This window comes from Streptomyces sp. NPDC025651 (genome assembly GCF_055558735.1).
This window is the reverse complement of sequence record NZ_JBVHLZ010000019.1, coordinates 1-115343: the sequence shown is the minus strand read 5'-3', so window position 1 is coordinate 115343 and position 115343 is coordinate 1. Positions and strand designations below refer to the sequence as shown.

The following is a 115343-nucleotide window of genomic DNA, read 5'->3' as shown; positions in this document are numbered from 1 at the left end:
CACGGCGGTGCTCGACGGGGTCTCGTTCGAGACCGCGGACGGCACCACCACGGCGCTCGTCGGCACCCCCGACGGCACCCGGCTGCTCCTCGGCGACCTGCTGACCGGCGATGTCACCCCGACCTCCGGGCAGGTGCGCATCGGCGGCACGGACGTCACCACCCTCGCCCCGTCCGCGGTCGAGGGGCACATCGCCCGGGTCTCCCCGCGGGCCCCGGGCCTCACCCGCGAGGAGGCGGCCCTGGTGCTCGACTCCTTCCCCGAGGAGTCGGCGGAGCGTCCCGGCGTGCGCGAGGCGCTCGACCGGCTGCGGGCCGCGGTGGCGGAGGAAGCGGTGGCGGAGGAAGCGCCGCTGTCCGAGCGGGACCGCTGGCGGCTCGCGCTGCTGCGGGCGCTGCGGGACGACCCGTCGCTGGTGGTCGTGGACGCGACCGCGGGGACGGACCCGTTCACCGCGGACGCGCCGCTGGCCGAGCTGCTCGCGGAGCTCACGCGGGACCGCACCAGCTGGCTGATCACGGGCATCGGCGCTGAACTCCCGCCGTACGACAGCCTGGTGGAGGCCTCGGGCACCGGTGTCACCCCGCGGACGCCCGCGCAGAACTGACGGGCGTCGCGCAGACGAAGACGGTGTCGGGCCACAGCTTCGAAGCTGTGGCCCGACACCGTTCGCGCGGGGGAACAGGGGGCGTTACGCGCCGTCCGCCCACAGGCCGTGGTGCTGCCGGTACCAGTCGACCGTCGCCGCGAGCCCGTCGTCGAACGGCACCGCCGGCTTGTAGCCGAGGGCGCCGGAGATCTTGGAGATGTCCATCGCGTACCGCCGGTCGTGGCCCTTGCGGTCGGCCACCCGCTCCACCATCGACGCGTCCTTGCCGAGCAGTTCGAGCAGCCGCCCGGTCAGCGCGCGGTTGCTCAGCTCCGTGCCGCCGCCGACGTTGTAGACCTCACCGGGCTCGCCGCCCGCGGCCACCAGCGCGATGCCCTGGCAGTGGTCGTCGACGTGCAGCCAGTCCCGTACGTTCGCGCCGTCCCCGTAGAGCGGCACCTTGCGCCCTGCCAGCAGGTTGGAGACGAACAGCGGGATTATCTTCTCCGGATACTGGTACGGGCCGTAGGTGTTGGACCCGCGGGTGACACAGACCGGCAGTCCGTGCGTCCGGTGAAAGGCGAGGGCCATCAGGTCCGATGATGCCTTCGACGCCGCATAAGGGGAGTTGGGGGAGAGGGGTTCCTCTTCCGTCCAGGGCGTTCCTTCGGCGTCGAGCGAGCCGTACACCTCGTCGGTCGATACGTGGACGAATTTGCCCACGCCGGCGTCGAGTGCGGCGGTCAGGAGCGTCTGCGTCCCGAGCACATTGGTCCGCACGAACTCCTCGGCCCCGGAAATGGAGCGGTCGACGTGCGACTCGGCGGCGAAATGCACGACGAGATCGGCGTCGCGCAGTACGTCGCCCATCAGGGGGGCGTCGCAGATGTCGCCCGCCACGAAACGCAGCGAGGGGTTGTCGAGGACCGGGGCGAGGTTTTCCTTCCTGCCCGCGTAGGTGAGTTTGTCGACCACCACCACATCGGCTCCCGCGAGGGCCGGATATTCACCCTGCACCGCGTGCCGGACGAAGTTCGAGCCTATGAAGCCGGCACCACCGGTGACAACTATGCGCACTGGACGCCTTTCAGCCTTGTCGGGAAATCTCCATCAGGTATTTTCCGTAGTCGGTTTTCCCCAGTTGACTGCCGAGGTCATAACAGGCCGAGGCGTCAATGAAGCCCATACGGAAAGCAATCTCCTCCAGACACGCTATCCGTACTCCCTGACGCTGCTCCAGCGTCTGCACGAACTGCGATGCCTGGAGGAGGGAGTCATGGGTGCCGGTGTCGAGCCAGGCGTATCCGCGTCCCAGGTTGACCATCCTGGCCCTGCCCTGTTCCAGGTAGACGCGGTTCACATCGGTGATCTCCAGCTCGCCGCGGTGCGAGGGCCGGATGTTCTTGGCCACGTCCACGACGTCGTTGCCGTACACGTACAGGCCGGTGATGGCCAGGTTGGACCGGGGGGAGGCGGGCTTCTCCTCCAGGGAGACGAGCTGCCCGTCGGCGTCCACCTCGCCGATGCCGTAGCGCTCGGGATCCCCGACCGAATAGCCGAAGAGAACGCAGCCGTCGACGTTCCGCGTCTCGGCCTGGATCATTCTGCCGAGCCCGGGGCCGTGGAAGATGTTGTCGCCGAGCACGAGCGTCACGGCATCATTGTCGATGAATTCCGCGCCGATGACGAATGCCTCGGCGATTCCGTTCGGCTCCGCCTGCTCGGCGTATTCTATGTTCAGGCCGAGCTGGCTGCCGTCGCCGAGGAGGTCGCGGAAAGTGCCCAGATGCCGCGGGGATGAAATGACGAGGATGTCCTGTATGCCGCCCAGCATGAGCGCCGAGAGCGGGTAATAGATCAGGGGTTTGTTGTACACCGGGAGTATCTGCTTCGACACGGCATACGTTAACGGGTAGAGCCGGGTGCCGCTGCCCCCGGCCAGAATAATGCCCTTCATGCGACCAATATCTCCGTAAACGGCTGGGTGGACTGGACGTTTCCGAAGGGTGGCCGGGAGGTTGGGTGCGGTCACATCCACTTCGGATGCCGCTGACACGCGCTCAAAGCGGCGTTATCTTACCGTTGTTCAAGCGCGAGCGTAGGCTCGCGTGATCGTCGCTGTCAATGTGACTCCTGACTCGTCCAGTTGTAAACATGGATATCTCAACTCCGTTCTTGCTCAGGCATGTTGCCTTCGTCCTTTTCGGCCCTCGCTCCGGCCCCTGCCGCTCGCGGCCGCGGCCCTTGCCGCCCCCGCCGCGGGGGGCCCGGGAAGGGTGGGATCCCGTCCGCTCGCCGTTCCGTGCGGCCTCGGGTAGCCTTTCGACGTAAGGCAGGTCCACTGTCCTGCGCATCAGCCCCCGTAGCCTCTTTGGAGGACCACACATGGTCGGGGGCGTTTTGCTGTGCCTTTGTGGGAGTGACCTGCGCCGTTTCGCGTGAAAATGTGAGACTTATGCGTTTTCTTGAGCCCGGTACGGGTCGGCATGTATCGAGTCCTCCGGTTCCCTACGACCTGACGTACGACGACGTCTTCATGGTCCCGAGGCGCTCCGCCGTCGGCTCGCGCCAGGGCGTCGACCTCTCCTCGCCCGACGGCACCGGCACCACGATCCCGCTGGTCGTGGCCAACATGACCGCCATCGCGGGCCGCCGCATGGCCGAGACCGTGGCCCGCCGCGGCGGCATGGTCGTCATCCCGCAGGACATCCCGATCGAGGTCGTCACCGAGGTCGTCTCCTGGGTCAAGACGCGCCACCACGTCCTGGACACCCCCATCGTCCTGGCCCCGTCGCAGACCGTCGCCGACGCGCTCGCGCTGCTGCCCAAGCGCGCGCACAACGCCGGTGTCGTCGTCGACGCCGACCAGAAGCCCGTCGGTGTCGTCACGGACGCCGACCTGAGCGGCGTGGACCGCTTCACGCAGCTCTCCGAGGTCATGTCCAAGGACCTGCTCCTCCTGGACGCCGACATCGACCCGCGGGACGCCTTCAACAAGCTGGACGGCGCCAACCGCAGGTACGCCCCCGCCGTGGACAAGGACGGCCGTCTCGCGGGCATCCTCACCCGCACGGGCGCCCTGCGCGCGACCCTCTACACCCCGGCCGTCGACGCCAAGGGCGGCCTGCGCATCGCCGCGGCCGTCGGCATCAACGGCGACGTGGCGGGCAAGGCCAAGCAGCTGCTCGACGCGGGCGTCGACACGCTCGTCGTGGACACCGCGCACGGCCACCAGGAGTCGATGATCGCCGCGGTCAAGGCCGTGCGCGCGCTCGACCCGCAGGTCCCGATCGTCGCGGGCAACATCGTCGCCGCCGAGGGCGTCAAGGATCTCGTCGACGCGGGCGCCGACATCATCAAGGTCGGCGTGGGCCCCGGCGCCATGTGCACCACCCGCATGATGACCGGCGTCGGCCGGCCGCAGTTCTCCGCCGTCCTGGAGTGCGCCGCCGAGGCCAAGAAGTACGGCAAGCACGTCTGGGCCGACGGCGGTGTCCGCCACCCGCGCGACGTCGCCATGGCGCTGGCCGCCGGCGCGTCGAACGTGATGATCGGCTCCTGGTTCGCGGGCACGTACGAGTCGCCGGGCGACCTCCAGCACGACGCCCAGGGGCGCGCCTACAAGGAGTCCTTCGGCATGGCCTCGGCCCGCGCGGTGCGCAACCGCACCAGCGAGGAGTCGGCCTACGACCGCGCCCGCAAGGCGCTCTTCGAGGAGGGCATCTCGACCTCCCGCATGTTCCTCGACCCGGCCCGTCCGGGCGTCGAGGACCTGATCGACTCGATCATCGCGGGCGTCCGCTCCTCCTGCACGTACGCGGGCGCGGGCTCCCTGGAGGAGTTCTCCGAGCGGGCGACGGTCGGCATCCAGAGCGCGGCGGGTTACGCGGAGGGCAAGCCGCTGCACGCCAGCTGGAGCTAGGGGTCGCGCGGTTCCCCGCGCCCCTCAGGGGGCGCGGGTCGCCGCCACCGCTTGTTCGACGGAGTGCCGACAGCGCCCGGGGCGCCCGGGCGCGCAACGGACGAAACGGACCGCGCAACGAAGCGACGTATATGACCGAAGTGCGCAATGATCGTCCGGGGGTGCGCAAGGGTGCTGCGTTACGGTCGGGAAGCCGCTGCCTCTAGAGTCATCCGCTGAACGTGGTGTGGCGGGGACCGCCTGCTCGGTGGTTCCCGTCGTCAGTCGCGGGCACCATGGGTCCTCGCCGCCCTGACCGGCAGCGATGAAGGAGCCAGCGCGTGCTCGACCAAGGCGCACCCCCGCAGAACCGCCCAAGCCCCTCGGGCAGCCCTGGCCTCGCCGGCCGTCTCATGCGCCGCAAGCCGGTGGAACTCCTGGTCGCGGAGGGTGGCCACGGCGAGGGCGGCCAGCTCCGGCGCTCCCTCGGCATGTGGCAGCTGACCATGATCAGCATTGGTGCCACGCTCGGCACCGGCATCTTCGTCGTCCTCGGCGAGAGCGTCCCCAAGGCCGGGCCCGCCGTCACGATCTCCTTCGTGATCGCCGGACTCACGGCCCTCTTCTCGGCCCTCTCGTACGCCGAACTGGCCGGCTCCATACCGGTCGCGGGCTCCTCCTACTCGTACGCGTACGCAACGATGGGTGAACTCGTCGCCTGGGTCTGCGGCTGGTGCCTGGTCCTGGAGTACGGCGTCTCGGTCGCGGCCGTCGCCGTCGGCTGGGGCGAGTACCTGAACGAGCTCCTCGACGGCACCATCGGCGTCACCATTCCCGACGCGCTCTCCGCGGCGCCCGGCGAGGTCGACGGCGCCATCATCAACCTGCCCGGCCTGCTCGTCGTGCTGCTCGCCATGGTGTTCCTGCTCGGCGGCGCCAAGGAGTCGGCGCTCGCCAACACGATCATGGTCATCGTGAAGATCGCCGCGCTCGTGCTCTTCTGCGCCATCGGCTTCATGGGCTTCAAGTCCGGCAATTACTCCGACTTCATGCCGCTCGGCACCGCAGGCGTCAGCGCCGCCGCCGCGAGCCTCTTCTTCTCGTACATCGGATTCGACGCCGCCTCCACCGCCGGTGAGGAGGCGAAGAACCCGCAGCGCGACCTGCCCCGCGCGATCATGCTGTCGCTGGTCATCGTCACCGCCCTCTACGTCCTGGTCGCCGCCGTCGCCGTCGGCGCCTGGAACTGGAAGGACTTCGAGGGCTCCGAGGCCACGCTCGCCGCGATCATGAACGACGTCAGCGGCCAGCACATGTGGGGCACGATCCTCGCCGCGGGCGCGGTCATCTCCATCGCCTCCGTCGTCCTGACCGTCCTCTACGGCCAGACCCGCGTCCTGTTCGCCATGTCCCGCGACGGCCTGGTCCCCAAGACGTTCGGCAAGGTCAGCAAGAAGACGGGCACGCCCCGCGTGAACACCGTCATCGTCTCCCTGTTCTGCGGCGCGCTCGCCTCCGTCATCCCGCTCGGCAAGCTCGTCGACGCCACCAGCATCGGCACGCTCTTCGCCTTCGGTCTGGTCAACATCGCCGTGATCGTGCTGCGCAGGACCCGCCCGGACATGCCGCGCACCTTCCGCGTGCCGCTCGGCTGGCTCTTCCCGGTCCTCGGCTTCGGCTTCTGCGCGTACAACATGTTCAGCCTCGACTCCGTGACCTGGGTCGTGTTCGGTGTCTGGATGGCCGTCGGCCTCGTGTTCTACTTCCTGTACGGCATGCGCCGCTCCCGATTGGCCACAGCAGAGAAGTGATCCACCCCCCGTGCGACTGAACGATCTCGACGAACGCATCGTGCACGCCCTCGCCGAGGACGCCCGCCGCTCCTACGCCGACATCGGCCAGCTGGTCGGGCTCTCCGCGCCCGCCGTGAAGCGGCGCGTGGACCGGCTGCGGGCCACGGGCGCTATCACGGGCTTCACGGTGCGGGTGGACCCCGCGGCCCTCGGTTGGGAGACCGAGGGGTTCATCGAGATCTACTGTCGCCGGAACACCTCGCCGGAGGCGATCCAGCGGGGTCTCGAGCGGTATCCGGAGATCGCGTCCGCGTCCACCGTGACCGGGGACGCGGACGCGATCGTCCAGGTCTTCGCCGCCGATATGCGGCATTTCGAGCGGGTGCTTGAGCGGATCGCGGGGGAACCGTTCGTGGAGCGGACGAAGTCCGTGCTGGTGCTTTCGCCTTTGATGCGGCGGTTTTCTTCGGGGTCGCCTGCGTAGTTTTTCTGGTGCGGGTCTTCTGTGGCTGGTCGCGCAGTTCCCCGCGCCCCTGACGGGGCGCCTTCCCCGACGGGGTGCCTCCCCTTACGGCCGCTGGTCCATCGGCCGCACGTGGAACGTGCCGCTGCCCGGCCTCGTCTTCTCGAACGGGGCCGCGCTCACGCACTTGGGCATGTCGTCAGGGAGCTCGCTGGGCAGGCCCACCATCGCCCAGCTGTAGCCGAAGCCGTCCTGCTCGCCCCGGTCGTGGACGGTGAGGCCGACCCGCTTGCCCACCGTGTTCTTCAGATCGCCGTCCGCCTTGGTGACCACCGCGGAGACCGTGGCGACCTTCCCGCCGGTCAACAGGCAGTCCACCTTCGCCTCGCCGGCGCCGCCCCAGTTCAGCTCCTCCACGTAGTGGCTGAACCTGATGGTGCCGCGGGCCTTGCCCGGGTCCTTCCTGTCCGCGTAGGGCAGATGGGCGTCGAAGGTGAACGTGATCTCGTCGCCCTTCGGCCGGTCGATCATCGCGGTGCCGGTCAGCGCGGCCTCGCGGACGTGCAGGGGCGAGTCCGCGGCCGCGGTCGAGGCCGCCGCTCCGCCGGTGAGCAGGAGCAGGGCCACCGCCCCCAGGACAGCGGCACGTGTGCGGGTGATGCGGCGGCGCTCGGCGCTCATGGGAGGTCCTCCGTCTGCGGTGATGTCGCCCGGTCCCTCCGGGCGGCATCAACACTTCCGTGTGCCGGAGCCCCGCACATCGCACACGAGGCGGTGACCGCCTCCGCCGCGCGGCGGGGTGCGCCGGTCGCCGCACCCTCCCCGGGGAGGAGTCGCCCGACCCCCGTCCGGGCGACTCCCCGGTCATCAGCCGCCGGTCGGGTAGTCGAACTTCCAGGGCAGCACCTCGAAGTCGCCGGTGCCCTTCCTGACCTTCTCGTACGGGGCCGAGCTCGCGCACTTGGCCAGGGTGTCCGGCTGGCCCTTCGTGGCGCCGTACGCGGCCCAGCTGTAGCCGACCCGGTCCTGCCGGCCCTTGCCCGTGTCGTGGACGGTGAAGCCGACCCGCTTGCCCTTGACCTCGGGACTGTCCGTCTCGGTGATGATCCCGGTGGCCGTGGCCACCTTGCCGCCCGTCATCAGGCAGTCGATGCGGCCCTTCGCCCAGGCGCCCTCGCCGCCGGGCTTGTCGAGGTGCTCGAAGCGGAAGGTGCCGGTCGCCTGATTGGGGTCGTTCTTGTCCTCGGCCGCCAGATGCGCGTCGAACGTGAACGTCACATCCTCCGTGGTCTTGCGGTACATCTTCGCCGAACCGGTGAGCGCGGCTGCCTCGTGCGGCTCGGCCCGCTGGGCGGTGTGCGCCGTGCGGGGGTGCGCCGCGTCGTCGCCGGACGCGACGGCCGCACCGGCGGCCCCGGCCGTCATGAGGAGCGCCGCACCGACGGCGATGGCGTGGCGGTGCCTGAGGGTGCGGGTGGCGGTGCTGCGGTTCACGGCAAGTCCTCCGTCTGCGGGTGTTCGCCCGGCCTCTCCGGGTGAGAACACGCTCTCGCGGAAGGGGGGTACGGCACGTCGGGCCACGGGCGGCTCCCGGCCTCCGCCGCGCGGCGGACGGCGCAGGGCCCGCCCTGCGCCTCAGGGTGGACACCGGTGATACCCAGGCCGCACGGCCCGGCCGCCCGGCACCCGTTGTCCGGCCCGCACCGGGCCGCGCAACGAATCACCGCATCAGGGCCCCGGCGCGCAACGGATCAAGCATCTGCCCGCAACGCTCGCGCCTTGTCCGGGCACGGCCGCCGACCGTACCGTCATACGGACCCCACCAGACCCTTCGTACGCCTTGAGGTTCCGCCATGCCTGCGCTGCGCACCGCCCTGCTCCAGAGCTCAGGGCAGCTCGGATCCGTCGCCGAGAACCTCACGGCGCTCGACGGGGCCGCGCGGCGCGCCGCCGCCGCGGGCGCCGGGCTGCTCGTGGCCCCCGAGCTGTTCCTCACCGGGTACGCGATCGGTGACGACATCGCCCGCCTGGCCGAGCCCGCCGACGGCGCGTCCGCGAAGGCGATCGCCGAGATCGCGGCGCGCCACGGGGTCGGCGTCGTCTATGGCTACCCGGAGCGCGCGGGGGAGGCCGTCTTCAACTCCGCCCAGCTGATCGGCCCCGACGGCACCCGCCTGGCGAACTACCGCAAGACCCACCTCTTCGGCGACTTCGAGCGCGCCTCCTTCACCCCAGGTGAACAGCCGGTGGTGCAGGCCGAGTTGGGCGGCGTACGCGTCGGCATCATGATCTGCTACGACGTGGAGTTCCCGGAGAACGTCCGCGCGCACGCGCTCGCGGGCACCGACCTCCTGGTCGTCCCCACCGCGCAGATGCACCCCTTCCAGTTCGTCGCCGAGTCCGTCGTGCCGGTGCGCGCCTTCGAGAACCAGATGTACGTCGCGTACGTCAACCGGGTCGGCCAGGAAGGGGAGTTCGAGTTCGTCGGGCTCTCCACGCTCGCCGGACCCGACGGCATCGCGCGCGCCCGCGCCGGCCGCGGCGACGAGCTGGTCATCGGCGACGTCGACCCGGAGTTCCTCGCCGCGTCCCGCGAGAGCAACCCGTACCTGCGCGACCGCCGCCCCGGCCTGTACGCGTCGCTCGGCTGAGTCCCGAGCCTCCGCCCCCGCAGCCTGCTTCCCCAGTTCCCCGCAAGGAGTCCGTACCCCATGACGTCCACGGTGCCCACCGCCGTCCAGCACACCGACGCGCAGCCGCCGATCACCATGTTCGGTCCGGACTTCCCCTACGCGTACGACGACTTCCTCGCGCACCCCGCGGGCCTCGGCCAGATACCCGCGACCGAGCACGGCACCGAGGTCGCCGTCATCGGCGGCGGCCTGTCCGGCATCGTCGCCGCGTACGAACTGATGAAGATGGGCCTCAAGCCCGTCGTCTACGAGGCCGACCAGATCGGCGGCCGGCTGCGCACCGTCGGCTTCGAGGGCACCGGCACCGACGAACTGACCGCCGAGATGGGCGCGATGCGCTTCCCGCCGTCCTCGACGGCGCTGCAGCACTACATCGACCTGGTGGGCCTGAAGACCAAGGCGTTCCCCAACCCCCTCGCGGAGTCGACCCCTTCGACGGTCGTCGACCTCAAGGGCGAGTCGCACTACGCCACCACCGTCGACGACCTGCCGCAGGTCTACCGCGACGTGATGAACGCCTGGAACGCCTGTCTGGAGGAGGGCGCGGACTTCTCCGACATGAACCGCGCCCTGCGCGAGCGCGACGTCCCGAAGATCCGCGAGATCTGGTCGAGGCTCGTCGAGAAGCTCGACAACCAGACCTTCTACGGCTTCCTCTGCGACTCCGAGGCCTTCAAGTCCTTCCGGCACCGCGAGATCTTCGGCCAGGTCGGCTTCGGCACGGGCGGCTGGGACACCGACTTCCCCAACTCCATCCTGGAGATCCTGCGCGTCGTCTACACCGAGGCCGACGACCACCACCGCGGCATCGTCGGCGGCAGCCAGCAGCTGCCCCTTCGCCTGTGGGAGCGCGAGCCGCGGAAGATCGTGCACTGGGCGCTCGGCACGTCCCTGAAGTCCCTGCACGAGGACGGCGCGCCCAAGCCCGCCGTGACCCGCCTCAACCGCACCGCGGGCAACCGCATCACGGTCACCGACTCCTCGGGCGACATCCGCACCTACCAGGCGGCGATCTTCACCGCCCAGTCGTGGATGCTGCTCTCCAAGATCGACTGCGACGACTCGCTCTTCCCCATCGACCACTGGACGGCGATGGAGCGGACCCACTACATGGAGTCCTCGAAGCTCTTCGTGCCGGTGGACCGGCCGTTCTGGCTGGACAAGGACGAGGAGACCGGCCGTGACGTCATGTCGATGACGCTCACCGACCGGATGACGCGCGGTACGTACCTGCTGGACGACGGGCCGGACAAGCCCGCCGTCATCTGTCTCTCGTACACCTGGTGCGACGACAGCCTCAAGTGGTTGCCGCTGTCGGCGAACGAGCGCATGGAGGTCATGCTCAAGTCGCTCGGCGAGATCTACCCCAAGGTCGACATCAGGAAGCACATCATCGGCAACCCGGTGACGGTCTCCTGGGAGAACGAGCCCTACTTCATGGGCGCGTTCAAGGCGAACCTGCCGGGCCACTACCGCTACCAGCGGCGCCTGTTCACCCACTTCATGCAGGACCGCCTCCCCGAGGACAAGCGCGGCATCTTCCTCGCGGGCGACGACATCTCCTGGACGGCGGGCTGGGCCGAGGGCGCGATCCAGACCGCGCTGAACGCGGTGTGGGGCGTGATGCACCACTTCGGCGGCGGAACGGACGCGACGAACCCCGGTCCGGGCGATGTGTACGACGAGATCGCGCCGGTGGAGCTGCCGGAGGACTGACCGGTCGCGCCGTGGCGTTCCGGGGCGCGCGGGAGTCTGCGGGCCCGTCATGGCTGGTCGCGCAGTTCCCCGCGCCCCTTCGGGGCGCCGGATCAGTCCGGCAGCGGTGTCAGCAGGATGCGGCCCACCAGGCCCACCGCCCCGTCGAGCCGCTCCCCGAACTCCTGGGCGACGCCCGGCAGATCGCGCAGCGCCCACAGGGTCCTCGCCGCCGCCCACGCGCCGTCGCGGGCGCGCTCCAGGCTCCAGGAACCGGCCAGGTGGGTCAGGGGATCACCGATCTGGAGGAGGTCCGGTCCGGGCATCAGCTCTTCGCGGATGCGCTCCTCCAGCGACACCAGGACGTCGCCCACGCGGTCGAACTCGTCCTCCAGCTCGGCCGGTTCGCAGCCGAGCGCGCGGCAGGAGTCCACGAGGGCCAGCGCCAGGTCGTGCCCGATGTGCGCGTTGATGCCCGCGAGCGCGAACTGGAGCGGGCGTACGCCGGGATGGCGCCGGTACTGGAACAGCGGGCGCCAGCAGGCGGGCGGGCGGTGCCCCTCGGCCGCCGCGTCCACCGCCCTGAGATAGCGCTCGGCGAACCGGACGTCCAGCGTGGTCGCCGCGTGCGCGTCCGGGAACGCGCCGAGGTGGATGCGGCGCGCGACCTCCTCGGTGACCGAGAGATAGACGCGGTTGAAGACGGCGACCCCGTCGCGCGGCGGCCAGTCGTCGCCGAGCGCGCGCATCCGCGCCACCACGCCGTCGACCCCGCTCGCCGGGGTCCTGGTCTCTGCGAACCGCTCCAACTGCGCCATGGGGGCAGGGTCCCAGCCCTGGGCTTGCCGGGGCGCCAGCGCACCGGAGGCTTCCCCGAAACGAGGGAACGGCCGCCGCACCTGTCGTGCGGGGTGTCCGGGGGCTCGGGGGATCTGTGGGCATGGGGTGCCGGGCGAGTCCGACGGCTGCGAGGGCTCGCCCGGCACCTTCACCCCGGGCTACGCCTACGAGTTGGCGCGCGACGGAGCCGCGGCGGGCGCGGGGGTGCGCTGCCGCAGGCCGAGCGCGGCGCCGCCGACGACCAGGGCGAGCGCCACGAGCAGCGCGCTGACCCAGAGCGGCGAGCGGTAGCCGAGCCCCGCGGAGATCGCGAGCCCACCGGCCCACGGGCCGAGCGCACCGCCCACGTTGAACGCGGCCGTGGCGAACCCGCCCGCCAGGTTGGGCGCGTCGGTGGCCGCGTACAACACCTGGGAGATGAGCGTGGACCCGACGCCGAACGACAGCGCGCCCTGCACGAGGACCAGCACGACCGCGGCCTCCGTGTGCGCGGCCGTCACCGCGAACAGCACCCAGCCGCCGAGGAGCGCGAGCGAGCCGAACACCAGGAGCGGCAGGGGCCGTGCGTCGGCGACGCGGCCGCCCGCGCCGACGCCGACGAACGAGCCGATGCCGAACAGCGCGAGCACCACCGGCACCCAACTGGAGCCGAGGCCGGTCACGTTGGTGACCAGCGGCTCCAGATAGGTGAACGTGCAGAACGTCGCGCCGTTCACCAGCGCGCCGAGCAGCAGCGTCACCAGGAGCCGCGGGCCGCGCAGGGCACGCAGCTCACCGAGCACGCTCGGCCCGCCGGCGTCGGGAGCACCCGCGGGTACGGCCCGCGCGATGGCGAACACGGCGGGCACGGAGATCAGGGCCACGGCCCAGAACGCCGAGCGCCAGCCCCACGCCTGGCCGAGCAGCGCCCCCGCGGGCACGCCCGCGACGCAGGCGAGGGTGACGCCGCCGAGCAGCGCGGACGCGGCGCGCCCCTTCGCGTTCGGCTCGACCATGCTCGTGGCCGTCACCAGGGCGACCGCGAGGAACCCGGCGTTGGCGAGGGCGCCCACGACGCGCGTGGTGAGCAGCAGCGCGAAGCTCGTGGTGAGCGCGCCGACGACATGGACCACAAGGAAGGTGACGAGGAAGGCCAACAGGGCGCTGCGGCGCGAGAAGCGACGGCTCAGGACGGCCATCAGCGGCGCGCCGACGATCATTCCCACGGCGAACGCCGAGGTGAGGTGGCCCGCGGACGGAATGGAGACGTCCAGGTCCGCGGCGATGTCCGAGACGAGGCCGGACAGCATGAACTCGGAGGTGCCTTGCGCGAACACGGCAAGTCCGAGGAGGTAGATGGCAAAGGGCACAGCGAAACTCCGCAACCACGGTGTGGATCGAAACGATCGGGACACGGGAGCGGTGATCCGGTGGTGGGAGTGCCGGAATCGCGGACGGCTGCAAGAAGGCAGCGGAAGCGTCAGCGCGAGCGCACGAAAGGCCACCGGACGACCGGTGGCCGGAGTCTGTCGGACTCGGGAGTGGACATGGTGCGCACCTTAGGCAGCGGACGCGCACCACGTCCAGCCGATTAACGCTCCTTGCCCGGCGCGTCCTGCTCGTCGTACGTCGACGTGCCCGAATCGAGCAATGGCTCCTGGGACTTGAGGTGCGGCGGGGCGAACGCGCGCAGCACGTGGTAGCCGGTGATGACGACGATCGTGCCGAGCGCGATGCCGCTCAGCTCGAAGTTGTCGGTGAACTTCAGCGAGACGCCGCCGACGCCGATGATGATGCCCGCGGCGGCGGGGACCAGGTTCAGCGGATTGCGCAGGTCGACCTCGGCGTTGATCCAGATCTGCGCGCCGAGCAGGCCGATCATGCCGTACAGGATGACGGTGATGCCGCCGAGCACGCCGCCCGGGATCGCGGCCACGACCGCGCCGAACTTGGGGCAGAGCCCGAAGAGCAGCGCGAAGCAGGCCGCGGCCCAGTACGCGGCCGTCGAGTAGACGCGGGTGGCCGCCATCACGCCGATGTTCTCGGAGTACGTCGTGTTGGGCGGGCCGCCGACCGCGGTGGAGAGCATGGAGGCGGCGCCGTCGGCGGAGATCGCCGTGCCGAGCTTGTCGTCGAGGTTGTCGCCGGTCATCTCGCCGACGGCCTTCACGTGGCCCGCGTTCTCGGCGATCAGCGCGATGACGACGGGCAGCGCCACGAGGATCGCCGACCACTCGAAGCTCGGCGCGTGGAAGGACGGCAGACCGATCCAGTCGGCCTTGCCGACGGCGGACAGGTCCAGGCGCCAGTGGTCGACGACCTTGCCCGAGCCGTCCGCCGAGTGGATCTTGCCGAAGACCTGGTCGAAGACCCAGGAGACGGCATAGCCGAAGATCAGGCCGAGGAAGATCGCGACGCGTGACCAGAAGCCGCGCAGGCACACCACGGCCAGTCCGGTGAACAGCATCACCAGCAGGGCCGTCCACTGGTCCTGCGGCCAGTACGTCGCCGCGGTGACCGGCGCCAGATTGAAGCCGATCAGCATGACGACCGCGCCGGTCACGATCGGCGGCATCGCGGCGTGGATGATCCGCGCCCCGAACCGCTGCACCGCGAGCCCCACCAGGAACAGCGCGGCACCGACGACGAAGACAGCGCCGGTCACCGTCGCGCTGGAGCCTCCCTGCGCGCGGATGACCGCGGCGACGCCCACGAAGGAGAGCGAGCAGCCCAGGTAGCTGGGCACACGCCCGCGCGTGGCGAGCAGGAAGACGGCGGTCGCGACACCCGACATCATGATGGCCAGATTCGGGTCCAGACCCATGAGTACGGGTGCTACGAAAGATGCCCCGAACATTGCCACCACGTGCTGGGCGCCGAGCCCGAAGGTCCGCGGCCACGAGAGGCGCTCATCGGGGCGGACGACCGCGCCGGGGGCGGGGGTGCGCCCGTCGCCGTGCAGTCTCCAGCGCACGCCGAGATCCATGGTGAGTGTCGCTTTCTGTGCGCTGAGCCGGGCCGTGTCGCATGGCCCGAAATGATCGACGCCATGTTAATGCGGCGTCAGTGCGACTTCTCCCCGGTGCGGTTCACCTGTCCCGAGGTCGGGACGGTCGTCCCGGCGGGTTCGGGACCTCGGTCCGTGCGCAGGACACCGGCGAAGACCGCGAGGCCGCAGGCGAGCGCCGTCACCAGGCCGAAGGAGGTCACGAGGCTCGTCGCCTCGGCCAGCGTGCCGATCGCGGAGGGGGCGATCAGGCTGGACGTGTACGTGATGGTCGCGACGCCCGCGATGGCCTGGCTGGGGTTGGGGCCGCTGCGTCCGGCCGAGGCGAAGGCGAGCGGCACCACGACCGCGATGCCGAGCCCCATCAGCGCGAAGCCGGCCATGGCCATGACCGGGTGCGGGGCGAGGACGACGAAGAGGCCGCCGAGCGCCGCGAGCACCCCGCCGACGCGCACCGTGCGCACCGCCCCGAACCGGTTCACCACCGCGTCGCCCACGAGCCGCGCGATCGCCATGGTGAGTGTGAACCCGGTGGTGGACGCGGCGGCGACACCGGCCGACGTGTCCAGGACGTCCCGCAGATAGACCGCCGACCAGTCCAGGCTCGCGCCCTCCGCGAAGACCGCGCAGAAGCCGACCGCGCCGATCAGCAGCGCCGACCTGGGCGGCAGCGAGAACCGCGGCGGCGCCTCCTCCTCGGGCTCCGGCTGCAGGTCGAGCACGCCCTGGACGGCGACGAGGCCGATCGTGGTGAGCGCGACGGCGGCGAGCACGTGGTGCAGCCGGGCGTCCGCGCCGAGGTGGGCGGCGACCGTGCCGGCCGCGGAGCCGATCAGGGCGCCGACGCTCCACATGCCGTGCAGGCCCGACATGATCGACTTCTTCATGCGGTTCTCGGTCTCGACGCCGAGCGCGTTCATCGCCACGTCGGACATGCCCGAGGTCGCGCCGTACACGAAGAGCGCCAGACAGAGCGTGAGCAGATTGGGCGCGAGCGAGGGCAGGACCAGCGCGAGCGTCCACATCGCGAGCAGCCCGCGCAGCGCGTTGCGGGCGCCGAAGCGGTGGCTGATGCGGCTCGCGAGCGGCATCGCGAGGGAGGCGCCGATCGCGGGGAAGGCGAGGGCGAGGCCGAGCTTGCCCGCGCTGACGTCGGCGTGCTCCTGGATCCAGGGCACCCGGGTCGCGAAGGAGCCCGCGACCGCGCCGTGCACGCAGAAGACGGCCGCGACGGCGATGCGCGCCCGCTTCAACCGCTGCTTGTCGTAGACCACTTCACTCATTCCGCTCCGCCCCTCCCGAGTGCTGCCCGACACAGGGGGCAGTGCCGCCCCGCTTCGGCGACGTAAACTATCAGGAACCCTGCCTGATAAATAGAAGACCTTCTGTGGGAGGATCCGGCCATGCCTGTCTCGCCCGCCTCACCGAGTACCGCTCGGGCCATCAACGACCGGCTCGCGCTGGGCCTCCTGCAGAGCGAGGGGCCGCTGACGGCGAACCAGTTGAAGCAGCTCACCGGCCTGTCGCGGCCCTCGGTGGCCGATCTCGTCGAGCGGCTCCAGGGCTCCGGGCTGATCACGGTCGTCGGCGAGGCGGGTGCCCAGCGGCGCGGCCCGAACGCCCGGCTGTACGGGATCGTGGCCGACCGGGCCCACCTCGCCGCCCTCGACGTACGCACCGAGAGCGTCTCCGTGGTCGTGACCGATCTGCTCGGCGCGGTGCTCGCCGAGGCCTCCGCGCCCGTCGGCGGCGACACCGGCTCCGCGGTGGAGCGCGCCGTCGCGCTGGTCGAGCGCGCGGCGCGGGAAGGCGGCGTCCAGCGGCTGCACACCGTCGGCATCGGCGCCCCCGGCCTCATCGACCCCGCCACCGGCGAGCTGCACGACACGACGTCGCTGCCCGCCTGGCACCGCCGCCTCGCGGGGGTCCTCCAGGAGCGGTTCGGCGCGCGGGTCCTCGTGGAGAACGAGAGCAACCTCGCGGCCCGCGCCGAACGCCGCGACGGCGCCGCGCACGACCGCGAGACCTTCGTGCTGCTCTGGCTGGGCGAGGGCGTCGGCGCCGCGGTCGTCCTGGACGGGGTGCTGCGCCGGGGCGCTTCGGGCGGCGCGGGGGAGATCGGCTTCCTGCCGGTGCCCGGCACCGGAGCGCTGCCGTCCGCCACCGGGTGCGACGGCGGCTTCCACTCGCTGGCCTGCGCGGACGCACTCCGTGAACTGGGGGCGGAGTACGGCGTGCTGAAGCCGGACATGTCCGCGGCGGACGTCGTGCGGTACGCGGTGGAGGCCGACGAGGGCGCCTTCCTCGACGCCGTCGCCGAGCGGATCGCCGTCGGCGCGGCGGCGATGGCCGCGCTGCTCGATCCCGGGTGTGTCGTCCTCGGCGGGGAGATCGGCCGCGCGGGGGGCGCCGCGCTGGCCGATCGCGTCACGGCGCGGGTCGGTGCGATGTCCCCTTTGCGCACCGAGGTCCGTGCCAGCGCGTTGGGCGGCTCCGCGGTGCTGAGGGGGGCGTTGCTGGCCGCGCGGGACGCGGCCCAGGACGAGATCTTCGGGCCGCCGCCGGGGCACTGAGTGTTTCCGTCCGCGGGTGCGCCGTGGCTGAGCGCGCCCCCGCGCGGCGCAGCCGCACAGGTCACAGCCCCGAGCCCTGGCGGCGGCTGCCTTGGCGCCTGGCCAGATACTCCTCGAACGTGCCCTTCCCCACCGCCTGTCCGGGAGTCAGGTGGCCGCCCGCGCGGGCGGCTCGGTACGTCCTGCCCGCCAGGCGCACCGGGAGGACCGCGCGGCGCCTGCCCGTCGCCCGCAGGTAGGCGCGCGCCAGGTCGGGGAAGGTGCGGACCTCGGGTCCTCCCATGTCGGGGACCCGGCCCGCCGGTGGGGCCGTCGCCAGCTCCGTCAGGCGGTCCGCGACCTCGGCGACCTCGATCGGCTGGTCGCTGACGCCCGCGGGCAGCAGCAGGACGGGAAGCTTCGCCGCGCCCTGGAGGATCCGCAGGACCAGATCGTGGAACTGCGTGGTCCGCAGCACCGTCCAGCCGAGCCCCGACTCCTCGATCAGCCGCTCCACGGCGAGCTTCGTCCTGTAGTAGCCGAGCGGCACCCGGTCGATGCCGACGATCGAGATGTGGACCAGGTGCCCGACCCCGGCCCCGCGCGCCGCCGCGATCAGGTTCCGCGCCGCCTTCTCGTCGCCCCCGCGCGGCGAACTCGCGCAGTGCACGATCACGTCCACACCCGCCACCGCCGCGTCCAGGCCGGTGCCCTCGCGCAGATCGACGGCGTACGGCCGCGTACGACGGCTGAGCACCCGCACCTCGTGCCCCTCCGCGCGCAGCCGCTCGGTCACGAGGCGGCCGAGGGTTCCGGTGCCGCCGGTCACCAGGATCGTGGTCATCACAAGCTCCTTCGCAGTGCGGGACGCCCTGGACGCGTCCCTCACATGCTGAGAACCGGACAGCCCTCGGAAACGTGACAGCCGGGTCCGAGCGCGGGGCGGCCGGGTCGGACCGCGGCGGCCGGCTGACGCTCCACGTACGCCAGCTTGTCCGGATTGACCACGGCCCGCACCCCGGTCACCACCCCACCGCCCAGCTCGAAGGAAGCGACCCCCGTCAGCCGTCCTGCCACATGTGCGACCAGGGCGGGTGCGCCGTTGACCTCCGCGTACGAGAAGTCCATCGCGGCGCCGAGGTTCTCCAGGCCGCCCACCAGGAACCGCGTCACCTTCGCGCGCCCCAGGATCGGCCTGCGCGCGGCGGTGACCCTGCCGCCGCCGTCGCCCCACCACGTGACGTCCGCGGCCAGCATCTTCTCCAGGCCCGCCACGTCGCCCTCACGCGCCGCCGCGAGGAAGGACGCGACGAACTCCTGCCGCAGCTCGCGCCCCGGCTCGAAACGGGACCGCTCGTCGGCGACCGCGCGGGCCGCCCTGCGGTACAGCTGGCGGCAGTTGGCCTCGCTCGCCTCCAGGACCTCGGCGATCTCCCGGTGGCTGTAGGCGAAGGCCTCCCGCAGCACGTACACCGCACGCTCCGTCGGCGTGAGCCGCTCCAGGAGGACGAGCAGCGCCATCGACACCGCGTCGCGCTGCTCGGCGGACTCCAGCGGCCCGAGCGCGCCGCCGGAGGTCAGGACCGGCTCGGGCAGCCAGGTCCCCACGTACTCCTCGCGCCGCGCACGGGCCGAAGTGAGCCTGTTCAGACAGAGATTGGTGACGGTCTTCGCCAGCCAGGCGGCGGGCCGCCCGATGTCCTCGCGCCGCGCGCCGTTCCAGCGCAGATACGCGTCCTGCACGGCGTCCTCCGCCTCCTGCGCGGAGCCGAGCATCCGGTAGGCCAGGGAGAACATCCGGGGGCGGTGGGTCTCGAACTCCTCGGCCAGTGCCGTTGCGCTGCTCACGCCCACAGGGTGCCAAACCCCGTGGGCGTGAGCAGCGCAGAGGTCAGCGCCCCGCGCGCGTCAGCAGGCGCCGAGGTCCTGCCAGACGCCCCACTCGCCGCCGGCGCCGGGCTCGTCGCCCTTCGTCCACCACTTGGCCTTCCAGGTGTGGGACTTGTGGGACACGGTCGTCCCGGAGCCGTACTCGGAGGACGAACTCCACGCGGGGGCGGTGCACTTGCCCGGGGCCGGCGGGTCCGTCGGGCCCGGCGGGTCGGTCGGCCCGGTGCCCGCGCCCGGCTCGACGACCGTGGTGCCGCGCGCCAGGTCACCGGCGAGCGCGTAGTTCGTGCCGCCGATGTTCACCGTCCAGTTCCACGGGGTGGACACCGGAAGGTAGTAGTTGAAGGACAGGTCGATCGACGCGCCCGGCGCCACCGACTGCCAGGCGGGCAGCTTCAGCGAGACCCGGTGGAAGTCGCCCTTCAAGCCGCCGACGTTGCTGCCGGTGTGGTCGCTGCTGATCACCTTCGTGCCGAAGCCCGACTGGTCGGACGCGTTGCCGGGAGCCGCGGTGGAGTAGTCGAACTGGAACTCCGTGCCGCCGGGCAGCGTCGTCTTCGTGTTGTTGGTGATCTTCACCTTGGGTGTGATCGGGTAGTTGGAGTCGCCGAGCTTGAAGTCCCCGAACTCCACGCCGATGTCGACGGCCTTGGTGGGCAGCTCCTTGTTGGAGACCTTGGCGCCGTAGGGCTTCGCGGCCTTGAACTTGTCGTACATCAGCGAGGTGAGCGTGTCACCGATCTCGTACTGCCCCTTGGTGGCGTTCCACCGGTAGTCGCCGGCCATCTCCCAGACCATCGTGCCGCCGATGCCCTTGTCGACCACGTAGTCGGCCTTCTTCGCCACCGACTCCTCGTCCTCCGTGGAGAGGAAGACCTTCTTGTCCGCGTTCCACAGCCACGGCGCGACCAGCGAGGAGCTGTACTTGCGGGCGTAGGAGCCGGTCAGCTTGGTGTCGGCGGGGAAGCCGTACTTGGTGACGTAGTCGCCGACGATCCCCTTCTCCAGGTTCTTCGCGTGCCACATCGGGTTGGACCCGGCGGGCGACTCCTTGCCGTTGTCGTCCTTGTCGTGCCAGAGGTTGTCGATGCCGACCGCGCCGTCACCGCACTTGGTCAGGCCCGACCCGGCCGGACAGCTGGTGGCGGGCGCCTTGCCCCACAGCCCGTCGGTGCCGCCCTGCACGTTCTTGAAGCCCCGTGTGTAGTACGGCAGACCGATGTTGATGCGCCCCGCGGGCATCGAGCCGCGGAAGTAGTGGTACGCCCAGTCGGTGTTCAGATAGCCGATCCCGCCGTACTGCTGGCTGCCGTACACGCCCGCGGCCGCGAGCTCGGCGTCCTTGCCGTCGTCGTAGAGCGAGGCGTTGGGGCCGACGTACTCGTTCCAGGCGCCGTGCAGGTCGTACGACATGATGTTGACGTAGTCCAGGTACTTCTGGACCTGGAAGGTCTCCATGCCGCGCAGCAGATAGCCGGAGGAGGGGGCCGCGACGGTCAGCATGTAGTGCTTGCCGTCGGCCGCGCCCGCCTTGTCGAGCTTCTGGCGCAGGGTCTTCATCAGCGCCGCGTAGCCCTTGACCAGGCCACCCCGCCGGGCGTTGGAGATCGAGTAGTCGAGCGGGTTGCCCGCGTCCTTCATCGAGGTCGGGTACTCGTAGTCGATGTCGACGCCGTTGAAGCCGTACTTCTTGATGAAGGAGACGGCGGAGTCCGCGAAGGTGTCGATGCCCGCCTGGTTCACCGAGCCGTCGGCGTTGGTGGCCATCGAGTAGAAGCCGCCGGAGTTCACGCGCTTGCCGTCGTCGCCGAAGTAGCCGCCGGTCTCGGCCCAACCGCCCACCGAGATCAGCGTCTTGACGTTCGGGTGCTTCTTCTTGAACTTGTTGAGCAGGTTGAAGTGGCCCTTGTAGGGCAGCTCCGGGTCCATCTCGGCGCCCGCGACGCCCGGCCAGGTCATGCCGGTGGCGGCGTTCTTCTCTCCGTCGGAGCCGACGGAGACCTTGTTGTCCTTGTCGACGTGCGCGAAGGCGTAGTTGACGTGGGTGACCTTGTCCCAGGGGATGTCCGGGGCGAGGTAGGCGGGCTCGCCGTTCTTGCCGGTGCGCCAGCCGGTGAAGTAGCCGATGACGCGGCGCTGGTGGTCGGCGCCCATCTTCTCGCGTCCCTCACTGTCGTAGACCGAACAGTAGGGAACGTCGACACCGGGCGTCTGGTAGAGGCCGTCGGGACGGCAGGACGCGTTGTCGGCGGCCTGTGAGACACCACCGGAGAGCAGGCCGGCCAGGAGTCCGGCGACGGCGGTGCCGGCCGCGAGCAGGGTGGGTCTCGCTCGGGTGAGGGATGACGCGAGGGATGACAAGGGATCCTCCTGGGAGGTGCGGAACACGAACGGGCGGAACACAACTGGCAAAGATGTGAAGCGTTCTGGGGCCTGGTGTGCGCACACCGTCGGCTCCGGCTCCTCGGAGGTGTCGCAGAGATTAAGAGGACTAGACCATTGAGTCAATAAGTCCGGACCAATTTGGTTGAACATGATGTTGAACGGTGATGCTGTGAGCTAGGCCACAGCCCATCGCCCGTATGGCCGACGATCAGGCGTGGCACACTGGCCTCGTACCAGAAGCAGCGCACTCCGGGGTCGGTGTAATTCCGAACCGGCGGTTACAGTCCGCGACCCGGCCGCCTCCAGCGGCCGGTTGACCAGGTGAAATTCCTGGACCGACGGTGAAAGTCCGGATGGGAGGCAGTGCGCGGCGGGCGGGCATCTCTGCACGCCGTCGTTTGTGGCTCGTTCCCGGCACCGCCGGGGGCGGTTCCTGGGGCATCCCGGGAACAGGTGTCATCCGGCGTCGGCGTCGCTCCCGGTGCCGCTGCCCGTACGTTCTGTCGTCATCGACAGGCCCCGGAGTCCGTGCCCGAAGAGGCAGGAGGACCCGGTGGCCACCGCCGTAGCCGAAGCAGCCGCCATGCGGCGCGCCCTCACGCTGGCCGCGCGCGGCCTCGGCTCCACCAGCCCCAACCCCGTCGTCGGCTGCGTCATCATCGACGCCGCGGGCGAGAGCGTCGGCGAGGGCTGGCACCAGCGCGCCGGCGGCCCGCACGCCGAGGTCCACGCCCTGCGCGCGGCGGGGGAGCGGGCCCGCGGCGGCACCGCCGTCGTCACCCTCGAACCCTGCAACCACACGGGCCGCACCGGCCCCTGCGCGCAGGCCCTCATCGACGCCGGAATCGCCCGCGTCGTCTACGCCGTCGGCGACCCGGACCCCACCGCGACCGGCGGCGCGCACACTCTGCGCGCGGCCGGAATCCCGGTGGAGCAGGGCCTGTTGGAGGCCGAGGCCGCCGAGGGGAACGCCGCCTGGCTGACCTCCGTACGCCTCGGCCGCCCCCACGTCACCTGGAAGTACGCCGCCACCCTCGACGGCCGCATCGCCGCCGCCGACGGCACCAGCCGCTGGATCACCTCCGCCGAGGCCCGCGCCGACGTCCACCGGCTGCGCGCCGAGTGCGACGCCGTCGTCGTCGGCTCCGGCACGCAGCGCGCCGACGACCCGCACCTGGCCGTGCGCGGCATCGAAGGCGCGACCCAGCCGCTGCGCGTCGTCGTCGACACGCACGGCACCGCCGTCGCCCCGGGCGCCCGCGTCCTGGACGACGCGGCACCCACCCTGATCGCCGTCGCCGACGACGCCGCACCCGCGTACGCCGCCGACGTGACGGTCCGGCTCCCGCGCGCGGAGGGCGGGTTGGACATGCCGGCCCTGCTCGACGTGCTCCACGCGCGCGGGGTGCGCTCCGTCCTCCTGGAAGGCGGCCCGACGCTCGCCGGGGCCTTCGTCGCCGCCGGCGCCGTCGACCGCGTCGTCGGCTACCTCGCGCCCGTCCTGCTCGGCGCGGGCCCCGCGGTCCTGACCGGCGGCGGAATCACCACCATCACCGAAGCGTTGCGGCTCGACGTGAGCGAGACCGTGCCTCTCGGCCCCGATCTCCGCATCACCGCAACCCTCGTAGCGAAGGAGCACTGACGTGTTCACCGGAATCGTCGAAGAGCTCGGCGAGATCACCGCCGTCGACAACCTTCCCGACGCCTCCCGCTTCCGCCTGCGCGGCCCCGTCGTCACCAAGGGTGCCAAGCACGGCGACTCCATCGCCGTCAACGGCGTCTGTCTGACGGTCGTGGAGCACGAGGGCGACGAGTTCACCGCGGACGTCATGGCCGAGACCCTGAACCGCTCCAGCCTCGGCGCGCTCACCGTCGGCTCCCGCGTCAACCTGGAGCGCCCCACCTCGGTCGGCGCGCGCCTGGGCGGACACATCGTCCAGGGGCACGTCGACGGCACCGGCGAGATCGTCGAGCGCAAGCCGTCCGAGAACTGGGAGATCGTCAAGGTCTCCCTCCCCGCCGGCCTCTCCCGCTACGTCGTCGAGAAGGGCTCCATCACGGTCGACGGCGTCAGCCTCACCGTGGTCGACGCGGGAGACGACTACTTCACCGTCAGCCTCATCCCCACGACCCTCGCGCTGACCACGCTCGGCATCAAGCAGCCCGGCGACCCGGTCAACCTCGAGGTCGACATCATCGCCAAGTACGTCGAGCGCCTGCTCGGCGACCGCGCCCAGGTCCCGGATCGGGAGGCCACCCGGTGAACTGGCTCAACTCCGAAGCCTTCACGGCCTTCGACCAGCACATCATGTGGTCCGACATGATCGGCAACACCGTCGGCCTGATCGCGCTCGCGCTCGGCTGGCGGCGCTCGATATGGACCTGGCCCGCGCAGTTCCTCTCCGGCGTCATCCTCGTCGCCGCGTACGCCTCCGCGCAGCTCTCCGGCGGCGTCGGCAAGCAGCTCCTCGTCATCGGCGTGGCGCTGTGGGGCTGGCGGCAGTGGACGCGCGGCAGGCAGCAGGCGCAGGACGGCTCCATCGCCATCCGCTTCGCCACCTGGAAGGAGCGGGGCGTCCTGCTCGCGGGCACCGCGGCCGGCACCGTCGCCGTCGGCGCCCTGTTCAGCGCCGTCCCCTCGCTGTCCTGGAACCCCTGGCCGGACGCCTACATCTTCGTCGGCACGCTCGCCGCGATGGTCGCCCAGGCCCGCGGGCTCGTCGAGTTCTGGTTCGCCTGGCTGCTCGTCGACGTGGTCGGCGTGCCCCTCGCCTTCAGCAGCGGCCTCGCCTTCTCCGGCCTCGTGTACGTCGTCTACCTCGCCCTCGTCCTCTGGGGCATGCGCGACTGGTGGCTGCGCTCCCGCGCGGCGGCCTCTCAGCCCGTCATGGAAGGAGCCCCGGCATGACCGTGGCACCTGTCTGGTACACCACCGACAACGCCGAAGACCTCTCCCTCGACCCCGTCGAGCAGGCCATCCGCGACATCGCGGCGGGCCGCCCCGTGGTCGTCGTCGACGACGAGGACCGGGAGAACGAGGGCGACCTCGTCATCGCCGCGGAGAAGGCGACCCCCGAGATCGTCGCCTTCATGATGAGCGAGTGCCGCGGCCTGATCTGCGCGCCCATGGAGGCCGCGGAGCTCGACCGGCTCAGGCTGCCGCAGATGGTCGAGCACAACACCGAGTCGATGAGCACGGCCTTCACCGTCTCCGTCGACGCCTCCGCCGCGCACGGCGTGAGCACCGGCATCTCCGCCGCCGACCGCGCCACCACGCTCCAGCTCCTCGCGGGCGGCGAGGCGGGCCCCGACGACTTCGTGCGCCCCGGGCACGTCTTCCCGCTGCGCGCCAAGTCCGGCGGCGTGCTCGTGCGCGACGGCCACACCGAGGCCGCCGTCGACCTCGCCCGGCTCGCGGGCCTGCGCCCCGCAGGCGCCATCGTGGAGATCGCGGGCGAGGACGGCAGGATGCTCCGCCTGCCCGAGCTGATCCCGTTCGCCCGCAAGCACGGCCTGACGATCATCTCCATCGAGGACCTGATCGCCTACCGCCGTCTCTCGGAGCCCACCGTCCGCCGCGAGGCCGAGGTCAGCCTGCCCACCGCGTTCGGCGAGTTCACGGCGTACGGCTACCGCTCCACCGTCGACGGCGTCGAGCACGTCGCCCTCGTCCACGGCGACATCGGCGACGGCGTCGACGTCCTGGCCCGGCTGCACTCCGAGTGCCTGACCGGCGACGTCTTCCACTCGCTGCGCTGCGACTGCGGCCCCCAGTTGGAGGCGTCCATGCGGCGCATCACCGAGGAGGGGCGCGGCGTCGTGGTCTATCTGCGCGGCCACGAGGGGCGCGGCATCGGCCTGCTCTCCAAGCTGCGTGCGTACGAGCTCCAGGAGCGCGGCAGCGACACCCTCGACGCCAACCTGGAGCTCGGCCTGCCCGCCGACGCCAGGGACTACGGCGCGGGCGCCCGGATCCTGGACGACCTCGGCGTCCGCAGCGTCCGCCTGATGACCAACAACCCCGACAAGACCGACGCGGTCCTGCGGCACGGCCTGAAGGTCACCGGGCGCGAGCCCATGCCGATCAAGGCCGGCGAGCACAACCTCCGGTACCTGCGCACCAAGCGGGACCGGATGGGGCACGACCTGCCCTGGCTGGACACCACCGACGTGTCCGCCTGCGGCAATCAGTAAGCACCGACGACCCCTACGACGTACAACGGCAAGGAGAAGCGCGTGAGCGGCAAGGGTGCACCCGAACTGAGCGTCAAGAACTGCGGCGACCTGCGGGTCGCGGTGATCGCCGCGCAGTGGCACGAGAAGGTCATGGACGGCCTCGTCGACGGCGCCCTGCGGGCCCTGAACGAGCTCGGCATCAGCGAGCCGACCGTCCTTCGCGTGCCCGGCAGCTTCGAGCTGCCGGTCGTCGCGAAGGTCCTGGCCGGACGGGGCTACGACGCGATCGTCGCGCTCGGCGTCGTCATCCGCGGCGGCACCCCGCACTTCGAGTACGTGTGTCAGGGCGTCACGCAGGGCCTCACCCAGGTCTCCGTGGACACCGGGGTGCCGGTCGGCTTCGGCGTGCTGACCTGCGACACCGAGGAGCAGGCCCTGGACCGCGCGGGCATCGAGGGATCCCGCGAGGACAAGGGCCACGAGGCGGTCACCGCGGCCGTGGCCACGGCCACCACGCTGCGTACGATCTCCGAACCCTGGCGCTGAGGGGAGCCGGGCGGCCGCGTAGAGTGGCGACCATCATGTCCAAGAAGACTTTCGAGGAGCTCTTCACCGAGCTCCAGCACAAGGCCGAAAGCGGCGACCCCGCGACCTCCCGCACCGCCGAGCTGGTCGACAAGGGCGTCCATGCCATCGGCAAGAAGGTCGTCGAGGAGGCCGCCGAGGTCTGGATGGCCGCCGAGTACGAGGGCAAGGAAGCCGCCGCCGAGGAGATCTCGCAGCTCCTGTACCACGTGCAGGTGATGATGGTCGCCCGCGGCATCTCCCTCGACGACGTGTACGCCCACCTCTGAGCCGTACGTCCACAAGTCACCCCAACTCACCCATCACGCAAAGGAATCCCGCCTCATGCTGCGCATCGCCGTCCCCAACAAGGGTTCACTGTCCGGACCTGCGTCGGCGATGCTCCATGAGGCCGGATACCAGCAGCGCAAGGAGTCGAAGGAGCTCGTCCTCGTCGACCCCGACAACGAGGTCGAGTTCTTCTACCTCCGGCCCAAGGACATCGCGATCTACGTCTCGGCCGGCAAGCTCGACATCGGCATCACCGGCCAGGACCTCCTGATCGACTCGGGCGCCAACGCCGAGACGATCCTGCCCCTCGGCTTCGCCCGCTCCACCTTCCGCTTCGCCGCGAAGCCGGGCACCGCGAGCGGCATCGCCGACCTCGCGGGCAAGACGGTCGCGACCTCGTACGAGGGCATCGTCGCCAAGCACCTCGCCGAGCAGGGCGTCGACGCCTCCGTCGTCCACCTGGACGGCGCCGTGGAGACCGCCATCGAGCTGGGCGTCGCCCAGGTCATCGCGGACGTCGTGGAGACCGGCACCTCCCTGCGCAACGCGGGCCTGGAGGTCTTCGGCGAGCCGATCATGAAGTCCGAGGCGGTCGTCATCCGCCGCACCGGCGCCGACGCCGACGACCCGAAGGTGCAGCAGTTCCTGCGCCGCCTCCAGGGTGTCCTCGTCGCCAGGTCGTACGTGATGATGGACTACGACTGCCGCGCCGAACACCTGGAGCAGGCCGTGGCCCTCACCCCGGGCCTGGAGTCGCCGACGATCTCCCCGCTGCACAACGAAGGCTGGGTGGCCGTCCGCTCCATGGTCCCCGCCAAGGAGGCCCAGCGGATCATGGACGACCTGTACGCCATCGGCGCGCGGGCCATCCTGACCACGGCCATCCACGCCTGCCGCCTCTGACCGGCCCCTGATCCGGTAGGAGCACCGCCTCATGTCCGACAGCCCCGCCCTCCCCGCGCTGCCCGTCACGTTCCGGCCGACGCGGACCCGGGCCGTCCTGCTCACCGCGGGCGTGCTGATCTTCGTGACGATCAGCACCATCGCCTTTCTGCTGCCCGATCTCAGCGCGGGGGAGCGGACCAGCTTCGTCTTCACCGGCGCGCTGCTCCTCGGCGTGCTCGTGCTGCTCAGCAGGCCCAAGGTCGTCGCCGACGAGTCCGGCGTGACCGTCGTCAACATCGCGACGAGCCGCCGTCTGGCCTGGGCCGAGATCGTGCAGGTCAACCTCCGCCCCGGCGACCCCTGGGTGTTCCTCAACCTGAGCGACGGCACCAGCCTGCCCGCGCTCGGCATCCAGCCCGGCATCGGCAAGCAGCAGGCCATCGGCGACGCCCGCGCCCTGCGCGCGCTCACCGACGCCCGCACGGCCCTCGGGGACTAGACGTCCCGCGCCCGGTCTTGATTAATCTGGTGGCGGGGCGCGCATGGAGTGCCGCCCCGCCCCTGACGGGCCCGCCCGGCCCCCAGGGGCTCCTGCTACCCGAGGAGTGACTCCCTCCGGCGATGGACGGATCGTCCTGTAGTACCTGCGCCGCCCCCTCCCGACATACCGGGACCGGCACGACCGGGGAGGCGGCGGCATGACAGTCCCCCTGCTGCTTCTCGGGGCGGCATTCCTGCTGATTCTCGCCAACGGCTTCTTCGTGGCGGCCGAGTTCGGCCTCGTCACCGTCGAGCGGCCGGACGCCGAGAAGGCCGCGGCCGACGGAGACCGACGGGCCCGCACGGTCGTCGGCGCCCTCAAGGAGCTGTCCTTCCAGCTCTCCGGCACCCAGCTCGGCATCACCATCACCTCGCTCGTGGTCGGCATGCTCGCCGAACCGGCCCTCGCGCATCTGCTCGCGGGCCCGTTCACGGCGATCGGCATCCCCGAAGGCGCCGTCGGCGGCGCCTCCGTGGTGGTCGGCATGCTGCTCGCGTCCGCCGTGCAGATGGTCATCGGCGAACTGGTGCCCAAGAACTGGGCGGTGTCCAGGCCACTGCAGGTCGCGCGGTTCGTCGCGGGCCCGCAGCACGCCTTCTCGCGGCTCTTCCGCCCGGTGATCTCCCTGCTGAACGCCGTGGCCAACCGTGTCGTCCGCGCGCTCGGCGTCGAGCCCGCCGAGGAGCTGGCCTCCGCCCGCACCCCCGGTGAACTGGTCTCCCTGGCCCGGCACTCGGCGCAGGCCGGCGCCCTGGAGCAGGACACCGCCGACCTGTTCGTACGGACCCTCTCCCTCGGTGAACTGACCGCGCAGCACGTCATGACGCCGCGCGTGAAGGTCAGCGCGCTGCAGTCCTCGACGACGGCCGAGGACGTGGTCAACCTGACCCGCGCCACCGGCCTGTCCCGCTTCCCGGTCTACCGCGAGCGGATCGACGAGATCGTCGGCATGGTGCACCTCAAGGACGCCCTCGCGGTGCCCGCGCACGAGCGCCTGCGCACCCCCGTCAGCCGGATCGCGCAGTCCCCGCTGCTCGTCCCCCAGACGCTGCCCGTGCAGCCCCTCCTGGAGCGGCTGCGCAGCGAGCAGCCCATGGCCGTCGTCGTCGACGAGTACGGCGGCACGGCGGGCGTCGTCACCCTGGAGGACATCGTCGAGGAGCTCGTCGGCGAGGTCCGCGACGAGCACGACCTGCTCGACCTGCCCGACCTGTGCGTGGCGCCGGCCGAGGAGGGCAGGCCCGCCTGGGACGCGGACGGCAGCTGCCGCGTGGACACGCTCCAGCGCATAGGACTCGACGTACCCGAAGGCCCGTACGAGACCGTGGCCGGCCTCGTCGCCGACCTGCTCGGCCGCATCCCTGCCCCCGGCGACCGGGCCGAACTGCCCGGCTGGCGGCTCTCGGTGCGCCAGGTCGGGCACTACCGCGCGGAGCGGGTGCGCCTCGTGCGGATGCGTGAGGCCGACGCCGGGGACGTCGCCCGCCGCACGCCGGAAACCGCCGCGCGGGCCGGTGCGGAAGCAACTCCGGCAGCTGTTCCTGAAGGTGCTCCCGAAGTCGCGGAGGCGCTGCGATGAGCCTGCTCCAACTCCTCTTCGCCGTCCTCCTCGTGCTCGCCAACGGCTTCTTCGTGGGCGCCGAGTTCGCGCTCGTCTCCGTGCGCCGCAGCCAGATCGAGCCCCTGGACTCCAAGCGGGCCCGCCAGGTCCTGTACGGCCTGGAGCACCTGCCGCAGATGATGGCCGCCGCCCAGTTCGGCATCACCGTCTGCTCGCTGACGCTCGGCGCCGTCGCCGAGCCGACCGTCGCGCACCTCCTGGAGCCGCTCTTCGCGGCGGTCCACCTGCCCGAGGGCATGATCCACCCCCTCGGCTACGTGATCGCGCTCGCCGTCGTCGTCTTCCTGCACCTCGTCATCGGCGAGATGGTCCCGAAGAACCTCGCGATGGCCGCCCCCGAGAAGACCGCCCTCTGGTTCAGCCCGGGCCTCGTCGCCTTCGCGCGCCTGTGCCGTCCGGTGACCGTGGCGCTCGGCGCGTGTGCGCGAGTCGTCCTGAAGCTCTTCGGGGTGGAGCCCAAGGACGAGGTCGAGGCGGTGTACACCAGCGTCCAGCTGGGCCGCCTCGTCGAGGACTCGGGCCAGGCGGGGCTCCTGGACCCCGAGGAGCAGGAGCGCCTGGAGGACGCCCTCGAACTGGGCTCGCGCCCCGTCACGGACGTCCTGCTGGACGCGGCGTCCCTGGTGACGGTGGGCCCCTCGGTCACCCCGGGCCAGGTCGTCGCGCTCACCGGGCGCACCGGGTACTCCCGCTTCCCGGTCCGCGCGGAGAACGGCGCCTTCATGGGCTACCTGCACGTCAAGGACGTACTGGACCTGGAGGACACCGAGCGCGCCGTGCCGCAGCAGGTCTGGCGCCCGATGACCACGTTGCGGGCCGAACTCCCGCTGGACGACGCCCTGACCGTGATGCGCCGCGCCGCGACACATCTGGCGCAGGTCGCCGACGCCTCCGGCAGGGTGCTCGGCCTGGTCGCCCTCGAGGACGTCCTGGAGCTCCTGGTCGGCGAGGTCCGCGACCCCGCGCACCGCGTGGCGGTGCCCCGCAAGGCCCAGGAGACACCCGAAGGCGAGGCGCGCGAGGCGCGCGGTGGCGCCCTCGTGGGGTGAGCGCGCGGGGCGTGGCCCGCAAGACGCGTCTGTCCTCAGAGGCCGGACGGGTTCTGCGGCCCGCGCCCCGAGAGCACCTCTCCGTACGCCTGCATCAGGTCGGGCAGCCGCAGCGTCGACAGGTCGTCGCGCCCCGGCTCGCCCGGATAGCCGGAGAGCCGCAGATCGCGGTAGGCGCAGCTCTTCTCGTACAGGGTGCGCAGGAAGCGGCCGTTGCCGAGCTCGTCGATCCAGGCCTGGTCGACGACGTGCCCGCTGATGGAGCGCAGCTCGTCGAGCGCCTCCTCGTCCCACACGTCGCCGTTCTCGGCGGCGAGCACCTCGCCGATCGAGGTCAGTTCGAGGGGGCGGTACGAGGGGAAGTCGACGCGGGTCGTGAAGCGCGAGGACAGGCCGGGGTTGGCGGCGAGCAGCCGGTCCATGCCCTCGGGGTAGCCCGCGAGGATCACGACGAGGTGGTCGCGGTTGTCCTCGGCGCGCTTGAGGAGGACCTGCAGGGCCTCGTCGCCGTACGCGTCGCCCTTGCCGTAGCCGGAGTTGGAGAGGGAGTAGGCCTCGTCGACGAAGAGGACGCCGCCGATCGCGGAGTCGATCAGTTCGTTGGCCTTCACCGCGGTCTGGCCGAGGTACTCGCCGACCAGGTCGGCGCGTTGCGCCTCCACGAGGTGGTCGCCGCCGAGCAGCCCGAGGGCGTAGAAGACGCGGCCCAGGATGCGGGCCACGGTGGTCTTGCCGGTGCCGGAGGGGCCGGAGAAGACGAAGTGTCGTTTCGGCGGCTGGACGGGAAGGCCCTGCGCGGCGCGCAGGCGGGCCATGTTCAGCTGCGCGGAGAGCGCCTTGACCTGGCGCTTGACCGGCTCCAGGCCCACCATGCGCTCCAGTTCGGCGAGCGCGGCCTCCAGGAGCGCGGGGTCGGTGGGCCCCGGCGGCAGCTGCGGCGGGCCCGCCTTGATCGGGATGATCGCCTTCTCGCGGACGGCGTCGGCCTCGGAGGGCCCGGCCGGTCCGCCCGGCGTCCCTGAACCGGTGGGTCCCGCAGGCCCGTTGAGACCGCCGGGGCCCGGCGGGGCCCCGCCCGGCAGGAGTTCGGGCCCGGTGACCTTCACGTCACGGCCCTCGGTGCCGAACAGCACGTCGATGCCGTCGGGCCCCTCGAGGACGTCCTGGCCCGGGCCGGCCAGGCTGATCGCGGCGGCGAGGTCGGCCGCCTCGTCGTACCCGTCGCCCTCGGCGATGGCCGCGAGCCGTGCCGAGGTGTCCATGAAGGAGGCGTCGACCCGGTGCACCGCGCGGTACAGCGGCAGGGCGGCGGCCGAGCGGCCGGTCCCCTCGTGCGCGCGGGCCAGCCAGTAGCGCAGCTCCTTGCGCTGCGGCTGCTCGCTGCGGCAGCGCATCAGGGCGGCGGACAGGAGCGGCTCGGCCTGGCCGTACGTCTCCAGGCGCACCCGGGCCATGCCGCCGAAGAGCCCGGCCTCGATGCCCAGCATCGGGTCGTCGATCAGCGGGTCCGTGTGCCGCACCAGCTGCTCCCAGTCCTTGACGAGGTAGGAGCGGCAGGCGTGCAGGAAGCGCACCTGCGGGTCCGCGTCGACCGGTGGCAGCCCCGCGAGCGCCCGGTCCAGCTCCGGCACATGGCGGCCGTCCAGCCAGTGCGAGGCGTGCGCGAGCAGCAGGTCACGCGCGCTCTCCAGGACGGGCTGCACCCACCAGCCGAGCCAGTACCAGGAGTTGAGGGTGCGCGCGTGCCGTGCGCGCTGCTCCCCGAACCGGTCCCGGTGCTGGAACATCCGCAGCAGCGCCGTCGTCGTGTCGATCCGCAACGCGTGCAGCCCGAGCCAGCCGTCGGCCATCCCGGGATCCATCCGTACCGCGGTCCGGAACTCCTCCTCCGCCTGCGGATAGGCGCCCATCGTGTAGGCGTCGACGCCCCTCAGCCAGGCGAGGTCGGCCGGGGCGAGTGAGCCCACCGCGTCGAAGTCCATCAGGTCCCCCACAAACCGTGCCCCCGTTTGCGTACCGCCGGACCGGTGCCCGCCGGCCACTGCGCTGAACCACTGTGCTGCGGACGGGAGTTGACTCGGTGCGTAGAGCAGCCGTCCGAAAAGGCGCACCGAGAAGCATCGTACCTGCGGGGGAGCGGTCGGCCGTAGGGTGCCGCACCGGCGGATCGGCCGGAAAGGGGCGGAGAGGGATGGCCTCGATGGTGACCGAGGGTGAGCGAATGGCCGCTCGCAGCGGCCGGAAATCGGCCCGGAGGGCAGAACGAAGCCCCCGATCACGGGGGAACAACCGGGGGCTTCGCGTCTGCGGCGCGGCCCCGTAGGACCGCACATTCAGAACGTAAGTCCTGTAAGGCCCCTGGGTCAAGCCGAGTTGGGGCACTCGCGAAAACTCGTGGGGCCAACTGGAAGTGGTTTTCCGGAGGTTCAGCGGACCGCCGACGGTCCCTCACCCTGCGTGACGACTTGGGTCTCTTCCGGCGCCTCACCGGGCCCGCGGAGTACCTCGTATCCCTCTGGACACTGTCGTACCAAAAGCTGGGCGAAGGGCCGGGAAGGGTCATCCGTGAAGTGCCGGAGTTCCGCGGGCTCCCAGCCGTCCCAGAAGTCCCTCTGGACCGCACCGTCCCGCGCGCGCCCGCGCCGCCACGCCTCCTCGCGCGGCACGTCCATCCACAGCAGCGCGGCCAGGTGCGGCCGCAGCGCGCGGCGGCCCGCGCCGACGCCCTCGACGATCACCACGGGCGCGGGCGGCAGGGCCCGCTCGGCGGGGCCGAACCGGCGCTCGTTCCAGTCGTACGTCGCGTGGTGCGCCGTCTCGCCCCGGGAGAGCGGCGCGATGACCTGCTCCCGCAGCCGCTCGGACCAGTCGAACAGCTCGGTGTGGCTCGCGATGTCGTCGAGGCGCAGGACGGGCGCGCCGCCGAGCGCCTCGGCCAGGCGCACGGCGAAGGTCGACTTGCCCGAGCCCGCGTGTCCGTCCACGGCGATCAGCCGGACGGGGCCGCAGGACGGCGGCAGGCGGCGCAGGGTGTCCGCGAGGCGGGGGAGCGGGGTGTGCGGGTGTCCGGTCATCACCGGCAAGGGTACGGCCGCGGAAGGGGCGCGGAAGGATGTGTTCCGCGTGCCGTTGCAGGCCCACCCCTCTCCCACCACCACCCTTGTAACGAGGCTCGGCGGGCCGCTCCCCTTTTTGCATTGGTTGAGGCCAATATTGGTGCGCGCGGCAGTGTCCGAAGCGCTGGCAGAAGTCGGCCGGGACCGGCCATAGTTGGCCCACTTCCGTGCACCTGACCCGACCCTTCCGGATCTTGCCGGAAACCACGTCGACTGGGGGTCCCCTCATGGACCGAGCTGATGACATGTCCCGCAGATCCGTCCTCGCCACGGCGGCCGCGGTGGCCGCCCTCGCGGCGACGACGGCCCCGGCCCTGGCCGCGGGCGGAGCGGGAGCCGGGCGCCGCCCGCCGCGCGCGGACCGCGCGGTGGACAACCGCTTCTGGACCTCGTACGAGGACTGGCGGTCCGGCACCGCCGAGGGCACCGCGGCCGTCGCCGGAGCCCGCCCCGGGCTGCGGATCGCGAAGCCCGCGGGCCGCGCCGACTACACCGACCCGCACACCGGCGGGACCGCCACCTGGGAGTACGCCCGGTGGACCACGCCCGCGCACCGCTCCACCGTCCCCGCCACCGAGCTGATCGCGTCCTGGAACGCGCACACCCCGGCCGGGACCTGGCTCCAGGTCGAGCTGCGGGGCACGTACTCGGACGGGACGAAGACTCCCTGGTACGTGATGGGCCGCTGGACCTCCGGCGACGACGAGGAGACCGACATCCGGCGGACCTCGGTCGACGACCAGACCGACGGCAGGTCCACGGTCTGGACGGACACGGTCTCCCTGGACGACACGACCACCGGCCTGCGGGTCGCCTCGTACCGACTGCGCCTGACGCTGTACCGCAAGCCGGGCGCGACGGCGACCCCCACGGTCTGGCGGCTCGGCGCGATGGCCTCCGCGGTCCCCGACCGCTTCACGGTGCCCGCGTCGAAGCCGGGCCTCGCCAAGGAGCTGACCGTCCCGCGGTACTCGCAGGAGACGCACGTCGGGCAGTACCCCGAGTACGACAACGGCGGCGAGGCCTGGTGCAGCCCCACCTCCTCGCAGATGATCATCGAGTACTGGGGCCGCAAGCCGACCCCGGAGGACCTGGCCTGGGTCGACCCGGCCTTCGCCGACCCCCAGGTGTGCCACGCGGCCCGCTTCACGTACGACTACCAGTACGGGGGCTGCGGCAACTGGCCGTTCAACGCCGCGTACGCCGCGACGTACAAGGACCTCCAGGGCGTCGTGACCCGCCTGGCCTCGCTCACGGAACTGGAGTCGCTGATCGCCGCGGGCATCCCGGCCATAACGTCCCAGTCGTTCCTCAAGGAGGAGCTGACGGGCGCGGGCTACGGCACGGCGGGCCACCTGATGACGGTGATCGGCTTCACGGACACGGGCGACGTGATCGCCAACGACCCGGCGTCCCCGAGCAACCCGGCGGTCCGCCGCGTCTACAAGCGCCGTGAGTGGGAGAACATCTGGCTCCGGACGAAGAGGTACAACTCCTCCGGCAAGGTCGTCTCGGGCACGGGCGGAGTCTGTTACCTCTACTTCCCCACGAAGCTCTCCACGGCCCAGCGCAAGGCGCTGGCGGCGGTGGGCATCCACTGACGACGCCTGCTCGGCGGCTGAGCCCCTTCGGTATCGACGCCCAGCCGCCGAGTGGAGCAAGGCGTGCCCCTTCGAATGGCGGCGCGCTCACCCCTCACGGAATCTGACCAGCAGACAGGCAACCGCTGAGAGAGACGAGTTGGGTGTGCGCGAGAGACTTCTGGGATGTGCCGCGGCGCTGGTGTGCGCAGTCACGGTCCTCGGTCCGCTGCCGGCGGCCGCGGCGGAACCGCCACCGACACCGGACGCCATGACCGAACGCGAGCTGAAGAACCAGGCCAGGACCTTCCACAGCTTCGGCAGGACGGGCCACGCCAACGCCACCGTCTCCACGTTCGCGGGTGACGTCCTCCAAGGAGAGATGAAGCCGGACGAGGTCCGCGAGAGCCTCGCGAAGGTGGACGCCTCCCTGGACAACCTGCTGGCCATCATCCCGGGCGGCCCGCCGAGCCCACGCGTGGCGAACCCGATCCTGAAGGCCACCGTGGAGGCGATCAAGAAGGAGACCCGCGCGATGGCCGAGGCCCGAGCCAGGACGGACTACCCGGCCCTCCTGGCCTCCGGCACGGCCCTGACCACGCAACTCTCCCTCCTGACGGCCCAGAGCTTCGCAGGCTTCGGCATCGACCTGGCCCAGCAGATCGTCGGCACGGTCCTCCAGCCCGTGACCCCGACGCCCCAGTCGCCGAAGCGAGGTCCGTCCCAGGGCGTGTCCGATGGATCACATGACCGTCCCGCTGTCTGAACTCTTCAGTCTGCTGCCGTCGGGGAGATCCAGGTGGTCAGGGCGGTACTGAGGAAGCGGTCTGGCTGCGGGGCGGGGGTGGTGGATATCCAGGCGGTGTAGCCGTCGGGGCGGATCAACAGACCTTCGATGTCCGGGCGTTGGGGGCACCGGGCACGGCGAGCCTCCAATCGGCCGTCCGCTGCCCTGGGCAGCGCGCGGTCGCCGAGTTCGAGGAGCAGGGGGCGGGCGGTGTGCAGCAGCTCGACGGTAGTGGTGGTCCTGTCGCCGGTGACCAGCGTCAGGTTCGGGGTGAGTCGGCCCAGCCAGGGATGGTCTCCGGGGATCCGCGGGTCGTGCCGGGTGGCGATCCCGGTGGTGAGTTCGGCGAGGTAGGTGTTGACCGGTGCGAGCGCGGCGAGATCGGTGAGCAGGTCCCGCACCGGTTTGAGGTGCGGATCGCGGCGGCCGAGCAGTGCCTGCGCGCGGGTGGTTCGCAGCACTTGCGCCCCGACCGGGTGCCGCTCGCTGTGGTAGGTCTCCAGCAAGCCGTCGGGGGCGTGCCCGAGTGCGGTCGCGGCGAGCTTCCAGCCGAGGTTGACCGCGTCGGCCAGCGCCACGTTCACGCCCACCGCGCCGGCCGGGGGGTGGATGTGCGCGGCGTCCCCGGCCAGCATCACACGGCCCTCGACGTAGCGTTCGGCCTGCCGCGCCGCGTCGGAGAACCGGGTGAGCCAGCGGGGGGCGCGCAGCGCCACCCGGCGGCCGTGCACCCGCGCCAGCACGTCCTGGAAGTAGTCCAGCGACACCGGCTGGTCGCGAACGGCGGGCGGGTCCGGTTCGTCGAGGACGATGCGCACATAGCCGGGCCGGGGGATGACGAACACCTGACCGCGCTCTGTCTCGGTCACACCGAACGGCAAGGGGTCGGGATCGGTGAGCTCCACGTCGGCGAGCAGACCGAAGGTGGTGGCCGACGTTCCGGGGAAGCCGATGCCGGCAAGGCCGCGGACGGTGCTGCGGCTGCCGTCGCAGCCGACGAGATAGCCGACCCGGCGCCGCTGCTGGACACCGCCGCCCCGCACAGTCACCTCGACCCCTTCGGCATCCTGGCGAAGCCCGGTGACCTCATGGTCCCAGCAGACGGACACTCCCAGTTCGGCGAGCCACTGCTCCAGCAGCTCCTCGACGCGGGTCTGCGCGATACCGAGCGTGTAGGGGTGATCGGTGTCCATCGCGGTCAGATCCAGCGGCCGGCTGGGATCAGCGAACATGGCGTAGGGCACGGTCGTGCCCTCGGCCAGGAAACGGTCGGCGATGCCCCGCCGATCCAGCAGCTCCAGGCTGCGGGCCTGGAGGGTAAAGCCCCGGCAGTGCGGCGAGCGCCGCGGCAGCCGGTCCACCACGGTCACCTCGACCCCGGCCAGCGCGAGCTCCGCGGCCACCATGAGCCCGGCCGGCCCTGCCCCGGCCACCAACACCGTCATCTGCCCTCCTCCTCGCGCCCCGGGCACGGCCGGTTCCGTCGCGATGGGCGCCGCCCCCGTCAAGCCGGGCGGACGACGTCAATGATCTGCTCGCTCCGGCCCAGCCCGGTCTCCGGCATCTGCATCGCCTACTGCGCCCCGACCACGAACAGCCGCGGCACCTCGCCGACTCCGGCATCCGGCCGTGCCCCTCGCGGCTCTCCTCCAGCTCAGTGCGCTCGTCCCATGCGGGAGGGTCGATCGGTGCGTTGCGCCATCGCGGGAAGCTTCCCGCGGCCCGAAGGGAGTGTCGAGTACCCAACAGGGAGCGCCGTCAGCTGTCGCGGGATCCGTCTCGTGCAAGGACGGCCAGGCTAGGCCGACCGGCAGGCGCCCCGCCAGGCCCGCGGGTCGTTGTCCGGCGCTTGTTGTGTCCGGCGCTTGTCGTCCGGCGCCGCGTCACCGGCGCCGGACGTTCACGCGCCGGTAGAAGCGAGTGGTCGGCCACTCGGCGGCCGAGTTCGGGAACCGCGTCCGCTGGACCGTGTTCCGAGAACCGCGTCCGGGACCAAGGAGCCTGCTGCGACCATGATGTTTCTGACCGGCACGTCCAGTACGCCCCGAGCGTCCAGTACGTCGAGCGCGGCCGCGCCCTCGGAGTCCCCACCACCTTGGTCACGCGGGAGGTTCTGGCGTTCCCCGCCCGATCAGCCGCGCTGGGCGAGGCCCTCGCTCCTGGGGATCGCGGGCCTCGCCTCCCTGCTCTACGCCTGGAACATCACCAGCAGCGGGTTCGCCCCGTACTACTCGGTGGCCGTCCGCAGCATGTCGGAGAGCTGGAAGGCGTTCCTGTTCACCACCGTCGACCCTTCGGCCAGCCTCACCCTGGACAAGATCGGCGGCTTTCTGTGGCCGCAGGCCCTCTCGGCGCGGGTCTTCGGTTTCCACGACTGGGCCCTGACCCTGCCGCAGTGCGTCATGGGCGTGATCTCCGTCCTGGTGACGTACCGGCTGGTGCGCCGCTGGCAGGGACCGGCCGCCGGGCTGCTCGCCGCGTGGCGGCTCCGGTCCGGCTGCGGCGGCGCCTCGGCCAGCTCGCGGTGGCGGGCGTGGTGCTCTTCACGGTGTCGCTGTCGTGGGTGGCCCTGGTGACCTTCACTCCGCAGGACGACCGTCCCTACGTGGATGCCTCGACCAACAACAGCGCTGTCGCCATGGCCTTCGGCTACAACGGCTTTGACCGCCTGCTTCCCGGACTGATCGACGGCGGGGGGTTCGCTCGCCGCGACGGAGGCGGGACGGAGGCGGCTCACCGGAACACAGGCCAACCGTCCGGCACGTCTCCCGGCCGAGACGACAGCACGGCCTCCGCAGGCCAGGGCAAGGGAGAGGCCGAGGAGCCGGGCTGGTACGGGCCGGACGGTGGTCAGCGGCCGTCAGGGAAGCCCGGCTCCTCGGACTGGTTCAAGCTCCTCCTCGACTCCAGGTTCACCCCGCAGATCGGCTGGCTGTACCCCCTCGCACTGTCCGCCTTGGTCTTCGGGCCACGGCGGCCGGGCTGCTCGCCGGGTGCCTCGCGATGTTCGCCGCACCCACGGCGTGGTCTGTGTCCGTGCCGGACGAACGGCACGGGGGGTCGGCGCTCGACGCGTCCGCGGGCCCTGCTCCCGCGGGGGTACGGGCCGCTTCGCCGGGAGCGCCGAGACGTCGATGACCGCCGACCAGAGAAAGCTCCTCGCCTACGTCCACAAGCACGACGGTTCCGCCGAGTACGCGATGTCCGCCGAGATGTGGATGGACCTGGCCCCGTACATCTACGCCGAGGCGCTGCCCGTCCTTCCGCTCACCGGAAGGAGTCTCGCCGAGCACCGGGAACTCGTCGCCACCGGGGACGTCGGCTTCGCGCTGGTCACCCAGACCGAATTCAGCGACTCGCAGATCAGTGCCTGGGTGAAGTCGGCCTGCGACAAGGTCGATCCCCGGGCCTACGGTGTCGACGGTGACGGCCGCGGGGAGAGCGGCGAGGGCAGCGGCAGGGAGAGCGGTCAGGACAGCGGTCGCCGTGGCCGTAGCTTGCCGATGCTCTACCACTGCACTCCGGCCGACGCCGCCGAGTCCTGACCTTCGCGCGACGCCGCACGGCACGACCACCGCCCGGGGCAAGGGGCGCCGCGGGGCCGAAGGGGATCGTCCGGTTCGGCCCCGCGGCAAGCCCGGGGAGCGCCTCAGCTCGCCGGGTCCACCACCCAGTCCGGGTGGCCGGGCATCGGCGGTGTCTTCGGGCCGTACAGCCAGGGGCGCAGGAAGTCGGAGAGGTCCTCGCCCGCCACCTTCGAGGCCAGGTCGATGAACTGCTGCGTGCTCGCCGTCCTGTCCTTGAAGCCGCTCACCCAGGCGCGCTCGATCTTCTGGAACGTCGCGTCGCCCACCTGCTCGCGCAGCGCGTACAGGACCAGGGCCGAGCCGTCGTACCGCATGCGCTTGAACAGGTTCGGCTCGGTCGGCTCGGCGGGGGCGCCGAAGTCGCGGCGCCAGATGTCGTGGTTCCGGTACGCGGTCTTCATGGCGGCCTCGAAGCTGTCCCCGCCGTGCTGCTCGGAGTACTCCCTCTCGTAGAAGCGGGCGTGCCCCTCGCTCAGCCACAGGTCGGACCAGCTCTTGAGGGCCACGCTGTCGCCGAACCACTGGTGGGTGAGCTCGTGCACCATGTTCCGCTCGGCGTCGACCTTCGTGCCGAGCAGGTCGGCCTTCGGGACGAGCGACAGCGTCTGCGTCTCCAGGGCCACGCCGAGGTCCGTGTCGCCGACGAGCAGTCCGTAGCGGTTGAAGGGGTAGGGGCCGAGCTTCTCCTCCAGCCACTTCAGGTGGTCCGGCGTGAGCCCCCGGTACGCGGCCGTCGCCTCGACCAGCGCGTCCGGGACGACGTCACGCAGCGGCAGACCGCCCGGCCCCTCGCTGTCGACCAGCTGGAACTTGCCGACCGCCAGCTGCACCAGCTGGGTGGACAGGGGCTGCTCGGAGTCGTACGTCCACTGCACGCGCCCGTCGGGCCGCGCGACGCGCGAGACCAGCTTGCCGTTGGCCACGGCCGTGCGGTCGCCCGGCGTGTTGATCCGGAAGGTGATCGGCGCGCGCTGGCTCGGATGGTCGTTGGCCGGGAAGATCAGCCGGGCGCCGTTCGGCTGGGGATAGACCACGGTGCCGTCGGGCGTGGGTATCCAGCCGTAGTCCTCGATGGCGTCGTCACGGTGCCTTGTCTGGGTCGGGTCCGCGGTGTACGCCACCTTGACCGTGAAGGAACTGCCCTTGGGTATCGGGGACTTGGGCGTGACCGTCAGCTCGTCGCCCGCGCGCGACGTGTCGGCCGCCGCGCCGTTCACGGTGACGTCGTGCAGGGTGTTGCCGCCGAAGTCCAGGTTGAAGCGGGACAGCGCCTGTGTGGACCGTGCCCTGATCGTCGTCGTGGCCTCGAAGGGGGTCTTCGGCGCCTGCCAGTCGAAGTCCAGGTAATACCGGTCCACCCGGTACCCGCCGTTTCCGTCCAGCGGGAACATCGGGTCGCCGAGGCCGGGAGCGCCCGGCGACGGCTTCTCGACGGCCGCCGGCGCGGCCTGGGAGACCGGTGCGGTGAGGGCGGCCGCCGCGGTGATCGCGGCCGCGAGGGCGAGCCGCGCTCTGCGGCGGGGCGTCCGGTCGGTGCTCATCGGGAACCTTTCGGTCGGATGCTGCGCGGACGTGTGTCCGCCCCGGTCGTCGCCCGGGGCGAAGTCTTAGACGCACAGCATTCCGTCCGAGTTGTGGGTGACCAAGGTCTCTCCCACAAGTACGTCTCCGGCTGGCAAGGTGGAGTGGTCCCAGTGGGGGGAAGCCACTGCCAGACGAACGTCAGCGAGAAGACATGACCGCGACCTCTGCCACCGCCGTCCGTACCCAGGCCCGCACCGGCGGCCCCAAGGAAGACGGACCCAAGCTCCTGGAGCACCTCGCGGGCTGGACCCTCGTCGTCGTCCTCGCGATGCTCGTCACGCAGGCCGGCCTGTTGTGACGCCGCTCCCGTCGTCGAGCTCCGCCCGCCAGTGCCGGTGCGGGACGCCCACCAGGCCGTAGAGCCACCGCACCGGCGAGCGCCCGTGCAGCAGCACGACCCCCGCCACCACCGCGAAGAGCGGCAGGCCGAGCCACCCGCCGACCAGCCGCACCAGCACGCTCGCGAAGAGCGCGCCCACCAACGGCAGGCCGTAGACACCGGCCGCCGCGATGGCGATGCCGAGGATCCGCGGCACCTTGCGGTCCTCGTCGGCACCCGGCAGCGACCAGCCCTCCATGAGCCAGCCGATCTCGGTCACCAGCATGGTGCCGATCACCGCCGCCCCGAAGAGCAGCAGCGCCAGGAACGTCCCCGAGGTCACGAAGTCCAGTACGTGATTGACGACGCTGTCCCGCGACCAGCCGGCGAAGTCCTTCGCCCCCGGTGACAGGAACCGCTCGTACCCGCTGCCGTCCCACCCGTGGATCAGCGTCCCGAACAGCAGGAAGTACCCGCCCACGCACTGGAGGTACGCCCAGTAGCCGGCCCCCACGAGCACCAGCGCCTGTGCCGCCAGGAACCCGAGGATCGCGGCCACCGGGAGCCCGCCCGCGTAGCACAGCACGAACCCCGCCCACACCCCCTCGTGCCCCTCGGCCACGTGCATGGTCGACCAGGCGGGGTTCTGCCACAGCAGGAAGAGCCCGGTCGGCACCATCAGGACGGCGGCGAAGAGCGCCGTGAGCGCGAGGTAGGGATTGGCGGCGCGGCTGCGCGTGCGCGGGCCCTCGCCCGCGTTGATCCGCTCCCACACCTGCAGCTGCCGTCCCGCCGACACGGCGAACGTCGCGCCGATCGCGTACGCCCAGAAGAGGGCGGCCTGGATCTGGATCATGCGCCCGCCCCCGCCGTCGGGAAGCACCTCAGGAAGTACGTCAGGAGGCACATCAGGAAGCCTTCAGGGTCAGCCCGCCCGCCACGATCAAGTCCGAGGTGACCAGGGCCTGTTCGGCGCTCACGTCCGTCATGAAGACGAACGGCGGCACGACGGGCGGCACCGGCAGCTTGTCGGGCGTGAAGGTCAGGCAGAGGATGCCCTCCAGGCACCCCTTGAACTTGGTCAGATACAGGGTGACTTCACCGCTCAGGTCCAACGTGTCGGCGCCCAGCGCGAGTTCGGGCCCGTTGCCGTCGCGCGTCGTCAGCCGGTAGTCCGTGAGCGAGGCGGCCTTCATCCGCAGGACCATGACCTTCAGCGGCCCGTCCACGGTCGGGACCTCGGTCACGCCCGCGAGCGTGAAGCCCTGCGGCGCGAAGAGCGTGGTGGTCACGGTCGGCGGCACCCGCGGAGCCACGATCGCCTCGGCGGGCGCGGCCCTCGCGGGCCCGCCGTTCAGCACGATCGCGGCGACGATCACCACGGGCAGCAGCACGGCGAGCGTCCGCGTGCCCTGCCCGTCACGCACCTTCGGCCGCGCCGGATCCTCCTCGGCGTCCTGAGGCACCGGAGTCCAGCCGAACCCCATGGCGCTGCCCGCGATCCCGAGGAGCATGCCCACCAGGAACCCGCCGAGGTTCGTCGCCGCGAACGAAAGCACCGACAAGATAAGGGCGTTGACGCTCACGTAGTGGTGCGTGTGCGGCAGCAGCCACAGGAAGAGCCCCGCCACGACCAGCGCGATCCCGATGCCGAGCGCGGCGATCCCGCCGAGCCCCAGGCTGACGAGCACGGTCAGCGGCGAGAGCGGCACCAGGAGCAGCTCCGCGCCGCCGAGGATCAGCAGGAGCCCGCCCCAGAACGGCCGGGTGCGCCGCCATCTGCGTACCACCCGGCGCTGCTCGGGCCAGGGCAGGCGCCGGTCGAGCCAGCCGCCGCCGTCCGTGCGGAAGGGTCTGACACCGCCTCTGCCGCCGCCGGTCAGAAGCACTTCTTGCCGCCGACGCTGACATCGACCCTCATGCCCTTGAGCCGGAAGTTGCCGCCGGTCGCCGACCAGGCGTGCGACTTCACCCCGGAGACCGTGATGTCCCCGGCCTGCAGACCGAACTTGCCCTTCTCGCCCTGGACTCCGGGCACCTCGTCGAGCGTCGAGGCGTCCCGGCCGATCTGCGCGGTGCCGAAGCGGGCGTCCCCGACGAGGTCCTCGCCGTCGATGATGAGGTTGCTCGCGGTGACGTTGCCCGCGTCGCCGCCCGCGGTCAGCTTGAACACGACGTTGCCCACCGGGGTCTTGACCTCGGCGGCCTGGCAGATGTCGGAGAGGGTCGCGTCACCGATCCCGAGGAGCGCCACGGGGTGCCCCTTGCCGTCGATGTCCCGGTCCGTCTGGACGTAACTGGACAGGCCCTGACTGGTCAGTTTCCCGGACGCCACCTGGAAGCTGGTGCCCGAGACCGCGAAGGACGCGGCGAGCGCGCCCTCGGCCATCACGGAGGCCATCACACCGACGGCCAGGACGGCCGGCATCGCCACCACGGCCGTCTTCTTCCAGGAGGTTCTGCCCTCGCGTAACGCGCTGCGTGCTGCGCTCACTGTCTTCCTCCCGTACGTCGTTCCGCGTCCTTGAGCGTGCGTAAGGGGAGTGCGTGAAGCGCCGTCGGGAGGCGAACCGGCAGGTGGCACCGTTCTGCCATACTGCGGACAATCCCGAGGCAGTTGGAGACTAGGGCCGAAATTGAATAATAGTCAACAGCGCGGCACCGACCGTTCCGCGGCGCGCCGCGCCGAACTCATCGCCATCGGCCGGAAGTTGTTCGCCGACACGTCCTACGACGCCCTGTCGATGGACGACATCGCCAAGCAGGCGGGCGTCGCCAAAGGGCTGATTTACTACTACTTCAAGTCCAAGCGCGGCTACTACCTCGCGATCATCGAGGACTCCGTCGCCGAGCTCGTCGCGCGCGCCGGACGCCACGACGACCTCCCTCCCGTGGAGCGGGTGCAGCGCACCATCGACGGCTATCTGCGCTACGCCGAGCACCACCAGGCCGCCTACCGCACGATCATCAGCGGCGGCGTCGGCTTCGACACCGAGGTGCACGCCATACGCGACGGCGTGCGCGAGGCGATGATCGGGGCGATCGCCGAAGGGGCCTACGGCCGCGGGGACATCCCGCTGCTCGCGCGCACCGCGCTGCTCGGCTGGCTGTGCAGCGTCGAGGGGATCGCGCTCGACTGGATCGGCCACAAGGGCCTGGCGCGCGACAGGGTCTGCGCCCTCCTCGTGCGCACCCTCGGGGACACGCTGCGCGCCATCGAGGACTTCGAGCCGTCGTATCCCGCGCCCGCGCGCCCGTGACGCAGGGGCGGGGAGTGCGAGTGCCGGTCATGACGCGGGGCGGGGGCCGCCGACCGGCCCCCGCCCCACGTCCCGCGCGTCACAAGGTCAGTTGATGGCCTTGATCAGCTCGCCATTGGACGTGTCCCCGCTGAGCTCCCAGAAGAACGTGCCGCCGAGGCCCTGCTGGTTCTTGTAGTCCATCTTCCCCGCGATGGTCGCCGGGGTGTCATAGCTCCACCAGTTGTTCCCGCAGTGCGCGTACGCGGTCCCGCCGACCGTGCCGTTGGCCGGGCACTTGGTCTTCAGTTCCTTGTAGTCGTCGATGCCCTGCTCGTACTTGCCCGCGGCGGGCCCGGTCGCGGTGCCGCCGGGCTCCTTCTGTGTGACGCCCGTCCAGCCGCGGCCGTAGAAGCCGATGCCGAGGAGCAGCTTCTCGGACGGGACGCCGAGCCCCTTCAGCTTCTTGATGGTGGCGTCGGAGTGGTACGCCTCCTTGGGGATGCCGGTGTACGAGGTCAGCGGCGAGTGCGGAGCCGTCGGACCCTTGGCGTCCCAGGCGCCGAAGAAGTCGTACGTCATCGGGTTGTACCAGTCGACGTACTGGGCGGCGCCCGCGTAGTCGGCGGCGTCGATCTTGCCGCCGTCCGAGGCGTCCGCCGGGATCGCCGCGGTCACCAGGTTGTTCGCGCCGAACTTCGAACGGACCGCGCCCATCAGCTTCTTGTACGCGTCACGGCTGCTGGTGTCGCACGTCAGACCGCAGGCGCCCGGGTACTCCCAGTCGATGTCGATGCCGTCGAAGACATCGGCCCACTTGGAGTTCTCGACCAGGTCGTAGCAGGACTGGGCGAAGGCCTCGGGGTTCTTCGCGGCCTCGGTGAAGCCGCCGGACCAGGTCCAACCGCCGAAGGACCAGAGGACCTTGAGGTCGGGGTGCTTCTTCTTCAGCTTGCGCAGCTGGTTGAAGTTGCCCCGCAGCTCCTGGTCCCAGGTGTCGGCGACGCCGTCCACGGACTGGTCGGCGGTGTAGGCCTTGTCGGTCGCCGCGTAGGCGTCGCCCATCGCGCACTTGCCGCCCTGGACGTTGCCGAAGGCGTAGTTGATGTGCGTGAGCTTGTCGGCCGAGCCGGACGTCTCGATGTTCTTGACGTGGTAGTTCCGGTCGTAGACGCCCCATTCGGTGAAGTAGCCGACGACCTTGGAGCCGGCGGCGGCCTTCGCCCGGGAGCCGCTGTCCTGCTCGGCGGCTGCGGTGCCCGCTCCGGCCAGGAGGCCCGCGCCGAGGACGGCGCAACAGGCGGTGGCGACGAGCGCCCGGAACCGGGCGCGGGGGGTGTGCGGTCTGAGCATCGTGTCTCCTCGTGGGGGGAAACAGGGGAGGGGGGAAGTGGTGCTGTGGACCTGCATCGGTGACGTGCGTCCGTGACTTGGCATGAACGCGTTAAGACATCGGGGGGAACAGTAGGAGGACTAGACCAGTGTGGTCAATGGTTCGTACCAATCCCGCCCGCATCAACGATCTTCGGTTATCTTTCGAGTAAGCGGTCGTTAACTAGTGACTGACTGCCGCTGATCGGGCATACTCAACGCGCCGCAGCCGCTGGTCAGCCGCTTCCGTGACCCGGAAGGAGACCCTGGCTCGGCATCGTTTCCCGGCGGCGCCGCCCCACCCAGTGCGGGAGTCCGTCGCAGCCCGACAGGGAGGAGAGCGTCATGCCCGACCACACCCCGGTGGACCGTCAGCTGCCCACGGAAGAGGCCAGGGATCTGCTCTCGCTCGTCCGGGACATCGTCCAGCGCGAGGTCGCCCCGAAGGCGGCCGAGGAGGAGGACGCCGGGCGCTTCCCGCGCGAGGTCTTCGCCCTGCTCTCCGAGTCCGGTCTGCTCGGGCTGCCCTACGACTCCGAGTTCGGCGGCGGCGACCAGCCGTACGAGGTCTATCTCCAGGTCCTTGAGGAGCTCGCCGCCGCGCGCCTGACCGTCGGTCTCGGCGTCAGCGTCCACTCCCTGTCCTGTCACGCGCTCGCCGGTTACGGCACCAAGGAGCAGCAGACCGAGCATCTGGCCGCCATGCTCGGCGGCGGCCTCCTCGGTGCGTACTGCCTCTCCGAGCCCGCGTCCGGCTCCGACGCCGCGTCGCTGCGCACGAAGGCCGTCAGGGACGGCGACGACTGGGTCATCACCGGCACCAAGGCCTGGATCACGCACGGCGGCGTCGCCGACTTCTACACGGTCCTCGCCCGCACCGGCGGCGAGGGCGCCCGCGGCGTCACGGCCTTCCTGGTGCCGGGCGGCGCCGAGGGTCTGAGTGCCGCGGCGCCCGAGAAGAAGATGGGCATGAAGGGCTCGCCCACCGCCCAGGTCCACTTCGACGGCGTACGCGTGGCCGATTCCCGGCGCATCGGTGACGAGGGCCAGGGCTTCGCCATCGCGCTCTCCGCGCTCGACTCGGGGCGGCTCGGCATCGCGGCCTGCGCGATCGGCGTGGCCCAGGCGGCGCTGGACGAGGCCGTCGCGTACGCCACCGAGCGGCAGCAGTTCGGCCGGCCCATCGCGGACTTCCAGGGCCTGCGCTTCATGCTCGCGGACATGGCGACGCAGATCGAGGCGGGCCGCGCGCTCTATCTGGCCGCGGCCAGGCTGCGCGACGCGGGGCGGCCGTTCTCCAAGCAGGCGGCCATGGCCAAGCTGATGTGCACGGACGCCGCGATGAAGGTGACGACGGACGCCGTGCAGGTCCTCGGGGGGTACGGCTACACCGCGGACTTCCCGGTGGAGCGCTTCATGCGCGAGGCCAAGGTGCTGCAGATCGTCGAGGGCACCAATCAGATCCAGCGCATGGTCATCGCGCGTCACCTCGCGGGTCCCGACTCGCGCTGAACTGACCGCGGTGCACCGGCGGCGCCACGAGCCGGGCCCACTCCGGGTCGTGGCGCCCGGGCAGCGTCCGGCCGCGGTCGGCCCAGTGGTGGATCAGGGCGCGGTAGATCGGCGGGTCCTGGAGGAGCGGCTGCGGGTGCGGCGGATGTGACGGTTGATGCGTCTGCTGATGCAGCTGCTGGTGGGGCTGGGGCAGGCGTGACGGCTGGTGCGCCTGAGGGTGTGCGTGAGCGTGCGCCTGCTGCAGGGGCGGCTGGTGTGGCGACGGGTGCGGCGGTGGCTGCAGGGGCTGTTGAGGCCTCTGGGGAACCGATTCTGCGGAGGCGGGCACCGTCACCAGGGTGCGCCGCCTGCGTCCGGTGGGGAGGTGTGCCGGGCCCATGTCCATGCCCATGTCCGTGGGGGTCATGCAAGGCCAACGCCTGGCGCCGCGTCGAAGTCACCGTCCCGTGGATTCGAGCGTCAGTTCACGGCATGTCCGTGCGGCGGGCGCGGACGCGCGCCCGCGGACCCCGGCCCGGCACGTGTATGGCTCCGTCCCGTGAACTGACGTACCGTCATCTCCGCGCCGGAGGCCCCCACCGCCTCCCGCCACCCTGAACTGCCGTGCATCCAGGGAGGTTTGCCGTGGCAGACGACCGTCCCGTCCCGCTCGACGAGTACCCCGTGCACCAGGTCCCGCTGTCGATGAAACATGTCGCCACGGGCGATCGCAACGCCTACGACCGGTGCATCTTCCACCTCTTCGACCACCGGGGCCGCGCCCTGCTCATCCTCGGTCTCGGCGTCTACCCGAACACCGGAGTCATCGACGCGTACGCCACGTTGCGCATCGGGGACACGCTCCACGCCGTACGCGCCAGCGACGCCCTGGGCGAGGACCGGATGAAGCTCGCCGTCGGACCGCTGCGCATCACGGTCGACGAACCGCTGCGCCGCATCCGCCTGCACTGCGCCGCCGACCCGGACGACCCCGAGTCCCTGTCCTACGACCTCACCTGGACCGCCGACTTCCCCGCGCTGTGGGAGCCGCACCACATCCAGCGCCGCGGCGACCGGCTCAGCCTCGAAGGGCGGCGCTTCGTGCAGGCGGGCCGCCCCAGTGGCGTGATCCGCGCGGGCGGCGAGGAGATCCCGGTGGCGGCGGGGGAGTGGACCGGCACCCGCGACCGCAGCTGGGGCGTGCGGCCCATACCCGGCGAGGAACGCGGGCGCCTGGAGGAGGAGTTCGCCACCGAGGGCTTCCACTGGATCTGGTGCCCGGTGCGCTTCGACGACCGGTTCCTCATGGTCATCGTCCAGGAGGACGCGGACGGCTACCGCACCCTCAACGACGCCACCCTCGTCCGCCCCGGCGCGCGCGACCGCCAACTCGGCTGGCCGCAGGCCGACATCGGCTACCGCTCCGGCACCCGTCACCCCGAGCGCGCCGTCGTCCACCTCACGGATCCGGACGGTCGCAAGCCCCTGGAGCTCGGCGTCGAGGTCCTCGCCTCGCTGCCACTGGCCGTGGGCGCCGGCTACCCGCCCGCCGACGACTGGCAGCACGGCACCTGGCGCGGCCGCGACTGGACCGACCGCCGCACCTACGACCTCTCGGACCCCGCGTCCCACCCCCTCGCGGCGTACGGCGTCATCGACCACGCCTCGCGCTTCACCCTCAACGGGCGGACCGGGTACGGGATCTTCGAGCACGGCAGCTTCGGCCGCCACGACCCGAGCGGGTTCACCGGATTCGACTCCAAGGCGCCCTGAACGCACGGGCTGGAGGAAGGAGCACGGACATGGCAACGGCACCCCGCCCCCGCACCACCACGCGTGAACCGGAAGAGCTCGCCCGCCGCCTCACCGCCTGGCTCGGCACCCGGCTGCCCGGCGCCGAGGCGGTCGACGTGACCGTCCCCGAGTCCAACGGCATGTCCAGCGAGACCCTGCTCTTCACCGTCGCGCACCCCCGACCGCCGCTCAGGGACTGCGCGTTGCGCGTGGCGGCGGACCCGGCGGCGTACACGATCTTCCCCGTCTACGACATGCCGCGTCAGTACCGCACGATGCGGCTCGTCGCCGTGCACACCGACCTGCCGGTGCCGCGCGTGCTGTGGCTGGAGGAGGACCCGGGCCCGCTCGGGGCGCCGTTCTTCGTCATGGAGCGCGTCGAGGGACGCGTCCCGCCGGACGTCATGCCCTATACGTACGAGGGGAACTGGCTGCACGCGGCGACCGACGCCGAACGCGCGCACCTGGAGGCGGCCTCGGTCCGGATCCTCGCCCACCTGCACGACCGCGTGCCGCCCGGCGCCGCACAGTTCCTGGCGCTGCCCGGCGAGGGCAGCCCGCTGCGCCGCCACGTCGCGGCCCAACGCGCCTACTACGACTGGGTGGTGAGCGGACTGCCCCGCTCACCGCTGATCGAGAGCGCCTTCGACCGCCTGGAGGAGCTGTGGCCGCACACCGAGGGCGACGCCGTCCTCAACTGGGGCGACGCGCGCATCGGGAACATCGTGTACGACGGCTTCGAGCCCGCGGCCGTACTCGACTGGGAGATGGCGGCACTCGCCCCGCGCGAGGTGGACCTCGGCTGGATGGTCTATCTGCACCGCTTCTTCCAGGACCTGACGGTGAGCTTCGGCCAGCCGGGCCTGCCGGAGTTCTTCCGCCGCGACCGCGTCGAGGAGGCCTACGCGCACCTCACCGGCCACACGCCGCGGGACATGGACTTCTACACGCTGTACGCGGCGCTGCGGCACGGCATCGTCATGCTGCGCGTCGCCTACCGCCAGGTCCACTTCGGCGAGGCGGCCGCGCCCGCGACCGCCGAGGACGCGGACGGGCTGATCCTGCACCACGGCAGCCTGGCGGCCATGGTGCAGGGCAGCTACTGGTGAATCAGGCGGCCGGCCGGTGCTGTTGCGGCACACGGATGGGGCGCGAGCCCGGACCGCCCACGTGCGAGAAGGGCTGCGTCCGCCAGTCGAGTCCCTGAGGGAGCGTCAACAGCAGGGCGGTGTCCTGCTCCTGGGCCTCCATCGACTCGTCGGCGGGCGCGGCGTCGGCGGCGGCGCGGCCGGTGCCGGCACAGACCGTGAGCCCGAACGGGTTCCACGGAGTGGGGCACAGCGCGTGCTCGGGCAGAACGTCCTCGTCGGCGAGGAGCGCGATGGGCTGCCCGCAGTCGGGGCAGGTCACGCGGTACATCTCAAAGGTGTCGTAGGCGTCGAGAAGGTCGTCGGCCGGTTCGACGCCCTCCGGCTCGGGCTCGGCGACCGGCTGCTGCTTGGCGCGGGCAGACCGGCCGGGGCGCTTCAAGTTCTGCATGGGAATCTCCCCCTCGGGTGGGCCGACAAGGCGCTGCGGCCTCGACCACAGCAAGCACTTCCCGCCACGTCGTGGAGGTAATCGCGGCTTCCCGCAGGACACGGTCATAAGCGTGTGTCGTTCGTCACATGCCGCGGGGACTTGCCTGGTCGTGCGGGCGAGGAACCGCTCGGTCGGAGGCTTCCCGCGACCGTCGCGCACGGCTCGGCGCGCGCCCCCGCGGCGGTCCGCGCACCCGCGCGGCGCGCCGGGGCACGGCGCCGGAGGTCACCGGTGTGCGGGACCTTCGGGCGCTCAGGTACCCGACGGGATCAAGAGCCCTGTAGGTTCGGCGCATGGAGGAGCTGGACCGACAGATCGTGCAGCTGCTCGTCAAGGACGGGCGGATGAGCTACACAGACCTGGGCAAGGCCACGGGCCTGTCCACGTCGGCCGTGCACCAGCGGGTGCGCCGGCTCGAACAGCGGGGCGTCATCCGCGGCTATGCCGCGGTCGTCGACCCCGAAGCCGTCGGGCTGCCGCTCACGGCGTTCATCTCGGTGAAACCCTTCGACCCCAGCGCCCCCGACGACATCGCCGAACGCCTCGCGGGCGTCCCGGAGATCGAGGCGTGCCACAGCGTCGCGGGCGACGAGAACTACATCCTCAAGGTGCGCGTCGCCACCCCGTTGGAGCTGGAGCACCTCCTCAGCCGCCTGCGGGCCCTCGCGGGCGTCTCCACGCGCACGACGGTCGTGCTCTCCACTCCGTACGAGGCGCGCCCGCCCCAGGTGTGACCCGCGCGTCGGCCGCACGCCGACAGGGGCGAGACTGGTCCCATGAGTCAGAGCACCGCCCCCGGGAACGACCCCCGGGATCCGCAGGACCCCCAGAGCCACCGCACCGTGCTGCTGCGCGGCGGCGACGTCCACAGCCCCGCCGATCCGTTCGCGACCGCGATGGTCGTCGAGCGCGGGCATGTCGCCTGGGTCGGCTCGGAGGGCGCCGCCGACGCCTTCGCCGAAGGCGTGGACGAGGTCGTCGATCTCGAAGGGGCCCTGGTCACCCCGGCGTTCACGGACGCCCACGCGCACACCACGGCCACCGGCCTCGCCCTGACGGGACTCGACCTGACGCGGGCCCGTTCGCTGGACGACGCACTCGTTCTCGTACGCGAACACGCCGCCGCGCGGCCGCACGACACCGTCCTGCTCGGACACGGCTGGGACGCCGCCCGCTGGCCCGGCGGCCGCCCGCCCACGCGCGCGGAGCTCGACGAGGCGACCGGTGGCAGGCCGCTCTACCTCTCCCGCATCGACGTCCACTCGGCGGTCGTCACCACCGCGCTGCTCGACCTGGTGCCCGGCGTCACCGAACGCACCGGCTTCCACCCGGACGCCCCGCTGACCGCCGACGCCCACCACGGAGTGCGCGCCGCCGCCCTCGCCGCGATCACCCCTCAGCAGCGCACCGAGGCCCAGCGCGCCGCCCTCGGCCACGCCGCCTCGCTCGGCACCGGCTCCGTGCACGAGTGCGCGGGCCCCGAGATCTCCGACGAGGACGACTTCACGGGCCTGCTGCGGCTCGCCGCCGACGAGCCGGGGCCCCGCGTCGTCGGCTACTGGGCCGAGCAGAACGTCGCGCGCGCCAAGGAACTCGGCGCGGTCGGCGCCGCGGGCGACCTCTTCGTCGACGGCGCCCTCGGCTCGCACACCGCCTGCCTGCACGAGCCGTACGCGGACGCCGCCCACACCGGCAGGGCCTACCTGGACACCGCCGCCGTCGCCGCCCACGTCGTGGCATGCACCGAGGCGGGCCTCCAGGCGGGCTTCCACGCCATCGGGGACGCCGCGGTGACCTCCGTGGTCACCGGCATGCGCGCGGCCGCCGAGAAGGTCGGCCTGTCCCGTGTCCGCGCCGCGCGGCACCGTGTCGAGCACGCCGAGATGCTGACCCCCGAGACGATCGCCGCCTTCGCGGAGTTCGGCCTCACCGCGTCCGTGCAGCCCGCCTTCGACGCCCTGTGGGGCGGCGAGGACGGCATGTACGCCCAGCGCCTGGGCGCCGAGCGGGCCCGCACCCTCAATCCGTACGCGGCCCTCCTGCGCGCCGGTGTCCCCCTCGCGTTCGGCTCCGACAGCCCCGTCACCCCGCTCGACCCCTGGGGCACGGTCCGTGCCGCCGCCTTCCACCACACCCCCGAGCACCGGGTCTCGGTGCGGGCCGCGTTCACCGCCCACACCCGCGGCGGCTGGCGGGCCGTCGGCCGCGACGACGCCGGCGTCCTGGTGCCGGGCGCACCCGCGGACTACGCCGTGTGGCGCACCTCCGATCTGGTGGTGCAGGCCCCGGACGACCGGGTGGCCCGCTGGTCGACCGACCCGCGCTCGGGGACACCCGGCCTGCCCGACCTGTCGCCGGGCACCGAACTGCCCGTCTGTCTGCGCACCGTGGTGGCCGGGCGGCCGGTCTTCGTGCGGCCGGACGAGTGATGTACCGGCGGTGCGCGGCGCCGATCGCGGCCCGCCGTCCCGTCGCACGACCTGGGAATCCTCGGCACTGACCTGGCGCCTTCCACGATCGGCGCAGCTCAGGCGGCTATTGACAGAGAGCCGCCGTGGGCCGGTAGGTTCGGCCGGGTCCACCACAGGACGTCCGACCGGCGAACCTCCACGCAGTCGTCGAACGCCGCTGGGTCATGGGTGGTGTGCCGCACCGGCGCACCACCACTGGGAGCCAGGTCCAGCGCCCGCGACGCGGAGGCGAGGGAACGTATCAGCCGGCCGGCAGGTGTGACCCGGGTGGGGCCCGGACGCTCAGTAGACAACGGCTTTCGGTCGACCCGCAGCCAGCGGGTCCCAGGTCGGCCCGAAGGGTGCCGGGCCCCGATCCGCAGGACGTCCCGCGCGTGCGTGCGGGGTACTCCCCGCCCCTATCTCCGTGCCGCCGCTGCGTCGCAGGCCGCGGCCACTATGGTGGTCCTCTGCGTACGAACGAAGGGGCATTAGTGAACGACGGCGGTCGGGTCTCCGATACGGGGGACCAGGGGAGGCAGTTCGGCTCGCTCGGCACGGCCTTGGTGATCATTCCGACCTACAACGAGGCGGAGAACATCCAGTCCATCGTCGGCCGGGTGCGGGCTTCCGTACCGGACGCGCACGTCCTGGTCGCCGACGACAACAGCCCCGACGGCACCGGCAAGATCGCCGATGAGCTCGCGGCCGAGGACGACCAGGTCCATGTGCTCCACCGCAAGGGCAAGGAGGGGCTGGGCGCCGCCTACCTCGCGGGCTTCCGCTGGGGGCTCGACAACGACTACGGCGTGCTCATCGAGATGGACGCCGACGGCTCCCACCAGCCCGAGGAGCTGCCGCGGCTGCTCACCGCGCTCAAGGGCGCCGACCTCGTGCTCGGCTCGCGGTGGGTGCCGGGCGGACGGGTCGTCAACTGGCCCAAGCACCGCGAGTTCATCTCCCGCGGCGGCAGCACCTACTCGCGCCTCCTGCTCGACGTGCCCATCCGTGACGTGACGGGCGGATACCGCGCCTTCCGCCGCGAGACCCTCGAAGGCCTCGGCCTCGGCGAGGTCGAGTCGCAGGGGTACTGCTTCCAGGTCGACCTGGCACGGCGCGCGGTCAAGGCGGGCTACCACGTTGTCGAGGTGCCCATCACCTTCGTCGAGCGGGAGCTCGGGGACAGCAAGATGAGCCAGAACATCGTGGTCGAGGCGCTGTGGCGGGTCACCGCCTGGGGCGTGGGGGAGCGCGTGGGAAAGGTCATCGGCCGCAAGCAGCCCTGACCCCGGCCCTGCCCCTCCAGGGGCCCGGTCTTCTTGATCATCCCCCTTATCCCGGACTGAGGCGGGCCCAGGCACACTGGGAGCATGACGACTGGCGCACCGCCTCCCATCCGACCTGCCCGGCCCAGGCGCTCCGGGCCCCTGAGGTTCCTGCCGCTCGGCATCGCCGCGTGGCTGGTCCTGGAAATCTGGCTGCTCACCGTCGTGGCGGGTGCCACGAGCGGGTTCGTGGTCTTCCTGCTCCTGGTGGGCGGCCTCGTGCTCGGCTCCGCGGTGATCAAGCGTGCGGGGCGCAAGGCCTTCCGCAAGCTCAGCGAGGCGGTGCAACAGCAGCAGAGCGGCGTCACGCCCACGGCGCAGAGCTCGGGCGGCGGCGGCGCCCTGACGATGCTGGGCGGCCTCCTGATCATCCTGCCGGGGCTCATCTCGGACGCCATCGGCTTGCTCCTGCTGGTCCCGCCGGTCCAGAAGGCCCTCGGCCGGTATGCGGAGCGGACCTTCGAGCGCAAGGTCCGCGAGGCGACGCCGGGCACCCTCGGGGACGCCTACCAGCAGGCGCGCATGCACCGCCCCGACGGCAAGGTCGTCCAGGGCGAGGTCATCAGGGACGACGAGCCGCCGACGCGGAGCCCGCGCCCGGACGACCCGCAGCTGCCGCGCTGATCCTCCCGGCGCGTTCCTCCCGGGGAGCGCGCCGGAGAAGCGCACTCGGGCCGCGCCGGAGACGCACCGACGGAGAACGCACGGGCGGTCGAACGCCAAGGCGGTCGAACGCACAAGGGCCGGGGCCACTGCTGAGCAGTGGCCCCGGCCCTTTTCGTGCTGTGCGGTGTGCCGCTCTGTCCGCCGTCAGGCGGACTTGCGGCTGTCTCGCGGATGCACCGCGATGTTCATTGCGCCGGACCGGAGGACCGCAAGGCGCTCCTCCAGGACCTCTTCGAGTTCCTCTCGAGTACGGCGCTCCATGAGCATGTCCCAGTGCGTACGCGCCGGCTTGCCCTTCTTCTCCTCAGGTCCGTCCCCGTCTACCAGGAGTGCCTGGGCCCCGCAGACCTTGCACTCCCACTCCGGCGGGATCTCCGCCTCGACCGAGAACGGCATCTCGAAACGATGTCCGTTCTGGCATGCGTACTCCACGGCCTGGCGCGGGGCCAGGTCGATGCCGCGGTCGGTCTCGTAGCTTGTCACCACGAGGCGCGTGCCGCGAAGAGCTCGCTCACTCATGAATCGTGCCTCCCGGGCTTGTCGCCCACAGGACAGGTGTCGCTGTCGTCGTCATCCGGTCAACGTCCGGTCGGCGGTAAAGATTCCCGTTCAGGGTCATGCGTCGCCGTCGTATGCCGCCCCTTGTTGTACCCACCAGCGCCCGGTTTGTCACATCTGGCAGCAGATGTCACCCAGCGTTTCTGATTCTTCAGCTCGCAGTAACGGTCCGCCTGGCAGGCCAAACGCGTACACTACCGGCCTTTGCCTTCAGTTGCTAAATCCGATCGGGTGCGGGATTGCCCGCGTCGCGCACCGCGCGCCGCACCGGCACCCGTGCAAGCAGGGCGAATCCCAGCAAAAAGAACACCACGAGCGAGACGATCGCGTCCCGGTAGCTGCCCGTCAGCTGATACGTGAGGCCGAAGATCAACGGTCCGAGCCAGGCCATGCCGCGGTCGCTGATCTCGTACGCCGAGAAGTACTCGGCCTCCTTGCCGCGCGGCACCAGGTGCGAGAAGAGCGAGCGGGACAGCGCCTGCGTGCCGCCGAGGACCAGGCCGATCCCGGCGGCCAGCACGAAGAACCAGGCGGGCGCGCCCGCGGGCAGGAAGTATCCGGCCCCGATCGTGGCCGTCCAGGCCACCAGCGAGCCGAGGACGGTGCGCTTGGCGCCGTACGCGCGAGCGAGCCGGCCCATGCCGAGCGCCCCCGCGACCGCGAGCACCTGCACCAGCAGCACCGCGACGATCAGCGTGGACTGGCTGAGCCCGAGCTCCTCCGAGCCGTAGACGGACGCCTGCGAGATCACGGTCTGGACCCCGTCGTTGTAGACGAGGTACGCGAGCAGGAAGGCCAGCGTGTGGGGGTGGCGGCGCATGTCCCGCAGCGTCTCCCGCAGCTGCTGCCGACCGCTCCGCGACGGAGCCCCCGGTTCCGGTGACGGCGTCCTGCGGTCCCGCAGCCGCTTGAGCGGTACGAGGGTGAAGGCGCCCCACCACACGCCCGCCGACGCCAGACAGATGCGGACCGCGGTCGCCTCGGAGACGCCGAAGCTGTCGTGGGCGAGGAACAGGACGAGGTTCGCCACCAGGACCAGGGCGCCCGACGCGTAGCCGAAGGCCCAGCCGCGCGAGGAGACCGCGTCGCGCTCCTCTGGAGGCGCGATCTGCGGCAGGTAGGAGTTGTAGAGCACCATCGAGACGGCGAGCGAGGCGTTGGCGACGATCAGCAGGAAGCCGCCGAGGAGATAGCGGTCGCCGGCCAGGAAGAACATGCCGGCCGTCGCGGCCGCCCCCAGGTAGGCGGCCGTGGCGAGCAGCGGCTTCTTGCGGCCCGTTCGGTCGGCGGCCGCGGCCGCGAGCGGCATCACGAAGACCGAGACGAGCACGGACGCGGACACCGCGTACGCGAAGAAGGAGCCCGCCCGGATCGGGACGCCCAGCGGGTGCACGTACCCCTCGGGGTCCGCGGCCGCCTTGGCGATCTCCGTGAGATAGGGGCCGAGGAACACGGTCAGGACGCTCGTCGAATAGACCGAGCACGCCCAGTCGTAGAAGTACCAGCCCCGCTGTTCGCGCCGCCGCTCGGCGACTTCGTCGGCCGCCGCTGTCCGCACGGTGTCGGTGCCCACCCGTGACCTCGCTGTTCCCCGTGGTGCGACGCCGCCCTCGGGCGTCAGACCCAGGTCCCCCGGTCCCCCAGCACCTCGCGCAGCGTCTCGATGTGATCGGAAACTATGCCATCCACGCCGAGGTCGAGGAGGGCCCTCATCCGCTCCGCGTCATTGACGGTCCACACGTGGACCTGCAGCCCGCGCGCGTGGGCCGCGCGCACGAAGCGGTGGTCCACCACCCGGATCCCGCCGTGCGTCTCGGGCACCTGGGCGCAGACGGCCGAGCGGCGCAGGGCGGTGGGTACGCCGTACGACAGCATGCGCAGCGCCGCCACGCCCCGCGTGCCCAGGGAGGTGGCCAGGCGCGGGCCCGCGAGGCGCTGGGCCCTGGCCACGCGCGCCTCGGAGAACGAGCCGACGCAGACGCGGTCCCAGGAGTTCGTGCGGCGCAGCAGGTCGAGCAGCGGACGGAGCGCGGGCTCGGCCTTCACGTCCACGTTCCAGCGCACTTCGGGGAAGGCTTCGAGGAGCTCTTCGAAGAGAGGCACCGGCTTGGTGCCGGCCACGCGCGCGTGGCGCACCTCGCTCCACGGCAGGTCGATGATGCGCCCGGCCGTGTCCGTCACGCGGTCGAGCGTCGCGTCGTGGAAGGCGACGAGGCGGCCGTCGGCCGTGGCGTGCACATCGGTCTCGATGTAGCGGTAGCCCAGGTCGACGGCGCGCCGGAAGGCCGCGGCGGTGTTCTCCAGGCCGTCCGCCGCACCGCCGCGGTGAGCGAGGGCGAGCGGGCCCGGATGGTCGAGATAGGGGTGGCGTACGCGCGTGGTCACCGCTGAAGTATCGCCTGCTCCGATGGACCGCCGGAGGCCACGACGCCGCCCGTGGCGGTCGAGGGGATGGCGAAGCGGCGCAGGAAGAACTGGGCGAGCGGGCCGATGGACAGCGCGTAGAGGACGGTGCCCACTCCCACGGTGCCGCCGAGCGCGAAGCCGGTGGCGACCACCGCCACCTCGATGAGCGTCCGCATCAGACGGATGGAGCGCCCCGTCCTCTCGTGCAGACCCGTCATCAGGCCGTCCCGGGGACCGGGGCCGAAGGCGGCCGCGATGTAGAGGCCGGTCGCCGCGCCGTTCAGGACGATCCCGGACACCAGCAGGGGGATGCGCACGACCAGGCCGTGCGCGTCGGGGAGCAGCGCGAGCGCGGCATCCATCGCCAGGCCGACGACGAAGACGTTGGAGACCGTACCGAGGCCCGGACGCTGCTTGAGCGGGATCCACAGCAGCAGGACCGCGGCGCCCACCACGATGGACACGACGCCGATCGACAGGCCGGTGAGCTCCGCGAGCCCCTGGTGCAGCACGTTCCAGGGCTCCAGGCCGAGGCCCGACACCACCAGGAGCGCGGAACTCACGCCGTACAGAGTGAGGCCGACGTACAGCTGCGTGAGTCTCCGTGGCAGCTGTCGCTTCGTCGCCTCGTGTGTCGTGCCGGACAAGAGGTGCCCCCTGCTGGTGGTGGTAGTGGCCTGACGCATGACACTCTGTGGCTTGTACTGAGAAGCCAACCATGGCCAATTCGGGGAAGGTGGACTGGGAATCATGGCTCAGTGGACTTCGGCGATGGGCTCGGCGCAGCTCGCCCGGCTCCTCGCCTCCCAGCAGGACCGCCCCGCGGGCACCGGCACCCGCCGCCCGCCCGCCTACCGCGCGCTGGCCGACGGCATCCGGCTGCTCGTGCTCGAGGGCCGCGTCCCCGTCGCCGCGCGCCTGCCCGCCGAGCGCGAGCTCGCGGTCGCGCTCGCCGTCAGCCGCACCACCGTCGCCGCCGCGTACGAGGCGCTGCGCACCGAAGGGTTCCTGGAGTCCCGCAGGGGAGCGGGCAGCTGGACCGCCGTCCCCGCCGGAAACCCCCTTCCCGCGCGCGGGCTCGAACCGCTGCCGCCCGAGGCGCTCGGCTCCATGATCGACCTGGGCTGCGCCGCGCTGCCCGCGCCCGAGCCCTGGCTCACGCGCGCCGTGCAGGGCGCCCTCGAAGCCCTGCCGCCGTACGCCCACACGCACGGTGACTACCCCGCGGGCCTGCCCGCGCTGCGCGAGATGCTCGCCGAGCGCTACACAGCGCGCGGGATCCCCACGATGCCCGAGCAGATCATGGTGACGACCGGCGCGATGGGCGCCATCGACGCGATCTGCCATCTCTTCGCGGGCCGCGGCGAACGCATCGCCGTCGAGTCCCCCTCGTACGCCAACATCCTGCAGCTCATGCGCGAGGCGGGCGCACGCCTCGTCCCCGTCGCCATGGCCGAGGGGCTCCAGGGCTGGGACATGGACCGCTGGCGCCAGGTCCTGCGCGACGCGGCGCCCCGACTCGCGTACGTCGTCGCGGACTTCCACAACCCCACGGGCGCGCTCGCGAGCGAGGACCAGCGCAGGCAGCTGGTCGAGGCGGCCCGCTCGGCGGGCACCGTCCTCGTCGTCGACGAGACGATGAGCGAGCTCGGGCTCGACGCCGACCTCGACATGCCGCGCCCCGTCTGCGGGTTCGACCCCGCGGGCTCCACCGTGATCACGGTCGGCTCGGCGAGCAAGGCCTTCTGGGCGGGCATGCGGATCGGCTGGGTGCGGGCCGCCCCCGACGTGATCCGCAGCCTCGTCGCGGCGCGCGCGTACGCCGATCTGGGCACCCCCGTCCTTGAGCAGCTCGCCGTGAACTGGCTCCTGAACACCGGCGGTTGGCAGGCCGCCGTGGACGTGCGCAGGCAGCAGGCGAGGGAGAACCGCGACGCGTTGGTGGCCGCCGTGCGGCGCGAGCTGCCCGACTGGGAGTTCGAGGTGCCGAGCGGCGGCCTGACGCTGTGGGTGCGCACCGGGGGGATCTCGGGGTCGCGGCTCGCCGAGGTGGGCGAGCGCGTGGGGGTGCGGGTTCCGTCGGGGCCGCGCTTCGGAGTGGACGGCGCCTTCGAGGGGTATGTGCGGCTGCCGTTCACCGTGGGTGGCGCCGTGGCCGAGGAGGCGGCGGTGCGCCTTGCCGCGGCGGCCGGGCTCGTGGTGACGGGCGCCGGCGCGGGTGCGGAGGTCCCGCACCCGTTCGTCGCCTGACGCCCGTCTCCGGAGGCCGCGGGTTCAGCTTTCGGCCGGGACCGGCTCCGCCTCCGTGGCCTCTTCGGCGGCTTCCGTCGCGTCCGCCGGAGTGGTCCGCTCCGGCAGCAGCTCCATGACCGCGCGGCGGTGCGCCTCGCTGGTCGCGTCGTCGTACGGATCGGGCGTCGCGGGCACCTGGAGGCGGTGGACCTGCCCCGTGCCGAGCCGGGCGTAGCCGCGGCCGGGCGGGACGTCCGCGGTGGGCGTCGTGTGGGGCGGCGCTCCGAGGACCTCCTCCAGCTGGTCGGGCGTCGCGGGGCCGAGCACCACGCGCGCGCGTGTGTGCTGGCGCACCGGGTCGATCAGGGCGTCCAGGCCGTCCAGCTGATCGGCGACCACGACCGTCACGTTGGCCGCCCTGCCGTGCCGCAGGGGGACCTGCAGCAGTGACTGGGGGTCCCTGCGGCCGTCGGCCGCGGCGAGATGGCCGAGCGCGCCCGGGCGGTCGAGGAGGATCCACAGAGGGCGCTTGGTGTCCTCCGGCGGCGGGTGGCCCGCCTGTCGGGCGCGGTTCGCCGAGATGAGCCTGCGCTCGGTCTCGTGTGCCGCCCATTCGAGGCTCGCGAGCGCCCCGGCGAGCCCGCACTCGACGGCCAGGACGCCGGCGCGGCCGGTCAGGCAGGCGTAGTCGCCGGTGCCGCTGCCCTCGACGACGAGGACATCTCCGTACTGAAGGGCCTGGAGGGCGATGGAGCGCATCAGCGTCGTCGTGCCGCTGCCCGGCTGGCCCGCGATCAGCAGATGGGGCTCGGTGGAGCGGATCCCGGTGCGCCACACGACGGGGGGCACGTCGCGTTGCTCCTCGCCGTCGGTCACCGGGAGGGTGCGCTGGACGCCGGTCTCGTCGGTGAAGCCGAGGACGGTCTCTCCGGGGGCGGTGACGAAACGCTGGGCGGCGATGTCGGTGGGCAGCGGGGGCAGCACCGTGACGGTGAGCTGGTTGCCCTCCTCGTCCCACGCGAAGTGGTACTCGCGGCCGCGGCCCGACTTGGCGTGCAGCAACTGCTCGATCCGCGCGCGGGACTCGGCCTCGCCGTCCGTGAAGTACGCGGGGTAGCGCACGACGAGGCGGGAGACGCGGCCGGTGTCGTCGAAGTCGTACTCGGTGAAGGCCTTGTCCCATTCGCCGCCGTGCGCGAAGAGCGGGGCGGGATCCTCGGGGACCGAGAAGTACGGGACGAGCGCTTCGTAGAGGGACTGCAGCCGCTGCACCTGCGCCTCGTCGGGGCCGGTCGGCGCGGGCGCGGTGCGCTCGCGGCCCGTCCACGCGGCCGCCGCCATCAGGCAGATGAGCGCGAGCAGCGGCCCGTAGGGGACGAGGGCCACGACCAGGACCACGGAGGCCACCAGGAACAGCAGCGGTCCGCGCTTGTCCTTGGGGGTGTCGGCCCACTTGCGCCGCCCGGCGGCAGCCAGCCGGCGCAGTCCGCGGGTGATCGTGATCAGCGGATGGAGAACGTCGGTGGCGCTGTCGGCTGCCGACCGTGCCAGCTCCCGGCTACGGGCGATGGGGGCGGTGCCGTTGCTCAGAATGCGGGGGAGTGGGCGCCTGGCCACGTGGGTCTCCTGAAGGTGCGTACGAAAGGCAGGGACGTCAGAACTTGATCCCGCCGAGGAGGCTCGCCAGGCTCGCGCCGCCGGCCTTGATGCTCGGGGCGATGGCGGTGCCCGCGAGGTAGAAGCCGAAGAGCGCGCAGACCAGCGCGTGCGACGCCTTGAGTCCGTCCTTGCGGAAGAAGAGGAAGACGATGATTCCGAGCAGCACGACGCCTGAGATGGACAGGATCATGAGGGTTCTCCTGGTTGATGGGGACAGTCACCATGAGTTCTTCCAGGCTCACAGCATGTATCCATACGATAAAAGGTGCAAATGGGTTAATTTCCCGAGATTTCCCCCGAATGGCAGCGGTCTGCTGGGCCGCTCGGGAGGGGGTTCGGGCGGTCTCCCGCACCCTTCGTGATCTTTGCCTCGGCCGGGCCGGGTCATGTACGGGTGGGGGCAGTACCCTGTCGATTCACTCGTACGGCTGCACGGTGCACCGCACCCCGGCAGCGCACCCCGGAAAAGCGCACCACAGAAAGGCGGACGCCCTCATGAGCGAAGCCCCCGACCCCGAGGTCGTGGAGTTGGCGACCAAGATCTTCGATCTGGCACGCCAGGGCGACGCCGCGGCGCTCGCCGCGTACGTGGACGCGGGCGTTCCGGCGAACCTCACGAACGACAGCGGTGACACGCTGGTGATGCTGGCGGCCTACCACGGGCACGCCGAGGCGGTCCGTGCCCTGGTGGCGCGCGGCGCCGACGTGAACACCGCGAACGACCGGGGGCAGACCCCGCTCGCCGGGGCCGTCTTCAAGGGCGAGACCGACGTCGTCCGGGCCCTCCTGGACGGCGGCGCGGATCCGGCCGCGGGCATGCCGTCGGCGATCGACACCGCCCGGATGTTCGGAAAGGCGGAGCTGCTTCAGCTGTTCGGGGCCGCCTGAGCGGGGTACCTGACCAGCAGCAACGGGGGCGCTGGAAATGTGGTCGCGGCGGACATGACCGCCGGGTCATCATGACGACGTGATTCACGGACACGACGGCGGGGCAGGTGTTGCCGCACCGCGTGGACCGTGAGCGGCCCGCCCCCGGACCTCCCGTCCGGGATCCCACAGGGCCACCGACGAGAGGCAGAGGAAGATGGTCTTCGACAAGCAAAAGACGGCGGGCGGCCCGACGTGTTGGCGCACGGCCAGGTAATGCGTGATTCCCGGTTGCGTCGACGCTTGATGTGAGGCTGTTTCCCATGTTCGATCCGGTCATAGCGCCCAGCGGTACGCTGCTCGGCCTGCTGCAGCGGGGCCGCGGCGACGGCACGCTGCACGCACTCACCGCACCACGGACCGAGGCGCTCGCCGCCCTCGACCACTGCGTGCTCCACGATCCCCGCCACGACTGGCAGGTCGAGAACCGCTCGCTGTACTACGCGCGGCTCTACCTCGACCTGCACGGCGGGCTCCACGAGATCGAGCGGCACCTGTTCGATGCCGAGGACGTCCTGGACACGGACGACTCGCGCACCGGACTCGCCCTCGCCGTCCTCGGCCACCTCGCCTCGTACGGCAGGCAGGACGCCCTCGAGCTCCTGCGGAGGTACGCGGCCTACGGCGCGAACTGGGCCTGGGCCCTCGACGAGCTCGCGCTGCGCGACGACGACGCGGGCCTGCGCGCCCTCGCCGCCCCCGTGCTCGCCCGCTTCGCCCCCGACGCCGAGGGCGAGGCCGACCTGGCCGCCGCCGTCCGCGACGCCTACGAACCGCGGCCCTGGCGGCTGTGGGAGGAGGACCCCCGGGCCGATATCGGCGCCCGCGTGCGTGCCGCGCGGGAACAGGGCTCCTTCGACCGCTGGCAGCGCCAGATGCGGCCTTCGGGGCCACGCCCGGGATGGAGCGTCCAGGCCGTCTTCGACTGGGCGCAGGAAGGCCTGGAGCGCGGCACCGTGCTGCACGTCCCGGCCGCCCGCTGCCTGAGCGCCGTCGCAGGTCCCGAGGACCGGGCCGAGATCGTCGAGGCCGCCCGCGGCGGCTCCGACGGGGCGCGCGGCACCGCCCTGCGCTACCTCGCGGACACCCACGACCCCGACGTCCTCGACCTCATCGAGTACGCCGTGGAGAGTTCGTCACCGGTCGTGGTGGACGCCGCGACCGACGCCTTCGAACGGATGCGGAGCGTCGCGGCCGTCGAGCGCGCCCGGCGCTGGGCCTACCGGCCCGACGCCCTCGGCGCCGCCGCCGGACGCATGCTCGCCTGCAGGGGCGGCGCCCAGGACAGCAAGCTCGTCCTCGCCGCGCTGCGCGAGGCGGTCCGCGGCGAGGGCCCGGACGCGCCGACGCTGTGGACCCTCGTCGACGGCGCGGGACGCCTCGGCATCGCCTGTGCCGCCCCCGTGCTGCGGCACGTCTACCGGGAGACGGCGTCCTCCCACCTCCGCGGCCGCGCCGCCCGCGCGCTGGCCGCCACCGACCCCTCCTTCGCCGCCGGCTTCGCCGTCGAGTGCCTCTGGGACTGCGAGGAGTCCACCCGCGAAGTCGCCGCACGGCATGCCGAGACCGGAGACGCCCGCGTCGTCAACCGGCTCAGGAGGCTCGCCGCGGATCCCGCCGAGGAGGACGAGGTACAGACCGCGGTACGGAGCAGGATCGGGCCCGACGCGCCCGCGGTGTAGTTCCGGAGCCCCACCTCTGGTTGCCGCGCCCGCCTCGTGACGGGCGCGGAGGGGAGCGCAAGCGGTCATCGGGCGAAGGCTCCTGGGGTGGGCGCTTCTGTGACGAAGGCTGGTAGGGCGAAGGCTCGTGGGGCGGGCGCTTCTGTGACGAAGGCTCGTAGGGCGAAGGCTCGTGGGGCGGGCGCTTCTGTGACGAAGGCTCGTAGGGCTGAGGCTGGTAGGGCGAACGCTCATGAGGCGAACGTTCATGAGGCGAACGCTCATGGGACGTTCCTCGCCAGGAAAGATCCACGTTGACGCGGCCACGCCCCGCACGACGACAACACCGGTATGCGAGTCAACACCGGTATGCGTGTCGTCATCGTCACCGAATCCTTCCCGCCCGACGTCAACGGCGTGGCCCACTGCGCCGCCCAGACCGTGCGGCAGCTCGCCGCGCGCGGTCACCACGCCCTCGTCGTCGCCCCGGCCACCGCGGCCGGAGCCGCCGACGACAGGGCGGCGCCCTGCCCCGTCGTCCGCGTCCCCTCCCTTCCGCTGCCCGGCTATCCGCAGGTCAGGATCGCGTTGCCCAGCCGCAGAGTGGCCGCCGCGCTGACCGGGCACCGGGCCCAAGTCGTCCATCTGGCCAGTCCGTTCGTACTCGGCGTGCGCGGCATGGCGGCCGCGGCGCGGCTCGGGATGCCCGCCGTCGCCGTCTACCAGACCGACCTCGGCGGATACGCCCGTACGTACATGGGGGCGGGGGAGTCCGCCGCCTGGCGGCGCATACGAGCCGTCCATGCCGCCGCCGACCGCACCCTCGCCCCGTCCTCCGCCGCGCTGAGCGATCTGGTGGCGCACGGGGTGCCGCGGGTGCGGCTGTGGCCCCGCGGGGTGGACGCCGTCCGTTTCCGGCCCGGCCTGCGGGACGCCGACCTGCGGCGCGCGCTGGCACCGGGCGGCGAGGTGATCGTCGGATACGTGGGGCGCCTCGCTCCGGAGAAGCGGGTCGAACTCCTCTCCGGGGTGTGCGGCCTGCCGGGCGTGCGCGTGGTCGTCGTGGGCGACGGGCCGAGCGAGGGCTCGGTGCGGGAAGCCCTGCCCGGGGCCTTGTTCCTCGGGCGCCGCACGGGTGACGAACTCGCCCGGATCTTCGCCTCGTTGGACCTCTTCGTGCACACAGGCCCCTTCGAGACGTTCTGCCAGACCGTGCAGGAGGCCATGGCCAGCGGGGTGCCGGTGATCGCCCCCGCGGCCGGCGGACCGCTGGACCTCGTCGCGCACGGCAGGACCGGCGTCCTGGTGCCGCCGGGCGACGCGGTCGCGGTGGGCGACGCCGTACGGGCGCTCGCGGCCGATCCGGGGCTGCGGGCGGCGTACGGGGCCGCCGGTCGCGCGGCGGTCGTGGGGCGGTCCTGGGACGCGGTGGGGGAGCAGCTCATCGGGCACTACGAAGAGGTCCTTGCGGCGCGGACGGTGGTGGCGGCGTGAGGGCCGTGGGGGGTGAGGGCTTGGGCGGCGGCTCCGGTGGCTCCGGTCGCTCGGGTGTTTCCGGTGGCTTGGGTGGCTTGAGTGGCTTGGATGGCTCCGGTGGCTTGGATGGCTCCGGTGGCTTGAGCGGCTCGGGTGGCTTGAGCGGCTCGGGTGGCTTGAGCGGCTCGGGTGTTTCGGGTGGCTTGGGCGGCTCGGGTGGCTTGGGTGGCTTGGACGGCTCAGGTGTTTCGGGTGGCCCGGGTGCGGCCGTGCGGTCGGGGGGTGTGGGTGCGACTTTGTGGCGGGGCGGGCCGGAGGGTGCCCGGGGCCTGGGGAGTGCCGGGGGGCCGGAGGCTGCCGGGGGTCCGAAGGGTGCTCGGGCGGCTTCGTCGCGGGACGGGGTGGTTTGGCCGCGGGACGGGGCGGCTCGGCCCCGCGGCGGGGCGAGAGCGTTGCGGATCGTGCGGATCGCCAACTTCGTCACGCCCGCCTCCGGCGGACTGCGCACCGCGCTGCGGGAGTTGGGGCGCGGCTACCGGGCGGCCGGGCACGAGCCCCTGCTGATCGTGCCCGGTGAGCGGGCCTCGGTCGAGGACGGCGAGCAGGGGCGCGTCCTGACCGTGCCGGGGCCGCTGGTGCCCGGCAGCGGCGGCTATCGCGTCCTCGCGGACCGGCGCCGGGTCGCCCGGCTCCTGGAACGCCTCGCGCCGGACCGCCTGGAAGTCTGCGACCGGACCACGCTGCGCTGGACCGGGGCGTGGGCCAGGCGGGCCCGCGTCCCCGCCGTGATGGTCTCCCACGAGACGGCCGACGGGGTCCTGAGGACCTGGGGTCTGCCGCCCGGGGCCGCCCGGCGCGCGGCCGACGCCCTCAACTCCCGTACCGCACACGCCTACGCGCGCGTGGTGTGCACCACGCGGTGGGCCGAGCGGGAGTTCCTGCGGATCGGCGCGCGCAATGTCGTACGCGCCCCACTCGGCGTCGACCTCGCGCGCAGTCACCCGGGGCTGCGCGATCCACGCGTACGGGCCCTTCACGCGCGCGGGGACGAGGTGCTGCTCGTGCTGTGCTCCCGCCTCTCGGTGGAGAAGCGCCCGGGCACGGCCCTCGACGCCTTGGCGGAGTTGCGGGGGAGCGGGGTGCGGGCCGCCCTCGTCGTCGCGGGCGACGGGCCGCTGCGGGGCCGCCTGGAACAGCGGGCGCGGGAGCGGCGGTTGCCGGTGACCTTCCTCGGCCATGTCGCGGACTACGCGGAACTGGGCGCGCTGCAGGCCTCGGCGGACGTGTGCCTGGCACCGGGGCCCTGCGAGACGTTCGGGCTCGCCGCCCTGGAAGCCCTGGCGTGCGGCACCCCCGTGGTGGCCAGCGCCTCGTCCGCGCTGCCGGAGGTCGTCGGCGGTGCCGGAGCCGCGGCGCGCGACACGGGGGAGGGGTTCGCCCTCGCGGTGCGGGCCCTCCTCGCGCGCCCGGAACACACACGGCGCGGTGCGGCACGCGCGCGTGCGGAGCGGTTCGGGTGGGACGCGGCGGTCGCGGCCTTCCTCGCGGCACACGAGGCCTCGCCACGGGTCCTCGTACGGAACGGGAACGAGACGGAGGACTTCGCGTGAGGGGGACGACAGCCGTGAGGGCGACGGACGCGCAGGGGACGGACGCGAAGGGGAGGGAAGCGGGGGTGCGCGGAGACGCTGGGGCGGAGGTGCCCTGCCGGTTGGACACCGGGGCGGATGCGCCCTTCCGGTTCGTGGCGCTCGGGGACTCGCTCACCGAAGGGGTGGGGGACCCCGTGGGCGGGGCGTGGCGGGGGTGGGCCGCCCTGCTGGCCGAGGGGATCACCGGGGACGACGCGCCCGTGGAGTTCCACAACCTCGCCGTCAGCGGGGCCCTGACCATCGACGTGCTGGAGCGCCAGCTGCCCGCCGCGCTCGCCCTGCGGCCCGACCTCGTGTCCGTCGTCGTGGGCGTCAACGACACCCTGCGGCACACCTTCGACATCCATGACGTGGCCGCCCGCCTCGACGAGGTCTACGAGGCCTGTGCCGCCCGGGGAGCCGTGCTCCTGACCGCTTGTCTGCCCGACCCCGGCGCGATGCTCGGCCTGCCCGGCGCCCTGGCCCGTCCGCTGGCCCGCAGGCAGCGCGCGGTCAACGCCGTCGTCCACGCGCTCTCCGAGCGGTACGACGCCGTCCATCTGCACGCCGCGGAGGGCGACTTGGCCGCCGACCGGGCCCTGTGGAGCGCGGACCGGCTGCATCCGGGCGAGCGAGGTCACCGCCTCTTCTCGGCCCGCTGCCACGGCCTTCTCGCGGCGCGGGGGCTCGCCGCAGGCGCGGCGCCCGCGTGCGAGCCCGAACTGCCGCCGCCCACCCGGTCGGCGAGCCTGTGGTGGCTCGCCACCGCGGGCACCGGCTGGGTGGTGCGCCGCTGCACCGATCTGCTGCCCCAGCTCGTCGCCCTCGCGGCCGACGAGGTGCGGCACCAGGTGCGGGGCACCAGCGCCCGCCTCGACCACGGCTCCTCGCGCGCGGTGGCGTCGGCGCTGGCCGCGCTCGCGACCTGAGGGCGGCGCCCCCGTCGGTGCCTCCGCCGGTGCCGCCGTCAGCGCCGCATCAGCGCCGTCCGGCGCCGACAAAACGTACCGGCGTTCCCGGCCGCGCCTGGGCCGCCGCGGCGAGGTCGGCCTCCCGGACGACCGCCACCACCGGGTACCCCCCGGTGGTCGGGTGGTCGGCCAGGAAGACGACGGGCCTGCCGTCCGGCGGCACCTGGACGGCGCCCAACACCATCCCTTCGCTGGGCAGTTCGCCCTGGAGTGCGCGCTCAAGGGCGGGGCCTTCCGTGCGCAGGCCGATGCGGTTGCTCGCCGAGGACACCCGGTACGCGCGCGTGGTGAGCGTGCGCAGTGCCGACGCCGTGAACCACTCGGCGCGCGGCCCGAGCGTCACCCGCAGCACCAGCTCCTGGGGCGGCGCGGGCTGCGGAGCGGTGTCCACGCGCGCGTGCGTGACGGTGGGACGGCCCAGCGGCAGCACGGCCCCGTCCGCGAGCGGGGGCGGCCCGAGTCCGGAGAGGAGGTCCGTGGACCGGCTGCCGAGCACCGGATCGACGGTCACGCCTCCGTCGAGCGCGAGGTAGCCGCGCACTCCGGAGACGGCGGTTCCGATGTCCAGGAGCGCCCCCGCCGGTATCCGGACCGGTGCGCCCCAGGGAGCGGGGCGGCCGTCCACCGTCACCGGGCAGGGCGCGCCCGTGACGGCGACCGTGACGGGGCGGCGCGGGCGAACGGCACAGCCGTTGACGGTGGTCTCCAGGACGGCGGCTTCGGGCCGGTTGCCCACCAGGCGGTTGGCCAGACGGGCCGCGGGCGGGTCGAGGGCCCCGGAGCGGGGCACCCCGAGGTGCGCGTTCCCGGGGCGCCCGAGATCCTGCACGGTGGTCAGCGCGCCGGCCCGTACGACGGCGAAGGCACGATCGGTCATCGCGACTCCGGAGCCGAGTGAGCCGGGTGAGCCGGGTGAGCCGGGTGAGCCGGGTGTGTCGAGTGGGTCGGGTGAGCCGGGTGAACCAAGTGCTCCGGGTGCGCCGAAGACGCGGTGTCCGCCGCCACGAAGCGGACACGCACCCCGGGCGACAGCAGCGCGGCCGGCACGCGCGCGTGGTCCCACAGCACCACGTCCGTCGAGCCGATCAGCTGCCAGCCGCCGGGCGAGGCACGTGGATAGACGCCCGTGTAGGGGCCGGCCAGGGCGACGCTGCCCTCGGGCACGGACGTCCGGGGCGTCGCCCTGCGGGGCACCTCATAGCGCCCCGGCAGGCCGGTCAGATAGCCGAAGCCGGGCGCGAACCCGCAGAAGGCGACGCGGAATTCGGCCGCCGAGTGGATCCGCGCCACCTCGGGCACGGGCACCCCCCAGTGCGCCGCGACGTCCGCGAGATCAGGACCGTCGTACCGCACCGGGATCTCCAGGACGGCCTCCGCGCGCGCGGGCAGCGGCGGCACCTCCCAGCCGGGCAGCTCGGCCCCGACGCGGGCGGGCTCGTCGAGACCGTCGAGGAGCACCGTGCGGGCCGCGGGCACGATCTCCCGTACCCGCAAGGAGCCCGACGCGCGGCGGCGCAGCAGCTCGGCGTGGAGCGCCTGGGCCTCGGCGCCGTCGGCGAGCTCGACGAGCAGGGCCCGGTCGCCGACCGGCAGGACCCTCATGCGAAGGCCGCCACGCGGACGCCCGCCGACTCCAGCTCGGCCCGCACCCGGCGGGCCAGACCCACTGCCCCCGGAGTGTCGCCGTGCAGGCACAGGGACTGCGCGCGGACCGCGATCTCGTGGCCCCCGTGGGAGGTGACGACGCCGAGGCGGGCCATGCCGACGGACCGTTCGACGACGGTGTCCTCCTCCGTGAGGACCGCTCCCTCGCTGCCACGCGGAACCAATGTGCCCTCTTCGGTGTAGGCGCGGTCCGCGAACGCCTCGGTGACGACCGGGAGTCCGGCCTTCTCCGCCACCGCGAGGAGGCGTGACCCCGGCAGTCCCAGAAGGGGCAGCGAGGCGTCGGCGAGCAGTACGCCGTCGACGACCGCGCGGGCCTGGTCCTCGTCGTGGACGACGCGGTTGTAGAGCGCGCCGTGCGGCTTCACGTACGACACACGCGTGCCCGCCGCCCGCGCGAACACCTCCAAGGCGCCGATCTGGTACGCCACTTCGGCCGCGAGCTCGGCGGCGGGCACGTCCATGGCGCGCCGCCCGAAGCCCGCCAGGTCGCGGTAGGAGACCTGCGCGCCGATCCGCACCCCGCGCCCGGCGGCGAGATCGCACACCCTGCGCATGGTGGCCGCGTCCCCCGCGTGGAACCCGCAGGCCACATTGGCGCTGGTGACGACGGACAGCAACTCCTCGTCGTCGGTCAGGCGCCAGCGGCCGAAGCCCTCGCCGAGGTCGGCGTTGAGATCGATGGAGGCGGTGGTCATGTGCGTACAACTCCCGTGGTTCTCGAGGCGTGGCGTCAGGGGCGCGGGGGTCCTCACGCCACGCGGTACTGCTCGTCCCTGGCGTCGGTGACGAACATCCGGCCCGGTGCGTGCGTGATCGCGAAGGGCGGCCGCGACGCCATCACCGCGGCCTGAGGTGTCACCCCGCAGGCCCAGAACACCGGGATGTCGTCCGGTTCGAGGGCCACCGCCTCGCCGAAGTCGGGCCGGTCCAGGTGCTCGATGCCGAGCCCGCCGGGGTCACCGCAGTGCACGGGACTGCCGTGCACCGCGGGCATCAGGGCGCTCTCGCTGATGGCGTCGGCCAGGTGCCGGGGCGGCACCGGGCGCATCGACACCACCATCGGGCCGTGCAGGCGTCCCGCGGGGCGGCAGGGGCGCCCGGTGACGTACATGGGGACGTTGCGGCCCTGTTCGATGTGGCGCAGCGGGACACCGGCGTCGGCCAGCGCCCACTCGAAGGTGAAGCTGCAGCCGAGGAGGAACGTCACGAGGTCCTCGCGCCAGTGGCCGACGACGTCCGTGGGCTCCTCGGTCAACTCGCCGTCCTCCCAGACGCGGTAGAGCGGCAGGTCCGTGCGGAGGTCGGCGCCCGGCGCGAGCGGGGTGGCCCAGGAGCCCGCGTCCGTCACGTCGAGCACGGGGCAGGGCTTCGGATTGCGCTGGCAGAACAGCAGCATCTCGTACGCCCAGTCGGCGGGCACGGAGATGAGGTTGGCCTGGGTGAAACCGGGCGCCCACCCCGCCGTCGGACTCGTGTCGCCCGCGCGGAACCGCGCGCGGGCATCCTTGGCGCCGCGCGTCACAGGAGCTCCCTTCCTCGCGTCTCCGGGAGGCCGAGCAGGGCGAGGACGGCGAGGCCGTACCCCACGGCTCCGAAGACCAGTGCTCCGCCGACGCCCCAGCTGTCGGCGAGGAAGCCGACCATGGTGGGGAAGACGGCGCCCACCGCGCGGCCCGTGTTGTACGTGAAGCCCTGGCCCGTGCCCCGCACGGCGGCCGGATACAGCTCGCTGAGGAACGAACCGAAGCCGCTGAAGATCGCCGACATGCAGAAGCCCAGCGGGAAACCGAGCACAAGGAGAAGGCCGTTGGCCCCGTCCGGGATGTTCGTGTACGCCAGGATGCAGGCCGCGGAGAGGAACGCGAACAGCGTGATGTTCCGCTTTCGGCCGAGCTTGTCGGTGAGATAGCCGCCGGTCAGATAGCCGATGAAGGCGCCGGAGATCAGGAAGGCGAGGTACCCGCCGGTCCCGACGACGGTGAGGCCGCGGTCGGACTTGAGGTAGGTGGGCACCCAGGTGGCCAGCGTGTAGTAGCCGCCCTGCACACCCGTGGACAGGAGCACCGCGAAGAGCGTGGTGCGCAGCAGGCCCGGCTTGAAGATGGCCGTGAACGACCCCTTGTCGGCGCTCCTGCGCCGCTCCTCGGCGGCCTCCGGGGCGTCGTGCACGTTGCGCCGTACGTAGATCACGAGCAGGGCGGGCAGCGCGCCGGTCCAGAACATCACGCGCCAGGCGATGTCGTCGTCCAGGAACTGGAACACCAGGGTGTAGACGATCACCGCGAGACCCCAGCCCACGGCCCAGGAACTCTGGATCGCGCCCAGCGTGCGGCCGCGGTTCCTGGCGCTCGCGTACTCGGCGACCAGGATCGCGCCGACCGCCCACTCGCCGCCGAAGCCGAGGCCCTGGAGGGCGCGGAAGACGAGCAGCGTCTCGTAGTTGGGCGCGAAGCCGCAGGCCACGGTGAAGACCGCGTACGTGATGACCGTGATCATCAGCGCCTTGACGCGGCCGATCCGGTCGGCGACGACGCCCGCGACGGCACCGCCCACGGCGGAGACGACCAGCGTGACGGTGGTGAAGAGCCCGGTCTGGCCGCTGTCGAGGCCGAAGTAGGCGGCGAGGGCCACCATGCTCAGCGGCAGCGTGAAGTAGTCGTACGAGTCGAGGGCGTAGCCCCCGAAGGCGCCGGCGAAGGCGCGGCGGCCCCGCGGGCCGAGGGCGCGCAGCCAGCCGAACGCACCGCTGTCGTCGGGCAGTTCATCCTTCCCGGGGCGTATCTCGGCCGGGGCCGTCTTGGGTGGTGGGGTCGTGCTCATGGGCACCTCGCAGGTGAGGGACAGAGGGTGCTGGAGCGGTCGTGGAGGGGTGGAGCGGTGAACCGTGCCCGACAACGTAGAGGATCGTTGAACGATCCTTCAATACCCATGTTGTCTCGTTCTTGCATCTGCGATTGAATCCGGGCATGGCGGAGGGGATGGCTGACGTGAACGGACTGGCCGACGACCGCGCGCTCCTCGGGCGCACCAGCACGGCCGAGCGGGTCTCGGACATCCTCAGGAGCCGCATCGCCGAGGGCTACTTCCCGCCCGGGACGCGGCTCTCGGAGGACAGCATCGGCGGCGCCCTCGGCGTCTCGCGCAACACCCTGCGCGAGGCCTTCCGGCTGCTCACGCACGAGCGGCTCCTGGAGCACCAGCTCAACCGCGGGGTGTTCGTGCGCGTGCTGACCGAAGCGGACGTGGTGGACATCTACCGCACCCGCTCCCTCGTCGAATGCGCGGTCGTCCGCGGACTCGGCACGCCGCCGTACACGGTGGACGGGCTCGCCGACGCCGTGGCGGAGGGGCGGCGCGCCGCGCGCGAAGCCGACTGGAAAGGCGTCTCCACCGCCAACATCCACTTCCACCGGGAGCTCGTCGCCCTCGCCGGGAGCGAGCGCACCGACGAACTGATGCGCAGCGTCTTCGCCGAACTGCGCCTCGCCTTCCACGTGGTGGACGATCCCCGGCGGCTCCACGAGCCCTACCTGGTCCGCAACCGGCAGATCCTCCAGGCGCTCCAGGAGGGGCGGCGCGACGAGGCCGAGGCGCTGCTCGCCGAGTACCTCGACGACTCGCTGCGCAGGGTCGTCGACGCCTACGCGGGGCGCGTCGCCGAGGGGGAGCGGGCCGGCGGCTGAAGCCTGCCGGGCCGGGGAACGGGCCGGGAGCCGAGCTCAGCCCGGCCGGTGAAAGGGCAGGGAACCGAGCCCAGCCCCGCCGGTGAAAGGGCAGGGAACCGAGCTCAGCCCGGCCGGTGAAAGGGCAGGGGCGGGCCCTGCCGGGTCTGCGCCGTTTCGACCGTTGTCAGACCGAGGATCTAGTCTGTGCACCGTGACTTCGCCTGCCGTTACGGACACCGCTCCGCCCCAGCTCAGCGCGGGGCCGCGGCCCGCTCTGGGCCCGGCCGCCGACGAGGGCCTGGCGCGCCGCCTGCGCGCCCTCGCCTGCACGGCTCCGCTGCACGACCTCGACGTGCGCAAGGCCAACCTCGCGGGCGAGTACTCGGTGTACGCGATGGCGGAGGTGGCCCTCTCCGCCATCGACCTCGTCACGCTCAACATGGACTTCGACACCGGCGCCGACCACGAGCAGATCGTCGCCAGGCTGCTCCCGCGCGTCGCCGCCCAGGCCCCGCGGCGCCCGGCCGCCGAGCACGAGCGCGTGGCCCGCTGGGTCCTGGAGAACCTGATCAACGTCGGCAGCGTCGACCGCGGCTTCCGCGCGGTGTACGGCACGTTCGCGCCGGACGGCACATATGTCCGCAGGGACTACGACTTCAAGCTCCTCGAAGAGGTCCCCGGCTACGGCGGCAGCGTCTACCTGCGCACCACCGACGAGGCGGTCAACGTCCTGGTGGGCGCCCTCGACACGGACGTCACCAGCGCCCAGATCGCCGCCGAGGTGAAGCTGGAGGTCCTGATCAGCCGCGGCAGGCTCGCCGACGCCCAGCTCGCCGCCGAGCAGGCGCGCTACCGCACCGTGCAGTACTCGGAAACGCTCCGCAAGGCCCTCGACGCCACCCGGCGCAACGTCCGCGCGGTGGACTGGCTGCAGGCTGTTCCCGACATGATCGCGGAGGCGCTCGACCACGTTGCCGACCGCTACCGCCACGAGAACGCCATCCTGACCAACATCCGCAAGGCCCGCGACGAGTCCGAGGACCCGGAGCAGAAGCGCCGCGCGGCCGAGCTGGTGGACATCGTCAAGGACTGCATCCGCCGCCACACCCAACTGCAGTCCCGCCTCCTGGAGGCGGGCCCCCTGTTCCGCGCCGAGCAGGACCGGCAGGCCTTCGCCACCCCCACCGCGCGCGCGGGCCTCGATCTGTACGGGCAGCTCGTCGCCCCCCTCCTGCCGCTCCCCGCCGAGCAGGCGAGCCGCGTGACGGACGCCTTCTTCGCGCGCGGGACCGGCCTGCGCACACCGGTCTCCGTCCGCGTGGGCGACCTCGTCGACATACTGCTCACGCCGCCCATAGAGCGCGAGCACCTCGGCGTCGAGATGCCCGAGCCCGACCTCATCGCCACCCCGGACGACAGCCGCTTCAGCGAGGAGCAGCTCGCGAGCGCCATGGAACTGCTCGACCTGCCGTCGGACGCCCCGCGCCGCCTCTCCGGCCTGCTCGCCGAAGCCCGTGACCGCGACCCCGAACTGCCCTACCTGGTTGCTCTGTTGGCCGTGCACGCGGCAAGCCCGCCGGTCGGCACCGCCTACCGCCAGGGCGAGGAGAAGCTGCTCTTCGCCGTGGACGACGGCACCGAGCTCGACGACGAGGAGTTCGGCGGCGCCGACCTCATCGTCGGCACCGCTCTCCTGGACGCCGTCGGGATGGCGGCCGACCGGACGGAGGCCGCCTGATGCCCACCCGCCCGACGATCACGGGGCCGCAGCCCCCGGCTTCGCCCGCCGCACCGGCCCGGACCGGGCGGCGGCCCGTCGCCTTCCGGCCCACGGCCCCGTCGTCCTCCGCGGCCCCGTCGTCCGTGGCCCCGTCCGCCGCGACACCCCGCTTCACGACACCCCGCCTCACGACGCCCCGCACCCCCGGGGACGTACGACCGATCCACCGCCGCAAGGAGCACACGCCGTGACCGACCACCCCGCAGAGCACGCCGCGTGGGGCGAGCCGGACTCCACCGCGACGCCCGCCGCCACCGCGCCCGTCACCCCGGCCGACGCGGCCGACGCCGCGCGGCTCGTCGCCTTCGGCCTGCAGCCCAAGCTCCAGCCCGCCCGCGACCAGGAGTACGCGGAACTGCTCCGCCGCCACCGCGAGGACCCGCCCTTCGCGCGCCTCGCCGACGCCGTCGCCGCGGGGCTCGGCCTCGTCGTCCTGGAGGTGTCCCCGCGCGCGGGCATGGCCGTGACCGCCGCCGAGGACTCCGTCTTCGCCGTCCGCATGGGCGACTACGCCCGCCGTGCCGCGACCGACTCCACCGACCGCTTCCTGCACGGCCTCGCCCACCTCGCCGTCGCCGCCATGGCCTTCCCGCGCCCCGAGGACCTCGCCGACGACGGCTACATCGGCCGCGTCACGGTCAACGGAGTCGACGCGTTCGTGCGCCAGGCCTGCCACCGCCTGGAGGAGCGCGCCGCGGAGCAGGGCGAGAACACCGACCCGGCCACCGACGCCCCCGGCCTCGAAGCCGCCTGGCGGATCTGGGCCAGGCGCAGCTCGACCGGCGCCACCAAGGACGCCCGCCGCCTCGCCGGATCGACCACCGGCATCATCGGCAAGGCCGTCGCGTTCCTCACCGACTCCGGGTTCCTGCAGCGCACGGGGGACGACTCCGGAGGCACGTACCGCACCACCGCCCGCTATCAGCTCCAAGTCCGCGACATGGCGGGCAGCGCGGCCATGGCCGAACTCCTGGAGCTCGGCGTCGTGCCGGTCACCGACGGCTCGGCGACCCTGCTGCCGCCCGAAGACACCGACGACCTGGAGCTGGCCGCCGACGCGGGGCTGCCGTTCCACTCCTGACGCCGCCCGCGTCCCCGGCGGGCCTCCCCGGCCCGCCCCGCCCCCCAACTTCCTGCCGTTCCGCACGACTTACGACGAGAGTCCGCCGCCATGTACGAGCTGTCCCGGGTCCGCCTCTACTCCATCGGGCCGGCCGGTGCGCGCTACGCCGACACCGTGCTCGACCTGCGCGGCGTGGGCGCCGAGGTGCCCGACCCCGCGCCCACCCAGGCGGAGTTCTTCGAGGACGAACCGGTCGGCCCGCCGCGCCGCCCCGCGCCCGCCGGCGTGCTCTTCCTGGAGAACGGCGGCGGCAAGTCCGTCCTGCTCAAGCTGATCTTCTCGGTGATGCTGCCGGGTCACCGCAACACCCTCGGCGGCGCCAGCTCCGGCGTGCTGCGCAAGTTCCTGCTCGCCGACGACTGCGGGCACGTCGCCCTGGAGTGGCAGCACACCCTCACCGGCGAGTGCGTGGTCGTCGGCAAGGTCAGCGAATGGCGCGGCCGGCAGGTCTCCAACGACCCGCGCAAGTTCGCCGAGGCCTGGTACTCCTTCCGGCCGGGACCCGGCATGAGCCTGGACTCGCTGCCCGTCGCCGAGTCCACCGCCGTGCGGCCGTCCGCGGAGGGCGCGTCGGGCGCCCAGGGGCGGCGGCGCACCATGAAGGGCTTCCGCGACGCCATGACCGAGGCGGTCAAGGCGTACCCCCACCTCGAAGTCCACTGGGAAGAGATCCACGACCGCTGGAACGAACACCTCGGCGACCTGGGCCTGGACCCCGAACTCTTCCGCTACCAGCGGGAGATGAACGCCGACGAGGGCGAGGCCGCGGGCCTCTTCGCCGTCAAGAAGGACTCCGACTTCACCGACCTGCTGCTGCGCGCCGTCACGGACACCCGCGACACGGACGGCCTCGCCGACCTCGTCCACGGCTTCGGCAACAAGCTCGGCCGCCGCGCCGAGCTGATGGCCGAGCGGGACTTCACCGCCGGCTCCGTCGACCTGCTCGGGCGCATCGTCGACGCCGCCGACACCCGGGCACGCGCGCGTGACGTGCACGCGGCCGCCGAGCGCCGCACCAGGACGCTGGCCCGCAGGCTCTCCGCGCGCGGCGTCGAGGAGCGGGGCCGCGCCGCCGACCTCGCCGAGCAGGTCACCGCCGCCGCCCACACCGTCACCGAGGCCGAGCGGGCCCGCGGCAAGAGCGCCCTCATCTCCGCCGAACTGGCCTACCGCCACGCCTCCTTGGCGCTCACCGTCGCCGAGAAGGCCGCCGCCGCCCAGCGCCGCGAACTCGTCGAGGCACGCACGCTGCACTCCGCCTGGCAGGCCGCCGAGGCCGTGCTCCGCCACCGCGCCGCCGCCGACCGCTCCGCGCGCGTGGCCGCGGCGATCCGCGAGGCCGAGCGCGACGCGGCGCCCGCCCTGGCCGCCCGCGCGAAGGCCGCGTCCGACCTCGTGCGCGCCCTGCACACCGCCGCCGAAGGCGCCGAGAACCTCGCCAACGAAGAGGAGGAGCGCTCCGCCGCCCTCCAGGAGACCGGCGAGACCGCCCACCGCGACGCCACCGCCGCCGCCACCGAGGCCCAGCGCGCCCGCAGCGAGGCGGGGCACCTCAAGCAGCGCCTCGCCGAGGTGGAGCAGGAGACCGCGGAGGCGGTGCGCGCGGGCTGGATCGACGACACCGCGCCCGACGCCGACCCGGCCCGCGCCGCGCTCGCCGCCAGCGACGCCGAGAAGACCACCGTCGCCGCCTGGGACACCGCGCGCGAGGCCGCACGCCGGGCCGCCGACCACGCCAAGGAGGCGGCCGCGGCCGAGGCCCGCGCCGAGCTGACCGCGGCCCGCGCCTCGGACGCCGCGACCGCCGCCGAGGCCGCCCACGACGCGGAGCGCCGCGCCGCCGGGTCCATCGCCCAGGACCCGCGGATCGCCGAGCTGCTGAGCCTGCCGGGAGGCGGTGGCGGGGTGCCGCAGCCCCGCCAGGGAGCCGAAGGGTCCGAAGGCTCCGAAGAGACGGGTTCGGGCGAAGGCGCCCTCTCCGTAGAGGAGTTGGACCGCTCCGCCGACGACCTGCGCACCCTCCTCGAAGAGGGCGTCGCCTCCGCCGAGCGGCAGCTGTTCGAACTGCGCACCGCCGCCGCCGACGACTCCCGCATCCTCGGCGCCCTCGGTGACGGAGGCCTCCTCCCGCCCGGACCCGACGTGCTCGCCACCGTGGAGTTCCTCGGCGAGCACGGCATCCCCGCGCTGCCCGGCTGGCGCTATCTCGCCCAGGCCGTCGACCCCGCCGACCACGCGCGCGTGCTCGCCGCCCGGCCCGAGCTCGTCGACGGCGTGGTCATCACCGACCCCGACACGCACGCCCGCGCCCGCGACGCCCTCGCGGACGCCGCCCTGCTGCCCCGCTCCGCCGTCGCCGTCGGCACCGCCGCCGCTCTCCTCGCCCCCACCCCGGGCGAACAGGCGGCGGACAGCGGCGTCTTCCTCGTACCGCCGAACCCGGCCATGCACGACGAGCACGCCGCCGACGAGGAGCGGCAGGCGCTGCGGCAGCGCGCCGCGCAGCGGGACGACGAGATCCGGGCGCTCGCCGTCCGCCTCGCCAAGGACCGCGAGCTCGCCGCCCGCCTGACCTCCTGGCGCGGCGGCTGCCCGAGCGGCCGCCTCGCCGAGCTCGCCGCCGCGGCCCGGGAAGCGCGCGCCTTCGCCGAAGAGGCCGAGGCCGAGCTGGCCGAGGCTCGCACCGCGCGCGCCGAAGCCGACGAGGCCGCGGGCGAGGCTGCACGCGTGCGTGACGAACGCCAGGAGGCGGCCCAGCGCGCCCGCCGCGCCGCCGACGCCCTCGCGGGCCTCGCGTTCCGGCTCCGTGAGCGGGCAGGATGGCAGGCCAAGCTGCGCGAACTGGCCGACGACGCGGTCGAGTCCGAGGCCCGCGCCCAGACCTGCCTGGACCGTGCCCGCGCCGCCGACGAGGACCGCCGCGCCGCCCAGCGCGCCGCCGACGACGCCCGCCGCACCGCCCGCGCGCTGCGCGCCGAGCGCGCCGAGATCGCGGGCGCCCCCGAGGACGTACCGGAGGAGAGCGAGGCCCCCAAGGCGTCGCTGCCCGCCCTGCGCGAGGCCTACCGCGCCGCCTCCCAGCTCTACGAGAAGGTCGGCGTCGGCGCCGACCTCCGCGCCGAACAGGCCCGCGCCGAGAGCGACGAGAGCGCGGCCCTCGCCGAGCTCGACCGGCTCAGCAACAAGGTCCGCACCCGCGCCGCCCTCCTCCTCGAAGGCCCGGACGGCTCCGACGGCCCGTCCCGGCAGGCCGCCGCCGCGCGCGCGGAGGCCCAGGTGCAGCTCATCGAGGCGCGGGCCTCCACCGCCAGCGAGCAGCTCGGCCGCCTGCGCGGAGAGGCCGAGCGGCACGCCCCCGAGGACGGCGAGGCCCACACCGAGCTCCCCGAAGGCCTCGTCCCCGCCGACGCCGAGCAGGCCCAGGCCCTGCTGCGCACGGCCACCGGCGAACTGGCCGCGCACACCGAGGCGTTGAGCCGCGCCAAGGAGGCCCACGCCGCCCTGCTGCACACCCACCGCGTCACCGAGGACGCGGCAGGCGGCTTCGACGAGACCGCGGCCCTGCTGCGCGACCTCCTGCGCGAGCACCAGGAGGAAGAGGGCGAGGAGGCCCCCGAGGCCTACCCCGGCTCCCTCGAAGAGGCCCGCCAGTCCGCCGCAGAGGCCCGCCGCTCCCTGCGCGGCTGCGCCGCCGATCTGTCGGCCGCCGAGTCCGCCGTCCGCGAGGCCAGCGACATCCTCGTACGCCACGCGAACTCGACCCGGTACGAGCAGGTGCGCACCCCCGCCCGTCAGCAGATCCGCGAGCTGCCCGCCTCCGCGCTGCCCGAGCACGCCAAGAAGTGGGCCGACGCCTTCGCGCCCCGACTGCGCGTCCTCACCGACGAGTTGGAGCAGCTGGAGCGCAACCGCGACAGCATCGTCGACCGGCTGCGCGGCCTCGTCGAGTCCGCCCTCGCGACCCTGAGGTCCGCCCAGCGCCTCTCCCGCCTGCCCGAGGGCCTCGGCGAGTGGTCGGGGCAGGAGTTCCTGCGCGTCCGCTTCGAGGAGCCCGACCAGGCCACGCTCGTCGAGCGGCTCGGCGAGGTCATCGACGAGGCCACGCGCGCCGCCGTCAAGAAGAACTCCGACATGCGGCGCGACGGAATGTCCCTGCTGCTGCGCGGAGTCCAGGCCGCCCTGGAGCCGCGCGGCGTCGCCGTGGAGATCCTCAAGCCGGACGCCGTGCTGCGCGCCGAGCGCGTGCCGGTCGGGCAGATGGGCGACGTGTTCTCCGGCGGCCAGCTGCTCACCGCCGCCATCGCCCTGTACTGCACGATGGCCGCCCTGCGCAGCAACGACCGCGGCCGTGACAAGCACCGGCACGCGGGCACGCTCTTCCTGGACAACCCCATCGGCCGCGCCAACGCGACGTACCTCCTGGAGCTCCAGCGGGCCGTCTCGGACGCGCTCGGCGTGCAGCTGCTCTACACGACCGGCCTGTTCGACACGACCGCGCTCGCGGAGTTCCCGCTGGTCATCCGGTTGCGCAACGACGCGGACCTGCGGGCGGGCCTGAAGTACATCAGCGTCGAGGAGCACCTGCGTCCGGGCCTGCCGCAGCAGGACCCGGACGGCGAGACGGTGCACGGGGAGATCACGGCGACGCGGATGTACAAGCGCCCGACGACCCCCGCATAGCGTCCCGCACGGTCACTCCGTAGCGAGCTGTTTCGTGAGCCACTCGTGGAACAGCCCGATGTGGTGCTCGGTCGGTACCAGTACCCCGCCCTCGCGGTAGGCGCGTGACGCCATCGCGGGCTGGGTGCGCTCGCAGGCCGCGAAGTCCTGGGCGTTGACCCGGTGGAAGAGCTCCACGGACTTCGTCAGATCGGCTCCGGAGGCGACGACGTCGGGTGCGTACAGCCAGTCGCACTCGACGACCGTGCGGTCCTCGGCCAGCGGGAACATCCGGTGCAGGATCACGTGGTCGGGGACGAGGTTGACGAACACGGTCGGCTTCACGGTGATCGCGTAGTAGCGGCGGTCCTGGTCCTCGGAGACCTCGGGAAGGCGGCCGAAGCCAGCGCTGCCGTCGACCGTGAAGCCGCCGACCTCCTCGCCGAACGCGGCGCCGTGCCCGACGTAGTACTGGGCGGCGAACCCGTCCGCGAACTCCGGCAGGACGTCGGTGAGTTCGGGGTGGATCGTCGCGCAGTGGTAGCACTCCATGAAGTTCTCGACGATCAGCTTCCAGTTGGCGCGTACGTCGTAGGTGATGCGCCTGCCGAGCGCGAGCCGCTCGGTTCCGTAGCGCTCGATCGACGCCGCGTCCCCGAGGCGCTCGACCGCGGCGCCGATCACGGTCTCCTCGAAGGAGGGCGGCTCGTCGGCCAGGCACACCCAGGCATAGCCCAGCCACTCCCGCAGGGCCACCTTCACCAGGCCGTACGCGGCGCGGTCCACGTCCGGCATCTTCGTCAGGTTCGGCGCGGCGACCAGGCGCCCTTCGAGGTCGTACGTCCATGCGTGGTACGGGCACTGGAGGGCGCGCCGCACCCGGCCCGACTCCTCGGTGCACAGGCGGGCGCCGCGGTGGCGGCAGACGTTGAGGAAGGCGCGCAGCTCCCCGGTGCGCGCGCGGGTGACCAGGACGCTCTCCCGGCCGACCTGGACGGTGCGGAAGGTGCCGGGTGCGTCGAGGTCGGCGGAGCGCACCGCGCAGATCCAGAGCGCTTCGAAGACGCGCTCCTGTTCCTGCCGGAAGATCTCCGGGTCGGTGTAGGAGGAGCCGGGGAGGGTCGCGATGAGGCTCGGCGGCAGGGCGGGGGTCGTCGTCACGGTTGTCGTACTCCTCACGCGGGCGCGGGCGCTGCCGTGAGCCGGCTGGGGTCGAAGAGCTCGATCGGATGTCCGGTGGTGCCGTCCAGGGCCAGGTCGGCGACGATCTCGCCGACCACGGGCACGAACTTGAACCCGTGCCCGGAGAACCCGGCCGCGACGGTCACCGAACCGGGGTGTGCCGGGTGGCGCGCGATGACGAAGTGCTCGTCGGGGCTGTTGGAGTACATGCAGGTGGCGGCCTTGAGGAAGCGGCCGGGCAGGTCGGGGATCAGCCGGGCCACCTGCTCGGCCATCGCGGCGACCTCGTGGTCGTGGACCGTGCGTTCGATCGTCTCGGGCGTGCAGGGGGTGCCCTTGCGGAAGAAGGCGACCTTCGCGCCGAGGCCCGGCCCGTCGATGGCGGGGAAGCCGTACACCTGGACCCCCTCCGCGTCCTCCCAGATGTAGATCGGGTGGTTCTCCGGCCGGAAGGGCTCCACGCCGCCGGTGGGCTGGAACCAGTGCATGATCTGCCGCTCGACGGTGAACGGCACCCCGAGGTCGGTGAGGAGCTCAGGCGCCCACGCACCCGGGCAGATCACCAACTGGCCCGCGGTGTGGACGTCTTCGGCGGTGTGCACGCGGACGCCGTCCCGGTACGGCTCCCAGCGCGTCATCGGTTCCTCGAAGTGCAGGTCGGCGCCCTGTCGCGTCGCCAGCTGAAGGTGCGCGGCCACGGTGTTCTCGGGGCGGACGAGCCCCGCCCGCGCCTCGTACAGTGCCACCTCGTCGGCGCGCGGGGTCAGGGTCGGGAAGCGGCGGCGGATCTCCTTGGCGTCGAGCATCTCGTGGGGCAGGTCCCAGCGCTCGGCCGAGAGGCGCGAGCCGGAGACCGTGCGGCTGTCGGGGCGGCCCACCATCACGCCGCCGCACAGGGTGGCGATGTCGCGGCCGGTGTCGCGTTCGAGGCGGTCGTAGAGCTCGTAGGCGCGCAGGAGCAGCGGTACGTACGCGGGGTCCTCGAAGTAGGACTGGCGGGTGATGCGCGAACCGCCGTGGCTGGAGCCGCGGTTGTGGACCGGGCCGAACTTCTCCAGGCCGAGGACGCGGGCGCCGCGCGCGGACAGGTGGTGGGCGGCGGCGCTGCCCATGCCGCCGAGGCCGATCACGATCACGTCGTAGGTGGGGGACATGGGGAGGCTCCTCGCGGCTAGCGGCGGATGCGGGTCATCTCCGGGTCGAACAGGGGCTCTTCGGCGACCGTCGCGGGAACCTTCTCGCCGAAGTACTCGACGTGCACGCCCGTGCCCGTCTCCAGCGGCGGCAGCCAGGCGTACGCGACGCAGCGGCCCAGGGTGTACCCGTAGGAGGCGCTGGTGACGTACCCGGCAGGGGCGCCGTCGACGTACACGGGCTCCTTGCCGAGGACGACGGCGGCGGGGTCGTCGAGCAGGAGAGGGGTCAGCCTGCGCCGGGGCCTTCCGAGCTCCTCCAGCGCCGAACGGCCCACGAAGTCGCCCTTGTTCATGCGGACCGCGAAGCCGACGCCCGCCTCGTAGGGGTGGTGTTCGGTGGTCATGTCCTGGCCCCAGGCGCGGTAGCCCTTCTCCAGGCGCAGACTGTTGAAGGCGGACCGCCCGGCCGCGATCACGCCGTGCTCGCGCCCCGCTTCCCACAGCGTGTCCCAGAGGCGGAGCCCCAGATCGGCGGTGGTGTACAGCTCCCAGCCCAGTTCACCGACGTAACTCAGCCGCATCGCGGTCACCGGGACGTGCCCGATGTATGTCTCCTTGGCCTTGAAGTAGCCGAACGCCTCGTGCGAGAAGTCGTCGCGGGTGAGCGGCTGGACGAGCGCGCGGGCCAGCGGCCCCCAGACGCCGACGCAGCAGGTCCCCGAGGTGATGTCCCTGATGTGGACGTCCCTGGGGGCGTGCCGGAGCAGCCAGTCCAGGTCGGTGGGGGAGTTGGCGCCCACCTGGAAGCGGTCGGGCGCGAGGCGGGCGACGGTCAGGTCGGAGCGGATGCCGCCCGCCTCGTCGAGGAGGAGGGTGTACGTCACCGAACCGGGCTTCTTGGCGAGGTTGTTGGTGGTCATGCGCTGCAGGAAGGCGAGGGCGCCGGGTCCTGTGACCGCCAGGCGGCGCAGCGGCGTCATGTCGTAGAGGGCGACCTTCTCGCGGGTGGCGCGCGCCTCGGCCGCCGCGATCGGTGACCAGTGGCGCGCGGCCCAGGCGTCGCGCTCGGGCGCCTCGATGCCCTCGGCCAGGGGGGAGTTGGCCTCGTACCAGTGCGGGCGCTCCCAGCCGCCGCCCTCCAGGAAGACCGCGCCCAGCTCCTGCTGGCGGGCGTGGAAGGGGCTGACCCGTAGGGGGCGCGGCCGGTCCATCGGCTGGAGCGGGTGGATCACGTCGTAGACCTCGACGAACTGCTGCGCGCCGCGTTCGGCGACGTACGCGGGGGAGCGCTGGGCGTCCTCGAAGCGGGTCAGCTCGCAGTCGTGCAGGTCGAGCGAGGGACGCCCGTCGACCATCCACTCGGCGACGGCCCTGGCGACGCCCGCGGAGTGCGTGACCCACACGGCCTCCGCGAGCCAGAAGCCGCGCAGGGCACGGGACTCGCCGAGCACCGGCATGCCGTCGGGCGTGAAGGAGAAGACGCCGTTGAACCCCTCGGTGACCTCGGTCCCCTTCAGGGCGGGGAGCAGCCACCTGCAGTCCTCCCAACTGGGCGCGAAATCCTCCTCGGTGAAGGGGTACGAGGACGGCATGTCCTCGGAGTCGTCGTACGCCGGGACCGTGAAGGGATCGACGGGCAGCGGACGATGGGCGTACGAGCCGATGCCGATGCGGTCCGTGTGCTCGCGGAAGTACAGGTCGCGGTCCTGGAAGCGGAGGATCGGGCGCGAGGCCTCCGTACGCGGATCGTTGACGCCGGCGAGCTCGGGCAGGGGCGCCGTCTTCGCGTACTGGTGGGCGAGCGGGAGCAGAGGGACGTCGACGCCCGCCAGCCGCCCGATCACCGGGCCCCAGAATCCGGCCGCGGAGACGACGTGGTCGGCGGGGAAGGCGCCGCGGTCGGTGACGACGCCGGTGACGCGGCCGCCGTCCCGCTCGATGCCCGTCACGATGTGCCGGTCGAGAAATCGTGCTCCACGCGCGCGTGCCCGCTCCATCTGCGCGCGGCAGGCCGGTACGGCGCGGGCCAGACCGTCGTCGGGCGTGTACAGGCCGCCGTACACCTTGGTCTCGTCCAGGAGCGGCCACAGCTCCTTGCAGCGCGCCGGGCCCACGAGTTCGGCGCGCACGCCCCAGGACGCGGCGAGCCCCGCCTTGCGGTGCAGGTCGGACCAGCGTTCGGGCGTGGTGGCGAGTTCGAGGCCGCCGACGGGGTGGAAGCAGGGCAGCCCGTCCGACTCCAGGGCGCCGAACTTCTCCACGGTGTACGCGGCGAAGGCGGTCAGGGTCTTGGACGGGCTCGTCCGGAAGACCAGGCCCGGCGCGTGCGAGGTGGAGCCGCCCGGCGCGGGCAGCGGCCCCTGCTCCAGGACGGTGACGTCGGTCCAGCCGCGCTCGGTGAGCTCGTCGGCGAGGGAGCAGCCGACGACGCCGGCGCCGATGACGACGACGCGGGGGCCTTGGGGCCGGGCGGTGGGCACGGGGTCTTGGGGCTGGGCGGTGGGCCCGGGGCTCTGAGACTGGACGGGCTGGGTGCCGGGGCCCCTGGTGTCGCTCACAGGACCACCACCGATCGCAGCACCTCGCCCCGGTGCATCCGCGCGAACGCCTCCTCCACCTGGTCCAGGGTGATGGTCTCGGAGACGAAGCCGCCCAGGTCGAGGCGGCGGGTGAGGTACTGGTCGACGAGGATCGGGAAGTCCCGGGTGGGCAGACAGTCTCCGTACCAGGACGACTTGAGGGCACCGCCGCGCGAGAACAGGTCGATCAGCGGCAGATCGATCGTCATCTCCGGATCGGGCACCCCGACCTGGACGAGCACGCCCGCGTGGTCGCGCATGTAGAAGGCCTGCTGGTACGTGGTGGGGATGCCGACAGCGTCGATCGCGACGTCGACGCCGTGGCCGCCGGTCAGCTCGCGAACCGCCGCAACCGGGTCCGTGCCACGGGAGTTGACGGTGTGCGTGGCCCCGAACCGGGTCGCGCCGTCCAGCTTCGCGTCGTCGATGTCGACGGCGATGACGCGGCGGGCCCCGGCCAGTGACGCCCCGGCGATCGCCGCGTTGCCGACGCCGCCGCAGCCGATGACCGCCACGGTGTCGCCGCGGCCCACCTCGCCGGTGTTCACGGCGGCGCCGTACCCCGCCATCACGCCGCAGCCGATCAGGGCCACCGCCTCGGGGCGCGCCGCGGGGTCGACCTTCACGGCCTGGCCCGCGGCCACCAGGGTCTTCTCGGCGAAGGCGCCGATGCCGAGGGCGGGGCTGAGCGGGGTGCCGTCCAGGAGCGTCATGGGCTGCGCGGCGTTGCGGGAGTCGAAGCAGTACCAGGGGCGGCCCCGCAGGCAGGACCGGCAGGACCCGCAGGGCGCGCGCCAGGCGATCACGACACAGTCGCCGGGGACGAGGTCGGCGACGTCCGTGCCGACCGCCTCGACGGTGCCGGCCGCCTCGTGGCCGAGCAGGAACGGGAAGTCGTCGTTGATCGCGCCCTCCCGGTAGTGCAGATCCGTGTGGCAGACCCCGCAGGCCTGCACGGAGACGAGTACCTCTCCCGGGCCGGGATCTGGCACGACGATCGTCTGCACCTCGACGGGTGCGCCCTTTTTCACGGCGACGACGGCACGGACCTCGTGGGGCACGGCCAGACTCCTCTGCTGTTGCGCATGACGGGAAGACGTTGCGGCGGCGCGGGACGGGAGACGGTATTGCCGGTGTGTTGCGCACTGCACGATCGGTTGCGCTATGAGAGACATACTGGGAACGCCATCAAGAGGCCGTCAAGAGGGTGGAGTTAAGCGTTCGTAAATCCGTGGGGGTGTGCTGGAGCGAGGCCGTGGGGGCGCGGCGGAACAGGGCCGTGGGGCGCGGTGGGACGAGGTGCGGGGCGCGATGGGACTCGGCCGCGGGGCGCGGCGGAACGAGGCGCGGGGCACGGGGGAGCGAGGCCGACACGCGCCAGGGCGGGGCCAGGAGTTCCCTGGCCCCGCCCTGTCTTCGTCCTCGTCTTTGCCTCTGCCCAGCTCCTCGCCCCTGTCTTCGCCCTGGGCTCAGAAGCCGTACCCCATCCGCCGCGAGAGCTCCACGGAGGCCGCGACCGTGCGCTTGGCGAGCTCGGTCAGCCGGTCCTCGGTGAGGCGGTAGACGGGCCCCGACGCGCTGAGCGCGCCGATCACCTTGCCGTCGTGCGCGCGCACGGGCGCGGCGACGGCGGCCAGGCCCACCTCCAACTCCTCGACGGCGACGGCGAATCCCTGCTCCGTCACGGTGTCGAGCTCACCGCGCAGCGCCACCGTGCCGGTCACCGTGTGCTCGGTCAGGCGCGGCAGCGTGCGGGCTATCAGACCCTCGCGCAGCGTCGTCGGCAGATGCGCGAGCAACACCTTGCCGCTGGACGTGGCGTGCAGCGGGGTGCGCCGGCCGAGCCAGTTCTGCGCGGTGACCGACGCCGGGCCCCTGGCCTGCATGATGTTGACCGCCGCGTCGTCGTCCAGGACCGCGATGTTGACCGTCTCGCCCAGCTCGTCCGCGAGTTCGCGGCAGACCGGGCCGCCTTCCTGCGAGATGTCCATGCGCACTGCCGCCGCCCCCGCCAGGCGGAGTACGCCCGCACCCAGGAAGTACTTCCCCCGGTCCTTCGCCTGGCCGACGAGGCCGCGGTTCTCGAGTACGCCGAGCAGCCGGAAGGCCGTCGACTTGTGGACGCCCAACTCGTCGGCTATCTCGGTGACTCCGGCCTCCCCGTGGCGCGCGAGGATCTCCAGAACGCTCACCGCGCGGTCCACGGACTGGACGGATCCGGCGGCTCCCTTCGGCTGCCGCTCCCGTGGTTCCTGGTGTGTCTCCCTGTCCTGATCAGCCTGTTTCCGCGTGCCCGTCATATCTGAACTCTCACCACCTGGCGGCCTGTTGAAGCCGCGTATGCGGGAAGCCCTTGACGCGGTGGGCGCCCCGACCGGATTCTGTTGCGCATAGCGCTCCCTCGTGCGCCATGCGAAACATCATGTTACCGAAGGGTCTTGGCCCCAGAAGGGGCGAGGACCGGGCCGAACGACACCAAGAGGGGGGCCCATGATTCCCGTATGCCGCCTCGAAGACCTCCCCGCGGGCGAGTCCGTCCGCCTCGACACCACGCCGCCCGTCGCGGTGTTCAACGCCGACGGCGAGCTCTTCGCCATCGACGACACATGCAGCCACCAGGACGCGTCCCTGTCCGAGGGATGGCTTGAGGGCTGTCTGGTCGAATGCCCGCTGCACGCCGCCTCATTCGATCTGCGTACGGGCCGGCCCACGTGCCTGCCTGCCCGCCGGTCCGTACGTACCCACCAGGTGTACGTCGAGGACGGCATGATCCATGTGAGCCTGACCGTCACCGAAGAGGGGTCCGCCGCGTGAGCGTCGGCGGCGCGGGGCGGATGAGGACCGTCACCGTGGTCGGCGCCTCGCTCGCCGGGCTCTACGCGGCGCGGGAGCTGCGCGCCCAGGGTTTCGACGGCCGCCTGGTCGTCGTCGGGGCGGAACCGCACCAGCCGTACGACCGGCCACCGCTGTCCAAGGACTTCCTCACCGGAGGTTCGGCCGGAGGTGTGGGTGGAGCCGCGGGCGGAGGATCGAGTGGAGGTGCGGGCGGAGCCACGGGTGGAGGTGCGGATGACGGCCAACTCGCCCTGTCCGACGCGGAGGAGAGCGCGGAGCTCGCCGCCGAGTGGATTCTCGGCACGCGCGCGCGTGCCCTGGACGCACGGGACCGCACCGTCCTCCTCGACGACGGCCGCACCCTGGCGTCCGACGGCGTGGTGATCGCCACCGGGGCGTCCGCGCGCCCCCTGCCCGGGCCCCGGCTCGCGGGCGTCCACACCCTGCGAACCCTGGACGACGCCCGCGCGCTGCGGGCGGAGCTGACCTGCGGGCCGCGGCGCGTCGTGGTGATCGGCGGCGGCTTCATCGGGGCGGAGACCGCGTCCTCGTGCGTGGCGCTCGGGCATGACGTCACGGTCGTGGAGGCCGCGCCGCTGCCGCTCGTGGCCCAACTGGGGGCCGAGATGGCCTCGGTGTGCGCGGGGCTGCACGCGCGGGGCGGGGCGCGGCTGTTGGCGGGAGTCGGGGTCGCGGGGCTGCGGGGCGGAGCGGAGACGGTTGCCATGGGCGATGGCGGCGCCGTGACCGCAGGCGACAGCAGCGCTGTGACGGCGGTGGAGCTTGCCGACGGCCGGGTGTTGCCCGCTGATGTGGTCGTCGTGGGCATCGGGGCGGTACCCAACACCGCGTGGCTCGCGGGTTCACCCCTCGCCGTGGACGACGGAGTCCTGTGCGACGACGGCTGTGTCACCGCCCTCCCGCAGGTCGTCGCGGTGGGGGACGTCGCCAGGGTGGGCGGCATCCGCGCCGAGCACTGGACGAGCGCCACGGAGCAACCCCGTACCGCCGTAAGGAACTTGCTGGCCGGTCGCACGGTCGCGACGGCGCGCCCGCTGCCGTACTTCTGGTCGGACCAGTACGGCTCCCGCGTCCAGTTCGCGGGGCGGAGGAGCGAGGGCGACACCGTACGCGTGGTCGAGGGCTCGCCGGACGCCCTCGACAAGGGCGGTTTCCTGGCCGTTTACGAACGGGAGGGCCGAACGGCAGCAGTGGTGGCGATCGACCGGCCCCGACCGTTCATGAGAGCACGCAGAGAGCTGGCGGCAGCTCGGACGCCGGAGGGCGCGGGGGAGCCGGCGGGGGGGGCTGAGGAGGGGCCGGGAGCGGGGAGGCGCTGAGGCGTACGGACGCGCTGAGGCGTACGGACGCGCCGAAATACCCGGAAGCCCGGCCGGAGCGCCGATGCGCTGCGGCGACGGGAGGAGCCAACCGCAGGCCGCTTTCACGTGCCGATCCTCGCCGCGCACCGACTCGGCGGCGCGACACCTACCCTGCCAACCCCGGCATCCAGGAGCGCGACAGCTACCCGGCGCACCCTCCACTCAGGAGTGCGACAACTGCCCTGCCCCGCCCCGCCTTCGTATCCGCTCCTTGCCGCGCGCCGCGGCCCGTGCCTGACGTCGGGCCCGGCGCCGCTCGCGCCGCAGCTGCCGCGCCGTGCTGCTCGGCATCGACACGACTCCGTGCCGTTGGTTCCACACCTGACGGGTCACCCATACGTCGAGCACGCCCCAGGTGGCCACGACCGTGCTGGCCACGCTGCTGAGGACCATGGGGAAGGAGAGCCAGGACCCGGCGAGCGTGCACAGGACGGCGATCATCGCCTGCACCAGCGTGGCCGCCACTATGATCACGGCCCGCACGGCGGCCGTGCGCACCGGATCGGGCAGTCGCCGTCTGCGGGCAGGCTCCTCGACCCACAACGACGGCCGTGACGCCGGGCGTTCACGCTCCCTGGGCACTGCCTCCCTCGGTACTGCCTCGCACGGAGCCGCCTCCCGCGGCACCGCACCCCACGCCGCCGCGACCTCGTCAAGCGCCGCCTTGCCGGCCGGCGCCGCCTGGCGCGCCGATGCCGCTTCGTCCGCCCCCGCGGCCGTCCGCCCCGCGGGGCCGGACGCGCCGCTCCCGGGTGTCGCGCTCCCGGACGCCCTGTGGCGCTCTGCCGTGCCCATCATTTCGTCACTCCCCCCGCTTCCTCGCGGCCGTTCATCGAGCATCCTCAGGTCCTCGGGTCGGTCCTCGTTCCTCGGTCCTCGGGCCGGTCCTCCGTCCTCAGACAGGTCCTCCGTCCTCAGTCCGGCCCTCGGCCCTCACGCCCAACTCACCTGTGGCTGCCCGTTTTACTGCGCTTTATGTCGCCTGCCCGGCGCCGTGCCCCAGACCCGCGGCTCTCTTCCTGTTGGACGAGCGGGAGATCGGAAAGATTCCCGTTCCGCTTCCGTGAAGCGAAGAATTCCGGCCAACTGGCCTTCGTGGAACGGAGGATGAGGCCGGGCGGCATGCGCCACATGCTGGGACGCAATCTCCCGTAATGGAGGGACAACTAGGGACGTCCCTTTCGCGTCACGGCTGAAAAGTGCTCGGATGCGTCTTCGAGTTGCTCGTGAGTCGGTAGTAGGCTCGCGCCGTTTGTTGACGCACATGTGTGCCCCTGGCCCATGCAACGGCCTCAGGGGGCCGATCTAGGGGAGGCCATGCGCTTTCGCGGGAAGTCCATCCGCCGGAAGATCGTGGCACTGCTGCTCGTGCCGTTGGTTTCCCTGACCGCGATCTGGGGTTTCGCCACCGTCATCACCGGCCGCGAGGCGGTCAGACTGATCGACACCGCCAACGTCGTCGACAAGATCGGCTACCCGATCGAGGACACGGTCCGCGTCGTCCAGCAGGAGCGCCGCCAGACCGCCGTCTACCTCGCCGACCCGCGCGCCTCCGACGCCATGGCCGCGCTGCGCCGCAGCCGCTCCGCGACCGACGACGTGATCTCCAAGGTCCGCTCGAACGCCGCGGATTCGAACGTTCGCGGAAGCATCGACGGCGGCTCGCGCAAGCGTCTGACCGCGCTCGTCGAGGCGCTGGACGGCATCGAGTCGCTGCGCCGCAGCGTCGAAGAGGGCACGATCGGCCGCGTCGGCGCCGTGAAGATGTACACCAAGCTGATCGACCCCTGCTTCGAACTGCTCAACAGCCTCAACGGCTTCGCCGGTCTCGACGACGTGAGCTTCGACCAGCAGGGCCGCGCGCTCGTCGGCATCTCACGCGCGCGTGAACTGCTGTCCCGCGAGGACGCGATGATCGGCTCGGCGCTCGTCGCGCGGCGGATCACCGGCGCCGAGCTCCGGCAGATCGCCGAGATCCGCGCGCAGCGCACCCTCCTGTACGAGGTGAACCTCGCGCAGCTCCCCGAGGAGGAGCGCGGCGGCTACGAGCGCTACTGGAACGGCGCCGAGACCGCCCAGCTCCGCAAGGCGGAGAAGGACATCGTCGAGTCCTCGCCCGGCACCCCGCGCGCGGTGACCTCCTCGCACTGGGACGGCGCCGCGGGCAGGGTCCTCAAGGACCTCTCCGAGCGCGACATCGAGGCGAGCGACCGCTTCCGGGAACGCGTCGAGCCCGAGGCCTTCGACGTGATCCTGCGCGTGATCCTCGCCGGTGTGCTCGGCCTGCTCGCCCTGCTGCTCTCGCTCTTCATGTCCGTACGCATCGGCCGCGGTCTCATCAAGGACCTGCGCCGCCTGCGGCTGGAGGCCCACGAGGCGTCCGGCGTCCGGCTGCCGGGCGTGCTGCGCCGCCTGGCGGCCGGGGAGCAGGTGGACGTGGAGACCGAGGCGCCCCGCCTCACGTACGGCAAGGACGAGATCGGGCAGGTCGGGCTGGCCCTCAACACCCTGCAGCGCGCCGCAGTCGAGGCCACCGTGAAACAGGCCGACCTGCGCCGCGGCGTCTCCGAGGTGTTCGTCAACCTCGCCCGCCGCAGCCAGGTCCTGCTGCACAAGCAGCTCACCCTCCTGGACACCATGGAGCGCAGGACCGAGGACACCGACGAGCTCGCCGACCTCTTCCGCCTCGACCACCTCACCACTCGCATGCGGCGGCACGCCGAGGGCCTCGTGATCCTCTCCGGCGCCGCCCCGTCGCGGCAGTGGCGCAAGCCCGTCCAGCTCATGGACGTCGTCCGCGCCGCCGTCGCCGAGGTCGAGGACTACGAACGCATCGAGGTCCGCCGTCTGCCCCGCATCGCGGTCACCGGACCCGCCGTCGCCGACCTCACGCACCTGCTGGCCGAACTCCTGGAGAACGCCACGGTGTTCTCGCCTCCGCACACCGCGGTGCAGGTCCTCGGCGAGCACGTCGCGAACGGCTTCACCCTGGAGATCCACGACCGGGGCCTCGGCATGGCCCCCGACGCACTCCTGGACGCCAACCTGCGGCTCGCGGAGACCCCCGAGTTCGAGCTGTCCGACACCGACCGGCTCGGTCTGTTCGTGGTCAGCCGGCTCGCGCAGCGCCAGCGCGTCCGCGTCTCGCTGCAGCCCTCTCCGTACGGCGGCACGACCGCTGTCGTCTTCATCCCGGAGGCGCTGCTCACGGACGACGTGCCCGACACCGGGGGCGTCGGCTTCCGGCTCGACCGGCCGCAGTCCAAGGGGCCCGCGGTGAGCACCGACAAGGCGGCCGACCGCACGGCGGCCCTCTCCCAGGTGCCCGTCCAGCTGCCCGGCCTGCCCGCCTCCGTCCTCGACGGCCCCGTCGAGCTGGAGGCGCCGGTCGGCATGGCGGACCTCGACGCCTTCCCCGGCGCGCTCGACGACGAGGACAGCGAGCGCGGCGGCCTCTTCCGCCCGCGCCGCCGGATCGCGGGCACGCCCGGCGAGCAGCACCAGCAGGCCCGCGACGACCGCGAGGCGGGCCGCGCGGAACCGACCCGCCGGGACGCGGGCCCGGCCCGCGTCGACGACGAGCCCGCCGAGGACGACCACTCCGCGGGCCCCGTCCCGCTGCCACGCCGCAGGACCCCGAAGCTGGTCAGCTCGCACGGCCGCCCGGTCACGCACGGCAGGCCGCAGGACAGCCGCACGCACGACAGCCGTGCACAAGACGGGCGCGCACAAGACGCGCGTGCACAGGACAGTCGTACACAGGACGGCCGGAGCCAGGACAGTCGTACGCAGGGCAGCCGCAGCCAGGACAGCAGATTCCCCGAAAGCAGGTTCCTAGGAGGCAGGCTCCCGGAGAGCAGGTCTTCGGAGAGCGGTCTTTCGGACAGCAGGTCTCCGGAGAGCAGCCTTACGGACACCAGTCTTACGGACAGCAGGCCCCTGGACCCGGCGGCCGAGGACGAGGTCCCGCAGCCCCTGCGGTCCCGGACCGAATGGCCCGATCTCGCCCCACCGCACCGGGACGTCACGGCCGTCGACGACGCGCCGCCGGAGCTGCCCCGCCGCAGCCGCCGCACCACCACCCAGGACCGGGCCGAGACCAGGCCCCGCCCCGCACCGGCCCCCGTCGCGGACAGCGATCGGGACCGGAGCCCCACCACCACGACCGCCCCGGGCGGACTGCCCCGCCGTGTCCGGCAGGCCAGCCTCGCCCCGCAGTTGAAGGACGGCCCCGACCGCCGCTCCGACCGCGCCGGGACCCGGCCGGAGGAGCGCGACGCGGAAGAGGTACGCAGCCGCATGGCCTCGCTGCAGCGGGGCTGGCAGCGCGGCCGCGACGAGAACGCCGCGGGCGACGACGCCACGAACGGCACAGCACCAGGAACGACATCTGAGGGGGACGGTCGATGACCGCACCGAAGGCCGACGCACGCACCACCACGACCGGCGGACGGGGAGAGCTGAACTGGCTCCTCGACGACCTGGTGCAGCGCGTCGCCAGCATCCGCAAGGCGCTCGTGCTCTCGGGAGACGGCCTGCCGACCGGCGTGTCCAAGAACCTGACCAGGGAGGACAGCGAGCACCTCGCCGCCGTCGCCTCCGGGTTCCACAGCCTCGCCAAGGGCGTGGGCCGCCACTTCGAGGCGGGCAGGGTCCGCCAGACCGTGGTCGAGCTCGACGACGCGTTCCTCTTCGTCACGGCCGCGGGCGACGGCAGCTGTCTCGCCGTCCTGTCGGACGCGGACTCCGACGTCGGCCTGGTGGCGTACGAAATGACGCTGCTGGTCAAGAGGGTGGGTGTGCATCTGGGTACGGCGCCGCGCACGGACCTGCCCGCCGGGGGGTAGTGGGAGGTCATGAGCGACGACGGTCGAGGGACGCAGAGAGCAGAGGCCGGGCAGGGGATATCGGGGGCGCAGGAGGCGCCCCACTGGTTCGACGACGACGCCGGTCCAGTGGTGCGTCCGTACGCCATGACGCGCGGCCGCACCACGAGCGTCGGCCAGCACCGCCTCGACCTCATCGCGGTCGTCATCGCGGAGGCCCGCGCCCACGGAGTGCCGGAGGCCGACCAGACGCTGTCTCCGGAGCACGTGGACATCGTCGAACTCTGCCGTGACACGCCCCAGTCGGTCGCCGAACTGGCGGCCGAACTCGACCTGCCCATCGGCGTGGTCCGCGTACTCATCGGTGATCTCGTGGACGACGAACTGGTGCACGTGACCCGCCCCGTACCCCCCGCCGAGCTGCCGGACGAGAGTATTCTGCGCGACGTGATCAACGGCCTCCGGGCGCTCTGAACAGCGCGGAAGCGGGAGTGAGAACGTGACTGGCTGGCAGTTCTGGGTCGACAGGGGCGGCACCTTCACCGACATCGTCGCGCGGCACCCGGACGGTCGGCTCCGCACGCACAAGCTCCTCTCCGACAACCCGGCCCGGTACCGCGACGCGGCGGTCGCGGGAATCCGTGAACTCCTCGCCGCCGGCGGGACCGAAAGCGAGGCCGACGGCGACACCGGCAGCGGGGCCGACGGCGGCGCGAATACGGTCGATGCCGTCCGCATGGGCACCACCGTCGCCACCAACGCCCTCCTGGAGCGCAAGGGCGAACCCACGGCCCTGGTCGTCACCCGCGGCTTCCGCGACGCCCTGCGCATCGCCTACCAGAACCGCCCGCAGATCTTCGCCCGCGAGATCGTGCTCCCCGAACTCCTCTACGACCGCGTCATCGAGGTCGACGAGCGTGTCACCGCCGACGGCGACGTCCTGTGCCCACCCGATCTGCAGGGCCTTGAAGGGCCGTTGAGGCAGGCGTACGACGACGGCATCCGCTCCGTGGCGGTCGTCTGCATGCACAGCCACCTGTACCCCGCCCACGAGCGGGCCATCGGTGACCTCGCCGTCCGCACCGGCTTCCCCCAGGTCTCGCTCTCCAGCGAGGTCAGCCCCCTGATGAAGCTCGTCCCACGCGGTGACACCGCGGTCGTCGACGCGTACCTCTCACCGGTCCTGCGCCGCTACGTCCAGCACGTCGCCGACGAACTCCACGGCGTGCGCCTGATGTTCATGCAGTCGAACGGCGGTCTCGCCGAGGCCGGCCAGTTCCGCGGCAAGGACGCGATCCTGTCCGGTCCCGCGGGCGGCATCGTGGGCATGGCCCGCATGTCGCGCCTGGCCGGCTTCGACCGCGTCATCGGCTTCGACATGGGCGGCACGTCGACGGACGTGTCGCACTACGCGGGCGAGTACGAGAGGGTCTTCACCACGCGGATCGCCGGGGTCAGGCTGCGCGCCCCGATGCTCGACATCCACACCGTCGCCGCGGGCGGCGGCTCCGTGCTCCACTTCGACGGCAGCCGCTACCGCGTGGGCCCCGACTCGGCGGGCGCCGACCCCGGCCCCGCGAGCTACCGGGGCGGCGGACCGCTCACCGTCACCGACGCCAACGTCGCCCTGGGGCGCGTCCAACCCGACCACTTCCCACGGGTGTTCGGCCCGGACGGTGACCAGCCCCTGGACGACGCACTCGTCCGCGAGCGCTTCGCCGAGCTGGCCCGCGAGATCCGTGAGGCGACCGGCGACGACCGCACGCCCGATCAGGTCGCCGAGGGATATCTGCGGATCGCGGTGGCCAACATCGCGGGCGCGATCAAGCGCATCTCGGTCCAGAAGGGCCACGACGTCACACGCTACGCCCTGACCACGTTCGGCGGCGCGGGCGGCCAGCACGCGTGCATGGTCGCCGACTCGCTCGGGATCCGTACCGTCCTGGTGCCTCCGATGGCCGGTGTGCTCTCCGCCCTGGGCATCGGTCTCGCCGACACCACGGCGATGCGCGAGCAGTCGGTGGAAGCGCCCCTGGAGGCGTCGTCGATGCCCCATGTCCTCAAGACCGCCGACGACCTGGAGAGCGCCGCCCGCGACGAACTCCTCGCCGAGGACGTGCCCGCCGACCGCATCCGCGTCACCCGCCGCGCCCAACTGCGCTACGACGGCACGGACACCGCCCTGACCGTGGAGCTCACGGACCCGGACGCCATGACCCGCGCCTTCGAGGACCGCCACCGCGCCACCTACTCCTTCACGCTGGACCGGCCCGTCGTCGTCGAGGCCCTCTCCGTGGAGGCCACCGGGCTCACCGAACAGCCGGACCTGTCGGCCCTCACGGGCACGGCGACACCGGGCACCGCGCGGTGCGTGCGCCTGCACACCGGTGGCGCCTGGCACGACGTACTCCTGCACCGTCGTGAGGAGTTGCCGCCCGGCGAGACCGTCACCGGACCGGCGATCATCACCGAGGCCAGTGCCACGACGGTCGTGGACGACGGCTGGCGGGCGACGACGACGGAGGCGGGGCATCTGGTCATGGAACGCGTCGCGGCGCCGGAGAGTTCCACCGCGGGCACCGCCGCCGACCCCGTCCTCCTGGAGGTCTTCAACAACCTCTTCATGTCCATCGCCGAACAGATGGGCGCCCGCCTGGAGTCCACGGCCCAGTCGGTGAACATCAAGGAGCGGCTCGACTTCTCCTGCGCGCTGTTCGACCCCGACGGCAACCTCGTCGCCAACGCCCCGCACATCCCCGTGCACTTGGGCTCCATGGGCACCAGCGTGAAGGAGGTGATCGAGCGCCGCGGCAGCACCATGCGCCCCGGGGACACCTACGCCGTCAACGACCCCTACCACGGCGGCACCCACCTCCCCGACGTCACCGTCATCACCCCGGTCTTCGACAGGCCGGGGGAGCACGGCACTTCACCGGAAGAGGACAGCACTACACCAGGGGAGCACGGCACTTCAGGGGCGCGGATCCTCTTCTACGTCGCCTCGCGCGGCCACCACGCCGAGATCGGCGGCATCGCCCCCGGCTCCATGCCGGCGGACAGCCGCACCATCGAGGAGGAGGGCATCCTCTTCGACAACTGGCTCCTCGTGGAAGAGGGCCGATTCCGCGAGGCCGAGACCCGGAGCCTGCTCACCGACGCGCCGTACCCCTCGCGCAACCCGGACACCAACCTCGCCGACCTGCGCGCGCAGATCGCCGCCAACCAGAAGGGCGTCGACGAAGTCGCCCGGATGATCGACACCTTCGGCCTCGACGTCGTCCAGGCGTACATGAAGCACGTCCAGGACAACGCCGAAGAATCCGTACGCCGGGTCATCGACGTCCTTGAAGAGGGCGAGTTCGCATATCCAACCGACTCGGGCGCAACGATCCACGTCCGCGTCACCGTCGACCGCGAAGAACGCTCCGCGACCGTCGACTTCAGCGGTACGTCGCCCCAGCTCGACACGAACTTCAACGCACCCTTCGCGGTGGTCAACGCCGCGGTCCTGTACGTCTTCCGCACCCTCGTCGACGACGACATCCCCCTCAACGACGGCTGCCTGCGTCCGCTGCGCATCATCGTGCCGCCCGGCTCCCTGCTCGCCCCCGAGCCGCCCGCGGCGGTCGTCGCGGGCAACGTGGAGACCTCGCAGGCCATCACGGGCGCGCTCTACGCCGCCCTGCGCGTGCAGGCCGAGGGATCGGGGACGATGAACAACGTCACCTTCGGCAACGACCGCCACCAGTACTACGAGACGGTGGCCTCCGGCTCCGGGGCGGGCGACGGCTTCGACGGAGCGCCCGTCGTACAGACCCACATGACCAACTCGCGGCTCACCGACCCCGAAGTCCTGGAGTGGCGGCTGCCCGTCCTCCTCGAGGAGTTCGCGGTCCGGCCGGGCAGCGGCGGCAGCGGGAGGTGGCGCGGCGGGGACGGGGCCGTGCGCCGCATCCGCTTCCGCGAGCCGATGACGGTCTCCACCCTGTCGCAGCACCGCAGGGTCGCGCCGTACGGCATGGCGGGCGGCGCCCCCGGCGCGCTCGGCGCGGGCCGCGTGGAACGCGCGGACGGCGGCGTCCTGGAGCTCGGCGGCAGCGACTCGGCCGACCTGGGCCCCGGCGACGTACTCGTGATCGAAACCCCCGGCGGCGGCGGATACGGACCGGCCCCGCGCGCCACCACCGACCTAGTCACTGACGCAGTCACCGATGCAGGAGAAGTGAGCGATGATCTTCAGGCGTTCTGAGCGCGGCAAGGCCCCCGTCGAGCCGGTGACGCTGAAGATCCTGGTGGCGGGCGGCTTCGGCGTCGGCAAGACGACGCTGGTCGGCGCGGTCAGCGAGATCAAGCCGCTGCGCACCGAGGAGACCCTCAGCGAGGCGGGCCGCCCCATCGACGACACCAGCGGCGTCGCGGGCAAGCACACCACCACGGTGGCCATGGACTTCGGCCGCATCACGCTCCGCGAGGACCTCGTCCTGTACCTCTTCGGCACACCTGGGCAGGACCGCTTCTGGTTCCTCTGGGACGAGCTGGCCACCGGTGCGCTGGGCGCCGTGGTCCTCGCCGACACCCGCCGCCTGGAGGACTGCTTCGCCGCCGTCGACTACTTCGAGCGGCGCTCCATACCCTTCGTCGTCGGCGTCAACTGCTTCGAGGGCGCGGACCGTTACCCCGCCGACGCCGTGCGCCAGGCGCTCGACCTCGACGCGCAGGTGCCCGTCGTCCTGTGCGACGCGCGGGACCGCGAGTCCGTCAAGGAGGTCCTCATCGACGTCGTCGAGCACGCGATGACGGCCGCGGCCGCCACGAGGGAGCCCGCGACCACCTAGCCGGCACGGTCCGCCGACCACCTAGCCGGCACGGTCCGCCGGGCCGCGCAAGGACCTACGGCCCGCACCCCCGCCGACCGGGGTACGGGCCGCAGCTCGGCTCGGCTCAGCCCTCTCCGTCCTCCAGCCAGCCGAAGCTCCGTTCCACCGCCTTGTGCCAGTTGTGGAACTCCCTCTCGCGCGTCTGCGCGTCCATCTGCGGCGACCACTCGACGTCCTGCTGCCAGTGCGCCTTGAGCTCGTCGAGGTCGTTCCACACGCCCGTCGCGAGCCCGGCCGCGTACGCCGCGCCCAGACAGGTCGTCTCGGAGACCTTCGGACGGATCACCGGCACCCCGAGGACGTCCGCCTGGTGCTGCATCAGGAGGTTGTTCTTGGTCATGCCGCCGTCCACCTTGAGGGTGGTGATCCGCACTCCTGAGTCCTGGTACATGGCGTCGACGACCTCACGCGTCTGCCAGCTGGTCGCCTCCAGGACCGCGCGCGCCAGGTGCCCCTTGGTGACGTACCGGGTCAGTCCGGTGACGACGCCGCGCGCGTCGGAGCGCCAGTAGGGGGCGAAGAGACCGGAGAACGCGGGCACGATGTACGCGCCGCCGTTGTCGTCCACGCTCGCCGCGAGCGACTCGATCTCGTCGGCGCTGCGGATGATGCCCAGTTGGTCGCGGAACCACTGCACCAGGGCGCCGGTGATCGCGATGGACCCCTCCAGGCAGTACACGGGCGCCTCGGAGCCGATCTTGTAGCCCATCGTGGTGAGCAGCCCGCTCTTCGAAGGGACGGGCCGGTTACCGGTGTTGAGCAGCAGGAAGCTGCCCGTGCCGTACGTGTTCTTCGCGGTCCCCGTGTCGTAGCAGGCCTGCCCGAAGACGGCCGCCTGCTGGTCGCCGAGCGCGGAGGCGACGGGCACTCCGGAGAGCTGCCCCACGGCCGTTCCGTACACCTCGGCCGACGACCTGATCTCCGGCAGGACCGCTTCGGGGACGTTCATCGCCGACAGGATCGACCGGTCCCACTGGAGCGTCTCCAGGTTCATCAGCATGGTGCGGCCCGCGTTGGTGACGTCGGTGACGTGCTTGCCGCCGTCGGTGCCGCCCGTGAGGTTCCAGATGAGCCAGGAGTCGATGGTGCCGAAGGCGATCTCGCCGCGCTCGGCGCGGGCCCGCAGCCCCGGCACGTTGTCGAGCAGCCAGGCCGCCTTGGGCCCGGAGAAGTAGCTCGCGAGGGGCAGCCCGGTCTGCTCGCGGAAGCGGTCCTGGCCGTCCGCGCCGCCCAGTTCGTTGCAGAGCGCCGATGTGCGGGTGTCCTGCCAGACGATGGCGTTGTGCACGGGCTTGCCCGTGGCGCGGTCCCACAGGACCGTGGTCTCCCGCTGGTTGGTGATGCCCAGCGCGCTGAGCTGGTCGGCGCGGAGCCCGGCCTTGGCGATCGCCCCCGCGACCACCGCCTGCACCTTCGACCAGATCTCGGTGGCGTCGTGCTCCACCCAGCCGGGCTTGGGGAAGATCTGGCGGTGTTCGCGCTGGTCCACGGCGACGATCGCGCCGTCCTGGTTGAAGATGATGCAGCGGCTCGACGTGGTGCCCTGGTCGATGGCGGCGACGAATTTCTCGGAGCTGTCCGGCATGGCTACCCCTTGACGAGAAGACTCGGGTCGATGCGCAGACTCAGAAGGCTGCGTTGTAGATGAGCCCCGCGAGGGCTCCGCCGATCAGCGGTCCGGCCACCGGAATCCACGCGTAGCTCCAGTCGGACGTGCCCTTGTTGGGGATCGGCAGGAACGTGTGCACGATGCGCGGACCGAGGTCGCGCGCGGGGTTGATCGCGTAGCCCGTGGGCCCACCGAGCGAGAGACCGATGCCGACGACCAGGAAGGCCACGATCAGCGTCTGCGTGCCGGACTCGCCGAGCCCCTTGGTGAGGCCGAAGGCGAGGATCGGCAGCACCAGCGCGACGGTCGCGATGACCTCGGTGACGAGGTTGGCGACCGGGTTCCGGATCTCCGGGATGGTGGAGAAGATGCCGAGCGTCGGCGTCGGCTGGTGCACGCCTTCGGAGTCGCCCTTCGCGCCCCGCGTGACGTTCGCGTTGAACTGCGCGAGATACACGAGGTACGCGAGGACGGCGCCGAGCATCGCGCCGACCATCTGCCCGAGCAGGTAGACCCAGACCTTGTCCCACTTCTCGGTGTCGATGGCGATGCCGAGCGTGACGGCGGGGTTCAGGTGGCCGCCGGAGAGCGGCCCCGCGGTGTAGGCGCCCGCGAGCACGCCGAAGCCCCACCCGAAGGCGATGACGACCCACCCGGAGGCCTTCGCCTTCGAATGGCTGAGCGTGACGGCGGCGCACACACCGGCGCCGAGCAGAATCAGAATCGCCGTGCCGATGACCTCACCGACGAAGATGTCCCCATTCGAGTACATGGCGGCTCCTAGGCCTTCGCCCGAGGCGGTGCGCCCCGGTACTCCGTGAAGGGTGCGTTTCCCACGACTACTGCCTGGATACGCCCGGCTGAATCAGCCGGAGGCAGGGAGTCTCCCGCGCCCCGCCCGGCGTCCATGACGAGCGTGCCGTCGCAGTCGCGTCGCCCTGGGGGATGACCCGGTGAGCAGGCCCTTTGTACGTGACCCTTCGCGCGCAGAGGTTCTGAACGCCGTGGAGCCGAGGTACGGCGACGCCGACTGACACCCGGAAGTGTTCACCGATGGTGATGGAGCGTCAAGGTCGCGGACGGCAACGGTTAACCGGTGGGAGCGCTTCCCTTCGGAGGACCGGGCAGCAACTCTCCGGAGCGCCGCGCGGGAACTCAGCGGACCGCGACGACCGAGGACCCGTGCCCGAACAGCCCCTGGTTCGCGGTGATCCCCACCCGCGCCCCCTCGATCTGCCGCGCCCCCGCCGTCCCCCTCAACTGCCAGGTGAGCTCGCAGACTTGAGCGATGGCCTGAGCGGGCACGGCCTCTCCGAAGGAGGCGAGGCCGCCACTGGTGTTGACCGGTATGCGCCCGCCCGGGGCGGTCGCCCCTTCGCGCAGCAGCTTGGCGCCCTCGCCCTCGCCGCAGAGCCCCAGGTCCTCGTACCACTGCAACTCCAGGGCGGTGGACAGGTCGTAGACCTCCGCGAGGGACAGGTCCTCGGGGCCGATGCCCGCTTCTTCGTACGCCGCTCGCGCGATGGACGCGCGGTACGTCCCGTCGGCGGGGTCCACGGCCGCGGCCGAGTCCGTGGCGATGTCCGGCAGGTCGAGTGCCGTCCTCGGATAGGTCGGCGTGACCGTGGACACCGCGCGGACGCGCACCGGATCCGCCGCTCCGTGGCGCCGCGCGAACTCCATGCTGGAGAGGACCAGGGCCGCGGCCCCGTCCGAGGTGGCGCAGATGTCGAGGAGCCGCAGCGGATCGGCCACGACGGCCGACGCGGCGACCTCGTCGGCGGTGACGGCCTTGCGGTAGCGCGCGTGCGCGTTGAGGGCGCCCGACGCGGCGTTCTTCACCTTGACCTGGGCGAAGTCCTCCAGGGTGTCGCCGTGGACGGCCATCCTGCGGCGGGCGTAGAGGCCGAAGTACGCGGGGTTGGTCGCGCCGAGGACGCGGAACCGCAGCCAGTCGGGGTCATCGGGCCGGTCGCCGCCGGCAGGCCGGAAGAACCCCTTGGGCGCCGCGTCGGCGCCGACCACCAGGACCACGTCGGCCATGCCGGCCAGGATCTGCGTACGCGCCGCACTGATGGCCTGGGCGCCGGACGCGCACGCCGCGTACACGCTCGCGACCCGGGCGCCCTGCCAGCCGAGCGCCTTGGCGAACGTCGCCCCGGCCACGTAACCGGGGTAGCCGCCCCGCACGGTGTCCGCGCCGACGATCGAGCCCACGTCACGCCAGTCGACCCCGGCGTCCGCGAGCGCCGCGCGCGCCGCCACCACTCCGTACTCGACGAATCCGCGTCCCCACTTGCCCCAGGGGTGCATGCCCGCGCCGAGCACCGCCACCTCGCCGTTCACGCGCCCACCCCCACCGGCTGCCAGTGCCATGTCGTCCACGTCGTCTCGTCGTCCTCGTTGAGCACGCCGGGGACGACCTCCACCTCCATGCCGACCTCCAGATCGGCGACGGAGACCCCCGAAGCCGCCTGGCCGAGCACCACCATGCGCTCCGCCGCCAGCTCCACAGCGATCAACGTGTAGGGCTCCCAGGGAAGTTCCGGGTCGGAGACGTAGGGCGCGGGCGGCCGGTACCGGCCGTCGGTGTACGACCAGACGCGCCCGCGCCGCGACAGGGGCACCTCGACGAGCTCACCGCCCCCGCAGCCGGGGTTGCGGCAGAAGCCGTCCTCACGTGGGAAGAAGACGGCGGCACACGCGGAACAGCGCGTGCCCAGAAGCCGGAAGTCCTCACCCTCCCCGGCGAACCAGTTGGCCACTACGGGCGTGCGCGCACGCGACAAGGCTCCTCCAGGCACTGGATCTGACGGAACGTCAGAAGTGTGCCACGGGCAACCGTGTTTCGGCAGGGGGAGGGCCAGGAGAGAGCGCGGCGCCCGCAGGTGAACCGGATGGCCCACTTTCGCGTCCGAGTACCGGAGAGAGCGTCCGGGGTCGACGGGGGTGGTCCCGGACGCTCTCCGCCGCACGCGGCGCTACCCGCCCTGGAGCGACCTGCGCGACACGGGGAAGTCGAAGTACGTGTCGGGGAACAGCTCGGGCTTGTACGTGAAGTGCCACCACTCCTCGGGGAGGTTGACGAAGCCCTCCTTGGCGAGCGCGTTCCGCAGCAGATCGCGGTTGATCCGCTGCTTGCCCGTGACCCGGGGGTCGTCCGTGTGCGACAGCGTGTCGAAACAGTCGAACCCCGTACCCATGTCCACCGAGTTGTCGGGGAAACGCTCGTCCTTGGGCCCATGGCACGGCGTGAGCGGCTCCCCGGGGACGTACGGCCGGGTCGGCACGGCCGGCAGCCGCACCACCGTCAGATCCACCGTCGAACCGCGGCTGTGCCCTGACTTCTCCGCGATGTACCCGTCCGCGAACAGGCGCGACTTGTCGACACGGGGATAGAACTCCGCCTTCATGCGCTCATTGCCCAGGTCCTCGGCCCAGCGCACGAAGTGGTCGACGGCCCGCTGCGGCCGGTAACAGTCGTACACCTTCAGGGAGTAGCCCTTGCGCAGCAGCTTGCGCTGAGCCTTGTGCAACGCCTCGGCTGCGGGCTCGGTGAGAATGCACATCGGCTTCCTGTAGCCGTCGACGCGCTCACCCACGAAGTTGTGCGCAGTGAAGTAGCGCATCTCCTGGATGATCGTCGGGTCGACGTCCCGCAGCGCCACGAACTCCTCGGGAGCCTTCGGCTCGGGCTTCGCGTGCGCGGGGGAGGGGGCGGCGGCCACGGCCAGCAGGGCGGCGGCGCCGACGGCGAGATTCCGCAGGGCGGGGAGAAGTCCTGTCATGCTCCCTGCGTCTACCAGGATCACCGCCACCCGGGAAAGACCGACGCGGCAGGGATCGGATACAGTCCGCGGCGTGTCCGCATCCCCACATCCCGTCAACTCCGTTCCAGGCTCCCACTGTTCGAGCTGCGGAGTGTCCTACGAAGACCAGCCCTCCGGCTGGCCCCGCACCTGCGCCGCCTGCGGCGCCGTGGCCTACCGCAATCCGCTCCCCGTCGCGGTCGCCCTCCAGCCCGTGTACGACACACAGGGCACCGGACTGGTCGTCGTGACCCGCACCATCGCCCCCGCGCGCGGGGGCATCGCCCTGCCCGGAGGGTTCATCGACGACAGGGAGGACTGGCGCGACGCGGTCGTGCGTGAGCTCAAGGAGGAGACGGGCATCGGCGCGCACAGCCGCGACATCCGCCTGGCCGACGCCATGAGCGCACCCGACGGCTACCTCCTGATCTTCGGCCTCCTGCCCGAACGCCCGGCCGCGGACCTGCCGGTCTCCGCGCCGACGGACGAGACCGAGGGCTGGCACCTGCTGCGCCGCCCCGACGACCTCGCCTTCCCGCTGCACACGCTGGCGGCACGCGCGTGGTTCGAGGGCCGCTACTGACCCCCGGCCGTCGCGCAGGCCCCCTCGCACCGCCCCCTAGCCGCCGAGCCCCCTCACCCGCACCGGACGCCCCGGTGCGGGCCCGTCCTCGCCGCCGTCCCGCTCGACGACCACACTCCCCTCGCTCCACCGCGTCGTGAACCGCTCGAGCGCGGCCTCCTCCCACCCGTCACCCGCGTCCGGGACCACGAGCCCCCCACCCGTCCGCCCCTCGGCAGGCGCCCACGCCTCCAACTCCAGGCCGCCGTCCTGCCCCCTGACGGGCACCACCGCACCCGCCCGCGCAAGCACGGGGATACGTGACAACGGAGCGTCCAACAGCACCTGCCCGCCCCCTTCGTACGCCTTCCCGGTCGCCGTGTCGTACCACCGCCCCCGCGGCAGCCGCACCGACCGCCGCACCACACCCCGCTCCAGGACCGGCGCCACCAACAAGGAGTCCCCGAGCAGAAACGCGTCCTCGCAGTCCCGCAGACCCCGGTCCTCCGGGCTGCCCCACCACAGGGGCCGCACATAAGGGGCCCCCGTACGCCGCGCGAGATGGGCCAGCGTCACGAAGTACGGCAGCAGCCGCCTGCGCTCGACGAGCGCCACACGCGCGTGCTCCAACACCTCGGCACCGAACTCCCAGGGCTCGCGCCGCCCCGCCTCGATCGCCGCGTGCGTACGGAACAGCGGGAGATACGCCCCCAGTTGGAACCACCGCAGATACAGCTCCGGCGAGGGACTGCCGTCGAACCCGCCCACATCGGGACCCGAGTACGGCACACCGCACAACCCGAGCCCCAGCACCAGCGACAGCGACGCGCGCAACCCGGGCCAGCCCGTGGACACATCGCCGGACCACGTTCCTCCGTAGCGCTGCATCCCCACCCACCCGGAACGCGAGAACAAGAAGGGACGCTCTTCGGGGTGCAGTTCACACAGACCCTCGTACCCGGCACGGGCCATCGCAAGGCCGTACACGTTGTGCGCCTCCCGATGGTCGCCACCGCGCCCCTCCAAGGAGTGCCTCGCCGAACGCGGAAGCGTCGCCTCACCGAACGCGGCGAACGACACCGGCTCGTTCATGTCGTGCCAGAAACCCGCGAACCCCTGGTCGAGACGCTCCTCGTAGAGTCGGCCCCACCACTCCCGCGCGCGTGGGTCGGTGAAATCCGGATACACCGCCTCCCCGGGCCATACGACACCCCGCACCGCCCGCCCCGCACCGTCCCGCACGAACGCGCCGACCGCGGTCCCGCTGTCGTACAGCTCGACACCCGGCTCGGCCTTCACCGCGGGATCGACGATCGAGACGAGCCGGATGCCGTCCCTGCGCAACTCGTCCGCGAACTGCGGCAGTTTGGGGAAGCGCTCCTTGTCGACGGTGAACACCTGATGAGCTTCGTAGTGATCGATGTCCAGGTGTACGGCGTCCAGCGGCAGCCCATGCTCCTGATACCCCGCGACGATCCGCCGCACCTCCTGCTCACTGCCGAAGCCCCACCGCGCGTGATGGTGCCCAAGGGCCCACGACGGCGGCAGCGCCGGAGGCCCGGTGAGCGACGCCCAGGTGTGCAGCACGCGCGCGGGAGTACCGACCATCGCCCAGCAGCGCAGCGGCCCGCCGTCCATCCGCACCTCGCACGACCCGGTCCGGTCATGCCCGGACCCGGCACCCTCCTCGCCCTCGTGCACATGGACCGAGCCCTCCCACGAGTTGTCGTGGAAGACCAGATGCGCACCCGCGTCGGCCACCACCATCTGCACCGGCATGGTGATGTACAGCGGATCGTCCCCCGGCCCGAAGGAACCACCCGGATCGGTGTTCCACAGCCGGTACGTCCCGTTCCGCAGCCGCGGCCCGCCGGCCCGGCCCCCCAGCCCGAAGAACCGCGCGTCCGCCGCCACCTCCGACCGCTGCACCCAACGCGCCGCGCCGCCCTCGGCCGGCTCCCACCAGCGCGGCGGCAGATCGCGCCGCAGCATCACGCCGCCGGGCGTACGCAGCTCGACGGCCCCGTGCCGCGAGACGACGACCGTCGCCCGCTCCGACACCACCCGCCAGCCGCCCTCCTTGTCGGGCTCGAGGACGGCCCGCGGATCCGGCTCGGGACTCCGGCACGGCAGCGCGTACGACGGCTCGGGCTCGGCACCGTCCCAGCCCCAGAAGACGGCCCCAGCGGTGGTCACCCGCACCCGCAGCTCGGAACGGGCGAACCGCACGACACCACCACCGGGACCCGGCTCCACGGCCGTCACCGCCCCGGGCACCCGCGCCCGCTCGGCACCCCGAGGGGCGAGCCCCGCCGCGTCCGTCCGCCACCTGCGCCACGACGAGCGCACCGTGCGCAACCCCCGCGCCGTGCCGACCATGCCGACCGCCTTCACCGAACGCACCAGGTCACGACCGTTCATGCTGCTCACCCTGCCACCGAAGAAGCCGTGTGTGTGGTTCGTTCAACTGCCGTTCACCTGGGGTGACGGCACATAGCCCCACGACCGACTGTGTGGGGCACACCCTGGTGCGGAAGTCGATCACGTGGCATCGTCCCCTTCAGCCGTGTTCACGCGCACACCCAGCACGTGCGCACCTCACACGCATACGACGCGTACAGTCCGGGAGCCGCCCCATGACGTCCTCAGCGAACCCTGCGCCGCTCTGGCAGCCGAGCCCGGAGAGGATCGCCGACGCCCAGGTCACCAGGTTCCAGGCCTGGGCCGCCGAGCACCACGGGGCCCCGGCCGACGGTGGCTACGAAGCGCTGCACCGCTGGTCGGTCGCCGAGCTCGACACGTTCTGGAAGGCCGTCACCGAGTGGTTCGACGTCCGGTTCTCGACCCCCTACGCGCGCGTGCTGGGCGAGCGGACCATGCCGGGCGCCGAGTGGTTCCCCGGATCGACCCTCAACTACGCCGAGCACGCCCTGCGCGCCGCCGACGACCCCGCGCGCGCGGACACCCCCGCGCTCCTCCACGTCGACGAGAGCCACGACCCGCAGCCCGTCACCTGGGCCGAGCTGCGTCGCCAAGTGGGCTCCCTGGCAGCGGAACTGCGCACCCTGGGCGTCCGCCCCGGAGACCGCGTCAGCGGCTACCTGCCGAACATCCCGCAGGCCGTCGTCGCCCTCCTGGCCAGCGCCGCGGTCGGCGCCGTGTGGACCTCCTGCGCCCCCGACTTCGGAGCCCGCAGCGTCCTGGACCGCTTCCAGCAGGTCGAGCCGGTCGTCCTGTTCACCGTCGACGGCTACCGCTACGGCGGCAAGGAGCACGACCGCCGCGACACCGTCGCCGAGCTCCGCTCCGAACTGCCCAGCCTCCGCGCGGTCGTCCACATCCCGCTGCTCGGCACCGCAGCCCCCGAAGGCGCCCTGGAGTGGGCGGCCCTGACCTCCGCCGACGTGGCCCCCACCTTCGAACAGGTCCCCTTCGACCACCCCTTGTGGGTGCTCTACTCGTCGGGCACCACCGGCCTGCCCAAGGCGATCGTCCAGTCCCAGGGCGGCATCCTCGTCGAGCACCTCAAGCAGCTCGGCCTGCACTGCGACCTGGGCCCCGACGACCGCTTCTTCTGGTACACGTCGACCGGCTGGATGATGTGGAACTTCCTCGTCTCCGGCCTCCTGACGGGCACCACGATCGTCCTGTACGACGGCAGTCCCGGCCACCCCGACACCGGCGCCCAGTGGCGCATCGCCGAACGCACCGGAGCCACCCTCTTCGGCACCTCGGCCGCGTACGTCATGGCCTGCCGCAAGGCGGACGTCCACCCGGCCCGCGACTTCGACCTCTCCAAGGTCACGTGCGTCGCCACGACCGGCTCCCCACTGCCCCCCGACGGCTTCCGCTGGCTGCACGACGAGTTCGCCGACACCCCGGGCGGCCTGTGGACCGCATCGGTCAGCGGCGGCACGGACGTCTGCTCCTGCTTCGCGGGCGCCGTCCCGACCCTGCCCGTCCACATCGGCGAGCTCCAGGCCCCCTGCCTGGGCACCGACCTCCAGTCCTGGGACCCGCAGGGCAAGCCGCTGACCGACGAGGTCGGCGAACTGGTCGTCACCAACCCCATGCCGTCCATGCCCATCCACTTCTGGAACGACCCGGACGGCACCCGCTACCACGACAGCTACTTCGACACCTACCCCGGCGTCTGGCGGCACGGCGACTGGATCACCCTCACCTCGCGTGGCTCGGTGGTCATCCACGGCCGCTCCGACTCCACGCTCAACCGCCAGGGTGTCCGCATGGGCTCCGCCGACATCTACGAAGCGGTGGAACGCCTCCCGGAGATCCGCGAGTCCCTCGTCATCGGCGTCGAACAGCCCGACGGCGGCTACTGGATGCCGCTCTTCGTCCACCTCGCCGAGGGCGCCGCACTCGACGACGCCCTGCGCGACCGCATCAAGCACACCATCCGCGAACAGCTCTCACCCCGTCACGTCCCCGACGAGGTCATCGAGGTCCCCGGCATCCCGCACACCCTTACCGGCAAGCGCATCGAGGTCCCCGTCAAGCGCCTCCTCCAAGGCACCGCCCTGGACAAGGCGGTCAATCCGGGCTCGGTCGACAACCTCGACCTCCTCAGGTTCTACGAGGACCTGGCCCGCAAGCGACCCTGACCCCGGCGTCCCCTCGCAGCTCAGCGGACGTTGTCAGTGCCTCTCGTTACGGTGAGTGAGCATTGATCGACCGAATGCAGGGGGAACCATGGCGCACAGCCGACACGACACGATGCGACGCGCCCTGCGCCGCGAAGTCGCCGGAACCATCGGCCTGTTGGCCGACGAGGAGGACTTCGCGGCGATGCGCCGCTACCGCACCTTTACCTTCGACGACCACGAGACCTATCTCCAGCAGGTCGAGACCCTGCTCAGAAGCCTCGCCTCCCAGGGCGGGCACACCACCGTCGCCCTCTTCGACCCCGAGGAGTTCGAGGAGTACTGCGCGGAGGCGGGCCTCGACCCGGACACCCCCGCCAGCCGCACCCGCTTCACCTCCGAACTCGCGGCAGACGGCCCCACCATTCCGTACGAGGGCCAGCCCCTCACCGACCTCCTCCCCGACCTCGTCGACGAGGCGGTCAGGCAGGCCACGTGGGAGTACGCGACGATGGTGCTCGCCCGCGCCGGCACCTGCGCGACCTGCGGCGAGGACATCGGCCGAGCCGCGTTCACCCGGGCGTCGGAGCTGATCGCCAAGGCCCTCGACCCCTCCGGCCCGGGCACCCGGCACCTGGTGTGCAGCGTGCCCTCGGAAACGGAGACCCTCCTCGCCGCACTCCATGTCGAGATCGAGGCCGACGGCCGGGCCCGACTGGACGAGACCGAGGCCCTGGAGTTCGCCTCGGTCCTCGCCGTCGGCATCGCGACCCACAGCGCGGCGGGCATGGTGCTGCGCGCCGCCGCCGACGGCACCCGCGACCGCGTCCACGGCTGGCGCATGAACGGCGGACGACTCCAACCCCTGACCGCGGCCGAGGTCTTCGACGCGTACTGCACCGACGCCATCTCGGGAGAGCTCGTCGCCCCCGAATCCGGCGTCGACTACTGCACGGCACCCGACCTCGAACCCGGCGAGCCCGAAGGCGGACACACGCACTGAACGCCCGAGGGGCGCCCCACCAGCTGGTGGAGCGCCCCTCGGAAACAGCGGGTGGGCCGATTACTCGCCCGAAAGCACCGCCTGCGCGGCCTTGCGGGCCTCCTCGGCGGTGTCCGCGGCACGCGCCGCCGACGCGGCACGCTCGCACTGCGCCAGCGTGTACTTGCCGAGCGTCGCACGCACGTAGGGAATGGACGCCGCACCCATGGACAGGGAGGTGACACCCAGACCGGTCAGCACGCACGCGAGCAGCGGGTCGGACGCGGCCTCACCGCACACGCCACAGCTCTTGCCCTCGGCCTTCGCCGCCTCCGCGGAGAGCGCGACCAGGTCGAGCAGCGCGGGCTGCCACGGGTCCTGCAGCCGGGACACGGCCCCCACCTGACGGTCGGCGGCGAACGCGTACTGCGCCAGGTCGTTGGTGCCCAGCGACAGGAACTCGACCTCCTGAAGGATCGAGCGCGCCCGCAGAGCGGCCGACGGAATCTCGACCATCGCGCCGAACTTGGCCTGCAGCCCCGCCTCGCGGCACGCGTCGGCGAACGCCTTGGCGTCGGTGCGGTCCGCGACCATCGGTGCCATGACCTCGAGGTAGACGGGCAGCCCCTCGGCGGCCTTGGCCAGCGCGGTCAGCTGCGTCCGGAGCACCTCGGGGTGATCGAGCAGCGACCGCAGACCACGCACACCAAGGGCCGGGTTCGGCTCGTCGGCCGGCGTCAGGAAGTCGAGCGGTTTGTCCGCACCGGCGTCCAGCACACGCACGACGACACGGCCCTCGGGGAAGGCCTCGAGCACCTTGCGGTACGCCTCGACCTGCTTCTCCTCGGACGGCGCCTTGGTGCTGTCGTCCAGGAAGAGGAACTCGGTACGGAACAGACCGACACCCTCGGCACCCGCCTCGACGGCGGCCGGGACATCGGCGGGACCGCCGACGTTGGCGAGCAGCGGCACCTTGTGCCCGTCGGACGTCGCGCCCGGACCGGTCGACGCGGCGAGCGCGGCCTTGCGCTCGGCGGCGGCGGCCTCGAGCTGCTCCCGCTTCTCGGCGCTCGGGTCGACGAAGATCTCACCGGTGCTGCCGTCGACGGCGACGACCGTGCCCTCGGCGAGCTCACCGGCACCCGGCAGCGCGACGACGGCCGGCACCCCGAGCGCACGCGCGAGGATCGCGCTGTGGCTGGTGGGCCCGCCCTCTTCGGTGACGAAGCCGAGCACCAGCGCCGGGTCGAGCAGCGCGGTGTCCGCGGGCGCGAGATCACGCGCGATCAGTACGTACGGCTGGTCACTGTCGGGCACACCGGGCATCGGAACGCCGAGCAGCCGCGCGACGATGCGGTTCCGCACGTCGTCGAGGTCCGCCACACGACCGGCCATGTACTCACCGGCACCGGCCAGAAGTTCGCGGTAGTGGGAGAACGCGTCGTACACGGCACGCTCGGCCGTGCTGCCGACCGTCACGCGCCGATCGACGTCGGACATGAGCTCCGGGTCCTGGGCGATCATGGCCTGCGCCTCGAGCACCGCCTGGGCCTCGCCACCGGCCAGATTGCCGCGCGCAATCAGGTCGGCCGCCACAGCTTCCACGGCCTGGCGAGCGCGCCCCTGTTCGCGCTCGGCCTCCTCCGCGGGAATCTGCTTCGCCGGCGGCTCGAGAACCGCCGTGCCCATGTGCCGAACCTCGCCGATCGCCACACCGTGGCTCACACCGACGCCTCGCAGCGTTGTCTCCATTTCACCCGTCTCCGATAGTGCGACGGGCCCAGCCGCCGCGGTGGTTGAACTACCTGCCGTCAGCGACGGCGATGACGTCACTTCCAGCTGAAGAGAGCGTCGCCGGCCTTCACGTCGCCGCCCTCGACGAGGTCGGAGAGGGACTCGGCCGTGGCCTCGAGGGCCACGATCGGGCACACCGGGGACTTGCCGGCGGCCTCGACGGCGGCGGGGTCCCAGCGCACCACGGCCTGGCCGCGCTGTACGGTGTCGCCCTTGTTGACGAGCAGCTCGAAGCCCTCGCCATTGAGCTGAACGGTGTCGATGCCGAGGTGCGTCAGCACGCCGTGACCCTGATCGTCGACCACCACGAACGCGTGGGGGTGAAGGGAGACGACGATGCCGTCCACGGGAGAGACGGCCTCGGAAGCCTCGCGCACGGGGTCGATGGCCGTGCCGGGCCCGACCATCGCGCCCGAGAACACGGGATCCGGTACAGCAGAGAGCCCAATGGCACGTCCTGCAAGCGGGGACGAAACACTCGTCATGGCAAGCCTCCCAGGGGGTGGAGATTCATGGCCGCCGTCACTACCTGTCCTGGACGGCGCACTGTTCAGAAGGGTAAGTCATAAGAAGTCCCGGTTCCGCACGAGAGGTCCCGGTTGGCAGACGTAGAGGCAGAGCACAAACGATTTGCGCCTGCCCCGGACCGGATGTACAGTCGGACTCCTGCCTGAGGCCGTGGGACGCGGTAACAGCGTCCGGTCTCGGCGGCATCCTTCACATCAGATCCTATCCCTGGGTCCGGTTCCGCATGCCTGCGGTGACCGTGGTCAGAGAGACGAATGAGATCTGATAAAGTCGGAACCGCCGGAAAGGGGAACGGGAAGGCCGAAAGGCCGGACCGGGAACCGGAAAGGCACCGAGGAAATCGGACACGAAAGAGTCTGATAGAGTCGGAAACGCAAGAACAAAAGAAACACCGAAGGGAAGCGCCCGGAGGAAAGCC

General features: G+C 72.1%; 94 protein-coding genes, 2 pseudogenes and 1 riboswitch (1 of these 97 running past the window's edge). Of the genes and pseudogenes, 51 read left to right on the top strand and 45 right to left on the bottom strand.

Annotated elements, in window-relative coordinates; all coding sequences use genetic code 11:
• Positions 1-607, top strand: the 3' end of a protein-coding gene (locus ACZ4D5_RS40955; protein ID WP_467777592.1) for an ATP-binding cassette domain-containing protein. It extends 947 nt beyond the left edge of the window; only the last 607 of its 1554 coding nucleotides appear in the window; the start codon falls outside the window, past its left edge; its stop codon occupies positions 605-607.
• Positions 608-691: 84 nt separating this feature from the next.
• On the opposite strand, the gene rfbB is transcribed toward ACZ4D5_RS40955, so the two are convergent.
• Entirely contained in the window at positions 692-1666 is a 975-nt protein-coding gene (gene rfbB, locus ACZ4D5_RS40950) for a dTDP-glucose 4,6-dehydratase (RefSeq protein ID WP_467777591.1), read from the bottom strand.
• 10 nt (positions 1667-1676) lie between these two features.
• Complete coding sequence (gene rfbA / locus ACZ4D5_RS40945) at positions 1677-2546, bottom strand: glucose-1-phosphate thymidylyltransferase RfbA (protein ID WP_467777590.1); 870 nt, start codon at positions 2544-2546, stop codon at positions 1677-1679.
• Between the two features lie 498 nt (positions 2547-3044).
• On the opposite strand from rfbA, the gene ACZ4D5_RS40940 reads away from it, so the two are divergent.
• The 3 genes from ACZ4D5_RS40940 (at position 3045) to ACZ4D5_RS40930 (ending at position 6767) form a co-directional block, all read left to right on the top strand.
• Positions 3045-4511 (top strand): GuaB1 family IMP dehydrogenase-related protein, encoded by a 1467-nt coding sequence (locus ACZ4D5_RS40940; protein WP_467777589.1) that lies wholly within the window; start codon positions 3045-3047, stop codon positions 4509-4511.
• 320 nt (positions 4512-4831) lie between these two features.
• On the top strand, positions 4832-6301 hold the full coding sequence (locus tag ACZ4D5_RS40935; protein ID WP_467777588.1) for an amino acid permease: 1470 nt from the start codon (positions 4832-4834) through the stop codon (positions 6299-6301).
• Between the two features lie 10 nt (positions 6302-6311).
• The gene (locus ACZ4D5_RS40930) at positions 6312-6767 is read left to right on the top strand and encodes an Lrp/AsnC family transcriptional regulator (RefSeq protein WP_055564807.1); all 456 of its coding nucleotides are present in this window, start codon (positions 6312-6314) and stop codon (positions 6765-6767) included.
• 84 nt (positions 6768-6851) lie between these two features.
• Here ACZ4D5_RS40930 and ACZ4D5_RS40925 read toward each other — a convergent pair whose 3' ends face one another.
• Together ACZ4D5_RS40925 and ACZ4D5_RS40920 are read right to left on the bottom strand one after the other, a co-directional pair.
• Positions 6852-7427, bottom strand: a complete 576-nt coding sequence (locus ACZ4D5_RS40925; protein WP_467777587.1) for a Repetin — start codon at positions 7425-7427, stop codon at positions 6852-6854.
• A 186-nt stretch (positions 7428-7613) separates the two neighbouring features.
• Positions 7614-8240: a Repetin gene (locus tag ACZ4D5_RS40920; protein ID WP_467777586.1), complete on the bottom strand. Its 627-nt coding sequence runs from the start codon at positions 8238-8240 to the stop codon at positions 7614-7616.
• 359 nt (positions 8241-8599) lie between these two features.
• On the opposite strand from ACZ4D5_RS40920, the gene ACZ4D5_RS40915 reads away from it, so the two are divergent.
• Together ACZ4D5_RS40915 and ACZ4D5_RS40910 are read left to right on the top strand one after the other, a co-directional pair.
• On the top strand, positions 8600-9397 hold the full coding sequence (locus ACZ4D5_RS40915; RefSeq protein ID WP_467777585.1) for a carbon-nitrogen hydrolase family protein: 798 nt from the start codon (positions 8600-8602) through the stop codon (positions 9395-9397).
• 60 nt (positions 9398-9457) lie between these two features.
• Entirely contained in the window at positions 9458-11155 is a 1698-nt protein-coding gene (locus ACZ4D5_RS40910) for a flavin monoamine oxidase family protein (protein ID WP_467777584.1), read from the top strand.
• A gap of 92 nt (positions 11156-11247) precedes the next feature.
• On the opposite strand, the gene ACZ4D5_RS40905 is transcribed toward ACZ4D5_RS40910, so the two are convergent.
• The 4 genes from ACZ4D5_RS40905 to ACZ4D5_RS40890 all read right to left on the bottom strand — a co-directional run bounded on the left by ACZ4D5_RS40905 (position 11248) and on the right by ACZ4D5_RS40890 (position 16243).
• Positions 11248-11952 (bottom strand): DUF5995 family protein, encoded by a 705-nt coding sequence (locus ACZ4D5_RS40905; RefSeq protein WP_467777583.1) that lies wholly within the window; start codon positions 11950-11952, stop codon positions 11248-11250.
• A 186-nt stretch (positions 11953-12138) separates the two neighbouring features.
• A complete protein-coding gene (locus tag ACZ4D5_RS40900; protein WP_467777582.1) occupies positions 12139-13323 on the bottom strand; it encodes a Cmx/CmrA family chloramphenicol efflux MFS transporter in 1185 nt (394 codons plus the stop codon).
• A 221-nt stretch (positions 13324-13544) separates the two neighbouring features.
• The gene (locus tag ACZ4D5_RS40895) at positions 13545-14939 is read right to left on the bottom strand and encodes a uracil-xanthine permease family protein (RefSeq protein WP_467777581.1); all 1395 of its coding nucleotides are present in this window, start codon (positions 14937-14939) and stop codon (positions 13545-13547) included.
• 77 nt (positions 14940-15016) lie between these two features.
• Complete coding sequence (locus tag ACZ4D5_RS40890) at positions 15017-16243, bottom strand: MFS transporter (RefSeq protein WP_467777580.1); 1227 nt, start codon at positions 16241-16243, stop codon at positions 15017-15019.
• 120 nt (positions 16244-16363) lie between these two features.
• Here ACZ4D5_RS40890 and ACZ4D5_RS40885 point away from each other — a divergent pair, with 120 nt between their 5' ends.
• A complete protein-coding gene (locus tag ACZ4D5_RS40885; RefSeq protein ID WP_467777579.1) occupies positions 16364-17533 on the top strand; it encodes an ROK family transcriptional regulator in 1170 nt (389 codons plus the stop codon).
• A 61-nt stretch (positions 17534-17594) separates the two neighbouring features.
• Here the strand turns inward: ACZ4D5_RS40885 and ACZ4D5_RS40880 are convergent, their stop codons facing one another.
• Genes ACZ4D5_RS40880 through ACZ4D5_RS40870 form a run of 3 tightly spaced genes read right to left on the bottom strand, consistent with a single transcriptional unit; the run spans position 17595 to position 21763 of the window.
• On the bottom strand, positions 17595-18356 hold the full coding sequence (locus tag ACZ4D5_RS40880) for an SDR family oxidoreductase (protein ID WP_467777578.1): 762 nt from the start codon (positions 18354-18356) through the stop codon (positions 17595-17597).
• Between the two features lie 41 nt (positions 18357-18397).
• A complete protein-coding gene (locus ACZ4D5_RS40875; RefSeq protein WP_467777577.1) occupies positions 18398-19360 on the bottom strand; it encodes an RNA polymerase sigma-70 factor in 963 nt (320 codons plus the stop codon).
• A gap of 60 nt (positions 19361-19420) precedes the next feature.
• Positions 19421-21763, bottom strand: coding sequence for a chitinase C-terminal domain-containing protein (locus ACZ4D5_RS40870; RefSeq protein WP_467777576.1), 2343 nt, complete (start codon positions 21761-21763; stop codon positions 19421-19423).
• 264 nt (positions 21764-22027) lie between these two features.
• Positions 22028-22158, top strand: a riboswitch (FMN riboswitch).
• Between the two features lie 212 nt (positions 22159-22370).
• On the opposite strand from ACZ4D5_RS40870, the gene ribD reads away from it, so the two are divergent.
• The 10 genes from ribD to ACZ4D5_RS40820 all read left to right on the top strand — a co-directional run bounded on the left by ribD (position 22371) and on the right by ACZ4D5_RS40820 (position 30914).
• Positions 22371-23429, top strand: coding sequence for a bifunctional diaminohydroxyphosphoribosylaminopyrimidine deaminase/5-amino-6-(5-phosphoribosylamino)uracil reductase RibD (gene ribD, locus ACZ4D5_RS40865; RefSeq protein ID WP_467777605.1), 1059 nt, complete (start codon positions 22371-22373; stop codon positions 23427-23429).
• Position 23430: 1 nt separating this feature from the next.
• Positions 23431-24051 (top strand): riboflavin synthase, encoded by a 621-nt coding sequence (locus ACZ4D5_RS40860; RefSeq protein ID WP_467777575.1) that lies wholly within the window; start codon positions 23431-23433, stop codon positions 24049-24051.
• Between the two features lie 44 nt (positions 24052-24095).
• The gene (locus tag ACZ4D5_RS40855) at positions 24096-24695 is read left to right on the top strand and encodes a nicotinamide mononucleotide transporter family protein (RefSeq protein WP_467777604.1); all 600 of its coding nucleotides are present in this window, start codon (positions 24096-24098) and stop codon (positions 24693-24695) included.
• Positions 24692-25981: a bifunctional 3,4-dihydroxy-2-butanone-4-phosphate synthase/GTP cyclohydrolase II gene (locus tag ACZ4D5_RS40850; protein ID WP_467777574.1), complete on the top strand. Its 1290-nt coding sequence runs from the start codon at positions 24692-24694 to the stop codon at positions 25979-25981. The genes ACZ4D5_RS40855 and ACZ4D5_RS40850 overlap by 4 nt, the downstream gene beginning before the upstream one ends.
• 42 nt (positions 25982-26023) lie before the next feature.
• Positions 26024-26509, top strand: coding sequence for a 6,7-dimethyl-8-ribityllumazine synthase (gene ribH / locus ACZ4D5_RS40845; RefSeq protein WP_467777573.1), 486 nt, complete (start codon positions 26024-26026; stop codon positions 26507-26509).
• 35 nt (positions 26510-26544) lie between these two features.
• Positions 26545-26817, top strand: a complete 273-nt coding sequence (locus ACZ4D5_RS40840; RefSeq protein ID WP_467777572.1) for a phosphoribosyl-ATP diphosphatase — start codon at positions 26545-26547, stop codon at positions 26815-26817.
• 55 nt (positions 26818-26872) lie between these two features.
• The gene (gene hisG, locus ACZ4D5_RS40835) at positions 26873-27721 is read left to right on the top strand and encodes an ATP phosphoribosyltransferase (RefSeq protein ID WP_467777571.1); all 849 of its coding nucleotides are present in this window, start codon (positions 26873-26875) and stop codon (positions 27719-27721) included.
• A gap of 31 nt (positions 27722-27752) precedes the next feature.
• Complete coding sequence (locus ACZ4D5_RS40830) at positions 27753-28202, top strand: PH domain-containing protein (RefSeq protein WP_467777570.1); 450 nt, start codon at positions 27753-27755, stop codon at positions 28200-28202.
• A 199-nt stretch (positions 28203-28401) separates the two neighbouring features.
• Positions 28402-29823 carry a hemolysin family protein gene (locus ACZ4D5_RS40825; protein ID WP_467777569.1) on the top strand — a complete coding sequence of 474 codons (1422 nt, stop codon included), beginning with the start codon at positions 28402-28404 and terminating at the stop codon, positions 29821-29823.
• A complete protein-coding gene (locus ACZ4D5_RS40820) occupies positions 29820-30914 on the top strand; it encodes a hemolysin family protein (protein ID WP_467777568.1) in 1095 nt (364 codons plus the stop codon). Before ACZ4D5_RS40825 ends, ACZ4D5_RS40820 begins: the two co-directional genes overlap by 4 nt.
• Before the next feature lie 35 nt (positions 30915-30949).
• Here ACZ4D5_RS40820 and ACZ4D5_RS40815 read toward each other — a convergent pair whose 3' ends face one another.
• Both ACZ4D5_RS40815 and ACZ4D5_RS40810 read right to left on the bottom strand, forming a co-directional pair.
• Positions 30950-32896, bottom strand: a complete 1947-nt coding sequence (locus tag ACZ4D5_RS40815) for an AAA family ATPase (RefSeq protein ID WP_467777567.1) — start codon at positions 32894-32896, stop codon at positions 30950-30952.
• Between the two features lie 444 nt (positions 32897-33340).
• Positions 33341-33988, bottom strand: coding sequence for a uridine kinase family protein (locus ACZ4D5_RS40810; protein WP_467777566.1), 648 nt, complete (start codon positions 33986-33988; stop codon positions 33341-33343).
• Positions 33989-34257: 269 nt separating this feature from the next.
• On the opposite strand from ACZ4D5_RS40810, the gene ACZ4D5_RS40805 reads away from it, so the two are divergent.
• Both ACZ4D5_RS40805 and ACZ4D5_RS40800 read left to right on the top strand, forming a co-directional pair.
• On the top strand, positions 34258-35631 hold the full coding sequence (locus ACZ4D5_RS40805; protein WP_467777565.1) for a peptidase C39 family protein: 1374 nt from the start codon (positions 34258-34260) through the stop codon (positions 35629-35631).
• Positions 35632-35881: 250 nt separating this feature from the next.
• Complete coding sequence (locus tag ACZ4D5_RS40800; RefSeq protein ID WP_467777564.1) at positions 35882-36376, top strand: hypothetical protein; 495 nt, start codon at positions 35882-35884, stop codon at positions 36374-36376.
• A gap of 5 nt (positions 36377-36381) precedes the next feature.
• On the opposite strand, the gene ACZ4D5_RS40795 is transcribed toward ACZ4D5_RS40800, so the two are convergent.
• Complete coding sequence (locus ACZ4D5_RS40795) at positions 36382-37842, bottom strand: FAD-dependent monooxygenase (protein WP_467777563.1); 1461 nt, start codon at positions 37840-37842, stop codon at positions 36382-36384.
• A 567-nt stretch (positions 37843-38409) separates the two neighbouring features.
• Between ACZ4D5_RS40795 and ACZ4D5_RS40790 the strand changes: the two genes are divergently transcribed.
• Together ACZ4D5_RS40790 and ACZ4D5_RS40785 are read left to right on the top strand one after the other, a co-directional pair.
• Entirely contained in the window at positions 38410-38973 is a 564-nt protein-coding gene (locus tag ACZ4D5_RS40790; protein WP_467777562.1) for an ArnT family glycosyltransferase, read from the top strand.
• A 558-nt stretch (positions 38974-39531) separates the two neighbouring features.
• Complete coding sequence (locus ACZ4D5_RS40785) at positions 39532-39942, top strand: mannosyltransferase YkcB-related protein (protein ID WP_467777561.1); 411 nt, start codon at positions 39532-39534, stop codon at positions 39940-39942.
• Positions 39943-40046: 104 nt separating this feature from the next.
• Here the strand turns inward: ACZ4D5_RS40785 and ACZ4D5_RS40780 are convergent, their stop codons facing one another.
• Positions 40047-41525 carry a M1 family metallopeptidase gene (locus tag ACZ4D5_RS40780; protein WP_467777560.1) on the bottom strand — a complete coding sequence of 493 codons (1479 nt, stop codon included), beginning with the start codon at positions 41523-41525 and terminating at the stop codon, positions 40047-40049.
• A gap of 194 nt (positions 41526-41719) precedes the next feature.
• Between ACZ4D5_RS40780 and ACZ4D5_RS40775 the strand changes: the two genes are divergently transcribed.
• Entirely contained in the window at positions 41720-41866 is a 147-nt protein-coding gene (locus tag ACZ4D5_RS40775; RefSeq protein ID WP_467777559.1) for an SCO1431 family membrane protein, read from the top strand.
• Here ACZ4D5_RS40775 and ACZ4D5_RS40770 read toward each other — a convergent pair.
• The 3 genes from ACZ4D5_RS40770 to ACZ4D5_RS40760 are packed head-to-tail and all read right to left on the bottom strand — an operon-like array spanning position 41844 to position 44381.
• On the bottom strand, positions 41844-42743 hold the full coding sequence (locus ACZ4D5_RS40770) for a hypothetical protein (protein WP_467777558.1): 900 nt from the start codon (positions 42741-42743) through the stop codon (positions 41844-41846). The two genes, ACZ4D5_RS40775 and ACZ4D5_RS40770, sit on opposite strands and share 23 nt — an antisense overlap.
• Positions 42744-42795: 52 nt before the next feature.
• The gene (locus ACZ4D5_RS40765; protein WP_467777557.1) at positions 42796-43776 is read right to left on the bottom strand and encodes a DUF6114 domain-containing protein; all 981 of its coding nucleotides are present in this window, start codon (positions 43774-43776) and stop codon (positions 42796-42798) included.
• Positions 43767-44381 carry a DUF6230 family protein gene (locus tag ACZ4D5_RS40760; protein ID WP_467777556.1) on the bottom strand — a complete coding sequence of 205 codons (615 nt, stop codon included), beginning with the start codon at positions 44379-44381 and terminating at the stop codon, positions 43767-43769. The genes ACZ4D5_RS40765 and ACZ4D5_RS40760 overlap by 10 nt, the downstream gene beginning before the upstream one ends.
• A 142-nt stretch (positions 44382-44523) precedes the next feature.
• Here ACZ4D5_RS40760 and ACZ4D5_RS40755 point away from each other — a divergent pair, with 142 nt between their 5' ends.
• On the top strand, positions 44524-45147 hold the full coding sequence (locus tag ACZ4D5_RS40755) for a TetR/AcrR family transcriptional regulator (RefSeq protein ID WP_467777555.1): 624 nt from the start codon (positions 44524-44526) through the stop codon (positions 45145-45147).
• 87 nt (positions 45148-45234) lie between these two features.
• Here ACZ4D5_RS40755 and ACZ4D5_RS40750 read toward each other — a convergent pair whose 3' ends face one another.
• The gene (locus ACZ4D5_RS40750; protein ID WP_467777554.1) at positions 45235-46479 is read right to left on the bottom strand and encodes a glycoside hydrolase family 18 protein; all 1245 of its coding nucleotides are present in this window, start codon (positions 46477-46479) and stop codon (positions 45235-45237) included.
• Positions 46480-46842: 363 nt separating this feature from the next.
• Here ACZ4D5_RS40750 and ACZ4D5_RS40745 point away from each other — a divergent pair, with 363 nt between their 5' ends.
• From ACZ4D5_RS40745 to ACZ4D5_RS40735, 3 genes are all read left to right on the top strand, one after another.
• Positions 46843-48009 carry an acyl-CoA dehydrogenase family protein gene (locus ACZ4D5_RS40745; protein WP_467777553.1) on the top strand — a complete coding sequence of 389 codons (1167 nt, stop codon included), beginning with the start codon at positions 46843-46845 and terminating at the stop codon, positions 48007-48009.
• A gap of 627 nt (positions 48010-48636) precedes the next feature.
• Positions 48637-49764 carry an Rv3169 family protein gene (locus ACZ4D5_RS40740; RefSeq protein WP_467777552.1) on the top strand — a complete coding sequence of 376 codons (1128 nt, stop codon included), beginning with the start codon at positions 48637-48639 and terminating at the stop codon, positions 49762-49764.
• 29 nt (positions 49765-49793) lie between these two features.
• Positions 49794-50894, top strand: a complete 1101-nt coding sequence (locus ACZ4D5_RS40735; protein ID WP_467777551.1) for a phosphotransferase family protein — start codon at positions 49794-49796, stop codon at positions 50892-50894.
• 1 nt (position 50895) lies between these two features.
• Here the strand turns inward: ACZ4D5_RS40735 and ACZ4D5_RS40730 are convergent, their stop codons facing one another.
• The gene (locus tag ACZ4D5_RS40730) at positions 50896-51324 is read right to left on the bottom strand and encodes a hypothetical protein (protein ID WP_467777550.1); all 429 of its coding nucleotides are present in this window, start codon (positions 51322-51324) and stop codon (positions 50896-50898) included.
• 335 nt (positions 51325-51659) lie between these two features.
• On the opposite strand from ACZ4D5_RS40730, the gene ACZ4D5_RS40725 reads away from it, so the two are divergent.
• The 4 genes from ACZ4D5_RS40725 (at position 51660) to fxsA (ending at position 55765) form a co-directional block, all read left to right on the top strand.
• The gene (locus tag ACZ4D5_RS40725; protein WP_030789227.1) at positions 51660-52100 is read left to right on the top strand and encodes an Lrp/AsnC family transcriptional regulator; all 441 of its coding nucleotides are present in this window, start codon (positions 51660-51662) and stop codon (positions 52098-52100) included.
• 42 nt (positions 52101-52142) lie between these two features.
• Entirely contained in the window at positions 52143-53795 is a 1653-nt protein-coding gene (locus ACZ4D5_RS40720) for an amidohydrolase (RefSeq protein WP_467777549.1), read from the top strand.
• A gap of 515 nt (positions 53796-54310) precedes the next feature.
• Positions 54311-55102 carry a polyprenol monophosphomannose synthase gene (locus ACZ4D5_RS40715; protein ID WP_467777548.1) on the top strand — a complete coding sequence of 264 codons (792 nt, stop codon included), beginning with the start codon at positions 54311-54313 and terminating at the stop codon, positions 55100-55102.
• Positions 55103-55186: 84 nt separating this feature from the next.
• Positions 55187-55765 carry an FxsA family membrane protein gene (gene fxsA / locus ACZ4D5_RS40710; protein ID WP_467777547.1) on the top strand — a complete coding sequence of 193 codons (579 nt, stop codon included), beginning with the start codon at positions 55187-55189 and terminating at the stop codon, positions 55763-55765.
• Between the two features lie 186 nt (positions 55766-55951).
• Here the strand turns inward: fxsA and ACZ4D5_RS40705 are convergent, their stop codons facing one another.
• The 4 genes from ACZ4D5_RS40705 to yczE form a co-directional block, all read right to left on the bottom strand.
• Positions 55952-56326, bottom strand: a complete 375-nt coding sequence (locus tag ACZ4D5_RS40705) for an RNA polymerase-binding protein RbpA (protein ID WP_030360404.1) — start codon at positions 56324-56326, stop codon at positions 55952-55954.
• Between the two features lie 256 nt (positions 56327-56582).
• Complete coding sequence (locus ACZ4D5_RS40700; RefSeq protein ID WP_467777546.1) at positions 56583-57938, bottom strand: MFS transporter; 1356 nt, start codon at positions 57936-57938, stop codon at positions 56583-56585.
• Positions 57939-57982: 44 nt separating this feature from the next.
• Positions 57983-58750 (bottom strand): glycerophosphodiester phosphodiesterase, encoded by a 768-nt coding sequence (locus ACZ4D5_RS40695; RefSeq protein ID WP_467777545.1) that lies wholly within the window; start codon positions 58748-58750, stop codon positions 57983-57985.
• Positions 58747-59457, bottom strand: coding sequence for a membrane protein YczE (gene yczE, locus ACZ4D5_RS40690; protein ID WP_467777544.1), 711 nt, complete (start codon positions 59455-59457; stop codon positions 58747-58749). Before yczE ends, ACZ4D5_RS40695 begins: the two co-directional genes overlap by 4 nt.
• 64 nt (positions 59458-59521) lie before the next feature.
• Between yczE and ACZ4D5_RS40685 the strand changes: the two genes are divergently transcribed.
• Entirely contained in the window at positions 59522-61021 is a 1500-nt protein-coding gene (locus ACZ4D5_RS40685) for an SCO1417 family PLP biosynthesis transcription factor (protein WP_467777543.1), read from the top strand.
• A 24-nt stretch (positions 61022-61045) separates the two neighbouring features.
• Here the strand turns inward: ACZ4D5_RS40685 and ACZ4D5_RS40680 are convergent, their stop codons facing one another.
• Both ACZ4D5_RS40680 and ACZ4D5_RS40675 read right to left on the bottom strand, forming a co-directional pair.
• Positions 61046-62620 (bottom strand): hypothetical protein, encoded by a 1575-nt coding sequence (locus ACZ4D5_RS40680; RefSeq protein WP_467777542.1) that lies wholly within the window; start codon positions 62618-62620, stop codon positions 61046-61048.
• Positions 62621-62657: 37 nt separating this feature from the next.
• Positions 62658-62852, bottom strand: coding sequence for a hypothetical protein (locus tag ACZ4D5_RS40675; RefSeq protein WP_018534760.1), 195 nt, complete (start codon positions 62850-62852; stop codon positions 62658-62660).
• A gap of 305 nt (positions 62853-63157) precedes the next feature.
• Here ACZ4D5_RS40675 and ACZ4D5_RS40670 point away from each other — a divergent pair, with 305 nt between their 5' ends.
• The 5 genes from ACZ4D5_RS40670 (at position 63158) to ACZ4D5_RS40650 (ending at position 69286) form a co-directional block, all read left to right on the top strand.
• Positions 63158-63550, top strand: coding sequence for an ankyrin repeat domain-containing protein (locus ACZ4D5_RS40670; RefSeq protein ID WP_467777541.1), 393 nt, complete (start codon positions 63158-63160; stop codon positions 63548-63550).
• Positions 63551-63852: 302 nt separating this feature from the next.
• A complete protein-coding gene (locus tag ACZ4D5_RS40665; RefSeq protein ID WP_467777540.1) occupies positions 63853-65271 on the top strand; it encodes a HEAT repeat domain-containing protein in 1419 nt (472 codons plus the stop codon).
• 348 nt (positions 65272-65619) lie between these two features.
• The gene (locus tag ACZ4D5_RS40660; protein WP_467777603.1) at positions 65620-66744 is read left to right on the top strand and encodes a glycosyltransferase family 4 protein; all 1125 of its coding nucleotides are present in this window, start codon (positions 65620-65622) and stop codon (positions 66742-66744) included.
• A gap of 443 nt (positions 66745-67187) precedes the next feature.
• Complete coding sequence (locus tag ACZ4D5_RS40655) at positions 67188-68336, top strand: glycosyltransferase (RefSeq protein WP_467777539.1); 1149 nt, start codon at positions 67188-67190, stop codon at positions 68334-68336.
• A gap of 101 nt (positions 68337-68437) precedes the next feature.
• Entirely contained in the window at positions 68438-69286 is an 849-nt protein-coding gene (locus tag ACZ4D5_RS40650) for an SGNH/GDSL hydrolase family protein (protein ID WP_467777602.1), read from the top strand.
• Positions 69287-69335: 49 nt separating this feature from the next.
• Here the strand turns inward: ACZ4D5_RS40650 and ACZ4D5_RS40645 are convergent, their stop codons facing one another.
• From ACZ4D5_RS40645 to ACZ4D5_RS40625, 5 genes and pseudogenes are all read right to left on the bottom strand, one after another.
• Positions 69336-70205 (bottom strand): 5-oxoprolinase subunit C family protein, encoded by an 870-nt coding sequence (locus ACZ4D5_RS40645; RefSeq protein WP_467777538.1) that lies wholly within the window; start codon positions 70203-70205, stop codon positions 69336-69338.
• 119 nt (positions 70206-70324) lie between these two features.
• A pseudogene (locus ACZ4D5_RS40640) lies at positions 70325-70930 on the bottom strand (5-oxoprolinase subunit B family protein); the annotation flags it as partial.
• On the bottom strand, positions 70927-71691 hold the full coding sequence (locus ACZ4D5_RS40635) for a LamB/YcsF family protein (protein WP_467777537.1): 765 nt from the start codon (positions 71689-71691) through the stop codon (positions 70927-70929). The pseudogene ACZ4D5_RS40640 and the gene ACZ4D5_RS40635, both read right to left, overlap by 4 nt.
• A 53-nt stretch (positions 71692-71744) precedes the next feature.
• A pseudogene (locus ACZ4D5_RS40630) lies at positions 71745-72503 on the bottom strand (putative hydro-lyase); the annotation flags it as partial.
• 11 nt (positions 72504-72514) lie between these two features.
• Positions 72515-73816 (bottom strand): MFS transporter, encoded by a 1302-nt coding sequence (locus tag ACZ4D5_RS40625; RefSeq protein WP_467777536.1) that lies wholly within the window; start codon positions 73814-73816, stop codon positions 72515-72517.
• A gap of 158 nt (positions 73817-73974) precedes the next feature.
• On the opposite strand from ACZ4D5_RS40625, the gene ACZ4D5_RS40620 reads away from it, so the two are divergent.
• The 5 genes from ACZ4D5_RS40620 to ACZ4D5_RS40600 all read left to right on the top strand — a co-directional run bounded on the left by ACZ4D5_RS40620 (position 73975) and on the right by ACZ4D5_RS40600 (position 82244).
• Positions 73975-74679 carry a GntR family transcriptional regulator gene (locus ACZ4D5_RS40620; RefSeq protein WP_467777535.1) on the top strand — a complete coding sequence of 235 codons (705 nt, stop codon included), beginning with the start codon at positions 73975-73977 and terminating at the stop codon, positions 74677-74679.
• A gap of 193 nt (positions 74680-74872) precedes the next feature.
• Positions 74873-76399 (top strand): hypothetical protein, encoded by a 1527-nt coding sequence (locus tag ACZ4D5_RS40615; protein ID WP_467777534.1) that lies wholly within the window; start codon positions 74873-74875, stop codon positions 76397-76399.
• Positions 76399-76632 (top strand): hypothetical protein, encoded by a 234-nt coding sequence (locus ACZ4D5_RS40610; protein ID WP_467777533.1) that lies wholly within the window; start codon positions 76399-76401, stop codon positions 76630-76632. The genes ACZ4D5_RS40615 and ACZ4D5_RS40610 overlap by 1 nt, the downstream gene beginning before the upstream one ends.
• Positions 76629-77522, top strand: coding sequence for a hypothetical protein (locus ACZ4D5_RS40605; protein WP_467777532.1), 894 nt, complete (start codon positions 76629-76631; stop codon positions 77520-77522). Before ACZ4D5_RS40610 ends, ACZ4D5_RS40605 begins: the two co-directional genes overlap by 4 nt.
• A 90-nt stretch (positions 77523-77612) precedes the next feature.
• Positions 77613-82244 carry a coiled-coil domain-containing protein gene (locus ACZ4D5_RS40600; RefSeq protein WP_467777531.1) on the top strand — a complete coding sequence of 1544 codons (4632 nt, stop codon included), beginning with the start codon at positions 77613-77615 and terminating at the stop codon, positions 82242-82244.
• A gap of 12 nt (positions 82245-82256) precedes the next feature.
• Here the strand turns inward: ACZ4D5_RS40600 and ACZ4D5_RS40595 are convergent, their stop codons facing one another.
• The 5 genes from ACZ4D5_RS40595 to ACZ4D5_RS40575 form a co-directional block, all read right to left on the bottom strand.
• Positions 82257-83384 carry an aromatic ring-hydroxylating oxygenase subunit alpha gene (locus ACZ4D5_RS40595; RefSeq protein WP_467777530.1) on the bottom strand — a complete coding sequence of 376 codons (1128 nt, stop codon included), beginning with the start codon at positions 83382-83384 and terminating at the stop codon, positions 82257-82259.
• A 14-nt stretch (positions 83385-83398) separates the two neighbouring features.
• On the bottom strand, positions 83399-84559 hold the full coding sequence (gene solA / locus ACZ4D5_RS40590; RefSeq protein ID WP_467777529.1) for an N-methyl-L-tryptophan oxidase: 1161 nt from the start codon (positions 84557-84559) through the stop codon (positions 83399-83401).
• Between the two features lie 17 nt (positions 84560-84576).
• Complete coding sequence (locus tag ACZ4D5_RS40585; protein WP_467777601.1) at positions 84577-87021, bottom strand: GcvT family protein; 2445 nt, start codon at positions 87019-87021, stop codon at positions 84577-84579.
• A gap of 74 nt (positions 87022-87095) precedes the next feature.
• Entirely contained in the window at positions 87096-88181 is a 1086-nt protein-coding gene (locus ACZ4D5_RS40580) for an S-(hydroxymethyl)mycothiol dehydrogenase (RefSeq protein ID WP_467777528.1), read from the bottom strand.
• 408 nt (positions 88182-88589) lie between these two features.
• Positions 88590-89420, bottom strand: coding sequence for an IclR family transcriptional regulator (locus ACZ4D5_RS40575; protein WP_467777527.1), 831 nt, complete (start codon positions 89418-89420; stop codon positions 88590-88592).
• Between the two features lie 190 nt (positions 89421-89610).
• On the opposite strand from ACZ4D5_RS40575, the gene ACZ4D5_RS40570 reads away from it, so the two are divergent.
• Both ACZ4D5_RS40570 and ACZ4D5_RS40565 read left to right on the top strand, forming a co-directional pair.
• Entirely contained in the window at positions 89611-89934 is a 324-nt protein-coding gene (locus ACZ4D5_RS40570; RefSeq protein ID WP_467777526.1) for a bifunctional 3-phenylpropionate/cinnamic acid dioxygenase ferredoxin subunit, read from the top strand.
• A 20-nt stretch (positions 89935-89954) separates the two neighbouring features.
• Positions 89955-91295: an NAD(P)/FAD-dependent oxidoreductase gene (locus ACZ4D5_RS40565; protein WP_467777600.1), complete on the top strand. Its 1341-nt coding sequence runs from the start codon at positions 89955-89957 to the stop codon at positions 91293-91295.
• Positions 91296-91499: 204 nt separating this feature from the next.
• Here the strand turns inward: ACZ4D5_RS40565 and ACZ4D5_RS40560 are convergent, their stop codons facing one another.
• The gene (locus ACZ4D5_RS40560; RefSeq protein WP_467777599.1) at positions 91500-92132 is read right to left on the bottom strand and encodes a hypothetical protein; all 633 of its coding nucleotides are present in this window, start codon (positions 92130-92132) and stop codon (positions 91500-91502) included.
• A 522-nt stretch (positions 92133-92654) separates the two neighbouring features.
• On the opposite strand from ACZ4D5_RS40560, the gene ACZ4D5_RS40555 reads away from it, so the two are divergent.
• Genes ACZ4D5_RS40555 through ACZ4D5_RS40535 form a run of 5 tightly spaced genes read left to right on the top strand, consistent with a single transcriptional unit; the run spans position 92655 to position 100998 of the window.
• Positions 92655-95747 (top strand): sensor histidine kinase, encoded by a 3093-nt coding sequence (locus ACZ4D5_RS40555; protein WP_467777525.1) that lies wholly within the window; start codon positions 92655-92657, stop codon positions 95745-95747.
• Positions 95744-96184, top strand: coding sequence for a roadblock/LC7 domain-containing protein (locus tag ACZ4D5_RS40550; RefSeq protein ID WP_467777524.1), 441 nt, complete (start codon positions 95744-95746; stop codon positions 96182-96184). Before ACZ4D5_RS40555 ends, ACZ4D5_RS40550 begins: the two co-directional genes overlap by 4 nt.
• 9 nt (positions 96185-96193) lie before the next feature.
• Positions 96194-96637: a DUF742 domain-containing protein gene (locus ACZ4D5_RS40545; RefSeq protein ID WP_467777523.1), complete on the top strand. Its 444-nt coding sequence runs from the start codon at positions 96194-96196 to the stop codon at positions 96635-96637.
• A 25-nt stretch (positions 96638-96662) separates the two neighbouring features.
• Positions 96663-100412, top strand: a complete 3750-nt coding sequence (locus ACZ4D5_RS40540) for a hydantoinase B/oxoprolinase family protein (RefSeq protein WP_467777522.1) — start codon at positions 96663-96665, stop codon at positions 100410-100412.
• Positions 100393-100998, top strand: coding sequence for a GTP-binding protein (locus ACZ4D5_RS40535; protein ID WP_467777521.1), 606 nt, complete (start codon positions 100393-100395; stop codon positions 100996-100998). The genes ACZ4D5_RS40540 and ACZ4D5_RS40535 overlap by 20 nt, the downstream gene beginning before the upstream one ends.
• Positions 100999-101104: 106 nt before the next feature.
• Here ACZ4D5_RS40535 and glpK read toward each other — a convergent pair whose 3' ends face one another.
• The 5 genes from glpK to ACZ4D5_RS40510 form a co-directional block, all read right to left on the bottom strand.
• Entirely contained in the window at positions 101105-102625 is a 1521-nt protein-coding gene (glpK, locus tag ACZ4D5_RS40530) for a glycerol kinase GlpK (RefSeq protein ID WP_467777520.1), read from the bottom strand.
• Positions 102626-102665: 40 nt separating this feature from the next.
• Complete coding sequence (locus tag ACZ4D5_RS40525; protein ID WP_467777519.1) at positions 102666-103421, bottom strand: MIP/aquaporin family protein; 756 nt, start codon at positions 103419-103421, stop codon at positions 102666-102668.
• 383 nt (positions 103422-103804) lie between these two features.
• Positions 103805-104995 (bottom strand): lipid-transfer protein, encoded by a 1191-nt coding sequence (locus tag ACZ4D5_RS40520; protein WP_467777518.1) that lies wholly within the window; start codon positions 104993-104995, stop codon positions 103805-103807.
• Positions 104992-105438: a Zn-ribbon domain-containing OB-fold protein gene (locus ACZ4D5_RS40515; RefSeq protein WP_467777517.1), complete on the bottom strand. Its 447-nt coding sequence runs from the start codon at positions 105436-105438 to the stop codon at positions 104992-104994. Before ACZ4D5_RS40515 ends, ACZ4D5_RS40520 begins: the two co-directional genes overlap by 4 nt.
• 192 nt (positions 105439-105630) lie before the next feature.
• Positions 105631-106437 (bottom strand): M15 family metallopeptidase, encoded by an 807-nt coding sequence (locus ACZ4D5_RS40510; protein WP_467777516.1) that lies wholly within the window; start codon positions 106435-106437, stop codon positions 105631-105633.
• Positions 106438-106510: 73 nt separating this feature from the next.
• Between ACZ4D5_RS40510 and ACZ4D5_RS40505 the strand changes: the two genes are divergently transcribed.
• Positions 106511-107041 (top strand): NUDIX domain-containing protein, encoded by a 531-nt coding sequence (locus ACZ4D5_RS40505; protein WP_467777515.1) that lies wholly within the window; start codon positions 106511-106513, stop codon positions 107039-107041.
• Between the two features lie 36 nt (positions 107042-107077).
• On the opposite strand, the gene ACZ4D5_RS40500 is transcribed toward ACZ4D5_RS40505, so the two are convergent.
• Positions 107078-109441, bottom strand: coding sequence for a glycoside hydrolase family 31 protein (locus tag ACZ4D5_RS40500; protein WP_467777514.1), 2364 nt, complete (start codon positions 109439-109441; stop codon positions 107078-107080).
• Between the two features lie 215 nt (positions 109442-109656).
• Between ACZ4D5_RS40500 and ACZ4D5_RS40495 the strand changes: the two genes are divergently transcribed.
• A complete protein-coding gene (locus ACZ4D5_RS40495; protein WP_467777513.1) occupies positions 109657-111642 on the top strand; it encodes an acetoacetate--CoA ligase in 1986 nt (661 codons plus the stop codon).
• A gap of 88 nt (positions 111643-111730) precedes the next feature.
• Complete coding sequence (locus ACZ4D5_RS40490; RefSeq protein ID WP_467777512.1) at positions 111731-112624, top strand: hypothetical protein; 894 nt, start codon at positions 111731-111733, stop codon at positions 112622-112624.
• Positions 112625-112684: 60 nt separating this feature from the next.
• Here ACZ4D5_RS40490 and ptsP read toward each other — a convergent pair whose 3' ends face one another.
• Together ptsP and ACZ4D5_RS40480 are read right to left on the bottom strand one after the other, a co-directional pair.
• Positions 112685-114355 carry a phosphoenolpyruvate--protein phosphotransferase gene (gene ptsP, locus ACZ4D5_RS40485; protein ID WP_362328190.1) on the bottom strand — a complete coding sequence of 557 codons (1671 nt, stop codon included), beginning with the start codon at positions 114353-114355 and terminating at the stop codon, positions 112685-112687.
• A 77-nt stretch (positions 114356-114432) separates the two neighbouring features.
• Complete coding sequence (locus tag ACZ4D5_RS40480; RefSeq protein WP_467777511.1) at positions 114433-114882, bottom strand: PTS sugar transporter subunit IIA; 450 nt, start codon at positions 114880-114882, stop codon at positions 114433-114435.
• Positions 114883-115343: the final 461 nt, after the last annotated feature.

What these genes read in the sequence shown, in the direction of transcription:
- rfbA (WP_467777590.1), bottom strand. Translation starts at nt 2,546, where the DNA reads ATGAAGGGCATTATTCTGGCCGGGGGCAGCGGCACCCGGCTCTACCCG.
- ACZ4D5_RS40940 (WP_467777589.1), top strand. Translation starts at nt 3,045, where the DNA reads ATGCGTTTTCTTGAGCCCGGTACGGGTCGGCATGTATCGAGTCCTCCG.
- ACZ4D5_RS40925 (WP_467777587.1), bottom strand. Translation starts at nt 7,427, where the DNA reads ATGAGCGCCGAGCGCCGCCGCATCACCCGCACACGTGCCGCTGTCCTG.
- ACZ4D5_RS40915 (WP_467777585.1), top strand. Translation starts at nt 8,600, where the DNA reads ATGCCTGCGCTGCGCACCGCCCTGCTCCAGAGCTCAGGGCAGCTCGGA.
- ACZ4D5_RS40910 (WP_467777584.1), top strand. Translation starts at nt 9,458, where the DNA reads ATGACGTCCACGGTGCCCACCGCCGTCCAGCACACCGACGCGCAGCCG.
- ACZ4D5_RS40905 (WP_467777583.1), bottom strand. Translation starts at nt 11,952, where the DNA reads ATGGCGCAGTTGGAGCGGTTCGCAGAGACCAGGACCCCGGCGAGCGGG.
- ACZ4D5_RS40895 (WP_467777581.1), bottom strand. Translation starts at nt 14,939, where the DNA reads ATGGATCTCGGCGTGCGCTGGAGACTGCACGGCGACGGGCGCACCCCC.
- ACZ4D5_RS40890 (WP_467777580.1), bottom strand. Translation starts at nt 16,243, where the DNA reads ATGAGTGAAGTGGTCTACGACAAGCAGCGGTTGAAGCGGGCGCGCATC.
- ACZ4D5_RS40885 (WP_467777579.1), top strand. Translation starts at nt 16,364, where the DNA reads ATGCCTGTCTCGCCCGCCTCACCGAGTACCGCTCGGGCCATCAACGAC.
- ACZ4D5_RS40880 (WP_467777578.1), bottom strand. Translation starts at nt 18,356, where the DNA reads ATGACCACGATCCTGGTGACCGGCGGCACCGGAACCCTCGGCCGCCTC.
- ribD (WP_467777605.1), top strand. Translation starts at nt 22,371, where the DNA reads ATGCGGCGCGCCCTCACGCTGGCCGCGCGCGGCCTCGGCTCCACCAGC.
- ACZ4D5_RS40855 (WP_467777604.1), top strand. Translation starts at nt 24,096, where the DNA reads ATGTGGTCCGACATGATCGGCAACACCGTCGGCCTGATCGCGCTCGCG.
- ACZ4D5_RS40850 (WP_467777574.1), top strand. Translation starts at nt 24,692, where the DNA reads ATGACCGTGGCACCTGTCTGGTACACCACCGACAACGCCGAAGACCTC.
- ACZ4D5_RS40840 (WP_467777572.1), top strand. Translation starts at nt 26,545, where the DNA reads ATGTCCAAGAAGACTTTCGAGGAGCTCTTCACCGAGCTCCAGCACAAG.
- hisG (WP_467777571.1), top strand. Translation starts at nt 26,873, where the DNA reads ATGCTGCGCATCGCCGTCCCCAACAAGGGTTCACTGTCCGGACCTGCG.
- ACZ4D5_RS40830 (WP_467777570.1), top strand. Translation starts at nt 27,753, where the DNA reads ATGTCCGACAGCCCCGCCCTCCCCGCGCTGCCCGTCACGTTCCGGCCG.
- ACZ4D5_RS40825 (WP_467777569.1), top strand. Translation starts at nt 28,402, where the DNA reads ATGACAGTCCCCCTGCTGCTTCTCGGGGCGGCATTCCTGCTGATTCTC.
- ACZ4D5_RS40820 (WP_467777568.1), top strand. Translation starts at nt 29,820, where the DNA reads ATGAGCCTGCTCCAACTCCTCTTCGCCGTCCTCCTCGTGCTCGCCAAC.
- ACZ4D5_RS40815 (WP_467777567.1), bottom strand. Translation starts at nt 32,896, where the DNA reads ATGGACTTCGACGCGGTGGGCTCACTCGCCCCGGCCGACCTCGCCTGG.
- ACZ4D5_RS40810 (WP_467777566.1), bottom strand. Translation starts at nt 33,988, where the DNA reads ATGACCGGACACCCGCACACCCCGCTCCCCCGCCTCGCGGACACCCTG.
- ACZ4D5_RS40805 (WP_467777565.1), top strand. Translation starts at nt 34,258, where the DNA reads ATGGACCGAGCTGATGACATGTCCCGCAGATCCGTCCTCGCCACGGCG.
- ACZ4D5_RS40800 (WP_467777564.1), top strand. Translation starts at nt 35,882, where the DNA reads ATGACCGAACGCGAGCTGAAGAACCAGGCCAGGACCTTCCACAGCTTC.
- ACZ4D5_RS40795 (WP_467777563.1), bottom strand. Translation starts at nt 37,842, where the DNA reads ATGACGGTGTTGGTGGCCGGGGCAGGGCCGGCCGGGCTCATGGTGGCC.
- ACZ4D5_RS40790 (WP_467777562.1), top strand. Translation starts at nt 38,410, where the DNA reads ATGATGTTTCTGACCGGCACGTCCAGTACGCCCCGAGCGTCCAGTACG.
- ACZ4D5_RS40785 (WP_467777561.1), top strand. Translation starts at nt 39,532, where the DNA reads ATGACCGCCGACCAGAGAAAGCTCCTCGCCTACGTCCACAAGCACGAC.
- ACZ4D5_RS40780 (WP_467777560.1), bottom strand. Translation starts at nt 41,525, where the DNA reads ATGAGCACCGACCGGACGCCCCGCCGCAGAGCGCGGCTCGCCCTCGCG.
- ACZ4D5_RS40775 (WP_467777559.1), top strand. Translation starts at nt 41,720, where the DNA reads ATGACCGCGACCTCTGCCACCGCCGTCCGTACCCAGGCCCGCACCGGC.
- ACZ4D5_RS40770 (WP_467777558.1), bottom strand. Translation starts at nt 42,743, where the DNA reads ATGATCCAGATCCAGGCCGCCCTCTTCTGGGCGTACGCGATCGGCGCG.
- ACZ4D5_RS40750 (WP_467777554.1), bottom strand. Translation starts at nt 46,479, where the DNA reads ATGCTCAGACCGCACACCCCCCGCGCCCGGTTCCGGGCGCTCGTCGCC.
- ACZ4D5_RS40745 (WP_467777553.1), top strand. Translation starts at nt 46,843, where the DNA reads ATGCCCGACCACACCCCGGTGGACCGTCAGCTGCCCACGGAAGAGGCC.
- ACZ4D5_RS40735 (WP_467777551.1), top strand. Translation starts at nt 49,794, where the DNA reads ATGGCAACGGCACCCCGCCCCCGCACCACCACGCGTGAACCGGAAGAG.
- ACZ4D5_RS40730 (WP_467777550.1), bottom strand. Translation starts at nt 51,324, where the DNA reads ATGCAGAACTTGAAGCGCCCCGGCCGGTCTGCCCGCGCCAAGCAGCAG.
- ACZ4D5_RS40725 (WP_030789227.1), top strand. Translation starts at nt 51,660, where the DNA reads ATGGAGGAGCTGGACCGACAGATCGTGCAGCTGCTCGTCAAGGACGGG.
- ACZ4D5_RS40720 (WP_467777549.1), top strand. Translation starts at nt 52,143, where the DNA reads ATGAGTCAGAGCACCGCCCCCGGGAACGACCCCCGGGATCCGCAGGAC.
- fxsA (WP_467777547.1), top strand. Translation starts at nt 55,187, where the DNA reads ATGACGACTGGCGCACCGCCTCCCATCCGACCTGCCCGGCCCAGGCGC.
- ACZ4D5_RS40705 (WP_030360404.1), bottom strand. Translation starts at nt 56,326, where the DNA reads ATGAGTGAGCGAGCTCTTCGCGGCACGCGCCTCGTGGTGACAAGCTAC.
- yczE (WP_467777544.1), bottom strand. Translation starts at nt 59,457, where the DNA reads ATGCGTCAGGCCACTACCACCACCAGCAGGGGGCACCTCTTGTCCGGC.
- ACZ4D5_RS40685 (WP_467777543.1), top strand. Translation starts at nt 59,522, where the DNA reads ATGGCTCAGTGGACTTCGGCGATGGGCTCGGCGCAGCTCGCCCGGCTC.
- ACZ4D5_RS40675 (WP_018534760.1), bottom strand. Translation starts at nt 62,852, where the DNA reads ATGATCCTGTCCATCTCAGGCGTCGTGCTGCTCGGAATCATCGTCTTC.
- ACZ4D5_RS40670 (WP_467777541.1), top strand. Translation starts at nt 63,158, where the DNA reads ATGAGCGAAGCCCCCGACCCCGAGGTCGTGGAGTTGGCGACCAAGATC.
- ACZ4D5_RS40665 (WP_467777540.1), top strand. Translation starts at nt 63,853, where the DNA reads ATGTTCGATCCGGTCATAGCGCCCAGCGGTACGCTGCTCGGCCTGCTG.
- ACZ4D5_RS40660 (WP_467777603.1), top strand. Translation starts at nt 65,620, where the DNA reads ATGCGTGTCGTCATCGTCACCGAATCCTTCCCGCCCGACGTCAACGGC.
- ACZ4D5_RS40645 (WP_467777538.1), bottom strand. Translation starts at nt 70,205, where the DNA reads ATGACCGATCGTGCCTTCGCCGTCGTACGGGCCGGCGCGCTGACCACC.
- ACZ4D5_RS40635 (WP_467777537.1), bottom strand. Translation starts at nt 71,691, where the DNA reads ATGACCACCGCCTCCATCGATCTCAACGCCGACCTCGGCGAGGGCTTC.
- ACZ4D5_RS40625 (WP_467777536.1), bottom strand. Translation starts at nt 73,816, where the DNA reads ATGAGCACGACCCCACCACCCAAGACGGCCCCGGCCGAGATACGCCCC.
- ACZ4D5_RS40620 (WP_467777535.1), top strand. Translation starts at nt 73,975, where the DNA reads ATGGCTGACGTGAACGGACTGGCCGACGACCGCGCGCTCCTCGGGCGC.
- ACZ4D5_RS40610 (WP_467777533.1), top strand. Translation starts at nt 76,399, where the DNA reads ATGCCCACCCGCCCGACGATCACGGGGCCGCAGCCCCCGGCTTCGCCC.
- ACZ4D5_RS40600 (WP_467777531.1), top strand. Translation starts at nt 77,613, where the DNA reads ATGTACGAGCTGTCCCGGGTCCGCCTCTACTCCATCGGGCCGGCCGGT.
- solA (WP_467777529.1), bottom strand. Translation starts at nt 84,559, where the DNA reads ATGTCCCCCACCTACGACGTGATCGTGATCGGCCTCGGCGGCATGGGC.
- ACZ4D5_RS40575 (WP_467777527.1), bottom strand. Translation starts at nt 89,420, where the DNA reads ATGACGGGCACGCGGAAACAGGCTGATCAGGACAGGGAGACACACCAG.
- ACZ4D5_RS40570 (WP_467777526.1), top strand. Translation starts at nt 89,611, where the DNA reads ATGATTCCCGTATGCCGCCTCGAAGACCTCCCCGCGGGCGAGTCCGTC.
- ACZ4D5_RS40565 (WP_467777600.1), top strand. Translation starts at nt 89,955, where the DNA reads ATGAGGACCGTCACCGTGGTCGGCGCCTCGCTCGCCGGGCTCTACGCG.
- ACZ4D5_RS40560 (WP_467777599.1), bottom strand. Translation starts at nt 92,132, where the DNA reads ATGGGCACGGCAGAGCGCCACAGGGCGTCCGGGAGCGCGACACCCGGG.
- ACZ4D5_RS40555 (WP_467777525.1), top strand. Translation starts at nt 92,655, where the DNA reads ATGCGCTTTCGCGGGAAGTCCATCCGCCGGAAGATCGTGGCACTGCTG.
- ACZ4D5_RS40550 (WP_467777524.1), top strand. Translation starts at nt 95,744, where the DNA reads ATGACCGCACCGAAGGCCGACGCACGCACCACCACGACCGGCGGACGG.
- ACZ4D5_RS40545 (WP_467777523.1), top strand. Translation starts at nt 96,194, where the DNA reads ATGAGCGACGACGGTCGAGGGACGCAGAGAGCAGAGGCCGGGCAGGGG.
- ACZ4D5_RS40535 (WP_467777521.1), top strand. Translation starts at nt 100,393, where the DNA reads ATGATCTTCAGGCGTTCTGAGCGCGGCAAGGCCCCCGTCGAGCCGGTG.
- glpK (WP_467777520.1), bottom strand. Translation starts at nt 102,625, where the DNA reads ATGCCGGACAGCTCCGAGAAATTCGTCGCCGCCATCGACCAGGGCACC.
- ACZ4D5_RS40525 (WP_467777519.1), bottom strand. Translation starts at nt 103,421, where the DNA reads ATGTACTCGAATGGGGACATCTTCGTCGGTGAGGTCATCGGCACGGCG.
- ACZ4D5_RS40510 (WP_467777516.1), bottom strand. Translation starts at nt 106,437, where the DNA reads ATGACAGGACTTCTCCCCGCCCTGCGGAATCTCGCCGTCGGCGCCGCC.
- ACZ4D5_RS40500 (WP_467777514.1), bottom strand. Translation starts at nt 109,441, where the DNA reads ATGAACGGTCGTGACCTGGTGCGTTCGGTGAAGGCGGTCGGCATGGTC.
- ACZ4D5_RS40495 (WP_467777513.1), top strand. Translation starts at nt 109,657, where the DNA reads ATGACGTCCTCAGCGAACCCTGCGCCGCTCTGGCAGCCGAGCCCGGAG.
- ACZ4D5_RS40490 (WP_467777512.1), top strand. Translation starts at nt 111,731, where the DNA reads ATGGCGCACAGCCGACACGACACGATGCGACGCGCCCTGCGCCGCGAA.
- ptsP (WP_362328190.1), bottom strand. Translation starts at nt 114,355, where the DNA reads ATGGAGACAACGCTGCGAGGCGTCGGTGTGAGCCACGGTGTGGCGATC.
- ACZ4D5_RS40480 (WP_467777511.1), bottom strand. Translation starts at nt 114,882, where the DNA reads ATGACGAGTGTTTCGTCCCCGCTTGCAGGACGTGCCATTGGGCTCTCT.